Genomic DNA, 113,150 nt, shown 5'->3' on the forward strand with positions numbered 1-113,150 from the left:
GCGCCCGTGCGCGCGAGCACCGGAGCCCGCGGGAACCGCTCGCGCGCACGGTCGCGGATGACCAGCGAGCGCTGGGTCAGCAGCCGCTCGCTCGGCGTGCCTTCCAGTACGTATTCGGCATTGGGCTGGGCCACGCCATCGACCACGTGCGACAGCGCCACCGCCCGCCGCGCCTGCCCGGGGGCGGCCGGCAGGAAGCGGCCCACGCAGGCCACCTGGGCGCCCAGCGCCTCGGCCATGTGCTGCGCCAGATGATCGAAGAACGCCGCGCCCACGCCGGCCGAGACGGCGGTGGCCACCTTGACCAACGTGGCCTGCAGGCGCTGCTGCTCCGCGCGGGCACGCAGGTTCTCGATGCCGAACGCCAGGTCGGCGGCCATGGCCTCCAGCAACTGCGTCTCCTGCACCCCCAGGTGCAGCACCTCGGGCGCATACAGGTACAGCAGGCCGAAGGTGCGCTCGGCGTTGCGCAGCGGCAGGCACACCACGGCGTGAAAGCCCAACTGGGCCATGCGGTCCGCCAGGTGGCTGAAAGCCGGGCTGTGGTGCACGTCGTGCACGATCACCGTGCGGCCGGTGCGCACGCACACGCCTGCCGGGCCGTTGCCGCCCGGCTCCTGCGCCGACCAGCTCAGGTGCAGGTGTTCGGTGTAGTCATGGGCTTGGGCGACGCCCGCGTGCGCCACGGGCTCGATGCGCCTGTGCGCATCGTCGCGCGCCATGCCCACCCAGCCCATGCGGTAGCCGCCGATCTCCACGGCCACGCTGCACACGGCGTGCAACAGATCGGACTCGCTGGTGGCACGCACCAGTGTCTCGCTGCAAGCGCCGCGCATGCGCTTGGCCCGGTTGACGCGCGCCAGCTCGTCCTCGATACGGCAGCGCTCGGTCACGTCGCTGGCCAGCATCTGCCACGCCGGGCGCCCGCCGAAGTCCGTGTCGCCCACGACGACTTCCACGTCCAGGGCGGCGCCGTCCTTGCGTGCGTGGCGCCACAGCCGTGGTGCGGACGCGGGAGACCCGGGTGCATGGGCCTCGCGGCGCAGCATGTCGAGTGCGCAGGTGGCCGCGTCCTGGTTCTCCGCGGACCAGAGCGCGCGCAACTCCATGCCCAGCAGCTCCTGCTCCGCATGGCCGTAGTGGCGGACCATGGCGTGGTTCACCGCCAGCAGACGCAGGCTGTCGCGGTCGCAGACCCACATGGGCTGCGGATGTTCGGCAAAGAGCGTGCGGTACTGCTGCTCGGACGCACGCAGCTGCGCGTCCACGCGCCGCAATTGCAGCATGGCGCCCAGCGACTCGGCCAGGATGCGCAGGTGCAGCAGATGCTGCGCCTCCAGCGCTGCGCCCTGGGGCACCCTCACCTGGAGCAGGCCCGCGAGCAGCGCGCCGCTGCCCAGCGGCATGCTGACCCGCCGGTGGGGGGGCTGCGCACTTCCCACATCCTGCGCGGGGGCGTCCGTGGCTGCCTGTAGGCCCGCGCGTGCGGCTTGCTCCATGCCCTGCCAGGATGCGCAGGCGTCCAGCGGCACGCGGGTGCCGATCGCCGGCAGGGGCGGCGCGCCCACGCTGGCGCGCACGGCCAGCGCATCGTTTTCGCGCAACGCGATCATTGCCCCGACCGCGCCCGTGATCGCGCAGGCGGCTTGGGCGGCCTGCGCCAGGACGTGCTCCAGGGGCAGCTGCAGGTCCGTGATCAGTTGCTGGAGCTGCAGCAGGAGTGCATGCGCCGCCGCCTCGTCGTGCGCCTGCACCGCTGTGGCCCGGCCTCCTGCCTCGGCCGGGTGGGCTGACGGAGTTCCGGTGGAATCGCTGATAGGCATGGCGCGCTGCGTGTCATGCCCACGCGCGGCCGGGATGGCGCAGCGGGAAGGAGCGAGAGGCGGCCCGGGCCATGGCGCGCGTCAGGAGCCGCCCAGGCTGGCGCCGGCCAAGGGGCTCGGCGGTGGCGCGGCGGGGTGTCGGAAGAACATGGCGGACGCTTGTGGCCCGAAAGGCGGGCGGATGTGACTGATGGTACATGGGCGCCCTCCTTCTTTTCTGCCGCGACGGCGCCGGAGCGTGTCAGCCGCGCGTGCGGCGTTCGCGCACCGCCGCAGCCAGCTGCTGCAGTACCGGCACGGTCTGTGCGAAGCTGATGCAGGCGTCGGTGACCGACACGCCGGGTGTGAGCGGCTGGCCGTCCACGATGTCCTGGCGGCCCTCCTGCAGGTGGCTCTCGATCATCACGCCGGTGATGCGTGCATCGCCGGCGGCGATCTGCTGGGCCACGTCCTGCGCCACGTCGATCTGGCGGCGGTGCTGCTTGCTGCTGTTGGCATGCGACAGGTCGATCATCACCTGCGGGCGCTGGCCGGCCTTCTCCAGCATCTCGCAGGCGGCCTGCACGTCGGCCGCGCCGTAGTTCGGGGTCTTGCCGCCGCGCAGGATCACATGGCAGTCGTGGTTGCCGCGCGTCTCGAAGATCGCCGCCTGCCCCATCTTGGTCATACCCATGAAGGCATGCGGTGCCTGCGCGGCCTGGATGGCGTCGGCTGCCACCTTCACGCCGCCATCCGTGCCGTTCTTGAAGCCCACGGGGCAGGACAGGCCGCTGGCCAGTTGCCGGTGGCTCTGGCTTTCGGTGGTGCGCGCGCCGATGGCGCCCCAGCTCACCAGGTCGCTGATGAACTGCGGCGACAGCAGGTCCAGGAATTCCGTGCCCACGGGCAGGCCCAGCGCCAGCACGTCCAGCAGCAATGCGCGGGCGCGCTCCAGGCCTTCGTTGATGGCGAAGCTGCCGTCCAGGTGCGGGTCGTTGATGTAGCCCTTCCAGCCCACGGTGGTGCGGGGCTTCTCGAAGTACACGCGCATCACGATGAGCAGGTCCTGCGCCAGCGCATCCGCCTGCTCCTTCAACAGGCGCGCGTACTCCATGGCCTGGTCATGGTCGTGGATGGAGCACGGCCCCACCACGACGATGAGGCGGTCGTCCTGCCCGTGCAGCACGCGCGAGATGGCCACGCGGCTGCTTTCCACCAGCGTCTGCGCCGCATCGGGCGCGGGCTGCCATTCCTGCAGCAGCGCGGGCGTGATGAGCGGGCGCACGGCTTTGATGCGCAGGTCGTCGATGCGCGTGGTGTCGTGGGTGGTGAGCGGGGATGCGAGGCGTTCGGTCAGGGTCATGGTGCCCCGATTGTCGCGCTACCCGCGTGAGAGCCTGTCCGGGGAGTTCGGCGCCCTGCCCCGGCGGCAGGTGGCGGTGAAGGAAGGTAACACCGCCTGTGGCCGCCGCAAGCGGCGCCGTGGAAGTTCAGGGGCGCCGGAAGCTCGCGAACTGTTGCGACCAGTAGCGCGACTTCAGGTGGTCCAGGCGCACAGTGCCGCCGCTGGACGGCGCATGTACGAAGCGCCCCTCCCCCACGTAAATGCCGGCATGCGTGGGCCGGCCGCGGCCGAACACCACCAGGTCGCCCGTGCGCAGCTCGTCCGCGTCGATGGACTGGCCGAAGCCGCTCAACTGGGCCACCGTGCGCGGCGGGGCCACGCCCGCGCGGCTGGTGTACACGTAGCCGATGAGGCCGCTGCAGTCAAAGCCGCTGTCGGGCGTATTGCCGCCGTAGCGGTAGGGCGTGCCCACCAGTCCCAGGGCATGGATGGCGATGTCGCTCGACTGCTCGGGCGACAGGCGGGAATAGGCGGCGTTGCGCGAGGCAGACGTGGGCGGCGTGGTGCCGCAGCCCACCACCAGCAGGCTGGCCGCGAGCGTCAGGACGGGAAGGGCAAAGGCGCGCATGGGGGTCAAGCGTAGCAGCCGCGGCGCGATGGCGCAGCCAACACCCCGCGCCCGAACGCGCTTTCTCCTACTTTTGCAACGTTTTTTGGGGTCATTTTTTGCACTTTTCTCGGGGCGCCTCGCCGTGGGTGCATGCGCGAAGGGTGTGGGGCGCGATTGCAGCGACTGAGCCGCGCAGTACAAAAATTTGTACTAGTACAAACAATACAATGTGTGCATGCCATCGTTGTCTGTAGAAGGAAGCAATGCCAAAGACATTGCGGCAAGCCTTGAATATGCCATGCGCCGCGGCGCTCTGCCAAGTGGCGCCGCCCTGCCCTCGGTGCGCCATCTGGCCGCAGAACTGGGGGTGAATCCCAACACCGTCGCCGCCGCCTATGCGCGGTTGCGCAGCGCGGGCCGCGTGGTCACTGCGGGGCGCCGCGGCACCCGCGTATCGGGCGAGCCGCCCCGCCCTGCCCCTTCGTTCGCTCCGCCCGAGGGCCTGCGCGACCTGGCCAGCGGCCAGCCCGATCCTGCGCTGCTGCCGCGCCCCCGCGGCGCGGCCTGGGCCGCTGCGCTGGGGCAGCCGGCAGCGGTGCCGCATGCGCCGCAAGCGGTTGCTGGGGCGCTGCTGTCGCAGGCGCGCCCCTGGCTGGAGAGCCAGGGCCTGCCTGGCGATGCCGTGGGGGTCTTCTCGGGTGCGCTGGATGCGATCGAGCGCGCCCTGCGCCAGCATGCGCGCCCCGGCGACCGCGTGGCGGTGGAAGACCCGGGCTGGCCACCGCTGCTGGCGCTGCTGCACAGCCTGCGCCTGCAGCCCGTACCCCTGGCCGTGGACGCGCAGGGGCTGTGCGTGCCGGCAGCGGGCGTGTTGGCGCAGTGCTGCGCCGTGGTGGCCACGCCGCGCGCGCACAACCCCACGGGCGTGGCCCTGGATGCGGCCCGGTGGAAGGCGCTGCGCCGCCAATTGCGGGCCCATCCGCACACGCTGCTGATCCTGGATGACCACTGGGGCCTGCTGAGCCACGCGCCCCTGGCGATGGCCGGGGCCCTGCCGCCGCTGTGGCTGCATGTGCTGAGCGTGAGCAAGGCGTTGGGCGCAGACTGCCGCGTGGCCCTGGCCGCGGGCACGCCGGCGCTGGTGCAGGGCATGTGCGCACACCAGGCGCTGGGGCCGCGCTGGGTCAGCCACTGGTTGCAAGGGCTGGTGGCGCAGTTGTGGCGGCAGGCGGCGCAGGGGCGTGCGCGGGGCTCATGGCGCCATGCCGCAGCCCAGTACGCGGCCCGCCGCGCGGCGCTGACGGACGCGCTGCGCGGCCACGGGGTGGCGGCGCCCTGGCTGGAAGGCGAGGGCCTGCACGCCTGGGTTCCCGTGTCCGACGAAGCCGCGGCGGTGCAGGCCCTGGCGGCCGCGGGCTGGGCGGTGCAGGCGGGCGCGCCGCTGCGGCTGCACAGCGGGCAGGGTGTGCGCATCAGCCTGGGCGCCGTGGGCGTGCGCGATATGGGCCGGCTGGCGCGCGACCTGGCAGGGGCGCTGCGGCCTGCAGTGCGGGCGGTGTTTTAACGAACGCGAGCGCGCCGCGAATACGGCAGCGCTCCCGTGCTGCACGCCGCCCGCGATGGGGGAATGTTGTCAAAGTCCGCTTCTTGAAATGTCGCCTCTTGCGCGGAGGGAGGCGGTCCTTGGAACTGCCGCCACGTGGTCTGTGGTTGGCCTCTCTGCGGGCGACGAGCTAAGGGCTAAGGGCTACCTGTGGCGGGGCACGCCGCGGCTTGCGGCGCCCGCTCTCCGCTCCAGCAACGTGCGCAGGCAAGACAGACGCTCCTCGCGCAAAGTGCCCCCGCGCGGGCTGGGCGCGCCCGTCAATCCAGCGACAGCTCGCGGTGCTCGCCCAGCGGCTTGGGCTGCTCGCCGGTCAACGCGGCGGTGGCCAGTTGGTAGAGCTGGGAGAGCTTGCTGTCCTTCACGTCCCAGTATTCCGCATGCTCGATGCGGACGGCCAGCAGCACCAAGTTGGGATCGGTGGGACCGTCGGGGAACCAGGCCTTGGCCAGCGGCGTCCACAGTGCTTCCTTGCGCGCGGGGTCCTCGATGAAACCGGCCGTGCCCGACAGCGACACGTAGCAGTCTTCGCCCGGGTCGGCGTAGCTCAAATGCACCTGGCTGTCGGCCTGCAGGCGGCTGTGCAACTCGCTGCCGCGCGGGATGAAGAAGAACAGTTGACTCTGTGCATCGATGTCCTTGTTCAGCGTGGTCAGCGGGTGGGCATGCAGCCGGCCGTCGGCTGCGCGGTGGGCGAGCATGGCAAAGCGGATGTCCTTGATGCGGTTCCACAGCGTGGCGTGGGGGGAATCGTCGGGCATGGACATGGGAGAACCTCCGTGGGATGTAGGTAGGACGCAACGGCGCGGTGCGTCACGCACGCGCCGGGACGGGCATGCAACGCACTGTAGGGTGCGCTCGAGGTGCGCGGCGTCGGCCCCGGTCACGCCTGGATGTGCGCGCAATCCGACGCGCGGTATGAGTGGGAGAAGGATGAAAAATGCCCTGTAGCGCCCGCAACAAGGGCGGGGCAGCTACCCCATTTGCAACGCCGTTGGCGGCTGTTCGGCTGGCGCGGCCTGGCGGTGGTGCTGCAGCAGCTTGCCGATGGCAGGGCGTGCGCAGCGCTGCAACTGCATCAGCAGCGCGTGGTCCGGCCAGGCCAGGCCGAAGCGTTGGCACAGGTCACGCTGCATACAGGCCAGCAGCGCAGCGGCCATTTCCGCATCGGCCAGCGCGCGGTGGGCGCGTCCGGCGCGCGGCAGGCCGAGGTGGTCCGTGAGGCGGCCCAGGCTGTGGCTGGGCGCGTCGGGGTATACGCGGCGCGACAGCAGCACGGTGCAGGCGAACGGATGGGGCGCGCCGAGCCCGGCGTACTGCAATTCCGCCTGCCAGAACTTGCGGTCGAATGCGGCGTTGTGGGCCACCATGGGCGCGTCGCCCACAAAGCGCGCGGCCTCGCGCATCACTGCGGCGGCATCGGGGGCGGCTTCCACCATGGCATTCGTGATGCCGGTGAGCTGCGTGATGAAGGGCGGAATCCGCACGCCCGTGCGCATCAGGCTCTGGTAGCGGTCCACCACGCGGCCGCCTTCCATGAGCACGATGGCCACCTCGGTGGCGCGTGCACCCCGGGCAGGCATCATGCCGGTGGTTTCGAAATCGATGACGGCGATGGGGGCGGACGGCATGCGGGACGGCAGGAAACCGGCCCCGCGCACCCCGTGCGATAGGCACGGGCCACCGGCACCGGTGCGTAATCGTAGCCGCCACGCACGAAGCGCCGCCGCCCCCAAAAGTGCGGATGCCGGGCCACGCGGGCCCCGCAGGCCGGGCTCAGCCCGCGCCGCCCTGGTTCTTGCTGCCGCGGCGCGACTGCGCCTGGTTGCCGCTGCCCACCTGGTCCGTGCGGTCGCTGCGGCTGTCGGGCGTGCGACGCGCCTGGTTCAGGGCCGTGGGGGGCTGGTGCCCCTGCTGGTTGTGGTCGTTGGCCACCTTGTCGGTGGCGCCAGAGTTGTCGTTGGTGCGCTTCATGGCGGGCCTTTCAGAGATCGGTCCAGTCCACTCTAGGCAGCACGGCAGAGCGCGGGCGTCGGCGATGGGCCTGCCCGCCTGTGGGACGCGGCCCGACAGGCGATGCGGGAAGGGGTTAATGGTCCAATCGGGCTCCAGCGCTTATCCAGCAAGCGCCACCAGCTATACCAATAGGAGCAATCGGTCACCCTGCGGCCCGGCGCGCCAGCGTGAACGGCGGCAAGCCCTGCAGCAGCCGCTGGCCGTAGCCGGTGCGCACCAGGCGCTTGTCGTAGCAATACACGTGCGCGCGGTCTTCCTCGGTGCGGATGGCCCGGCCCACCCACTGCGCCAGGCGGATGGCGGTGGCCGGCACCACCAGTTCGCTGAACGGGTCGCGCCCGGCGCCGCGCAGCCATTCGGCGCGGGCCTCGCCCACGGGGTCGTCGGGCGGGGCGAAGGGCAGCTTGGTGATGAAGAGCGATTCGCACAGCCTGCCGGGCAGGTCCAGCCCCTCGCCGAAGGATTGCATGCCGAAGATGATGGAGGGCTGGCCTTCGGCCACGCGCTCGCGGTGGCGGGCCAGCAGCTGTGGGCGGGGCAGGGTGTTCTGCACCAGCACGGCGCTGCGCATGGCGGTGGGCAGCATGTCCACGGCCTGGCGCATCTGCTCGCGCGAGGTGAACAGCACCAGCGCGCCAGCCTCGACCAGGGCCAGGTCGGACAGCAGCGCGTCCACCATCTCGGCGGTGAAGGCCTGCGCATCGCGCGGCTCGGCGCGGGTCTCGGTGGCCACCAGCGTGCCCTGCAGCGCGTAGTCGAACGGGCTGGGCACGGCCAGCGTGGTCACGGCTTCGTCGTCGAACAGGCCCGATTCGCGCAGGAAGAAGTCGAACTGCCCGCAACTGGTGAGTGTGGCCGAGGTCAGCACCGCGCCGCGCACGGCGGACCACAGGTGGTTGCGCAACGTATTGCCCGGCAGCACGGGGCTGGCATGCGCGCGCACGACGATGAAGTCGCCCTCGACCTCCAGCGTGAACCACTTGGCGGCCGGCACCGCGCCCTCGGGCGCGTCCTGCAGCAGCAGCTGGGCGGCCGCGTGCACGGCCTCCAGCCGCGGCGCCAGCACGCCGATCTGCGCATACAGCTGCGACAGGCGCCGCGCCTCGTCGGGCTTGTCGCGCATTTCGCTGCGCAGGGCCTTGGAAATGGCGCGCAGGGCGTTCAGGAAGCCCTCGGCGTGGTGCGCGGCCTGGCTGAAGGGCTCCACCAACGCTTCGGGCAGCACACCGCCGGCCACGCGGGCGCGCGTGGGCAGGCTGGATGCGAACTGGCGGCGCCCCGGCACGGGCGCACGCAGTTGCTCGCCATACACGTCCATCACCAGGCGCGCGGCATCCTGCAGCGCGGCGCGCAGGCGCGCGGCGTGGTTGGGAATGTCGGCGATGTCCTCGACCTCCACCAGCTGGCCGATGCGCAGCGCGCGGCTGGCCAGGCGGTCGATCCAGGTCAGGCGCGAGAGGTCGGCCTCGCAGGCGAACTGGTCGAGCGCGGTGGCGGGCAGGTGGTGGGCCTCGTCGATCACCAGCAGGCAGTTGTCCAGCTCGGGCAGCAGACGCGCGCCCAGGGACGACAGCAGCAGGTCGTGGTTGGCCACGATGACCTGCGCGGCCACGAGCTGCTTGCGCCGCTCGTAGTAGGTGCACTGGTTGAACACCGGGCAGTGCTTGCCGGTGCAGGAACTGGCCTCGGCCGCCACGGGACTCCAGGCCTCGGGCTCGGGCGGCGTAGCGAGCGTGTCGCGGTCGCCGTCCCATTCGCTGGTCGCCAGCGCGTCGGCCATGCTGGCGTAGAACTTCATGCGCGCCTCGGACTCGTGGCGCGGGCGCTTGCCGCGCTGCTCGGCCTCCTCGTCGGCGAACAGGTCGTCGTCGGGCAGGTCGCCGTTACCGCCCGGGCCGGCCGCGCCGCCGCCGGCCAGGCGCTCCAGCTTGAGCTTGCACACGTAGCGCCCGCGCCCCTTGGCCAGCGCGAACTGGAAGGGTTGCTCCATGCGTGCGGCCAGGGCCGGCAGATCCTTGTGCACCAGCTGCTCCTGCAGCGCCACGGTGGCGGTGGAGATCAGCACCCGCGTGCCGCGCGCCAGCGCCATCGCGATCGCGGGCACGCTGTAGGCCAGCGACTTGCCCACGCCCGTGCCGGCCTGCACCACGGCAATCGCGCGCTGGGGCAGGGCATCGTCGTCCTCCAGCTTGCCCAGCTGCGCCTGGCTGAAGGTCTGGGCCACCTGCTCGGCCATGCGCCGCTGGCCCTCGCGCACGCGAAAGCCGGCCGTGGACTGGACCACCGCCTCGAACGATTGCAGGGCCTGGGCGGCCCACTCTGTGGAAGACATGGAAGGGAGATCAGGCGCGGGGCCGGCTTTGCGGGGCGTGCCACTGTAAATGCATCCAGGCATGTTAGCCGAAGCGGGTTGGGCACTGCTCAGGGCCGGCTATACACCCCTGGCCGTGCCCCCCAGGTGATGCGTGGTCGCCCGTGCGCTTAACGCTGATGCCGTCGTCCGCCCCCGGCCTACGCGGAACCGGGCGGGGTCTGCCTAGCATGGGGCGATCTGCCTTGCAGGCAAACGAGAGGTTCCCCATGCCATCCCATCGCGATACCCCGTCCCCTTCCAATGCCCCGGGCGCCGCGCCGCCGTCGCCGGGCGAGCACACCGATGTCCACGAACAGGGCGTGGACCTGCAGACCCCGCCCCAGCAGGAACGCGCCGCCGGCACCCCCGCCGCGCCCAAGCTGCCGCACGAGCGGGACCAGTCCGTCACCATGACCGGCGGCGAGCGCCATCCCGAGGTCGAGCAAGCCCACCGCGACGTGGAACGCGGCCTGCAAGACACCGACCGTGGGCCGCCCGCCGACCGCACCTATCGCAAGCTCAAGGACTCGGAATAGCTATTAAAAACGTAGCTGTCAGCGCTTGATGGTAAAGCGCTAACACCTGTTTTTATTGTTCATCTGTGAGGGCGCTGCACAGCTCCACGCGCAGCCGCCGCACCTGCGCACCCGTGTGCGTCTGCAACCGCGCCGTGGCCTCTGCGGCCAGCGCATCGGGCGTCGGCGCGGTGAGCAGCAGCAACTCGGGCGCTCCGCCCGGTGTGGCGGGTGCCGCCCACGTGCGGCGCCGCACCCTGACGCCCTCGCGCGCCAGCGCCCGTAGCACTGCCGTTTCGCACAGGGCCGCACCGGGCAGCAGGCGCAGCAGGTGCGGGGTCTTCACTGGGGCCATCGGCAGTACGGCGGGGGCGTCGCCCGCGCGGCGGTGGGTGCCCAGTGTGGGCACGCCAGGGCCCGTGGGTGTCGGGGAAGAAACGGCCGGCAGGCGCGCCAGGTCGATCAGGTCCGCCAGCACGGCGCTCGCCGTGGGCTCGCCGCCGGCGCCCGCGCCGCTGAAAAAGGCGCTGCCGGCTGCGTCGCCGCGCACCAGCAGCCCGTTGGTCGCGCCGTCCAGCAGCGCCAGCGAATGCCGCGCGGGCACCAGGGCCGGGTGCACGCGCAGCTGGATGGCCACGCGGCCCTCGCACTCCTGCTGCTCGGCCACGGCCAGCAGCTTGACGGCGTAGCCCAGATGCGCGGCGGCGGCCACGTCGCCCCGCTGCAGGTCGCGGATGCCCTCGACGTGCACGGCGTCCAGCCGCACCGGCATGCCGAACGCGTTGGCGGCCAGCAGCGCCAGCTTGTGCGCGGCGTCGGTGCCGTCCACGTCGAAGGCCGGATCGGCCTCGGCATAGCCCAGTGCCTGGGCTTCGGTGAGCGCGGCGGCAAAGCCGAGGCCCGCCGCCTGCATGCGCGTGAGGATGTAGTTGCTGGTGCCGTTGAGCACGCCTGCCAGCGCGGTGATGCGGTTGGCCGCCAGCCCTTCGCGCAGCGCCTTGATCACGGGCACGCTGCCGGCCACGGCCGCTTCATAGGCCAGCACCCGGCCGTGGCGCGCGGCAGTCTGCGCCAGCGCCTCGCCGTGCGTGGCCAGCAGGGCCTTGTTGGCGGTCACCACATGCTTGCCATGCACCAGCGCGGCCTGCACCCAGTCGCGTGCGGCGCCCGTGCCGCCGGCCAGCTCCAGCACCACGTCCACACCGGGGTCGGCGGCCAGTTGCAGCGGGTCGGTCAGCAGGCGCACGCCGGGCGCGCCGTCCAGCGCCGCAGCGGCACGCGCGGTGTTGCGCGCGGCGACCGCGACGATCTCGATGGCGCGCCCCGCGCGTGCGTTGATGAGGTCCCGGTTGCGCCGCAGCACCCGCCACACGCCGCTGCCCACGGTGCCGGCGCCGATCATGCCCACGCGCAGGGCAGGGGGCGGGGCCGGGGCGCGGCGCGCACTGGCGTGCACCTCGGGCGAGGGGCTGAGCTGGGGTTCTACGAACATGTCTTTCTCCAAACACGGGCTGCAAAAGCCCACAAAAAAACCCAGCGGCCGGGGCTGGGTTTCGTTCGGAGGGGGAAGAAGACACCAGGGGGCCGCCGGTGCGGCCACCCTGCGCGTGCGCTAGGTCGCCGCGGTGGTCATGGTGGTAATCATTCGTGCGTTCACGCCCGATGCGCAGGCCCGCGCCGCGCCGGTGGCGGGGGTGCGTGGGTCGGAGCAAAGCAGTGTGAACAGCATGCGTGCAGTGTAGCGCAGGTGACGGTGCAGCGTGCTCTGCTCTTGTTTTGATAGCTGCTAGCGCTTGATGGATAAGCGCTAGAGGCGGTTTTGGTTTGAATGCCTCGGGATGGGAATCAGCAACCGACGGCCTGGCCGTCGCGCCGGTGGTCGGAGCCCGCGGCGTAGGCGTAGCCGGTGCCGGGCGTGGCCTCCAGCCGGCGGATGATCTGCGCGCTGCCGAATTCCAGGCTGCCGGGCGCGGCCACCTGCGGGTCGTGCCCCAGCGCGCGCAGGCCTTCCACCACGGCGGCGGGCACGGTGTGTTCCAGCGTGAGCGCACCCGCGTCGTTGATGCGCCAGCGCGGCGCGTCGGAGCAGGCCTGGGGGTTCAGGCCCTCCACGGCCTCGCGCAGCACCATCTGCACATGGCCCTGGGCCTGCATGTTGCCGCCCATCACGCCAAAGGCCATGTGGGGCTGGCCGCCGCGCGTGACGAAGGCCGGGATGATGCTGTGCATGGGCCGCTTGCCGCCCGCCACCTGGTTGGGGTGGCCCGGCGTGGTGACGAAGCCCATGCCGCGGTTGTGCAGCGCGATGCCCGTGCCCGGCACCACCACGCCCGAGCCGAAGCCCTTGAAGTTGGACTGGATGAACGACACCATGCGCCCCTCGCTGTCGGCTGTGCACAGGTACACCGTACCGCCGCTGCCGGGCTGGCCGGCGGGGTACTGGCCGGCGCGCTGCGGGTCGATGAGTGCGGCGCGCTGGCGCAGGTAGGCCGGGTCCAGCAGCTGCGCGGGGGTGAGGCGCATGTGGGCCGGGTCGGCCACGTGGGCGTACAGGTCGGCAAAGGCCACGCGCATGGCCTCGATCTCCAGGTGCATGCGCGCGGCCGAGCCCGCTGCGGTGCTGCGGTAGGGCAGATGTTCCAGCAGGCCCAGCGCCATCAGCGCGGCGATGCCCTGGCCGTTGGGCGGAATCTCATGCACCGTGCGGTCGCCAAAGGGCACGCTGATGGGCTGCACCCATTCCACGGCGTGCGCGGCCAGGTCCTCCAGCGCCAGGCCGGCGCCGTGCTGGCGCGCGTAGTCGGCCATGGCCTGCGCCAGCCGGCCGCGGTAGAACGACGCGCCGCGCGTGCGGGCGATGTCCGCCAGCGTGTCCGCCTGGTCGGCAAAGCGCCAGATCTCGCCCGCCTGCGGCGCGCGCCCGCCGGGTGTGAAGGCCTCGAAGCCCGGCTGGCCCTTGAGGTCGATGGCCGCTTGCGCCCACTGGCGCGCGATCACCGGGCTGACGGGAAAGCCGTCGCGCGCGTGGCGGATGGCGTCGGTGAACAGGTCTTCGAAGGGCAGGGCGCCAAACCGCTCGGACAGTGCCACCCAGCCCGCCACGCCGCCGGGCGTGGTCACCGTGTCCCAGCCGATGCGCGGCATTTGCGGCAGGTGGGCAAAGCGTTCGGCCGACCAGGCGCGCGGCGCGCGGCCCGAGGCGTTCAGACCGTGCAGTGCGGCGCCGTCCCACACCAGCGCGAAGGCGTCGCCGCCAATCCCGTTCATCACCGGCTCCACCACCGTGAGCGTGATGGCCGCGGCCAGGGCCGCGTCGATCGCATTGCCGCCGCGCGCAAACGCCGCCGCGCCGGCCTGCGCGGCCAGCGGCTGGGAGGTAGAGACCACGTTGCGCGCCAGCACGGGCTGGCGGCCGGAGGGGTAGGGGAGTTGCCAAGTCATGGAGGCCGATCTGGAAGGGAAAGGAATGCCGGGTCGATTGTGCCGCCGTGAAGGCGCCGCCCTACTGCGTGGAATTGCGCACCATGCGGATCGCATCGAACGGGCAGCGCAGCGCACACAGCGCGCAGCCGGTACAGCCCGGCGCGTCATGCAGCACCGAGCGTTTGGGGCCGAAGCGCTCCGGTCCCTGCACCTGCAGCGACAGCACATGCGGCGGGCACACGCCCACGCACCAGCCGCAGCCGGTGCAGCGCTGCGGGTCGATCGCGGGCAGGGCCTTGCGCGGGGCGGTCATCGGCGCAGCATGCCACGGCGGGCGCTACAGTGCGGGGCTTATGGCTGAATCCGCTGTTTCCATCACCCGCCACCTGCGCATCCACGGCCTGGTGCAGGGCGTGTATTACCGCAAATCCATGACCGAAGCCGCGCGCCGCCTGGGCGTGCAGGGCTGGGTGCGCAACCGCCAGGACGGCACCGTGGAAGCGCTGGCCAGCGGCGCCGCGTCGGCCGTGCAGGCGTTGATCGACTGGGCCCACGAGGGTCCGCACGCCGCGCGGGTGGAGCGTGTGGAGGTGGCAGAGGCGCCCGCCTGCGACGCCCAAGGGTTTGAGCAGCGCGAGACGGTTTAAGCCAAATCGGCCTCTAGCGCTTATCCAGCAAGCGCTTGCAGCTATGGAAACAGGAGCTTGCCGGCGGCGGCCGTTCCGACTGGGCGTCAGGCGAGCTGCCGCAGCAATTCCAGCGCGCCGGCCGGTGCCCGCTCCTTGGCGCCGTTGATGAAGTACACGAATACGTCGCGCGGCCGCTCGCCGCCGGTCCAGGTGCGCACACCGGCGGCCCATTGCGCGATGGCCTCGAGCGTGTAGCCGGTGGGGATGTCGGCCTGGCTGCGCATCAGCCGCAGGTAGGCAAAGTCGGCCTCGGCGTCGGCTATCGCGGGGAATTTCTCGGAGTCCGTGCACACCGGCATGCAGCCGTAGCGGCGTGCCAGGGCGATGAAGGCCGGCGTGGCAAAGCTCTCGTGCCGCACGTCCAGCGCATGGCGCAGGCGGCGCCCATCCACTTCGCGCGGCAGCAGCGCCAGGAAGGCCTCGAAGTCCTCGGGCTCGAACCGCTTGCTGGGCATGAACTGCCAGACGATGGGGCCGAGCTTGCCCTGCAACTGCGTAATGCCGCTGTCCACGAAGCGCGCGATCGCATCACCCGCCGTGGCCAGCACCCGCCGGTGCGTCACCAGCCGGTGGGCCTTGAGCGAGAACATGAAGCCGTCGGGCGTTTCGTCGTGCCACTTGGCGAAGGTGGCGGGCTGGAAGGTGCTGTAGAACGTGCCGTTGACCTCGATGGCCGTGAGCTGGCGGCTGGCGTAATGCAGTTCCTTGGCCTGCGCCAGGCCCGGCGGGTAGAAGCTGCCGCGCCAGGGCGCGAAGGTCCAGCCGCCGATGCCGACGCGGATGTGCGGGCGGCCGGTGGCGCTGTCCACGGCAGCGCCGCTCACTGCACCAGCGTGGCGCTGAGCGTGATCTCCGGCACCGCGGCCAGCGCCTTGGACAAGGGGCAGTTGGCCTTGGCGTCGGCGGCCAGCTTCTGGAAGGTGGCCTCGTCCATACCCGGCACCTTGGCCTTCAGCGTGAGCGCGATGCGGTCGATGAGAAAACCCTCGCCCTGCTGGGTCAGACGCACGCTGGCCGTGGTGTCGACGCGCTCGGTGACGAAGCCGGCCTTGTCCGCCGCGAACGAGAAGGCCATCGTGAAGCAGGCGGCATGCGCCGCGCCCAGGATTTCCTCGGGATTGGTGCCCCTGCGGTCGTCGCCAAAGCGGCTGGCAAAGCCATAGGGGTACTTCTGCAGCGCTTCGGTCTCGGTGCTGATCTGGCCCTGGCCGGCCTTGCCGCCGCCTTCCCAGTGAACGCTGGCCTTCTTCTCGGACATGGGAACCTCCACAGTGTGCAAAGACGCCCATGACACCATGCCGCGCGCGCGGCGCAGGTGGGCGGCCGCTGGCTTGCGGCGTGGGTCGTGTCCTACAGCGTGGTGGTCAGCCGCGGCGCTGCCGCTCGCGCGCGCCGTAGGCGCAGTAGCCGGGCTTGGGGCTTTTCTTCTGCGGATGCAGGCGGCAGGTCTCGGGCCGCTGCTCGTACACCGTGCACAGGCGCGTGGTGGCGTCCAGGAACTGGCAGTCGCCATTGGCGCGCCGCGCCAGGGTGAAGAGGGTGTTCTTGTGGTTGAAGTGGTCGATCAGCCGCGCCTTCTGCAGCCGTTTGGCGATGTGGCGGGGCTCTTCATGCTCGGCCTCGAAGGCGTCCACCAGGCCCAGGCGCACCAGGTCGGACAGCTGCACCTCCAGCGGCATGGTGCAGCAGTTGGCCGCGCAGCTCTCGCACAGGCCCGCGCGGTAGCGGGTCCAGGTGTCGACGCGGTCCACGTCGACGATGGCGATGGGGGATCTCATGGTGCGGGCGTGCAGGGCTGCGGGGCCAGCGGCCGGGCCTGCGCCGCCAGCGCGTGCAGCTCGTCGCCCGTGAGGCGGTAGCGGATCCATTCGCTCTGCGGGCGCGCGCCCAGGCTGTCGTACAGCGCGATGGAGGGTGTGTTCCAGTCCAGCACGCTCCACTCGAAGCGCCCGCAGTCGTGGTCCACGGCGATGCGGGCCAGTTGCCGCAGCAGCGCCATGCCTGCGCCCTTGCCGCGGTGCTCTGGCGAGACGTACAGGTCTTCCAGGTACAGGCCGTGGCGGCCCTGCCAGGTGGAGTAGTTGAAGAAGTACACCGCGAAGCCCACGGCGGTGCCGCCGGCCTCGCAGATCAGGCCGTGCACCTTGGGGTTGGCGCAGAACAGCGTGCGGTGCACGTGCGCGGGCGTGGCCAGCGCCTCATGCTCCGCTTTTTCATAGATCGCCAGTTCCCGCACGAAGTGCAAGATCAGATCGGTGTCGGCAATGGTGGCGGGGCGGATGGTCAAGACGGTCATAACTGCCAACGGCTTTGGTGCAGCAGAAGTTCATTAAAAACGCAATGGTGTGGAGGGCTGCAGCCGATGCATTGCTGCCGGTTGCTTTTTGATAGCCTTGGCCTGCCATGCAGCGGTGGTGTTCTTCACGGTAGACAATAACAACTCAAACGCTGAAATTCCTCAAAAAATGATCGATTGGGTCCCTGTAGTCTTCATCACGTTCAAGGTGCTCGTCTTCGGCACGTGCATGTTCTTTGCCATCAAATGGCATTACGACCAGGGGAACAAAGGAACGGACAGGCGCGCGCTGCTGCGCACGAGCGGCAAGGTCGTTGCCGTTTTCATGCTGGCGCTGCTGGCGGTGTTGCTCTTCACCTTCGGCCTTTCCAGGATGCTCGGTATGGATTTGCGCCTTCCGTGACGGCAACGACTGGCACGGCAGCCGGGATTGCCTTGCGGGGTGATCGATAAAAACGTTTTGTCTCCAGCGATGAAAAAGCCATGGATGTTGGTCCATGGCTTTTTCTCACTGACGGCGCCCCAATCGTCGGGGGATGGGCCCTTTACAGCAACGATCAGACGTCGATGTTGCCCGCGCGCAGCGCATTGGTCTCGATGAAGTCGCGGCGGGGCTCGACCTCGTCGCCCATCAGCATGGTGAACACACGATCGGCCTCGATGGCGTCGTCGATCTGCACGCGCAAGAGGCGGCGCACCTCGGGGTCCATGGTGGTTTCCCACAGCTGCTCGGGGTTCATCTCGCCCAGGCCCTTGTAGCGCTGGCGGCTGGTGGTGCGCTCGGCTTCGCTGATCAGCCAGGCCATGGCCTGGCGGAAGTCGCCCACCTTTTCCTCCTTGGCCTTCTCGCCCTCGCCACGCGTGACCTTGGCGCCTTCCTGGATCAGCCCGCGGAAGCTCTCGGCGGCCTGGGCCAGGGCGGCGTAGTCGTCGCCGGCCACGAAGTCCTGCGTGATCAGGCTGCTCTTGATGTTGCCATGGTGGTGGCGGCTGATGCGCAGGATGGGCTTGTCGGTGCGCGGGTCGATCTCGCCCGCCACATCGGCGGGCACGCCGNTGGCCTGCAGCTGCACGGCGCTGGCCTCGGCGTCCTGCAGGGTGTCCAGGTTGAAGACCACGCCGTCGGCCACGGCGCGCAGCGCCTCGGCATCCATGAAGGCGGACAGGCGCGCGATCACCTGCTCGGCATACTGGTGCGTGCGCGCCAGCTGGGCCAGTTCGTCGCCGGCCAGCGTGCGGGGCTGGTCGCCGCCGGTGGTGATGCTGGCGTGGTTCAGCGCCACGCGCAGCAGGAAGGTGTCCAGCGCCGCGGCGTCTTTCAGGTACAGCTCTTCCTTGCCGTTCTTCACCTTGTACAGCGGCGGCTGGGCGATGTAGATGTGGCCGCGCTCCACCAGCTCGGGCATCTGGCGGTAGAAGAAGGTCAGCAGCAGCGTGCGGATGTGGGCGCCGTCCACGTCGGCGTCGGTCATGATGATGATGCGGTGGTAGCGCAGCTTGGCCACGTCGAAGTCGTCAGCGCCGCTCTTGCCCGATTCCACGGCGGCCTTGCCGATGCCGGTGCCCAGGGCGGTGATGAGGGTGACGATTTCGTTGCTGGACAGCAGCTTCTCGTAGCGCGCCTTCTCCACGTTCAGGATCTTGCCGCGCAGCGGCAGGATGGCCTGGAACTTGCGGTCGCGCCCCTGCTTGGCGGAGCCGCCGGCGGAGTCGCCCTCGACGATGTAGATCTCGCACAGCGCCGGGTCTTTCTCCTGGCAGTCGGCCAGCTTGCCGGGCAGGCCCATGCCGTCCAGCACGCCCTTGCGGCGTGTCATCTCGCGTGCCTTGCGCGCGGCCTCGCGCGCACGGGCGGCCTCGACGATCTTGCCGCAGAGGATCTTCGCGTCGTTCGGTTTTTCTTCCAGATAGTCGGTGAGCGCCTTGGCGACGATGTCCTCGACCGGCGCGCGCACTTCGGAGCTGACCAGCTTGTCCTTGGTCTGGCTGCTGAACTTGGGTTCGGGCACCTTCACGCTCAGGACGCAGCACAGGCCTTCGCGCATGTCGTCGCCGGAGACCTCGACCTTGGCCTTCTTGGCCAGCTCGTTCTGCTCGATGTACTTGCCGATCACGCGCGTCATCGCCGCGCGCAGGCCGGTCAGGTGCGTGCCGCCGTCACGCTGCGGGATGTTGTTGGTGAAGCAGAGGACTTGCTCGTTGTAGCCGTCGTTCCACTGCATGGCGACTTCCACGCCGATCTCGGTGCCGGGAATGCCGCCGTAGCTTTCGGCCGGGCGCACCCCCGTGGCATGGAAGGGGGTGGGGTGCAGCACCTTCTTGGTGCCGTTGATGAACTCGACGAAGCCCTTGACGCCGCCGGCGCCGGAGAAGTCGTCTTCCTTGCCGGTGCGCTCGTCGATGAGGCGGATGCGCACGCCGTTGTTCAGGAACGAGAGCTCGCGCAGGCGCTTGGCGAGGATCTCGTAGTGGAAGTCGTTGTTTTCCTTGAAGATCTCGGTGTCGGGCAGAAAGCGCACCTCGGTGCCGCGCTTTTCCGTGGGGCCGATGACCTTCATGGGCGAGACCTCGACCCCGTCCACGACCTCGATGAGACGGTTCTGCACCACGCCCTGGGCGAATTCAAGCTGGTGTGTCTGCCCGTCGCGGCGCACGGTCAGGCGCAGCTTCTTGGACAGCGCGTTCACGCAGGACACGCCCACGCCGTGCAGGCCGCCCGAGACCTTGTAGCTGTTCTGGTTGAACTTGCCACCGGCGTGCAGTTCGGTCAGCGCGATCTCGGCGGCCGAGCGCTTGGGCTCGTGCTTGTCGTCCATCTTCACGCCGGTGGGAATGCCGCGGCCGTTGTCCACCACGCTGATGGAGTTGTCGGTGTGGATGGTGACGACGATGTCGTCGCAGTGGCCGGCCAGGGCCTCGTCGATGGAGTTGTCCACCACCTCGAAGACCAGGTGGTGCAGGCCTGTGCCGTCCGACGTATCGCCGATGTACATGCCCGGACGCTTGCGCACGGCCTCCAGGCCCTCCAGGATCTGGATGGCGCCCTCGCCGTAGCCGTCGCTGCCGGCGACCGATGCGACGGGCTGCTCGGCCGGGGCGGAAATGGGCTGTTCGGGGGCGGGCTGCGATTGCTCTGCGGTCATGAAAGGGCTGCCTTCGGTCCAGGCGCACCGGCACGGCGTGCCGGCGGCCTTATAGGAATCAAATGTGCCGCTAGCGCCCATCCATCAAGCGCTAACAGCTATCAAAATAATAGTATGTCAGATGCGCATGGGCATCACGACGTACTTGAAATGCTCGTTGTCGGGGATGGTCATCAACGCGGAGCTGTTGCCGTCGGCCAGGTCGACCTTCACCATGTCCTGGCCCATGTTGGCCAGGGCGTCGATGAGGTAGCTGACGTTGAAGCCGATCTCGATGGCGTCGCCGCCGTAGTCGATGTCCAACTCGTCCACCGCCTCTTCCTGCTCGGCGTTGTTCGACGCCACACGCAGCAGGCCGGGTTCAATGTTCAGGCGCACGCCCTTGAACTTGTCGCTGGTCATGATGGCCGTGCGCTGCAGGCTGGCCAGCAGCGGGGCGCGGCCCAGGGTCACGCTGTTGTGGTGGTTCTTGGGAATCACGCGGTTGTAGTCGGGGAACTTGCCTTCCACCAGCTTGGTGACGAACTCCATGCCGCCGAAGCTGAACTTGGCCTGGTTGTTGGCGAACTGCATCTCGATGGCGCCCTCGGCGTCCGACAGCAGACGCTGCAGCTCCAGCACGGTCTTGCGCGGCAAGATGACCTCCTGCTTGGGCACTTCCACGTCCAGCTGCGCGCTGGCGAACGCCAGGCGGTGGCCGTCGGTGGCGACCAGCGAGAGCGTCGTGCCCTCGGCCACGAACAGGATGCCGTTCAGGTAGTAGCGGATGTCCTGCACCGCCATGGCGAACGACACCTGCCCCAGCAGGCTCTTCAGGACCTTCTGCGGCACGCTGAAGGCGGGGCCGAAGCTGGCGGCCTCCTGCACCAGCGGGAAGTCCTCGGCCGGCAGCGTCTGCAGCGTGAATCGGCTCTTGCCGCCCTTCAGGATCAGCTTGGACTGGTTGGACTCCAGGCTCACCGTCTGGTCGGAGGGCATGGTCTTCAGGATGTCGATGAGCTTGCGCGCACCCACCGTGGTGGTGAAGTCGCCCGTGTCGCCGCCCAGCTCGGCCGTGGTGCGAATCTGGATCTCCAGGTCGCTGGTGGTGAGCTGGATGGCATTGCCTGTCTTGCGCAGCAGCACGTTGGCGAGGATGGGCAGCGTGTGGCGGCGCTCGACAATGCCGGCAACCGATTGCAGAACGGCGAGAACCTTGTCTTGTGTGGCCTTCAGGACAATCATGTCGTCAACCTTTGGTGGTTTTTGGGGATAGGTGCGCAGACGGCGGCATGGGCAGTGCCCCCTCCCGGGCCGTCCAACGCGCCATTTTGCCCGCGAACGGGCGTGCTTTTGCGGGGGGCGGTCCTTTTCGCTCCATGGGGCGCGTCAACCCTTCAGCGTCTGCTCGAGCACGTGCAGCTGCTGGTTGAGTTCGGTGAGCTGCTGGCGTTCGGCGCCAATCTTGCGCACCGCGTGCAGCACCGTGGTGTGGTCGCGCCCGCCGAACAGCTCGCCGATCTCGGGCAGGCTCTTTTGCGTGAGCTCCTTGGCCAGGTACATGGCGATCTGCCGCGGGCGGGCGATGCTGGCCGGGCGCTTCTTGCTGTACATGTCCGCGACCTTGATCTTGTAATAGTCGGCCACGGTCTTCTGGATGTTTTCCACCGAGATCTGCCGGTTTTGGATCGACAGCAGGTCGCGCAGCGCCTCGCGCGCGAGTTGGATGGAAACTTCCTTCTGGTTGAAGCGGCTGTAGGCCAGGATCTTGCGCAGCGCGCCTTCGAGTTCACGCACGTTGGAGCGCACATTCTTGGCCACGAAGAAGGCCACCTCTTCGGGCATCTCCGACCCTTCAGCGCGCGCCTTGTTGATCAGGATGGCCACGCGCATTTCCAGCTCGGGCGGCTCGATCGCCACCGTCAGCCCAGAGTCGAAACGCGAGACCAGCCGCTCGTGGATGTTGGCCAGACCCTTGGGATAGGTGTCCGAAGTCATCACGATGTGGCTCTTCTTGGCCAGCAGCGCCTCGAAGGCGTTGAAGAATTCTTCCTGCGTGCGGTCCTTGTTGGCAAAGAATTGCACGTCGTCGATCAACAGCAGATCGAGCGAGTGGTAACGCTCCTTGAAGTCGTCGAAGGTACGGCGCTGGTATGACTTGACCACATCCGAGACGAACTGCTCCGCATGGATGTAGAGAACCTTGGCGTCGGGACGGTCCTGCAGCAGCTTGTTGCCCACGGCATGCACCAGGTGGGTCTTGCCCAAGCCCACGCCGCCATAGATGAACAGCGGGTTGTACAAGTGGCCGGGCGAGCCGGCCACGTGCATCGCCGCCGAGCGCGCCATGCGGTTGGCCGTGCCCTCCACCAACGTCTCGAAGGTCAACGCCGGGTTCAGGCGCGTGCGGAAGGCGCCGGCAGGCGCCTCGTCGGCCGTGGGGTGGGCGGACGGTGCATCGCCGGTGGCGGGGGTGTCTGGCGCCGTGGGACGGACGTAAGTCCTGACAACGGATTCCCGCTGAGCAAGCGCTAACTCCAGTGTAACCGGTTGGCCGTATAGCCCTTCCAGCAGGGCCGAGATGCGGCCGGCATACTGTGCGCGGATCCAGTCGAGCTTGAAGCGGTTGGCCACCAGCAGGGTGACCTTGGAAAAATCGGGGGCGACCTGGGCCACCAGGGGCTTGATCCAGGTGTTGAATTGCTGTTCCGGGAGGTCCTGCGCCAGCTGCTCGGCGCAGGCCTGCCACAGACCCTGGCCGGCGCTGGCGCCGTCGCTGTCGTGGCTGGAGGAGTGAAGTCCCTCGTTCATTTCAGGTGATTCTTGTTGTGGATAGGAGGAACGCTACAAGGCCCGCGATTCTAGCTTGTCAAGGAGTTATCCACAATCTGAGCGAGGCGGTAAGGGGGCATGTGCGGGCGTACATGCACTGGACTGCAAAGTAAGCCGAGACGCCCCAGGCATTGCCAGGATTCACCGAGCCTGCAATAATCCGCGGTTTCCCTGAATGGTGTTCAGGGTGATCAAGCCCGGGCGGCTGCTTTTCGCGCATTCCATGCAGGATGCAGCAGGCCCGGCGGGTGCTGCCGATCGAAGCCGCGCCCGTAACTGAACCTTCAAGGATCGAGAACATGAAACGTACTTACCAGCCCTCCAAGACGCGCCGTGCGCGCACCCATGGCTTCCTCGTGCGCATGAAGACGCGCGGCGGCCGTGCCGTCATCAACGCTCGCCGCGCCAAGGGCCGCAAGCGTCTGGCCGTCTGAGGCCGGGCCGCTCGGCTTTCGGCCGCTTACGGGTTTGCACCGCCAGTTCCCTGCCGGGGACGCTGCACCCATGCATCGGCTGAAAACGCGCCCCCAGTTCCAGGCAGCCATGGCGGGAGGCACCGTCTCCCGCACGGCGCACTTCGCACTGCACCGGCTGGGTTTGCCGCCGGTGGCAACCGATGGAGTTCCGCCAGCCACAGGGCCCGATTCCTCGCCGCAGGCGCAGGGATCGCAGGCCCTGTTTCTCGTTGGAGGGCAGGCGGGCGGCGTGTGGCTGGGCGCCATGGTGCCCAAGCGCTGGGCCCGCCGCGCAGTCACGCGCAACACCATCAAGCGCCAGATCTACGCCGTGGCCAGCGGGTTCGAGGCGCGCATGCCCAGCGGCGCGCACGTGGTGCGCCTGCGCATGGGCTTTGATCGCAAGCAGTTCGTGAGCGCCACCTCCGAGGCTTTGAAGCAAGCCGTGCGCGCCGAACTGGAACAGCTCTTTGCCGCGGCCGAACGCCGCAGTAGGGCGGCCGCGACAGGGGCGCGACCATGATGCGCGCGCTGCTCATGGGGCTGGTGCGCGGCTACCGGCTGCTGCTAAGTCCCTGGATCGGGTCGGCCTGTCGCTTCGAGCCCACCTGCTCGGTGTACTCTCTGCAGGCGCTGGAGCAACATGGTGCCGCGGCCGGCAGCTACCTGACCGTGCGCCGCCTGGCGCGCTGCCATCCCTGGTGCGAGGGCGGGCTGGACCCCGTGCCGCAGGAGCTGCCGCGCGGCATGCGCCTGTTTTCACGGCTCACGCCTTCCGACGACACTCCCTCTTCCTCACGTAAGAAGACTTCATGAACGACATCCGCCGCACCATCCTGTGGGTGATCTTTGGCTTTTCCATGGTTCTGCTGTGGGACAAGTGGCAGATCCACAACGGCAACAAGGCCACCTTCTTCCCCACGCCGCCGGCGCAGACGGCCAGCACGCCCGCGGTAGCGGCCTCCGGCGCTGGCGCTGCCGACGTGCCGGTGGCCGCCGCCAGCNTGCCGCCTGCCGCCATCCCGCGCGAGCGTGTGACGGTGAGCACCGACGTGCTGCGCCTGAGCTTTGACTCCGAAGGCGGTTCGCTGGTCCACGGAGAGCTGCTGCAGTATCCCGAGATGGAGGACAAGACCAAGCCCTTCCTGCTGCTGGACGAGAGCGCTTCGCGTGTTTATGTCGCGCAGACGGGCCTCATCGGCAACGGTGCCGGCGGCGCCTTCCCCACGCACAAGACCCCCATGGCGGTCGTGCCCGGTCCGCGCGAACTGCAGGACGGCCAGAACGAGCTGACCGTGCGTTTCGAGTCGGCCGACATGGGCGGCGTGAAGCTGGTCAAGACCTGGACGCTCAAGCGCGGCGCCTACGACGTGGCCGTGAAGCACGAGGTGGTCAACACGGGCACGGCCCCGGTATCGCCCCAGCTGTACCTGCAGCTGGTGCGCGATGGCAACAAGCCGGCGGGCGAGTCGTCGTTCTACTCCACGTTCACCGGTCCGGCCGTGTACACCGAGGCGAAGAAGTACCAAAAGGTGGAGTTCAAGGACATCGAGAATGGCAAGGCCGAGATCGACAAGTCTTCCAGCAACGGCTACGTGGCCATGGTGCAGCACTACTTTGCCACCGCGTGGCTGCTGGGCGACGGCGTGCAGCGCGACAACTTCGTGCGCAAGGTGGACACCAACCTGTACTCGGTGGGCATGATCACGCCGCTGGGCGAGATCGCCCCCGGCCAGTCGAAGGCCGTGGACGCGCGCCTGTTCGCCGGCCCGCAGATCGAGACGCTGCTGGAAAAGCTGGCCCCGGGCCTGGAGCTGGTCAAGGACTATGGCTGGCTGACCATCCTGGCCAAGCCGCTGTACTGGCTGCTGGACCAGTTGCACAAGGTGATCGCCAACTGGGGCTGGTCCATCGTGGCGCTGGTGTTCCTGTTGAAGATCGCGTTCTACTGGCTTAACGCCAAGGCCTACGCCAGCATGGCCAAGATGAAGGCCATCAACCCGCGCATCATGGAAATGCGCGAGCGCCTGAAGGACAAGCCCCAGCAGATGCAGCAGGAGATGATGCGCATCTACCGCGAGGAGAAGGTCAACCCCATGGGCGGCTGCCTGCCCATCATGATCCAGATACCGGTGTTCATTGCGCTGTACTGGGTGCTGCTGTCCAGCGTGGAGATGCGCAATGCGCCGTGGATCGGCTGGATCAAGGACCTGTCCTCGCCCGACCCGTTCTTCATCCTGCCGCTCCTGATGACGCTCTCGTCGCTGCTGCAGACCGCGCTGAACCCCGCGCCGCCGGACCCGATGCAGGCCAAGATGATGTGGCTGATGCCGCTGATGTTCAGCGTGATGTTCTTCTTCTTCCCGGCCGGCCTGGTGCTGTACTGGCTGACGAACAACATCCTGTCGATCGCGCAGCAGTGGATCATCAACACCCGCATGGGCGTGCCGCCGCAGTTCAACCTGCCCAAGTTCCGCTGATGGAGCGCGGCCTTCCCGGCCGCAATCCCCCGCTCCCTGCAACGGCCGCTCAGCGGCCGTTGTTGTTTTCGGTACGATGATTGCTACTACGTGATCCGGTAGTAACCATCAACACACAGGAGCCAGACGGATGATTCAACGTACCACCTTCAAACTGGGCTTGCTGGGGGCCGCCGTGCTCGTGGCCATGGGCACCGCCCACGCCGCCACCATGCGCTGGGCCGGCGCCAACGACATCCTCACCGTGGACCCCCACGCGCAGAACCACCAGACCACGCACGCCTTCCTGCAGCAGGTGTACGAGAGCCTGGTGCGCTATGACGACAAGTACCAGATCGAGCCCGCGCTGGCCACCAAGTGGACGCAGGTCTCCCCCACACAGGTGCGTTTTGAACTGCGCAAGGGCGTGAAATTCCATGATGGTGCGCCATTCACGGCCGATGACGTGGTGTTCTCGCTCACGCGTGCCGGCACGGCGCCGTCCAACATGATGTCCGCGGTGCAGAGCGTCAAGGAAGTCAAGAAGGTGGACGAGCACACGGTGGACGTGTTCCTCAAGGGCCCCAATCCCATCCTGCTGCGCGAGCTGACCGAGGCGCGCATCATGAACAAGGCCTGGGCCGAGAAGCACAACTCGGTGAAGTCGCAAGACTACGCGGGCAAGGAAGAGAACTACGCCTCACGCAACGCCAACGGCACGGGCCCCTTCGTCATGGTGGGCTGGCAGCCGGACGTGAAGGTCACGCTCAAGAAGAACCCCAACTGGTGGGACAAGCCCAAGGGCAACATCGACGAGGTGGTGTTCACCCCCATCAAGTCGGCCGCCACGCGCTCGGCCGCGCTGATCTCGGGGCAGGTGGACTTCGTGGTCGACCCGCCGCCGCAGGATCTGGCGCGCATGAAGGCCAACCCCGACATCAAGCTCATCGAAGGGGCCGAGAACCGCACCATCTACCTGGGCCTGGACCAGTTCCGCGACGAGCTGCCCGGCGCGGGCACGGCCGGCAAGAACCCGCTCAAGGACAAGCGCGTGCGCCAGGCGCTGTACCAGGCCATCGACTCTGCGGGCCTGCACAGCCGCACCATGCGCAACCTGTCGGTGCCTGCGGGCACCATGATCGCTCCCATGGTGCATGGCTGGACCAAGCAACTGGACGAGCGTGCCGCCAAGTACGACGTGGAGGCCGCCAAGAAGCTGCTGGCCGACGCCGGCTACCCGAACGGCTTCTCGCTCAAGCTCGACTGCCCGAATGACCGCTACGTGAATGACGAGGCCATCTGCCAGGCCGTCACCGCCATGTGGACGCGCATCGGCGTCAAGACCAACCTGCAAACCGCGCCCATGGCGCAGTTCGTCACCCGCGTGATGAACAACGACGTGAGCGCCTACCTGTTCGGCTGGGGCGTGGCCACGTTCGACGCGCTGTATTCGCTGGACTCGCTGATGTCTACCAAGGACGGCAAGACCTCGGCTGGCGTCTACAACGGCGGGCGCTTTTCCGACGCCAAGCTCGACGGCATGATCCAGCAGATCAAGGTCGAGATGGATGCCCCCAAGCGCGACGCGCTGATCAACGACGCGCTCAAGCTGGTCAAGGACGAGTACTACTACCTGCCGCTGCACCACCAGATCCGCCCCTGGGCGATGCGCAAGAACGTGGACACGCCGCATCGCGCGGACGATCGCCCCATGCCCGCGTGGACGACCATCAAGTGATCGCGGCAAGCCGAAGGCCTTAAAAACGATAGCTGCCAGCGCTTGGCTACAAAGGTTTTCAGATACAAAAACCCCTGAAACCGACGTTGGACAAGCGCAAGCAGCTATCAAATATGCGTGACCCACGCCCCAGGCCCGCCCCGCGCGGGCCTTCTTCATGGCGCCGGGCGGGGCGCGGCTATCATGCGCTGCCCCTCTCCACCGCACCTGTAAGCCCATGCTGCCGCGCCACTCCGACCCCATCGTTGCCATTGCCACCGCGCCGGGGCGCGGCGCGGTGGGCATCGTGCGGGTCTCGGGCAAGCAGATCGGCGCACTGGTGCAGGCGCTGTGCGGCCGCGCGCTCAAGCCGCGCGAGGCCACCTACCTGCCGTTTCGGGATGGCGCGGGCCAGGCCATCGACCAGGGGCTGGCGCTGTACTTTCCCGCGCCGCACAGCTACACCGGCGAGGACGTGCTGGAGCTGCAGGCCCATGGCGGCCCCGTGGTGCTGCAGCTGCTGCTGGCGCGCTGCCTGGAGGCGGCCACGGGCGGCGTGCTGGACCGCCTGCGGCTGGCCGAGCCCGGCGAGTTCACCGAGCGCGCCTTCCTCAACAACAAGATCGACCTGGCCCAGGCCGAGGCGATCGCCGACCTGATCGACGCCAGCACGGAGGCGGCCGCGCGCGGCGCCAGCCGTTCACTGTCGGGCGACTTCTCGCGCGAGATCCACACGCTGCGCGACGCGCTGGTGCACCTGCGCATGCTGGTGGAGGCGACGCTGGACTTTCCTGAAGAGGAAATCGACTTCCTGCGCAAGGCAGACGCGCGCGGGCAGCTATCGAATTTGCAGCAATCGCTGGCCCGCGTGATGCAGCGTGCCAGCCAGGGCGCGTTGCTGCGCGAGGGTATCAAGGTGGTGATCGCCGGGCAGCCCAACGCGGGCAAGAGCTCGCTGCTGAACGCGCTGGCAGGGGCGGAACTGGCCATCGTCACGCCGATCGCCGGCACCACGCGCGACAAGGTGCAGCAGACCATCCAGATCGAGGGCGTGCCGCTGCACGTGATCGACACGGCGGGCCTGCGCGAAAGCGACGACGAGGTCGAGCGCATCGGCATCGCCCGCGCCTGGGACGAGATCGCGGGCGCCGACGCGGTGCTGTTCCTGCACGACCTCACGCGCTGGGGCAGCGCGCAGTACCAGGACGACGACGCCGCCATTGCGCACACGCTCTCCAACCGGCTGCCCGCGGGCGTGCCGGTGGTCGACGTCTGGAACAAGGCCGACGCCGCCCCGCAGGCGGCGGCGCCTGCGCGCGAGGGTGAGAGCCAGGCGGTGCTGCTGTCCGCGCGCACCGGCCAGGGGCTGGATACGCTGCGTCGGCAATTGCTGCAAATCGCGGGTTGGCAGTCGGCTGCGGAGGGCGTGTACATCGCCCGCGCGCGCCACATCGAAGCCTTGCGCGCCGTGGACGCCCACCTCATGGAGGCGGCCGCGCAACTGGAAAGCGACGGGCCGGCGCTGGACCTGCTGGCCGAGGAGCTGCGCCTGGCGCAAAACGCCCTCAACACCATCACGGGCGAGTTCACGTCCGACGATCTGCTCGGTGTCATCTTCTCCAGCTTCTGCATCGGCAAATAGCCGCGCGGCGGGCGCGCAACGCCATGTGTAAGTAAGGGTAATGAGTGCTTGTGCAGATGACGGCGGCGCGTTACCGTTCGCGCCCGATGAATGCCATCACCGCTCCCTCCTCCAAAGTCGACCTTTCGGGTCTGATCCAGGCCATCACGCACGCGACGGCGGACGACAGCATGAACAACGTGCTCACAGCCGAGCAGTGGGATTGGCTGTCCGCCTACCTGTTGCCCATCAGCATCCCCTCGGGACAGGTGCTGTTCGCCAAGGGCACCAACGACCGCACCTTGTACCTGGTGGAAAGCGGCTCGCTCAGCGTGCACTTCGAGGACGAGAAGCAGCGGCTGCGCCTGGCCATCGTCGGCCCCGGCTCGATGGTGGGCGAGGGGGCGTTTTTTTCCCATCAGCCCCGCAGCGCCACGGTGCAGGCGGGCGCACCGAGCAAGCTCTGGAGCCTGCCCGCTCTGCGCTTTACGGAACTTTGCAATCGCCAACCGGCGGTAGCGCTGCACTTGGCGATGGCGGCCGGCGCCGTGCTGGCCAAGCGCCTGGGCAACCGCCGCCGCCGCATTGCGGCGACCTGAGCACGGCGCGCGAGCGCCACGCTTTGTGACCACAGCGCCCATCGCGGCGCGGCCGACCCTGCAACTGTCACGCCTCGGCCGAGGCGCGCGCAGTACACTTGCCGACGTTTTTTGAGCGCTTCTTCGCGAAGGCAAGCATGTCATTGTTCAGCTGGTTCACCCGCAAATCCAAGCCTCCGGTCGCGCGTGCGCGCCCTGCACCCGCCGCTGCTGCCCAGACCAACGGCGCGGCCCCGGCGCGCGCAGGCAAACCCCTGCTGGAGCCCCAACCCGCCGCGGCCCCCGAGCCCGCCACAGGCCGCAAGAACGAACGCATGGAGCGCCGCGAGCTGCTGTACACCGTGGTGCGTGACGCCATGGTGCGTGCCGGCGTGCTGTCGGCGGGGTACAAGTTCAAGGTGCTGTCGCTGGACCAGCGTGGGGCGCAGTTCCTGGTGATGATGGACTTGGCGCCGGAGTATGGGCGGGACATGGCGCGGCTGGGCGAAATCGAAACCCTGGTGACGCAGACCGCCCGTTCTCGCTTCGACATCCTGGTGACTGCCGTGTATTGGCGCACCAACGACCAGATCAGCACGGGCGTGCAGGTGCGCACCCCGGCCGCCCAGGCGCCCGCGCCGCAGGCTTCTGCCACCCCCGCATCGCCCATCATTTCCGGGACGCCCCGGCCCGCCGCTGCCGCGTCGCAAGGAGCGGCACTACCCTCGCGTCCAGCGCCGCTGGTGCCACCCGCGCCCGCGCGCGCGGCGCCGCGGTTCGAGCCCATCGAGGCCGACGAGGTGGCGGCGTTCAAGCAGGCGCTCACCAGCGCTGTGGCGCGTGCGCCCGCGGCCGCGCCGGCTCTGGGTGTTACCACGCGCAGCGGCCCGCTGCTGCCGCCAAGCCCCGCGCCCACGGGGTTCGAGGACACTGTCATGCCGGGGCAGGACGGCCGGTCGTCCGACCTCAGCTCCACGCAATACGGCGACCTGCGCTGAAGAACCGGCTGCGGGGACTGCAGCAGCCCAGCGGTCTAGGGCCTGTTCACACTATTTTTGCCAGTGCGAATGGCGTGAAAACCGCGCCAATCTAGGCGCGTGACGACGCCAAGGCCGGGGCCTTGGCTAGGAGGGCAACGACGAATGGCGCGGTTCTCACTCCGTTCCCTCCGGGTTGCGATCAAAAAGGGCCATTCGCGGCGTTGCCAAGCCTCGCTGGGGTAGCACCCCAGCTTCGTTTGGCGCCTTGCGCCTGGCCCTTTTTGATCGCAACGCATCTGGCAAAAATAGTGTGAACAGGCCCTAGTGGCCGCTGAAGTCCACCAGCGTGTACAGCGGCAGTCCGCTGGCACGCAGGCGTGCCGAGCCGCCGAGTTCCGGCAAATCCACGATGGCGGCGCCTTCCATGACGGTCGCGCCCAGTTTTTCCAGCAGTTTCTTGCCGGCCATCATCGTGCCGCCGGTGGCGATCAGGTCGTCGATCAGCAGCACCCGGTCGCCGGGCTGGACCGCGTCCGCGTGCAGTTCCACGGTCGCGCTGCCGTACTCGAGTTCGTAGGTTTCCTCGACGGTGGTGAAAGGCAGCTTGCCTTTCTTGCGGATGGGAACGAAGCCCACATTCAACTCATAGGCCACCACCGCGCCCAGGATGAAGCCGCGGGCGTCCAGTCCGGCCACCACATCGGGGCGCAGCGCGCGGTCCATGTAGCGGTGCACGAAGGCATCGATCAGCACGCGGAACACTTTGGGGTTTTGCAGCAGGGGCGTGATATCGCGGAACTGCACTCCCGGCGCGGGCCAGTCAGGGACGGTGCGGATGTGCTGGCGCAGGTAGTCGTTGACGCTAAGGGCTGTCATGGGTGGGGCAAAAGAGAGAACGATTCGGATGTGCAGACCCTGCCGGGCACCGCCAGGGCGCACAGTGTAATCAGCCGCGCAGCAGCTTCTCCTCTGCCAGGCCCAGGGCGGTGGGATGGCCGGACAGCACCAGCGTGTCGCCTTCGGCCAGGGGCGTGCGGTCGTCGGGCGGGGACATGGCGCCGCTGGCGCGACGCACGTTGACCAGACGCACGCCGATGCCATGCAGGGGCAGGTCGGCCAGCGGCTTCCCCACCACGGCGGCGCCCGCGGGCAGGGACAGGGAGTACAGCCGCTCCTGGTCGCGTTCGGACGGCGTGTCGTCGTCCGCCCCGTGGAAGTAGCCGCGCAGCAGGCCGTAACGTGCATCGCGCTGGTCTTGCACCAGGCGCAGCACGCGGCGCATGGGCACGCCCACCAACGCCAGTGCGTGGCTGGCCAGCATCAGCGAGCCCTCGATGGCCTCGGGCACCACCTCGGTGGCGCCGGCCTCCTGCAATTTCTCCAGTTGAGAGTCGTCCTGGGTGCGCACGACCACGGGGAGCTGTGGCGCGTGGGTGCGCGCATGGTGAATCACCTTGAGCGCGGCGGGAGTGTCCAGGTAGGTGACGACCAGGGCGGCCGCACGCGCCAGGCCCGCTGCCTTGAGCGCCTGCAGGCGCGTGGCGTCGCCGAACACGACCGAGTTGCCCGCGGCGGCGGCCTGCCGCACGCGGTCGGGGTCCAGGTCCAGCGCCATGTAGGCGATGCCTTCGCGCTCCAGCATGCGTGCCAGGTTCTGCCCCGAGCGGCCGTAGCCGCAGATCAGCACGTGCCCGCTGGTGTTGATGGCTTGGCGCGCGATGGTGGTCACCTGCAGCGACTGCTGCAGCCAGTCGCTGGCCACCAGCTTCATGACGATGCGGTTGCTGTACTGGATGAGAAATGGCGTAGCCAGCATGGACAGCACCATGGCCGCCAGCACCGGGTTCATCAGTGCGGGCTGCAGTAGGCCGTGGACCTGCATGAGCGACAGCAGCACGAAGCTGAACTCCCCTGCCTGCGCCACGTACAGCGCGGTGCGCAGCGACACGCCCGTTGTCGTTCCCAACCCGCGGGCCAGCGCGACGATGATGGCCGTCTTGATCAGCAGCGGCGCGGCCAGCAACACGAGCACCAGCGACCAACGCTCCACCAGCACGTGCCAGTCGAGCATCACGCCCACCGTGATGAAGAACAACCCCAGCAGCACGTCGTGGAAGGGGCGGATATCGGTGCCCACCTGGTGCCGGTATTCGGTCTCGGACACCAGCACGCCGGCGATGAAGGCGCCCAGGGCCAGCGAGAGGCCTGCCAGTTCGGTCAGCCAGGCCAGCCCCAGCGTGACCAGCAGCAGGTTGAGCATGAACAGTTCGTCGCTCTTGCGCCGCGCCACCTGCGTGAGCCACCAGCGCATCACGCGCTGGCCGCCAACCAGCAGTACCGCCACGAGTACTGTGGCCTTCAGCAGGGCGACCGCCAGCGCCGTCAGCAGTTGCTCGGGCTCGGACCCCAGCGCAGGCACCAGCACCAGCATGGGAACCACGGCCAAATCCTGGAACAGCAAAATACCCAACACCCTGCGCCCATGCTCGCTCTCCAGCTCGCCGCGCTCGGACATCAGCTTCACGACGATCGCTGTACTGCTCATTGCCAGCGTTCCGCCCAGCGCCAGTGCGGTCTGCCAGCCCATGTCCCACACGCCGCCGGTCAGCCGCGCCAGCAGCAGCAACCATGCGGAGAAGGCCGCCATGCACGCCAGCACCTGCAGCAGGCCCAGGCCGAACACGTGGCGGCGCATGGCACGCAGCTTGGGCAGGTTGAATTCCAGGCCGATGGTGAACATGAGGAACACCACTCCGAATTCGCCCAGGTGGCGCACGCCTTCGGAGTTCTGCGTCAAGGCCAGGGCATGCGGGCCGATGAGGATGCCCGCCGCCAGATAGCCCATCATCGGCGGCAACCGCAGGCTGCGGCATGCCACCACGCCCAGCACGGCGGCCAGCAGGTAAAGCAGGGTCAGGGCGAGAGAGGACATGTTTCATCGTAGCCGAGCCGCAGGTGGGCCGACCGATAGAATTCATCCATGCCTGTCGCTCCTGCCGCTTCCTCGTCTTTCAATGCCGAACAGGCCCTGCGCCTGGGACGCGAGACCGTCCGCACGGAGGCCGAGGCGCTGCATGCCATGGGCGAACGCCTGGGCGGCGGCTTCGTGCAGGTGGTGCAGCGCGTGTTGGCAACCACGGGCCGCGTGGTGGTCATGGGCATGGGCAAGAGCGGCCACGTGGGGCGCAAGATCGCCGCCACCTTGGCCTCCACCGGCACGCCCGCGTTCTTCGTGCACCCTGCCGAGGCCAGCCATGGCGACCTGGGCATGGTGACCAACGGCGACTTGGTGCTGGCGCTCTCCAACAGCGGCGAAAGCAGCGAGATCACCGTGCTGCTACCGGTGCTCAAGCGCCTGGGCGTCCCGCTGATCGCGATGACGGGCGGGCTGCAGTCCACCCTGGCGCGCCACGCGGACCTGGTGCTGGACTGCAGCGTGCAGCGCGAGGCCTGCCCGCTGAACCTGGCGCCTACCACCAGCACCACGGCGCAGCTGGCCATGGGCGACGCGCTGGCGGTGGCGCTGCTCGACGCGCGCGGCTTTCGCCCCGAGGATTTCGCGCGGTCGCACCCCGGCGGTGCGCTGGGCCGCAAGCTGCTGACCCATGTGCGCGACGTCATGCGCGCGGGCGCCGACGTGCCGCACGTACCGCCCGATGCCAATTTCAGCACCCTGATGCGCGAGATGAGCGCCAAGGGCGTGGGCGCCACCGCGGTGGTAGACGATGCGGGCCGGCCCGTGGGTATCTTCACGGACGGCGACCTGCGCCGGCGCATCGAGGCCGGCGTGGACCTGCGCGAGACGCGCGCCCAGGACGTCATGCATGCCAGCCCGCGCACCATTGCAGCCGATGCCCTGGCGGCCGATGCGGCGCAGGCCATGGAGCATCACTCGATCACCAGCGTGCTGGTCACGGACGACGACGGCGTGCTGGTGGGCGTGGTGCACATCGGCGACCTGATGCGAGCCAAGGTGATCTGATGTCCCCGTCCAACGCCACGCCGCTGCCCCCCCTGCAACCGGCCCTGCAGTTCGATCCGCAACTCCTGCTGCTGGCGCAGCCGGTGCGCGTCGCCTTCTTCGACGTGGATGGTGTGTTGACCGACGGCGGCCTGTATTTCTCTGAAGTGGGCGAGACCCTCAAGCGTTTTCATACGCTTGACGGACACGGCATCAAGCTGCTGCAGCAGGCGGGCATCACGCCCGCGGTGGTCACGGGGCGTGATTCACCGGCGCTGCGGCTGCGCCTGAAGGCGCTGGGGGTGATGCATGCGCGTTTCGGCACCGAGGACAAGCGCCCGGCGGCTGAGTCCATCCTGGCCGAGCTGGGCCTGTCGTGGCCGCAGGCCGCCGCCATCGGAGACGACTGGCCCGACCTGCCGGTGATGCGCCGTGTGGCCTTCGCCTGTGCGCCCGCGCAGGCCCACATCGAGGCCCGCGCCCTCGCCCACCATGTCACCGCCGCGCCGGGTGGCGCGGGTGCGGCGCGGGAGTTCTGCGACCTGCTGCTGGTCGCCAGTGGCCGTTACGCCGGTCTGTTGGCCGCGCATGCCGTATGACCTCACGCCTACACCTGGCGTGGGAACGCCTGTCGCTCTACCTGCCCGTGCTGCTCATGGGGCTGCTGGCGCTGGGCTCCTGGTGGCTGGTGCGCAACGCGCCGCGGCCGCAGCAGCCGGCGCAGGAGCGCCCCGTGAGCCACGAGCCCGACTACTACATGCGCGACTTTGCGGTCAAAAGCTTTGATGCCACGGGCCGACTGCAGAGCGAGATCCGCGGCACCCTGGCGCGCCATTACGCGGACAACGACACGCTGGAGATCGACCAGGCGCGCATGCGCTCGGTAAAAGAGGAGGGGCGCGTCGTTACCGCCCGTGCGAATCGTGCCCTGTCCAACGGGGACGGCAGCGAGGTTCAGCTCTACGGCAATGCCATCGTCACGCGCGAGGCGTCTGCCCCCGAAGGCCGCGCGCCAGTGCCGCGGCTGGAGTTCCAGGGGGAGTTCCTGCATGCATGGGTGAATGAAGAGCGCGTGCGCTCCGACCAGCCCGTAACACTCAAGCGCGGCGCCGACACGTTCACCGCCGACAGCATGGACTACGACAACCTGGAGCAGGTCATGCAACTGCGCGGCCGCGTGCGCGGCACGCTGATGCCCGCACCCGTGCGCCGTTGACCGAGATGTCACGTTCGGCTCCGCAAGACCGCCCGCTGGTGTTGATCACTGGAGCCTCCAGCGGCATCGGCCAGGCGCTGGCCGAGCGCTACCACCGGGCAGGGTGGCGGTTGGCCCTTGTGGCGCGGCGCGTGGATGTGATCGAATCTTGGGCTAGGGCAGTAGGGATAAGCGCGAACAGCTATGAAATATATAGCGCAGATGTAGCGCGGCCTGACAGCGTCATCGCGGCGTGCCACGCTTGTCTGGAGCGTCAAGGGGTGCCCGATGTGGTGGTGGCCAACGCGGGAATCAGCGTCGGGGTGGACACGGCGCAGCGCGGCGACCTCGATGTCATGGCGCAGACCTTTGCGACCAACAACCTGGGCATGGCGGCCACCTTTCATCCGTTCATCGATGCGATGGTCCGCCGCGGCAGCGGCCGGCTGGTGGGAATCGGCAGCGTGGCGGGTATCCGGGGCCTCCCCGGCCATGGAGCTTATTGCGCGAGCAAGGCGGCGGTGATCAGCTACTGCGAGAGCCTGCGGGGGGAGTTGCGCGGCACCGGCGTGCAGGTGGTGACGATCTGCCCGGGCTATGTGGATACGCCGCTGACGCGGGAGAACCGGTATGCCATGCCCTTCCTGTTGCCGCCGCAGGCTTTTGCGGACCGCGCGTTCCGTGCCATCGAGGCGGGGGCGACATACCGGGTGATTCCCTGGCAGATGGGCGTAGTGGCCAAACTGCTGCGCATATTGCCGGATGCGTGGTTCGACCGGCTGCTGGCGGGACGGCCACGCAAGCATCGCGCGGGGCAGGGCCGATCTTCCAATCCCTGAGGCCTGGAAGGACAAAAGGCTCCCGAGGGAGCCTTGTGATGGTGGAGCGCGCTTTTACCCGCGCCTGCCAAAATCAATATCCGTTGTTGCCGCCACCGCCGTAGCCGCCACGGCCACCGCCGCCGCCACGTGGACCGGAGCCGTAGGGACTGCGAAAGCCGCCTTCGCTGCGGCCACCACCGCCGCCGCCGTAGCCGCCACCACCGCCGTAGCCGCCACCACCGCCACTGCGGCCGCCGCCGTAGCCGCCACCCCCACCAAAGCCGCCGCCACCGCTGCGGGGGGGGCGCGCTTCCATGGGACGGGCTTCATTCACGACAATGCTGCGGCCGCCGAGGGACTGGCCGTTCATGCCATTGATGGCTTCCTGGGCCTCGGCATCGCTGCCCATTTCCACGAAGCCAAAGCCTTTGGAGCGGCCGGTGTCGCGCTCCATCATGACCTTGGCGCTGGTCACCGCACCGAACTGGCTGAAGGCTTGCTCCAGATCTTGGTCACGCACCGAGTACGGCAGATTGCCGACGTACAGTTTGTTGCCCATTAAGGGACTCCTCAAAAACAATGGAATGAGCGACGGAGTCCCGAACCCGCAGCCAGTTAATCACAATGACGCCCTATGCGCGAAAACTGACGGATCACCGCAACCTCTACGAGGCAATAGCCTCGTCAAAACATTATGCGCCAGAACCTTTGTAAAGATGCAAGGGGTTTTCAACGCACGTGTCGTCAATCTGACGCAAAAAAAAGGAGCCCTAAGGCTCCTTTTTTTGACTCAGCGGAATATCAATAGCTGGAGCGGCCGCCACCGTAGCCGCCGCCATAACCACCGCCACCGCCGCTGCGGCCACCGCCGTAGCCACCACCGCCACCAAAGCCGCCGCCGCTGCGGGGCGGGCGGGGTTCCATCGGACGGGCTTCGTTGACCACGAGGTCGCGGCCGCCGTAGTTCTGGCCATGCGCGCCGTGGATGGCGGCCTGGGCTTCAGCGTCGCTGCCCATTTCGACAAAGCCGAAACCTTTGGAGCGGCCGGTGTCGCGCTCCATCATGACCTTGGCGCTTTGCACGGCGCCGAATTGGCTGAAGGTCTGCTCCAGATCCTGGTCGCGGAAGGTATAGGGCAGGTTGCCCACGTAGAGTTTGTTGCCCATGATCGGACTCCTAGAAAAAACATGAAATGCGATGGAGCCCGACGCAATCAACAAACCTGTGACGACTTCAAAGACGCGAAACTGACCAGACACCGCAGCGTGCACTTCCGCATGGCAGAACTGCAGGGCCATTATCAAGCATTGCCATAACCCCAAGGATGTCGTAATTGCGCGCCTGCAACACTTTCCAGGGTAACTACTGTGTCTAGCTGGGCAAAAAGGTGCCTTCTTCCGCTGGATACAATCCTCCGCTGTCTTTGGGGAGTAGCCTGCCCCGCGCTAGTCCGCTGCGACTGCGACGCGAGAGGATGCATGCATCAACAGACTTGGGGCCCTTGGGCGCCATGGTGCATGGGACCCGCTGCCACAGCGGGTCGGGCGAGACCATTGACCGCGTACCGATCCATCAGGCCGGAGTCGGGGCGTGGTCAATGCTGTCCGATGTACTTCCGGCCGGAAATCTATTACGACCGCCCCATGGAAGCCTTCCTCGTCTCCACCGCCATCGTCACCCTTGCCGAGATGGGTGACAAGACCCAGCTGCTGTCGCTGGTGCTCGCCGCACGCTTTCGCAAGCCCTGGCCCATCGTGCTGGGCATTTTCGTGGCCACGCTGGCCAACCACGCGCTGGCAGGCGCGGTGGGGTCGTGGGTGACTACCGTGCTGGGGCCGCAGGTGCTGCGCTGGGTGCTGGGTCTTTCCTTCATTGCCATGGCGGTGTGGATGCTGATTCCCGACAAGCTGGACGACGACGGTGACGGTGCGGCGCCGCGCTTCGGCGTGTTCGGCACGACGCTGGTGGCGTTCTTCCTGGCCGAGATGGGCGACAAGACGCAGGTCGCCACCGTCATGCTGGCTGCGCAGTACAGCGCCTACTTCTGGGTCGTGGCGGGTACTACGCTGGGCATGATGCTGGCCAATGCGCCCGTGGTCTGGCTGGGGGATCGTCTGGTGAAGAAGGTGCCGATCCGCGTGGTGCATCTGGTGTCTGCGTTGATCTTCCTGGTCTTGGGCCTGCTGGCGCTGTTTGCGGGAGATGCGACGCCTTTGGCATAATGGCCCGCAGACGCGCCGATTTGCACCGCTTGCGGGCGCTTTACAAATCCAGCTAAAGACGTGACCGATCGACACGCCTGCCACCCCAGCACGCACCCGGACCCGGCCTCGTTGTTTAGCGAAGCCGGGTTTTTTCATGTCGTTCATCGCCACACCGCAAACCATGCACTTCGCCGAGCCCCTGCCGCTGCAGTCGGGGGCCTCGATCCGCGACTACACCTTGGCCTACGAGACCTACGGCACGCTCAACGCCGACCGCTCCAACGCCGTACTGGTATGCCATGCGCTCAATGCCTCGCACCACGTCGCAGGCAGCTACGCAGGCCAGCCCAGGAGCGAGGGCTGGTGGGACAACATGATTGGGCCGGGCAAGTCTGTCGACACCAACCAGTTCTTCGTCATCGGCGTCAACAACCTGGGCTCGTGCTTCGGGTCCACGGGGCCCATGCACCGCCACCCGGACACGGGCGAGGTCTACGGTGCGGACTTCCCCGTCGTCACAGTGGAGGACTGGGTCGATGCGCAGGCGCGCCTGCTGGACCGCCTGGGCATCGCGCAACTGGCAGCGGTAATGGGCGGCAGCCTGGGCGGCATGCAAGCGCTTTCCTGGACGCTGCAGTACCCCGAACGTATGCGCCACGCCGTGGTCGTGGCCAGCGCCCCCAACCTCACGGCCGAGAACATCGCCTTCAACGAAGTGGCGCGCCGGGCCATCGTCACTGACCCGGACTTTCACGGCGGGCACTTCTACCGCCACGGCGTGATCCCCAAGCGCGGGCTGCGCATCGCGCGCATGATCGGCCACATCACCTACCTGAGCGACGACGTGATGAACGAGAAGTTCGGGCGCCAGTTGCGCGAGGGCATGGACCTGAAATACAGCACGCAGGACATCGAGTTCCAGATCGAGAGCTACCTGCGCTACCAGGGCGACAAGTTCAGCGACTATTTCGACGCCAACACCTACCTGCTCATCACGCGTGCGCTCGACTACTTCGACCCCGCGCGCCAGCATGGCGGCAATCTGGCGCAGGCGCTGGCCGTGGCGCGTGCCAAGTTCCTGCTGGTGAGTTTCACCACCGACTGGCGCTTCTCGCCCCAGCGCAGCCGCGAGATCGTGCACGCGCTGCTGGAAAACCGCCGCGACGTGAGCTACGCCGAGATCGACGCCCCGCACGGGCATGATGCATTTTTGCTCGATGATCCGCGCTACATGGGCGTGGTGCGCTCTTATTTCGATGGTATTGCCAAGGGGCTGCAGGGAGGACAACCATGAGCGACCACGCCACCATGCAAGCCATTGCGCGCCTGGTGCCCGAAGGCGCGCGCGTGCTCGACCTGGGGTGCGGTGATGGCGCGATGCTGGACTACCTGCAGCGCGAACGCGGCTGCAGCGGCTATGGCATCGAGATCGCCGACGCCAACGTGCTCGCCTGCGTGCGCCGCGGCGTGAACGTGATCCAGCTCAACCTCGACGAGGGGCTGGCGATGTTCGGCGATAACAGCTTCGACGTGGTGCTGCAGATCGATACGCTGCAGCACCTGCGCAATGCCGAGGTGATGCTGCGCGAGACTGCGCGCGTGGGCAAGAGCGGCATCGTCGCCTTCCCCAATTTCGCACACTGGCCCAACCGCGTGTCGGTGCTGCGCGGGCGCATGCCCGTCACCCGGCGCCTGCCCTACCAGTGGTACGACACGCCCAACATCCGCGTGGGCACGTTCAAGGACTTCGAGGTGCTGGCGCACAAGAACAAGCTGCGCATCCTGGACGCCTTCGGCCTTCAGGACGGGCGCGAGGTGCGCTGGCTGCCCAATGCGCGTGCGGGCACGGCAGTGTTCCGTTTCGAGCACGACTGATCGCACCGTCCAGCCCGGCGCGCAGGGGACATTTCTCGCCGGCGGGGTTTTGCTATTATAATTGTAGCTTTTAGCGCTTGATGGATAAGCGCTAGAGGCCAAAATTCCTCTGTTCCCGATGCCGGGCCTCTGGGCGGGATGCGTGGTACGTGAGACCGCGTAAGGGATATTGTGAATGGATGTAACGGCAGGCCTGCCGTAGATTTCCAGACAGACCGGGACGACCCGGCGCACCCCTTTTTCTGGAGACATGCATGGCCGCCGTTTCGCTTGCCCACCATTCCGTTGCCCGCCGGGTCACGCTGACCGCCCTGGGGCTTGTGGCCCTGGTGCTGGTGGGCGTGGGGCTGGCCCTGGCGGTTCTGACCGAAAGCAGCACGCGGGCGCAGTTGGTGCAGAGCATTGGCGGCACCACCCAGGCCGTCGCCCATTCGCTGGATGCGGCGGACAACACCAACCGTGAGCTGGTCCAGGCCACCATGCGCGGCTTTCGCCGCTACTTCGAGGCCACCATGCAACTCGACGAGGGCGCGGGGGAGCTGCGCAGCTTCGGCGCGCTGGTCAACGAGGACTACAGCGCGGTGGACAAGTTCGCCAACGAGACCGGCGGCGTGGCCACCGTGTTTGCGCGCAAGGGGGACGACTTCGTGCGCATCACCACCTCAGTGAAAGATGCGCAAGGTCAGCGCCAGCAGGGCACGCCGCTGGACCGAGCCGATCCTGCCTACGCGGCAGTCGTCAAGGGCGAGCCCTACACCGGCATCACCGTGGTCGCAGGCAAGCCCTACATGGGCCACTACCTGCCGGTCAAGGACACGGCGGGCAAGGTGGTGGCGCTGCTGTTCATCGGCAATGACGTCAGCATCTTCCACGCCATGCTGCAAAAGCAGGTGGAGCAGACGCGCTTTTTCGAGCACGGCGGCGTGTACGTGATCAACCCCGGCGCCGGGCTGGAGCAGGCCAGCTTCGTGTACCACCCCACGGCGCGGGGCCAGCGGGTGCTGGAGGCCTTCCCCCAGTCACGGGCCTTCTTCGAGGCGTTGGTGGCTGCGCCAGAGGGCTTCGTGCGCGACGCGGCGGCGGTGTATTCGCCCGGCGCGCAGGACCCTTGGGCGCTGCTGCGCAAGACACAGGGCGGATGGTGGGTGGTTGCCGAGGTGCCGGACGCCGAGGCCATGGCCGGCCAGCGCCACGTCACCTGGGCCGTGTGGGGATTGATGGCATTGGCCGTCGGCTTGCTGGGCGTGGGTCTGTTCGTGATGCTGCGCCGCGGCGTCAGCCAGCCGCTGACCGGGCTCACGCAGGCCATCACGCTCGTCGCGCAAGGCGACCTGACGCAGAGCTTCGAGACCACGCGGCGCGACGAGATCGGCACGCTGGTGCGGGAAGTGGAAGGCATGCGCCTGCGCTACGTGCAGATGCTGCAAGAGGTGCGCACGGCTGTGGACAGCATCGACACCGCCAGCGCCGAGATCGCCAGCGGCAACCAGGACCTGTCGGCACGCACGGAGGCCACTGCCGGCAGCCTGGCGCAGACGGCGCAGAGCATGGACCAGCTCACGGCCACCGTGCGCCAGTCCGCCGATGCGGCCCACCAGGCCAACCAGCTCGCGGCCTCCGCCGCGCAGGTGGCGGCCCGCGGCGGGCAGGTGGTGGGCGAGGTGGTGACCACCATGGACGACATCAACCAGAGCTCGCGCAAGATCGCCGACATCATCGGCGTGATCGACGGCATTGCCTTCCAGACCAACATCCTGGCGCTGAACGCCGCCGTGGAGGCTGCACGCGCCGGCGAACAGGGCCGCGGCTTTGCCGTGGTGGCGGGCGAGGTGCGCAGCCTGGNGGCCGCAGCGCCGAGGCGGCGCGCGAGATCAAGCAGCTCATCCAGGCCTCGGTGGAGAAGGTGGAGACGGGCGCGCGCCTCGTGCAGGACGCCGGCAGCACCATGGGCGAGATCGTGGGCAGCGTGCAGCGCGTGGGCGACATCATTGGCGAGATCACGGCCGCAGCGTCTGAGCAGGCCGGCGGCATTGGCCAGGTCAACCAGGCCGTGGGCCAGCTGGACCAGATGACGCAGCAGAACGCCGCGCTGGTGGAGGAGTCCGCCGCCGCCGCGCACAGCCTGCGCGAGCAGGCGGCGCGCCTGGCCGCGGCCGTGCAGGTGTTCAGGCTGGGGCCGGCCCTGGGCGACGCGTCCCTGATTGCGGCACCTGCGCATGCACCCGCGCCAATGGCTGAGGTGGCCGACCTGCGCGTGGGGGCCCTCGCGCTTACCTGAGTGCGGGCCCCGCCGGGGGCGGGGCGGTTATCCTCGCGCGCTGCACGCATGGCCCGGGGCGCGCCCGCCCTTGCCGTTTCCATGCCATTCCTCGATGTGCCCACCATGCTGCTGATGACCGCGGCGGCTTCCCTCACCATGGCGGCATCCCTGGGCGCGGTGCGGCCGGGGCGCCGCGAGGGCATCAGCCTGTGGGCGCTGGGGCTGATGATGCACACCTCCACGTACGTGCTGTACGCCCTGCGCGGCCTGGTGTCCGACTGGGCCAGCATCGTCCTGGCCAACACGCTGCTGTCGGGCACGTTCGCCATGGTGCTGGCGGCCGTGCACCAGTTCCAGGGGCGGGCGTTGCCGTGGCGCCGCATGGCGGTGCCGGTTGCGGCGACAGCGCTGTTGTTTGCGTTCTTCATTGACGACTACCGCGCACGCATCGTCACCGCGGGCGTGGTGCCGCCGCTGCAGCTGGGCATGGTGCTGTGGTCCCTGTGGCGCGAGCGGCCGGCTGCGTCCCTGCGCGGCGCGACGCTGCTCAGCGTGGGCCTGGTGATGGAGGTACTGCTGCTGGGGGTGCGCGGAATGCTCGCCGCCACGCGCGACATACCGGCCGAGGGGCTGATGCAGGGCAACGCCATGCAGTCCATCACCTTCATGGCGGCCTTCGTGGTGGTGATCCTGAGTTCGCTGGGCTTCATCCTCATGGGCAAGGACCGCTCCGATGCCGACAACCGCTATTTCGCCGCGCACGATGCGCTCACGGGGCTGGTCAACCGCCGTTCGCTCATCATGGCGCTGGAGCGCGATGTGGCCCGCGCCGTGCGCCTGCGCGAGCCTTACGCGGTGATGCTGGTGGACATCGATCACTTCAAGTTCGTCAACGACAGCCATGGCCACCTGGCGGGCGACAGCGTGCTGCGCCATGTGGCGGACCTGCTGCGCACGCGCCTGCGGGCGCAGGACCTGGTGGGTCGCTACGGGGGTGAAGAATTCATGGTCCTGTTGCCGCACACCCCGCTCGGCGGGGCCCTGGAGCTTGCCGAGACGCTGCGCCGCGCCGTGGAGCGCTTGCCCTGTGTGGGCGGCGGCAAGGAGATACCGGTGACCGTGAGCATCGGCGTGTGCGGCGGGCCCCTGCAGCCCGCGGACGGCTGGGACAGGCTCGTTCAGGGGGCCGACGAGGCGCTGTATGCAGCCAAGCTCGCCGGGCGCAACCGGGTGGAGTCCACGGCGCTGGCGGCACCGTGCCCCGCGCCCGTACCGGCGGTGGACTAATAGGGCGCCGTGCAGATCGCCGTCGCCGGGCGGCGGGTGTTGGCGTATCCTGCGCCTTTTGCGCACCGACAGAGGTTCTGCCATGAACGACCGCCTGCCCGCCGCCGCCCTGGATGCCGCACTCGCGCTGGAACGCGTGGGGCGGGTGTGGGACGAAGACATCCTGCGGCAGCTCACCGACTACATCCGCATCCCCGCCAAGTCGCCGGGCTTTGCGCCCGACTGGCGCGAACAGGGCCACCTGGAGACCGTGCTGCGCAATGCCGCGCACTGGGTCGAGGCGCAAAAGGTGGCCGGCCTGCAACTGGAGATCGTGCGCCTGCCGGGGCGCACGCCGGTACTGTTCTTCGAGGTGGCGGCCACCCAGCCGCGATCCACGCAGACCGTGCTGATGTACGGCCACCTGGACAAGCAGCCCGAATTCGAGGGCTGGCGCAGCGACCTGGGCCCGTGGACACCCAAGTACGAGGACGGCAAGCTCTACGGCCGGGGCGGCGCCGACGACGGCTACGCGGTCTACGCCAGCGTGGCCGCGGTGCAGGAGCTCAAGCGCCAGAACGTGCCGCACCCGCGCATCGTGGGCCTGATCGAGACCTGCGAGGAGAGCGGCTCCGCCGACCTGCTGCCTTACATCGACGCGCTGAAGACCCGCCTGGGCGACGTGGCCCTGGTGATCTGCCTGGACTCGGGCGCGGGCAACTACGACCAGCTGTGGCTCACCACCAGCCTGCGCGGCATGGCCAGCGGCACGCTCAAGGTCCAGATCCTCACCGAGGGGGTGCACTCGGGCGACTCATCGGGTCTGGTGCCGTCGTCGTTTCGCATCATGCGCCAGGTGCTCGACCGGCTGGAGGACTCGGCCACGGGCCGCCTGTTGCCTGCGCACTTCCACTGCGAGGTGCCACCCGACCGCCTGGCGCAGGCGCGGGCCACCGCCGCCATCCTGGGCGAGGAGGTCTACAAGCGTTTCCCCTGGGCGCATGCCGATTGCGGTGGCAGCACGGTGTTTGCCCTGCCCACCACCACCGACCCGGTACAGGCGCTGCTCAAGCGCACCTGGGAGCCCACGCTCAGCGTGACGGGGGCCGAGGGCTTCCCCGCCCTCCAGGATGCGGGCAACGTGCTGCGCCCCTACACGGCCTTCAAGCTGTCGTTGCGCCTGCCGCCGCTGGTGGACGCCGCCGCCTGCCTGCAGGAGATGAAGGCCGTGCTGGAGGACAACGCACCCTACCAGGCCAAGGTCACCTTCGCCCCCGATGGCGCGGCCAGCGGCTGGAACGCCCCGGCCATCACGCCGTGGTTCGAGCAGGCGCTCAACGCCGCGAGCCAGGCGCACTTCGGCGCGCCTTGCGGCTACATCGGCCAGGGCGGCACGATTCCGCTCATGAACATGCTGAGCCGCGGTTTCCCGACGGCGCAGATGATGGTCTGCGGCGTGCTCGGCCCCAAGAGCAACGCCCACGGCCCCAACGAGTTCCTGCACGTGCCCTACGCCAAGAAGCTCACCGCGGCCGTGGCGCAGGTGATCGCCAGCATGCCGGCCTGAAAACGCGCACGGCCATGCAGGAACTGAGCGAACCCACGCTGCGCCCCTTCACCGCCAGCGACGGCGAGAACCTCGCCGTACAGGACTGGCCGCTGCCCGCGCAGGAGCGCCGCGGCGCCGTGCTGCTGGTGCACGGCCTGGGCGAGCACGCGGGGCGCTACGAGGCCCTGGCCCAGCGCCTGAACGGCTGGGGCTTCAGCGTGCGCGGCTACGACCACTACGGCCACGGCGACTCCGGCGGGCCGCGAGGCGGCCTCACCAGCGACCTGCGCCTGCTGGCCGACCTGGCGGACCTGGTGGACGCCACACGCACGCGGCTGCGGCCCGGCGAGCCGCTGGTGCTGCTGGGCCACAGCATGGGCGGGCTGGTGGCGGCGAGCTTCGTGGCGCGGGGCGTGCGCCCCGTGGATGCGCTGGTGCTCTCGTCGCCCGCGCTGGCCACTTTCATGAACCCGCTGCAAAAGCTGCTGCTGGCCACGCTGCCCCGGCTGGTGCCCAACCTGCGCGTGGGCAACGGCCTGAACCCTGAACACCTGTCGCACGACCCGGCCGTGGTGGCCGCCTACCGGGCCGACCGGCGTTGCCACGACCGCATCAGCGCGCGGTTGGCTCGCTTCATTGCCGATGCCGGCCCCGCCACGCTGGCGCGCGCCGCGCGCTGGACGGTTCCTACGCTGCTGCTGTGGGGCGAGGACGACCGCATCGTCAATCCCGCGGGCAGCCGTGCCTTCGCGGCAGCGGCGCCCCCGGCCGTGGTGCATGCCCAGGGTTTTGCAGGGCTGTACCACGAGATCTTCAACGAGCGCGACGCGGCGCCCGTGTTCGCGCAATTGGAATCGTGGCTGGAGCAGCGCTGCCCGGTGCGCCGGGCGCAGCCCGTGGCGGCTTGAGCCAAATCGGCCTGCGGCGCTTGTGTAGCAAGCGCTAGCAGCTACTTTTTTAGGAGCAAACCCGCCCTCAGTGCGCGAGCAGCACGCGGTTGCGCCCCAGGCGCTTGGCGCCGTAGAGGGCCGCGTCCGCGCGCTGCAGCAGCGCGGCGGTGCTCTCGCCGTGGGCCAGTTCCGCCAGCCCGACCGACACCGTCAGAGACAGCTGCATGCCGCCTGGCAGGGCCACGGGCGTGGCGGCCACGGTGGCGCGCACGCGCTCCAGCAGACGCGTGCCGTCCGCCGGGTGGGTATTGGCCATGAGCAGCAGGAACTCCTCGCCGCCCCAGCGCGCCAGGAGGTCGCTGGCCCGCACGCAGCCGTGCACCGTCTGCGCGAACGACTGCAGCGCTACGTCGCCGGCCGCATGGCCGTGCGTGTCGTTCACCGCCTTGAAATGGTCCAGGTCCAGCTGCGCCAGCAGCAGGGGCTGCCGGCTGCGCTGCGCGCGCGCATGCTCCAGCCGCATCATCTCCAGCATGTAGCGGCGGTTGGGCAGGCCTGTGAGCTCGTCGCGGACGGCCAGTTCGCGGATCTGCTCCACGGCGGCGGCCAGCTCGCGCTGTTGGCTGCGCAGGCGGGCCCGCGCGCTGTGCACGCGCGTGGTGAGAAAGGTGCTGCTGGCCAGCACCACCGCGATCATGACCAGGTAGGCCGCCGACAGCGCCGGGGGCTGGCTGTCGGGCGATAGCCAAGCCGGATGCCACCACTGCACCACGGCGCCCGCTGCACCAAAGGCCACCAGCCCGTAGAGCGCCACGCCCACCATCTGGCGGGGGGTGAGCCCGAAGACGCCGAACATCATGATGACCGCGAGAATGGGCGGCGCAATGCCGCGCGCGGGGCCGGCGATCACATAGGCCGCCGCGTTGCAGGCAATCGCATAGACGATCTGGAACAGCGTGAGCGACGGGTCGGCAAAGCGCCGGCTGGCGCCGCTGCGGATGAGCACGAACACCGTGGTGATGCCCGCGCCGCACGCCAGGGTCCACCAGTACACCGGCACGGGATAGGTCAGGCCGGCGGCGGCCACCAGGTGCATCGCCCCGATGCAGCCCAGCATCAGCAGCGCCGACACCCCCGCCATGGCCAGGCGGATGCGCTGATGGGGATCGGTCGTGATGAGTGCATCCAGCGTCCGCTGGGCAAGGCCGCGGCGGCCCGTGGCCTCCTGGTTCACGCAAGCTCCTTTTCTCAGAGGCGCGGGGCTGCGGACCGCGCACGCTGTGTGCACTGTAAGCGGCCCGCGCGCGGTCTGAGAATAGGTAGTTGCCGTGAGCTGGAGGTCTGGCCTGCCAGGGGGCGATGAGTTGTCCCGATGCCCTGTCGTGGGACTGCGTTGACGGGCGGTACCGGCCGCTGTGCAGTGCGGCGCCGGTTGCGCTACAGCCAGAATTCCTGCTCAGCTTTGTGGCCTTGGGTTTGCAACGCGGTGCACAGGGTGCGCAGCGTGGCTGGCAGGTCGGGGTCGGCCTGCAGGCGCTGCAGCCAGGCATGGTCGTGTGCGCTCAGCGGGAGGCGCGGGGCCGCGCCCCAGTCTTGCGGCTGCATGCGGTGGGCCTGCCAAGGCAGGCCCACCGCATGCCACAGCGCACCTGCGGCCAGCGCGATGGCCACGCCCGCGGGGTCAGGGTCGCAGCTCACATCGGCTGGTGCGGGGGCTTGCTGTAGCAGCCACTGCATCGCCTCCCGCCAGCTCTGCGGCGGCTGGCCGGGCAGCCAGACCACGCAAGTGCCGGGCGCGGCCGCCAGTGCCTGGCGCTCGAAGCTTGCACGGTTCTCGATCAGCCAGTAGCGGCGGGGCGCCCGCACCCGAGCCGGCGCGCCAAACAGACGCGTGGGCAGGCCGCACAGGCCGGCAGCCGCCACATCGATGCAGCCCCCGGGCGTATTCAGAGTGAGCGAGCCGCCCAGCCACAACAGCGGCGCGAAGCGGGCGATGCCCAGCGCTTCCAGCGGCACATGGGCTTGCAGCCATTTCCATTCAGTCGGGGTGATGGCCTTGGTGGTGCCGCGCGCGTGCTGGGCGAAATCCTGGCGCAACCCGAAGCGCTGGTCGGCCTGCCAACTGGCCAAGGCTTGCAGCAACTGCAGGCGCGCCTGGCGCAGCGTCTCGCCCTGGCGGCTGTCCAGACAGTGGCGCACAGCGCTTTCTAGCCAGGGCTCCTGCTCGCCCAGGGCCTGCAGTTGTGCTGCCAACTGCTGGCGAGCGCTCTCGCGGGTGGCTGCGCTGCGCAGGCCCACGGCCTCCTGCAGCACGGCCACATCGCTCCACACGATGCGTTCGACGCGCCACTGGGCGTGGATGAAGCGTTCCTTGGTGCGCAGCGCACCGGCATGCAGCAGCAGATCCAGGAGACCCTCGGCCAGCTCCAGCCGCTGCGCGCCCGCAATGTCCAACAGGGACTGCCATTGGCGTTCTGCCGCGTCGGCGCGCAGCCAGTCGCACAAAAGGGCCTGTTGGGCGGGGCGCAACGTTGGCAGGCTCGTCCACGGTGCGCCGTGCCGCGTACGGCGACTGTGCCCGTTGGGTTGCGTGCGCAGGGCGGTCATGCGCTGAGGGGTTTGAGCTCCGGCACGCCGCGCCGCTTGGCCACGGCGATGGGCGGCGCCCAGCGGCTGCCGGCGGGCTTCTTGCTGGTCACGAGGGTGATCTCGGCGGGCTCGAACACCTCCAGGTTGTGCGTGATCGGCGTGGTCAGCACGTACTGCGCGCGCGTGCTGCGCAGGAAGTGGCCCACGAGCTGGATGTTGCGCACGTCCAGGTGGGCGAAGGGCTCGTCGATGAAGACGAAGCCGCCCGAGCCGCTTTCCTCGTCTTTCAGCAGGCCCACCAGCAGGATCAGCGACTTGATGACCTGCTGCCCGCCCGAGGCCTCGCCGTCGTTCAGCCCGATGCTGCCCTTGCCGTCGAAGGCGAAATGCACCTTCAGGCCCGCCTGGGCGAGCACGGTGTCGTCGTTCTCCAGCAGGGGGAGGTCGGCCGCCACTTCCACACCGGCCAGCTGGCCCAGCTCCTGGATGTTCTTGCGGTAGCGGCGCACCGTGCTGCGCAGCACCTCGATGTAGCTCTCGCGCGCGTTCAGCACCGCCGTGGCGGCCTGGGCGTTCTTGACCTGGTGGTCCGACAGGCTGGCCGCCTGCTCGCGCACCGTCACGTCCATGCGGCGGTGGCGTTCTTCCACGGTGGCGTCCTGCTCCCAGGTGCCTTGCTCCAGTTCCTGCTCCACGGCATGCAGGCGCAGCTTGGCCTGGGTGTCGTTCACGTATTCGTCGACCAGCGCGCCCATGGCGGCGGGCGTGATCCAGCGCGCCGGGAACTGCGCACGCTGGGCCTGGCTGCGGGCCACGGCCCCTTGTTGCTGGCGGCGGCGCGCGCTCCACTCCTGCGCGGCGCGCTCGCTGTCGCCGCGCGCGCGCTGCAGCTGCGCCTCCAGGCGCTTGTGCTCCTCATTGAAGGCGCGGTGGCGGTCGTGGGCGCGGGTGGATTCCTGCTCCAGGCGCTGCCACAGCTGGGCCGCGGCCACGCGCGCCTGCTTGGCGGCGGGCAACTGCTCGCGCGCCTGGCCAAACTCGTCGCTGCGGCGCGCCAGCTCCTCGGCGGCGCTGTGGCCTTCCAGGGCGCGGCGGGTGTCGGTGATCTGGCGCTTGAGGGCCATGAGCTGGTCCAGCACGGGTGCCAGCTGCGCATCGATGCGGGCCAGGTCGCGCTCGGCCGCGCTGCGGCGTGCCTGCACGGCGCTGGCGCCGAACTGGTGCTCATGCGCCTCCACCCACATGGAGCGCGCGCCGCGCCCGTCGTGCATGTAGGCCTGGGGCGTGATCCAGGTGCCGCCCAGCTTCTTGCCCTCGCGCGGGTCGGCCACGCAGCGCAGGTTCTGCAGTTGCTGCACCAGCCAGCGCGGCACGGGCGCGGTGAAGCGCACATGCTCCAGCAGCGTGCCGCTCTCGCCCTTCAGCGCCACGCTGCCCGGCTCGACGATGTAGTGGCGGTAGCGCTCGCGCTCGCCCAGCTCCCAGGCCTCGGTCAGATCGTCCGCCTGGTCCAGCAGCACCACCCAGCGGTGGCCGCGCAGCACACCCTCGATGGCGGCGCGCCAGCGCTCGTCCTGCACTTCCACGGTTTCGGCGACGAAGCGGTGGCCGATGCCGGCGTTGGCCAGTTGTTTGCGAAAGCGCAGCACCTCGGGCGGCAGCGGCGGCAGGCTCTGGCCTTCGAGTGCGGCGAGCTGCGCGGCGGCCAGCTTGCGCCGCTGGGTGAGTTGGCTGCGCTCGTCCTGCAGGGCCGATTCCTGGTCCTGCAACTGGGCCAGGTGGGCCTGCAATTCGTCGGCATTGCTGCCCTTGTCCACCAGCGCCAGCAGCTCCTGCTCGCGCTGGGCCAGCTTTTCCAGCGGGGCCTCGTGGCGTGTGGCCTCGTCCAGCTGCGTGCGCGCCTGGTCGCGCTCTGCGCGCAGCTGCTCGGCTTGCTGTTGCGCGCGCGTGCCTTCCTCCAGCAGGTGCAGCAGGCGCTTGTTCTGCACCGCCTGCTCCGCCAGGGCCGCGCGGTGCTGGGCCTTCTGGCGGCGCAGCTCGCGCGACTGTTTGGTGAGCTGCTCGCGCTCGCCCCACCAGCCGAGCACGGGCAGCACCTCGGTGGCCAGGCGCTCGCGCTCGGCCAGGCGCATCTGCCAGGTCTTGTAGCTGGTCACGCGGTTGTGCAGTTCGGAGAGCTGCGCGCGGCTGTGGTCCAGCTCGCGCTCGGCCTGCGCCATCTCGCGCGCCAGCTGCTGCTGGTGCTCGCGCGCCTGGTCGTAGGCGTCCAGCACCTGCTGGTCGCCGAACACGTCGAACACCAGGCGCAGCAGCTCGCGCGGGCTGAATTCGCACAGCCGGTCGGTCTGGCCCTGCTCCAGCGAGAGCACGCGCGCAATCGCCGGCGACAGGCCGGCGGCGGCCAGCACGCGGCCCCAGGCCTCCACGCCCATGAAGCCCAGGTCCTTCTCGGGCATGTCCAGCAGCTGCTCGATGGAGACATCGCCCTCCACCAGGCAGTAGCGGCGCTGCCAGTCGCCCCCGTTCTTGTCGATACGGCAGGCCAGCGTGACCTGGTCGCTGTAGAGCAGGCGGCGCGCAAACGGGCGGCTGGAGCTTTGCCGGCCCTGCGGCCGGTTGTCCACCACGGCGCGCAGCCAGGCAGTCTGCGCGCCGGCGTGGCGCGCATAGGTGCGGTAGTCGCGCGGGGCCGAGCAGCGCAGGCCCAGCAGGGTGCGCATGGCGTCCAGCAGCGTGGTCTTGCCCGAGCCGTTGGGCCCCGCAATCGTGATGATGGAGCCGTCCAGCGGCAGCGACACGCGCTGGCAGTAGTCCCAGTGAACGAGTTCCAGGGTTTGCAGGTGGAACATGGCGGTCAGTTCTCCTGCACCGTGGATGCTTCGTTATTCATAGCTGCTGGCGCTTGCTGTTCGGGCGTTAGAGGCTGATTTGGCTCGGATTCCGGCGCAGCCGCGCGCTCGCGCAGCAGTACGTCGGCCAGCGCGCCGTCCAGGATGCGCGGGGCGAGCACGTCGTAGTCCAGCAGCACGTCCAGCAGCGGCCCCTCGGCGATCTCGTCCTGGCGGCGCAGGATGAAGCCGTGGCGCTCCAGCAGCTTGAGGTTGGCGTCCAGGCGCAGCTTCTTGCCCAGCTGCGGGCCATAGTCCTCCAGCAGCGCCTTGTACGACAGCACGGGGCTGGCCACGCTGGCCTGGGGCAGGGGCTTGGCACCGGGGAAAAAGTCGTTCTGCCCCGCGTCGGCCTCCTGCACGCGGCTGGTCTGGCGCTCGCGCTTGGGCAACACGATGAGCGCCCACAGCACGATGAGCAGCGCCTGCGCGTCGCGCGGCAGCTCCAGGTTGTTGTTGGCGTTCAGGCCGGACTCGCCCATCACCCCGTTCTGCGCGGCGCTCAAGAGGGCCACGCTCACGTGGTCGGCGTAGATGCTGTCCATCCAGCGCAGGCCGGATTGGGCCAGGCGTTGCTCCACCTGGGCAAAGAGTTCGGCATCGACCAGCGCGCGCTTCACACGCGGGTGGCTGCGGGGCAGCCAGCGGCGCGTGAGCAGCTCGGCGATCAGCAGGGCGGCGTCATCCATTCTTCACTTCCTCGGTGCCCTGGGGGCTGTCGGGTTCGGCCGGCACCAGCCGGCCACGGCTGAGCAGCTCCACCTGGTGGTGGTCCAGCGGCTCGGCCTGCGGCTGCCATTCGATGCGCCACGGCTGGCGCGCCAGCTCGCCCGTCAGGCCCGGCAGCACGGCGGCCTGCGGATCGCCCAGCAGGGGCATGAGCTGGGCCTTGTAGGCCAGCTGCGCGTAACGCGTGGCGCCGGGGCGCGGGCCCAGCAGGGCCTCGGCCGCGGTGCGGGCGGCATCGGCATGGCCGCCGTCGCGGGCCCATTCGGCGAGCAGCGCATTCAGGTCGCCCAGCTCGCGCGGCAGGGCCACGGCGGTCAGCGTGCCGGCGGGCGCGCTCTGCGCGTTGGGCAGGGCCTCGGCCAGCGCGGGCTGGGGGCGGTCGCGTTCGAACTCGGCCTCCACCACGTCCAGCAGCTCGTGCGGGGCCAGCGTGGCCAGTTGCGTGGGCAGGGCCACGGCGCCGTCCAGCAGGCGGTGCAGCTGCGGCGCGGCCTGCAGCCAGCGCTTCACGTCGGTGCTGGTGATGCCGGTGGTGCCCAGCGTCACGCGCTGGCGGTCCACCTGCTGCAGCGCACGGTTGAACTGGCTGGCCATGGCCAGCAGGCGCGACTGCGCCTGGCCCAGGCCGCGCGCCGCGCGCTCCAGCAGCAGGTGGCCGTGGCTGTTGCCGATGATGGCGGTGATGGCGTCGGAGGCGCGGTCGATGAGCTGGGCTGCGCGGTCGTAGCGCTTGCGCGCCTCGCGCAGGCGGAACTCGGAGCCGCTGGCGATGGCGTCGGCAAACTCGCCGTGCAGGCGCGCCAGTTGCGCCTGCAGCAGCTGCACCTGGCCGGCATCCACGCTGCCCAGCTGGTTGGCGCCCACCACTTGGCCCAGCAGGGCGGCCAGTTCGCCGCCGTCGGCGTTGTCGTCTTCGGGCGCGGGGCTGGTCAGCGGTGCCAGCAGGCCGGCCACGCGCTGGGCCAGCGCGGGCAGGTGGTAGCTGCGCTGGGTCTCGTCCCAGGCCAGCAGGCCCACGTCGCGCAGGCGCTTGAGCACCGTCTCCAGCGCTTCGGGGCGCAGCGCGTGAAAGAGTTCGTCGATGCGTTCGCGCGGTAGTTGCGCGTCGCCCTGCGCCGCCAGCTGCAGGAACACCCACACGCGCAGCTGCACCAGCGCCGCGGGGCCGTGGAACAGGCCGCTCAGCGCCTGCGTGAGCGGCTGCTGGCGCGACAGGTGCCACAGCAGCGGGGAGTCCTGCGCGGTATCGTCAAAACTGTAGGCGTCGCGAAAGAAATCCGCGATGGCGCCCATGCCTAGGCCCATGCCTGCGCCCACGCCGTTGTCCAGCGCGTCATCGCCGACCTGTGGCGCCAGGTCGTCCGGGGCCAGTGCGCGCATCAGGCCAGCCCCAGCAGCGCCAGTGCCGCCACCGAGGCAGTTTCCGCCCGCAGCACGCGCGCGCCCAGGCTGGCCGGCGCAAAGCCCTGGGCCAGCGCGGCGTCTTCCTCCTGCGCGGTCAGGCCGCCCTCGGGGCCGTGCAGCACCCAGACGGCGCCGCCCTGGGCCGCGGCTTCCCGCAGCGGGCAGCTGCCGCTGCGCAGCGACAGCAGCAGGCGCGCCGCGTCCGGCGCGAGTGCGTCGGCAGGGGGCTGGCGCAGCCAGTCGGCCAGGGACAGCGGCGCGTGCACGGAGGGCACGCGGTTGCGCCCGCATTGCTCGCAGGCCGCCACGGCAATCGCCTGCCAGTGCTGCTGGCGCTTGGCGGCGCGCTCGCCGGACAGCTTGAGCACGCTGCGTGCCGCGGCAATCGGCTGGATGCTCGCGGCACCCAGCTCGGTGGCCTTTTCCACCAGCCAGTCCATGCGCTCGTTGGCGGGCATGCCCACCACCAGGTGCACGGCGCGCGCGGCCTCGCGCTCCACGGCGCTGTGGCTGCCGACCTGCACCTGCACATCGCTGCGGCCCATGTGGGTGACGGTGGCGCTCCACTCGCCGCCCTCGCCGTTGAACAGCGTGACCGCGTCGCCCGGCTGCAGGCGCAGCACCTGCACATGGCGCGCGGCCGTCGGCGGCAGCGTGAGCTGCGCATCAGCGGCCAGGGGCAGGGGGCAGTGAAAACGGGGCATATCTTTCAAAAATAGTAGCTGCCAGCGCTTGGTGGACAAGCGCTGGAGGTTGATTTGGCTTGTAAACCTACACGCGCCCGAAGGCGTAGCCCATGGCGGCCTGGGTGCCTTCCAGTTCGTCCACCAGCCGCAGCAGCGGCGACAGCTCGCGGTAGCGGCCGGCCGTCTGGCGGATGTAGGCGATGAAGCGCGGTGCGTCGGCCAGGTACTTGGGCTTGCCGTCGCGCAGCGTCAGGCGCGCGAAGATGCCGGCCACCTTCAGGTGGCGCTGCAGCGCCATGAAGTCCACCGCGCGGTAGAAGTCGCCGAAGTCCGCACCCCAACCGCTGCCGCTCGCGGCGCCGAGAATGCCCGCACGGCGGGCCTTCTCCCAGTAACGCACGGTAATGTCGATGACGAAGTCTTCTTCCCAGCTGATGAAGGCGTCGCGCATCAGGCTGGCGATGTCATAGGTCACGGGGCCGTAGACCGCGTCCTGGAAGTCCAGCACGCCCAGGCGCTCGTCCGCACCCACCATCAGGTTGCGCATCATGAAGTCGCGGTGCACGTACACGCTGGGGGCCGCCAGGTTCTGCGCCACGATGGCGTCGAAGGCGCGGGCCAGCGTGGTTTGCTGAGCGTCGGTCAGCGTGGCCTGGCGGTGGCGGGCGATGTACCAGTCGGGAAAGAGCTGCAGCTCGCGGCGCAGCAGCGGCTCGTCGTAGGCCGGCAGCACGCCGGGGCGCGAGGCGCGCTGCCAGTCGATGAGCAGGTCCACGGCCTGCAGGTACCAGGCGTGCGCGGCGGCCGGGTTGGCAGGGTCCAGGCGTTCGATGACCGTCTGCGCGCCCAGGTCGGACAGCAGCATGAAGCCGTGCGCTTCGTCCCAGGCCAGGATCTGCGGCACGCGCAGGCCGGCGGCCTGCAGCAGCGCCTGCACCTGCACGAACGGGCGGCAGTCTTCCTTGTCGGGCGGCGCGTCCATGACGATGCGGCTGGTGCCATCAACGGCGTCCAGGCGCAGGTAGCGGCGAAAGCTCGCGTCCGCGGACGCCGGGCGCAGGGACTCGCGCCGCAACTGGAGCGAGGCGGCCAGCGGGGCCAGCCAGGCGTTGAAGGCTGCCTGGCGGGCCGGGTCGGTCCAGTGCACGGCGCCCGTATGCACGGCGCCCGTGGCCGGCTCGGATGTGCCCGCCGGAGTGGGGGAAGAGGGGTGGCTCATGGATAATCGGATTCTACAAACCCGGCCTTCCCCGGCGGGGTGGCCCGCGGTGCCCGTGCCTAGCGGCCCGCCGTCCGTCGCAATCCATGGATCGTCTCCCCTTGCCCCACGCCCTGCACGTCCCGACGCACCGCCCATTCGCCGCGCCCCTGCCTCCGCGCCGCATGCTGGCGCGGCTGGCGGCCCTGATGCTGTGCGGCGTGCCACTGGCCGTGCTGGCCCAGGCACAGCCGTCCCAAGATGCTGCGCCGGCCGAGCCACCGCCGGCGCTGCGCTCCAGCCCGCGCTTGCAGGAGGTGCTGCCCTACGGCATCCGCCAGCAACTGCCGGTGTTCGTGCGCGGAGACCGCGTGACGGGCCAACCGGACATCCAGGCCACGATCGAGGGCAACGCCGAGCTGCGCCGCGGCGACACGGTGGTGCATGCCGACCGCATGCAATACGACGTGGCCGATGACCGCGCGCGCGCCAGCGGCAACGTGCTCATCAACCGCGCGGGCAACCGGTATGAAGGCTCGCAGCTGGACCTGCGCGTGGAGGCCTTCACCGGCTTCTTCAGCGACGCGCGCTACCGCTTCCTGGAGACCGCGGCGCATGGCCAGGCCTCGCGCGTGGACTTCCTCGACCGCGACCGTTCCGTGGTGCACAACGCCACCTACACCACCTGCGAGCGCACCGACGAGGCCAGTTGGCAGCCCGACTGGATCCTGCGCGCCGAGCGCATCCACCTGGACCGCGTGGAGGACGTGGGCACGGCCGAGAATGGCGTGCTGGAGTTCAAGGGCGTGCCGGTGCTGCCGATTCCGCGCATCACCTTCCCGCTGTCGGACCGGCGCAAGTCCGGCCTGCTGCCGCCCACGCTCGGGCTGGACAGCGTCAGCGGCTTCGAGTACGCGCAGCCGTACTACTGGAACATCGCGCCCAACCGCGACGCCACCATCACGCCTACGGTCATGACGCGGCGCGGCGTGGCCCTGGGCACGGAGTTCCGCTACCTGGAGCCGCGCTACAGCGGCGAGCTGACGGCCGACTACATGCCCAATGACCGGCTGCGCGACCGCGACCGCTGGGCCTACGGCATCAAGCACCGCGCTACCTTTGATACGCCCGCAGGCGGCGTGGGACTGGGCATCGACATCAAGCGCGTGAGCGACGACAACTACTGGCGCGATTTTTCCCAGCGCAACAGTGGCCGCAGCGGCGTGAACGACCAGCTCACCCAGCGCCTGCTGCCGGGCGACGCGACGCTGAACTGGGCGCGCGGCGAGCATTCGCTGCTGCTGCGCACCCTCAAGTGGCAAACGCTGCAGGACGTGAACGCGCCCATCATCCCGCCCTACGACCGCATGCCGCAGCTGCGCTGGGAGTACCGGCCGCTGCAGCTGGCCGGCGGGCTGGATGCGAGTGTCGAGGCCGACTACACCAGCTTTCACGCCGACCGCGCCTACACCGGCCAGCCCAACGCCAAGCGCAGCTACACCATGGCGCAGGTCAGCCGGCCGTTCCTGGCGCCGGCGGGTTTCATCACACCGCGCGTGCAGCTGCACAGCACGCACTACGAGTTCGATGCGCCGCTGGCCAACGGCCAGCGCACCGCCAGCCGCACGCTGCCCACGTTCAGCCTGGACAGCGGCCTGGTGTTCGAGCGCGACGCCCGCTATTTCGGCCGCGACTTCCTGCAGACCCTGGAGCCGCGCGCCTTCTATACCTACACCCCGTACCGCGACCAGCGCCTGCTGCCGATCTACGACACCGCGGTGAACGACTTCAACTTCGCGTCGATCTACACCGAGAACGCCTTTGGCGGACAGGACCGGCTGGCCGACAACAACCTGCTCACGCTGGGCGTGACCACGCGCCTGCTCGACCCCGACACCGGCGCCGAGGCCGCGCGCTTCGGCGTGGCACAGCGCGTGCGCTTTTCCGACCAGGAAGTCACCATGCCCGGCGGCTCGCCGGTGAACGAGCGGCTGTCGGACGTGCTGCTGGGCGCGGGCATCAACTGGACGCCGCAGTGGGGCTTCGACTCCACGGTGCAATACAACCCCAAGACCGGCCGGTCCCTGCGCACCACGGTGGGGGCGCGCTATTCGCCCGGCAACTACCGCACGGTGAGCGCGGCCTACCGCATGCAGAAGGTCACCGGCCTGATCACCGAGCCCAGCGAGCAGATCGACGTGGGCTGGCAGTGGCCGCTCAACGACCTGTGGGGCGACCGCGGCGACAAGCCCTCCTCTGCCGGGGGGCGTTGGTATAGCGTGGGGCGGCTGAACTACAGCCTGCAGGACCGCAAACTGGTGGACACCGTGGTGGGCCTGGAGTACGAGAGCTGCTGCTGGATCGGCCGCGTGGTGCTGGAGCGCCTGCAGCGCAGCGTCACGTCCTCCAACACCCGGCTCATGTTCCAGATCGAATTCATCGGCTTCTCGCGCCTGTCGCTGGGCTCCAACCCGCTGTCCAGCCTCAAGCAGAATGTGCCGCGCTACCAGTTCCTGCGCGAAAGCGTGTCCACCCCCAGCCGCTTCACCCAGTACGATTGATCGCCTTGCGCGCCGCCCCGCTTGGGCGACGCGCCGCCTTGCACCATGAATTTGCACCACGCCATGAAACACCGTGCCTTGACCCTGGGCCTGGTCTGCCTGACCGCCGTCGCACCGCTGGTGCCCATGAGCGCCCATGCGCAGGGGCTGCGCCCATCGGCCTCCGGCCAGCCGCGGCTGCCCTCCGCAGCGACGCTGCTGCCGCCGGCCGGTGCGACGGCCTCCAATGCGCCGCGGCAGGCGGATTACATCGTCGCCGTGGTCAATTCCGAGCCCATCACCAACAACGAGGTGCGCCAGCGCACCGAGCGCGTGGTGCAGCAGATCGCCAGCCAGGGCGGCCAGGTTCCGCCGCAGGAGCTGCTGGCCAAGGAGGTGCTGGAGCGCCTGATCCTGGAGAAGATCCAGGTGCAGCAGGCCAAGGAGACCGGCATCAAGGTGGACGACTATGCCGTCAACCAGGCCGAGCAGTCGGTGGCGCGGCAGAACAGCATCAGCGTGGACGAAATGCACCGGCGCCTGGCCGCCGATGGCATCAGCAAGGAGCGCTTTCGCGAAGAACTGCGCAACCAGCTGCTGGCGCTGCGCCTGCGTGAGCGCGACGTGGAGTCGCGCGTGCGTGTGAGCGACCTGGAGGTGGACCAGTACCTGCATGACCAGCGGCAGGCCGCCGGCCCGGGCAAGCTGGAACTCAACCTGGGTCACATCCTGGTGAAAGTGCCCGAGAACGCCGGCCCGGACGAGGTGGCCCAGCGCTCGGCGCGCGCGCAGGAGGCGCTGGCCAAGGTGCAGGCGGGTGGCGACTTTGGCGCCGTGGCGCGCGAGTATTCCGATGCGCCCGAAGGCGCCAACGGCGGACTGCTGGGCCTGCGCCCGGCCGACCGCTATCCCGAGTTGTTCGTGAACGCCACGCAGCAAGCCAGCGTGGGCAGCGTGGTCGGCCCGGTGCGCTCGCCCGCGGGCTTTCACATCCTGAAGGTGGTGGACAAGACCCAGAGCGGCGTGCCCACCACGGCCGTGCAGAGCCACGCGCGCCACATTCTGCTGCGCACCAATGCCAACCTGTCGGAACGCCAGGCGGCCGAGCGGCTGGAGGATCTGCGCGATCGCATCGCGCGCGGCGGCGCCGACTTCGCGGCGCTGGCACGCGAGTATTCGCAGGACGGCAGCGCCAAGGACGGCGGCGACCTGGGTTGGGCATCGCCCGGGCGCTACGTGCCCGAATTCGAAGAGGCGCTCAATGCCCTGCGCCCTGGCGAGATCAGCCGTCCCGTGGTGTCGCGCTTTGGGGTGCACCTGATCCAGCTGCTGGAGCGCCGCGAGGCCAAGCTCACCCAGCGCGAGCAGCGTGACATGGTGCGCGACACCGTGCGCGAAAAGAAGCTCGACGAGGCCTTCGCCACCTGGATCCAGGAAGCCCGGGGTCGGGCCTACGTGGAATACCGCGACGCTCCGCAATGAAGCACATCCCGCGCAAGCGCTTCGGCCAGCACTTCCTGAGCGACCAGGGCATCATCGATGCGATCGTGCGCGCCATCGCGCCCGAGCCCGGGCAGCCCATGGTGGAGATCGGCCCGGGGCTGGCGGCGCTGACCCAGCCGCTGGTTGAACGCCTGGGCCGGCTCACAGTGGTCGAACTGGACCGCGACCTGGCCGCTCGGCTGCGCCAGCACGGGCAGCTCGATGTCATCGAGTCCGATGTGCTGAAAGTGGACTTTGCGCAGGTAGCGCAAGCGCTGAATGCTCCCAAGATAAGAGTGGTCGGCAACCTGCCCTACAACATCTCCACGCCCATCCTGTTCCATCTGCTGGCGCACGTGCGGGTCATTGCGGACCAGCATTTCATGCTGCAAAAGGAAGTCATCGACCGCATGGTGGCCGCGCCGGCGACCAGCGCCTATGGCCGGCTCTCGGTGATGCTGCAATGGCGCTACGCCATGGAGAACGTGCTGTTCGTGCCGCCCGAGAGCTTCGACCCGCCGCCGCGCGTGGACAGTGCGGTGGTGCGCATGGTGCCGCACGAAGCGCCCGAGGCGCTGTCGATGCCCGTGCTGGAGGAGTTGGTGCAGGTGGCCTTCAGCCAGCGGCGCAAGCTGTTGCGCCACACGCTGGGCCGCTGGCTCGAAGCGCGGCAGTTTGCCGGCACGTTCGACACCCAGCGCCGGGCCGAGGAGGTGCCGGTGAGCGAGTATGTCGCATTGGCGCAGGAATGCTCCTGAAATAGGAGCTGCTCGCGCTTATTGGTAGGGCGCTAGCGCCCGATTTGATTCAAAGCGCAAAACCGTGACCGGCCGGAGCAGGGCTGCGGCCGGTCATGCTTCATCACGCGGCCGTGAGCCAGTAGCCAGCGTTGAAGGGGCTGCTCATGCGCAGCGCCATGGGGGAGACGTCCACCAGCTTGTCGGTGGGCATCTTCTCGCCCACGGGATCGATCGCGATCTCTATGGCCTGGGAGGCAGCACTGCCGTGCTCCTCCTGCGCCCGTTCCGCCTGGCCGGCGGTTGCAGAACGGGCTACAGAAAAGAATAGAAGCAGCGGAACGGGATCTTGCGGTCGCCCCAGTAGTCGGCGGCATCGCGGAAGATGTCCAGCAGCTGCTCCCGGGCTTCCTTGTCGAACTTGGCCGTGATCGGGATCTGCTCCAGCACCACGATGAAGCCCGGCTGCGGGCCCGACTTGTGCAGCGGATCGGTCATGCAGTCGTACAGCGCGTCGAAGTTCTTGCCGAAGTGCGCCGGGAAGGTGAACTGCGTGGCGATCAGGTCCAGGATGTCCTGCTTGGACTGCGCATGTGCCAGGTTGGCATACAGGAAGTGGTGGCCCATGGCGCGCGCCGTGTCCTGCAGGTCGTGCACCCGGAAGGCACGGATCGACTGCACGATATTGGGGCGCACACCGCGCAGAAGCGTTTCCTGGTCTTTACGAAGTGGCGTTTCCATCTCCGTTGCTCTTTCTTTTAGAGGTCCACGAATAAGAAGTATCCGACAGCCTGGCGAAGGCGGCTAGCGGAAGAAAAACCGTTGGTGCAATGCATCAGGGGCCTTGCCAGGGGATTTGCCGCAAGGGGCATTCCTGGCGTTCATTCCCTGATTTCTCGAAAGCTCGCGTAATGGTCGCTGGTGAAATAGCAGGCGTCCGGTGTGCGGGGAGCGCCCCCGCACACGATGCGCCGCGCTCCCCGGTGGCGCACGCCGGGCGTGCGCACCGTGTATTCGCGGTAATAGCCGCGTTTCTTCAGGGGGAGCAGACGCTCGCGGTTGCCGAATACCGAACCATCCTTGTCGTACGGGAACGGCCCACCCTCATGGATCAGCGCATAGGTGGCCCGCCCCTGCGGGGGGAGCTCAGCCAGCGAGATGGGAGGATTGGCGGCAGTGTCAGGGAGCTGCCGCGCGGACACCACCACGGGCGCAAGCGTGACCGCAGCACCCAGAACGCACGCCCCCATTGCCTTGTACGCCCGGATGGCGACAGCCTGCAACATCCACTACACCTTTCAGAAACTACGGGTTAACCCGAAATTTCGACCCGCTAGTGTGACAAAAAGGCGCACATAAGGCAAGCGCCTGCCCAAAAAATGGGCAGGAACGAAGGGCAATTGTCAGCGCCCACTCGTAGAGCGGCGCTTGTCATGGCCGTTATCGGGCCGCGTTGGCATCCGCCACGGTGAGGGCGGTCATGTTGACGATGCGGCGCACCGTGGCGCTGGCGGTGAGAATGTGCACCGGCTCAGCCGCGCCCAGCAGCACCGGGCCAATGGCGATATTGCCGCCAGCGGCGGTCTTGAGCAGGTTGTAGGAGATGTTGGCCGCGTCGATGTTGGGCATGACCAGCAGGTTGGCGTCGCCCGCCAGCGTGCCATGGGGCATGAGGGCCGAGCGGGCCTTGCCGTCCAGCGCCACGTCGCCGTGCATTTCGCCGTCCACCTCCAGCCAGGGCGCCTGTACGCGCAGCAGGTCCAGCGTCTGGCGCATCTTCACCGCGCTGGGTTGGTTGCTGGACCCGAAGTTGGAGTGCGACAGCAACGCTGCCTTGGGCTTGATGCCGAAGCGCATCATCTCCTCGGCCGCCATGATGGTGATCTCGGCGAGCTGCTCGGCCGTGGGGTCGTAGTTCACATGGGTGTCCACCACGAACACCTGGCGATCGGGCAGCAGCAGGCCGTTCATGCAGGCGTAGGTGTTCACGCCGGCGCGCTTGCCGATCACCTGGTCGATGTACTGCAGATGGTGCGATGTGTGGCCCCAGGTGCCGCAGATCAGGCCGTCCACCTCGCCCTTGTGCAACAGCATCGAGCCGATCAGCGTCAGGCGCCGGCGCATCTCGATCTTGGCGATGGGCACCGTCACGCCCTTGCGCTCGGTCATGCGGTGGTAGGTCTGCCAGAAGTCGCGGTAGCGGTGGTCCTGCTCCACGTTGACCACGTCGTAGTCCTGGCCCTCTTTCAGGCGCAAGCCGAATTTCTCGATGCGCTGGGCGATGATGGCCGGGCGGCCGATGAGCGTGGGGCGCGCGATCTTCTCGTCCACCACGATCTGCGCGGCGCGCAGCACGCGCTCTTCCTCGCCCTCGGAGAAGGCCACGCGCTTCTTGGGAGCCACCTTGGCCGCCGTGAAGATCGGCTTCATCGTCGTGCCGGAGGCGTAGACGAAGGTCTGCAGATGGTCGCGGTAGGCGTCCATGTCGGCCACGGGGCGCTGGGCCACGCCGCTGTCGGCCGCGGCCTGCGCCACCGCCGGCGCGATCTTCATCATCAGGCGCGGGTCGAACGGCTTGGGAATCAGGTAGTCCGGGCCGAAGGCCAGCGGCTCGCCGACATAGGCGGCAGCCACCACTTCGCTCTGCTCGGCCTGGGCCAGCTCGGCGATGGCATGAACGGCGGCGATCTCCATCTCGGTGGTGATCGTCGTGGCGCCGCAGTCCAGCGCGCCGCGGAAGATGTACGGGAAGCACAGGACGTTGTTGACCTGGTTCGGATGGTCGGTGCGGCCGGTGGCGATGATGGCGTCGTCGCGGACCGCCTTCACGTCTTCGGGCGAGATCTCGGGGTTGGGGTTGGCCAGCGCGAAGATCAGCGGGCGCGCGTTCATCTTGCGGACCATGTCTTGCTTGAGCACGCCGCCGGCCGACAGGCCGAGGAACACGTCGGCACCTTCGATCACCTCCGCCAGCGTGCGGGCGGACGTCTTCTGGGCGTATTGCACCTTGTCCTCGTCCATGAGCTCGGTGCGTCCTTCGTAGACCACGCCGGCCAGGTCGGTCACCCAGATGTTTTCCCGTGGAATGCCCAGCTTGACCAGCAGGCCCAGGCAGGCCAACGCGGCCGCGCCGGCGCCCGAGGTCACGAGCTTGATCTTCTTGGGGTCCTTGCCGGCCACCTTCAGGCCGTTGAGGATGGCGGCGCCCACGACGATGGCCGTGCCGTGCTGATCGTCATGGAACACCGGAATGCTCATGCGCTCGCGCAGCTTGCGCTCGATGTAGAAGCAGTCCGGGGCCTTGATGTCTTCCAGGTTGATGCCGCCGAACGTGGGTTCCAGCGAGGCAATGATCTCGATGAGCTTGTCCGGGTCCTTCTCGTTGATCTCGATGTCGAACACATCGATGCCCGAGAACTTCTTGAACAGAACGCCCTTGCCTTCCATCACCGGCTTGCCGGCCAGCGGGCCGATATCGCCCAGGCCCAGCACGGCCGTGCCGTTGGTCACCACGCCGACCAGGTTGCCGCGGGCGGTGTAGCGAAAGGCAGCGGCGGGGTCCTTGACGATCTCTTCGCAGGGCGCGGCCACGCCGGGGGAATAGGCCAGTGCCAGGTCATGCTGATTGACCATCTGCTTGGTCGCAGCAATCGTGATCTTGCCGGGCTGGGGAAACTCGTGATATTCGAGTGCGGCACGACGCAGCAGGGCGCGCTTGTCGGACGTGGGGGGGGCCGCGGGGGTATCGGGCATTGAGGCGTCTCCAGCTCAAAAGTCAGGGGGCTGACGCCGCGCCCGAACCGCCGGGGCGGGTTGTCAGCTGATCGCGAGCCTGCCGCGATCGCCTGCCGGCCTTCAAGGGCTGCGAAGCAGGAAAGGAGCGCAAACAGGCTCTGAGGGACCGCGATTGTAGGGGAGGCTTGCGTGGAAACCCTGGTACGCAGACATGCGTATGTGGGTGAAACAGTTTTACCGCAGGTTGCGATCGGACCTTGTATGCCCGACGGCTCAGGCCATCAACGTGCTGTCCGCCGTTTGCTCGGTGGGAGGCCTGGCACTACTGGTCACGCGATTGCGGCCGGCCTGTTGGGCAGCGTACATCGCCTGGTCGGCGCAAGCGATGAGCGCCTGGGGCGTATCGCCTTGGTCCGGGAAGGCCGCCACGCCGCAGGACAGGGTGGCAGTCAATTCCGCGCTTGGAGCACGGATACGCAGCGCTTCGAAAGCCCGCCGCAGTTCCTGTGCGCGCTCGATCGCCACGGCCGGCGGGGTGTTGTCGAGCACCACCACGAACTCCTCGCCTCCCAGGCGGCAGGCTGCGTCCTCGGGGCGCACATGCTGCAGCAGCAACTGCGCCATTGCCTGCTGCACCAGGTCGCCGGTGCTATGGCCATGTGCATCGTTGATGCTCTTGAAATGGTCGATGTCGAGCAGCAACAGCGACAGCGGCTGTCCTTCGCTGCGGCAGCGTTCCAGCGTGGCCGCCAACACGGTGTCCAGTTGGCGGCGGTTGGACAGCCCGGTCAGTGGGTCGCGCAGGGCTTGTTCGCTCAACTGGACCTGCAGCGACTGGATTTCCTCGAACTGTTTGCGCAACTGCGCATGCACCCTGTGCTGGGCTATGGCGCGGTGATAGCCATCGCTGGCGAATGCGAACAGATACAGCCCCATGGCCGTTATGCAGAGCAGGGAGGTGCGCAGGTCCGTGTCGGGCTTCCACGTCAGCGGGGCCACTATCGTCGCCAGTGCAACGCCGGTTGCAATTCCCACAACGAGGCGAATACCCCCTCGGGCGCCGTGGAAGACCACGACGTTGATGCAGCCCGATGCGACCAGCATGAAGGTGATCCACAGCGGGAAGCCCAGGATGCCAGCCCACAGGCCAAACAGGACGACGTCGGTGTCCAGGTTCTGCATTTCTGCGCGCAGCGGGTCGACCGCGTGTCGTGCCCGCCAGTAGGCGGCCTGGGGAAAGACCAGGTAGTTCAAGGCCAGCAACACCCACGTCCATCCTGGCGCGTCGGTGACGAGCAGCTGCGAACCCAGCGCCAGAAAAAGCAACGGGTAGAAGATCGTGCGATCGCGCCGGTTCATGCGCACGGTCCAATGCACGCTGCTGCGGGAAGAGGGATCGGGGGGGCAGCTTCATGGGCAGACAAATTGTTGTGAACAACTGTAATAGCGATGCCGACGCCTGCCCAGCAGCCGCATTTCTCAACCCCCGCCGTGCCGTCAGCGGCTGCTCGGGAAGCTGAACACCGCCCCCTCGCGCACGCCCGCCGAGGGCCAGCGCTGGGTGATCGTCTTGCGCTTGGTGTAGAAGCGCACGGCATCCGGCCCATAGGCGTGCAGGTCGCCGAACAGGCTGCGCTTCCAGCCGCCGAACGAATGGTAGGCCACAGGCACGGGCAGGGGCACGTTCACGCCCACCATGCCGACCTGGATGTGGTCGGTGAAGTAGCGCGCGGCCTCGCCGTCGCGCGTGAAGATGCAGGTGCCGTTGCCGTATTCGTGGTCGTTGATGAGCTGCATGGCCTCTTGCAGCGTCTTCACGCGCACCACGCCGAGCACGGGACCGAAGATTTCTTCCTGGTAAATCTTCATGCCGGGCTTGACGTGGTCGAACAGGCATGCGCCCAGGAAGTAGCCTTCCTCATGGCCGGCCACCTGCACGCCCCGGCCATCGACCACCAGCGTGGCGCCCTCGGCCACGCCGCTGTCCACATAGGCCTTCACCTTCTCGAAGTGCTGCTTCGTCACCAGCGGGCCCATGTCGTTGCCGTTGTCGGTGCCCGGGCCCACCTTCATCTTGGCGATCTCGGCCTTCAGGCCCGCGATCACGGCATCGCCCACTGCGTCGCCCACGGCCACGAGCAGCGGGATGGCCATGCAGCGCTCGCCGCAGGAGCCATAGGCCGCGCCCATGAGCGCGCTGACGGCGTTGCCGACATCTGCGTCGGGCATGAGCACGGCGTGGTTCTTGGCGCCGCCCAGGGCCTGCACGCGCTTGCCGTGCTTGCAGCCTTCGGCGTAGATGTACTCGGCAATGGGGGTGGAGCCCACAAAGCTCACAGCCTTGACGCGCGGGTCCTGCAGCAGCGTGTCCACGGCCAGCTTGTCGCCGTTGACCACGTTGAGCACACCGGGCGGCAGGCCCGCTTCCAGCGCCAGTTGGGCGATGAACAGCGTGCTGCTGGGGTCACGCTCGGAAGGCTTGAGCACGAAGGTGTTGCCGCAGGCCACGGCCATGGGCCACATCCACAGCGGCACCATGGCCGGGAAGTTGAAGGGCGTTATGCCGGCCGTGACGCCCAGCGCCTGGAACTCGGACCACGAGTCGATGCCGGGGCCCACGTTGCGGCTGTGCTCGCCCTTGAGCAGTTCGGGCGCGTAGCTGGCGTATTCCACGTTCTCGATGCCGCGCTGCAGCTCGCCGTGGGCATCCGCCAGCACCTTGCCGTGCTCGGCGGTGATCATCGCGGCGATCTTGTCGGCGTTTTCTTCGAGCAGTACTTTCAGCTTGGCTAAAACGCGGGCGCGCTTCAGCGGCGGCGTGTTGCGCCAGGCGGGAAAGGCGGCCTCGGCCGAAGCAATGGCGGCTTCCACCGTGGCCTGGCTCGCCAGCGCCACGCTGGTGGTCGATTGGCCGGTGGCGGGATTGAACACGGGCTGCGTGCGCTCGGTGTCGGCAACAAGCTTGCCATCGATCAGGTGGCCGACGGTGGTGGTGACGTTCTTGTCGTGGTGCATGATGTTCTAAGCTAAAACGGGCTCTAGCGCTTATCCATCAAGCGCTAACAGCTATCAAAACAGGAGTTCAAGCGGTCTCGTGCAGGGCATCGCCCAGGGCGCTGACCAGGCGGTCGATCTCGGCCTGGGTGCTGATGAAGGGCGGCGCGAGCTGGATGGTGTCGCCACCGTAGCGCACATAGAAGCCCTTGTCCCAGCACTTCATGGCGATTTCGTAGGGGCGCTTGGCGGGCTCGCCGGGCAGGGCGCTGATGGTGATGCCGGCGGCCAGGCCATAGTTGCGGATGTCTGCCACGTGCTTGGCGCCTTTCAGGCCGTGCACGGCGTTCTCGAAGTAGGGAGCCAGCGCCTTCACGCGGCCGGGCATGTCTTCCTTCTGCAGGATGTCGAGCACCGCGTTGCCCGCCGCACAGGCCACGGGGTGGGCCGAGTAGGTGTAGCCGTGCGGGAATTCCAGCATGTACTCGGGGCCGCCCTGCGCCATGAAGGTGTCGTAGATCTCCTTGGTGGCGATCACGCCGCCCAGCGGCTGGGCGCCATTGGTGACCTGCTTGGCGAAGTTCAGGATGTCGGGCGTCACGCCAAAGGCCTCGGCCCCGGTCCAGGTGCCGCAGCGGCCAAAGCCGGTGATGACCTCGTCAAAAATCAGCAGGATGTTGTTCTGCGTGCAGATCTCGCGGATGCGCTCCAGGTAGCCCTTCGGGGGAATCACCACGCCGGCCGAGCCCGAGAAGGGCTCGACGATCACCGCAGCGATGTTGCTCGCGTCATGCAGCGCGATCACGTCGAGCAGCTTGTCAGCCAACGCGCGGCCGCCGTCTTCGGCCATGCCCTTCTGAAAGGTGCCGGCCGGCGGCTGGGTGTGGGGAATGTGGTCCGCCTCCACGCCCTGGCCGAACAGCTTGCGGTTGCCCACGATACCGCCGACCGAGATACCACCGTAGTTCACGCCGTGGTAGCCCTTCTCGCGGCCGATCAGGCGCGTCTTGGTGCCCTGGCCCTTGGCGCGCCAGTAGGCGCGCGCCATCTTCAGCGACGTGTCGGCCGACTCGGAGCCGGAGCCGGTGAAGAACACGTAGTCCAGCCCGGCGGGCGTCAGTTCCTTGAGCTTGTTGGCCAGCGCGAACGACGCGGGGTGGCCGAACTGGAAGGCCGGCGCGTAGTCCAGCGTGGCGGCGGCGCGGCCGATGGCCTGGGCCACCTCCGTGCGGCCGTGGCCCAGGCCCGAGCACCACAGGCCCGAGAGGCCGTCAAAAATCTTGCGCCCTTCGGCGTCGGTGTAGTAGGCGCCCTGGCCGCTCACGATCATGCGCGGCTGGGCCTTGAAGTTGCGGTTGCCGGTGAAGGGCATCCAGTGGGCTTCCAGCCAGGCGGCGTCGGTGCGTACGGCGGCTGCGGGGTTGGGGTCAATGACGGCGAAGCTCATGGCGATCTCCTGAAGGGAATGCGCGCATTGTTGGTCACGGTAATAATCCGTTGAAGCAACAAATATCCACATTCACTTAGCAATCCATGCAAGTAAAAAACGCCCGCCGTCCGCGCGCCGTGCTGGGGCAGCTGTCCGACATGGACCTGCGCCTGCTGCAGGTGTTCAAGGCCGTGGTCGAGTGCGGCGGCATGGCCGCGGCCGAGCTGGAGCTGAACATCGGCACCAGCACCGTGAGCCGCCATGTGAAGGACCTGGAGACGCGCCTGGGCCTGACGCTGTGCCGGCGCGGGCGCGCGGGCTTTGCGCTCACGCCCGAGGGGCAGCGGGTCTATGAGGAGACGCTGCGCCTGCTGGCCTCGGTGCGTGGCTTTCTGGGCAGCATCGACGACATCCACGACCGCATGGGCGGACAACTCGCCGTGGCGGTGTTCGACAAGACGGCGAGCAACCCGGCCGCGCGCATCGGCGACGCCATCGCCGCCTTCACGGCCCAAGCGCCCGACGTGCAGCTGCAGCTGCATGTGGGGTCGATCAACGCCATCGAGCGCGGCGTGATCGACGGCAGCTTCCAGGTGGGCATCATCCCCGCCCACCGCAGCTCGCAGAGCCTGGTCTATTCCGACCTGTTCGGCGAGACCATGCTGCTGTATTGCGGCGCGGGCCACCCGCTGTTCGGCGCACCCCACGACGATTTGGATTGGGACGCCGTGCGCCGCTACCCGTTCGCGGGGCTGGGCTACCACTCGCCCAACATGGAGCTGAGCCACGAGGCGCGCCTGACGCGCGCGGCCACGGGGTTTGACCAGGAGTCCATCGCCACGCTGGTGCTGTCGGGGCGCTTTCTGGGCTTTCTGCCCGACCACTATGCCGAGAGCTTCGAGCGCCAGGGCCGCATGCAGCCCGTGCGGCCCGCGCTGTTCCGCTACGACTGCCGCTTCGTCAGCCTGGTGCGCCGCTCACCCGCACCCAGCCGGGCCGCGCAACTGCTGCAGCGCTGCCTGCTGCAGGCGCATGGGGTCTGACGGCCCGCCCGGGTCGCTCAAGCGCCGGGCCGCGCTGCCGATAATGCAAGGCATATGACCACCCTTGCCGCCATCGCCCAATCCGGCCTGCAGGCCGCGCAGCTGCGCCTGGACAGCAGTGCCCACAACGTGGCCAACCTGAACACCCCGGGCTTTCGGCGCCAGACGGTGGACCAGCAGGCCGCACCGGCGCCGGGCGGCGTGCAGGCGCGCGTGGCAGCGCCTGCGGCCGCGCCCGGCGTGGCGCTGGAAGCGGAGGCCGTGGAGCAGATCAGTGCCACCTATGCCTTCCAGGCCAACCTGCTGGTGTTGCGCCGCGCCGACGAGATGGCGGGCGCGTTGCTGGACGTGCGGGCGTGACGCTGTCGGTTTAGGGCCTGTTCACACTATTTTTGCCAGTGCGAATGGCGTGAAAACCGCGCCAATCTAGGCGCGTGACGACGCCAAGGCCGGGGCCTTGGCTAGGAGGGCAACGACGAATGGCGCGGTTCTCACTCCGTTCCCTCCGGGTTGCGATCAAAAAGGGCCATTCGCGGCGTTGCCAAGCCTCGCTGGGGTAGCACCCCAGCTTCGTTTGGCGCCTTGCGCCTGGCCCTTTTTGATCGCAACGCATCTGGCAAAAATAGTGTGAACAGGCCCTAGATGAAAAGTGCCTCTGGCGCTTATCTGGCAAGCGCTAATAGCTACGTAAATAAGAGCAATCGCAACCCGCTAGCCCATCATGCGGCCCGGGCGAGGTGCGCGAGTTGCTGCGCCAGCCAGTCGGTAAACGACTCCGACCGCAGGTGGGCCGGGGTCTCAGGCGGCATGCGCATGGGCGGCCTCCGCAGGGGCGTGTGCCTGTGCCTCGCGGCGCTGGCGGGCGCGTTCCCAGGCTTTTTCATGGAAGAAGAAGGCCACGGCCTGCACCGTGGGCTCCAGCAGGCTGAGGGTGAGCGACGCAATCAGATTGCCCGTGACGGCATACGCCACCAGGGCGGCCACGCAGATGTGGATCACGTAATAGCTGCCGGTCTTGGCCAGCGTGGGCAGGTTGTGGCGGGCGGCAATGCGGATGCGGGACATGGTGTTCTCCTGTAGCGGTATGTGGAGAATGCTAGTCATTCGCATTTGGTATGGCCAATTGTTCCTGGCTAAGTTGCAGATAGAAACTGTCGAATCGCCGCGGATATGATGGCCGCTCTCTTTTTTCAACCTCTCAACCGACCCGAACGGGAGCACCGCATGGCCCTCATGGACTTCATCAAGAAGCAGTTCATCGACATCCTCCAGTGGACCGAGGACGGCGATGGCACGCTGGCCTGGCGCTTCCCGATGGAGGGGATGGAAATCCAGAACGGCGGCACGCTGGTGGTGCGCGAGTCGCAGATGGCGGTGTTCGTCAACGAAGGCCAGGTGGCCGACGTGTTCGGCCCCGGCACCTACAAGCTGACCACGCAGACGCTGCCGGTGCTGACCTACCTGAAGAACTGGGACAAGCTGTTCCAGTCGCCGTTCAAGAGCGACGTGTACTTCTTCAGCACGCGCCAGCAGGTGGACCAGAAGTGGGGCACGCCCCAGCCCATCACCATCCGCGACAAGGACTTCGGCGCGGTGCGCCTGCGCGCCTTCGGCAACTATGCGTACCGCATCGCGGACCCGAAGCTGTTCCACACCGAGATCTCGGGCACGCGCGAGTCCTACTCCTCGGCGGACCTGGAGGGCCAGCTGCGCGGCCTGGTGCTGCAGAACATCAGCAACGCCATCGCGGGCAGCGGCCTGCCGTTCCTCGACCTCGCGGCCAACCAGGTGATGTTTGCCGACGCGCTGGCGCACGAACTGCAGCCCGCGTTCGCCAAGATCGGCCTGAAGCTCGAATCGATGACGGTGCAGAACGTCTCGCTGCCCGAAGAGCTGCAGAAGATCCTCGACCAGAAGATCGGCATGGGCATGGTCGGCAACGACATGGGCAAGTTCATGCAGTACCAGACGGCGCAGGCCATCCCGAAGTTCGCCGAAGGCGCGGCGGGTGGTGGAAACGGTGGCGGCAGCGTGGCGGGCGACGCCATGGGCCTGGGCGCCGGCGTGGCGCTGGGCCAGGTGCTGGCGCAGAACCTGCAACAGGGCCTGCAGGGCGGCGCTGCGCCATCGGCCCCGCAGGCCGCGCCTGCCGCCGCGCCGGTGGGTGTGCGGCCCGAGGAAGTGATGGCCACGCTGGAGAAGCTGGGCGAGCTCAAGTCCAAGGGCATCCTCACGCAGGAGGAGTTCGACGCGAAGAAGGCGGAGCTGTTGAAGAAGCTCATCTGACGCGCGTACACTCTCTTTTTAGTAGCTGCCAGCGCTTGCTACACAAGCGCTGGAGGCCAAAAACACCTTAGATCCACGACGCATGGCCGACAGCGGCACCCAGCGGACCTACCGCGCGCCCTGCCCGGGCTGCGGCGCGCCAGTCGAATTCAAGAGCGCGCAATCCACCCATGCCATCTGCGCCTACTGCCACAGCACCGTGGTGCGCAGCGGCGAGGTGCTGCAGCGCCTGGGCCGCATGGCCGAGGTCTTCGACGACCACAGCCCGCTGCAGCTCATGGCCAGCGGACGCATCGGGCTGGACGGCCAGACGCTGCCTTTCACGCTGATCGGCCGCCTGCAATACCAGGGCGAGGAAGGCCGCTGGACCGAGTGGGTTGCCTTCCTGCAGGACGGCAGCACCGCCACGCTCAGCGAGGACAACGGCGCCTATGTCTTCACCCGCCCGGCCACGCTGGGGCGGGAATTGCCCGAAGCCGAGCGCTTTCGCGTCGGCATGACCACGGCCGTGGCCGGCCAGCCGTTCAGCGTGGCGGCCAATGTGCGCGCACAACTCGTCGCGGCCGAGGGCGAGGTGCCGAAGCTGCCGCCGCTGGGCACGCCGTTCCAGGTGGTGGAGCTGCGCTCGGCCGACGGCGAGGTGCTCTCCATCGACTACGGCACCCAGCCCCCCCAGGTGCAGCGCGGCCGGGCGGTGCGGCTGGAGGATCTGCAGCTCCAGGGCCTGAAGGACGAGTCCGCCAAGGAGGAAAAGGGCCGCCAGTTCAGTTGCCCCCATTGCGGCGCGCCGGTGCAGGTGCAGCTGTCCAGCACCAAAAGCTGCACCTGCCCGTCGTGCCACAGCCTGATCGACCTGAGCGCGGGTTTGGGTGGCGAGCTGCGCCACGCCGCACAGTACGAACCGGTGCAGCCGCTGATCCCGCTGGGCAGCGTGGGCCAGTTCGAGGGCGCGCCATGGCAGGTGGTGGGCTTTCAGCACCGCACGGGCGTGGAGCCCGGGGATGACGAGCACTTCGGCTGGGAGGAGTACCTGCTGTACCACCGCCAGCGGGGCTTCCTGTTCCTGGTGGACGCCAGCGATGGCTGGAGCCTGGTGCGCCCCGCCACGGGCGCGCCGCAGCACAAGCCGGGCGCGCCCGCCGCCACCTACCTGGGCACGCAGTACCGCCTGACCTCCACCTACCAGGCCGAGACCAACTATGTGGCGGGCGAGTTCTACTGGCCCGTGGAACGCGGCCAGAAGACCAGCAACAGCGACTTTGCCGCCGTGAACGGCAAGGGCCTGCTGTCGCGCGAGCAGTCGCGCAGCGAGGTCACCTGGTCGCACGGCCAGCGCATGGACTCCAGCGCAGTCGCCCAGGCCTTCAAGCTGGGCGACAAGGCGGCGCTGTTCCGCCGCCAGGACGCGGGGCCCGTCGCCGCGGGCTCTGGCATCGGCTGCGGCACGGTGATCGTGATCCTCATCGTGCTGATCATCCTGCTGGTGCTCATGAGCAACTGCTCGGGCTCTTCAGGCGGGTACTACCGCAGCTCGGGTGGCTCGTTCGGTGGCTACAGCACGGGCGGCGGCCACAAGTGACGACTTTTGTGACACCTTCTTCTCTCAACCCTTCCAAGGAGCAAACGCCATGATGGGAATCGAATGGCTCCGGCCCGCGGCCTTCCTCGGGTCCATCCTCTACGCGCTGATCGGCGTGGTCATCTTCTGGCTGTGCTTCTGGCTGATCGACAAGATCACGCCCACCGACCTGTGGGCCGAGATCGTGGAAAAGCAGAACCGCGCCCTGGCGATGGTGGTGGCCGCCATGTGCCTGGGCATCAGCATCATCGTGGCGGCGGCCATTCACTGAAGGCTCGGGCCGGGCAATGCCTGCACCACAATAGCGGGCTTGCCTTGCGCCCCCCGCTGCGGGCCTTTGACTGCCTGATATGCCCACCCTCGACTGGCTCAACCGCTCCACCGCCTTCACCACCGCCGCCCAGGTGCCCTACCGGCTGCTGGACACCGTTTCAACCCACGGGAACCAGCACCAAGCCCATGACAACCTGCTGATTCAGGGCGACAACCTCGAAGCGCTCAAGGCACTGCTGCCGTTTTACCGGGGCCAGGTGAAATGCATCTTCATCGACCCTCCCTACAACACCCAAAGCGCCTTTGAGCATTACGACGACAACCTGGAGCATTCGCAGTGGCTGTCGATGATGCTGCCGCGCCTGCAATTGCTGCGCGAGCTGCTGCGTGAGGATGGCTCGATCTGGGTGACCATTGACGACAACGAGGGGCATTACCTCAAGGTGTTGATGGATGAGGTGTTTGGGCGAAGGAATTTTGTGGCGAGTTGTGTTTGGCAAAAGCGCTATTCACGCGAGAACCGCGAAGCCATTGGCGATGTGCATGACTACCTGCATGTCTATGCGCGCAGTCCTGAGCGCTTCAAACGTGAGCGCAATCTGGTTCCCATGAATGAGGAGCAGGCCAAGGTCTATCGCAACCCCAACAACGACCCCAAAGGACGTTGGCGGCCGGTGCCGATGACGGCTCAAGCAGGTCATGCCACACCCGAACAGTTCTACGAGGTCATCACGCCCAGCGGCAAATCGTTTTACCCGCCAGAAGGACGTTGCTGGGGCATCGCCAGAGCAACCTACGAGCGTCTGCTTGGCGAGGGCAGGATCTACTTCGGCAAGAACGGGGATGCGCAGCCCAACATCATTCGCTACCTCTCCGAAGTTCCGGGACTGGCTCCTTGGACATGGTGGCCATCGGAAGAGGTTGGTCACACAGACGAAGCCAAGAAGGAAGCCAATACCCTTTTCGGAGGCGACACCAGTTTCGGCACCCCCAAACCCGAGCGGCTGCTCCAACGTATCCTCCATATCGCATCCAACCCCGGCGACCTGGTTCTCGACAGCTTCCTCGGCTCCGGCACCACGGCCGCCGTGGCGCACAAGATGGGCCGCCGCTGGATCGGCATCGAAATGGGCGAGCACGCCGCCACGCACTGCCTGCCGCGCCTGCAAAAAGTCCTGGCGGGCGAACAGGGCGGTATCAGCCAGGCGGTGGGCTGGCAGGGCGGCGGCGGCTTTCGCTTCGCCCGCCTGGGTGCTCCCGTTTTTGACGCACAAGGCTGCATCCACCCCGAGGTACGCTTCGCCACGCTGGCGGCTTTTGTCTGGCAACAGGAGACGGGCACCGCCTTCGACTCCGCCAACGGCCAGGCGGGCACGCCCTGGCTCGGTACGCACTCTGTTTTTGATAGCTTCTCGCGCTTGCCTGATGCACCCGAGGCCGCAATTCCACCTGAAACCGAGCCTCCCGAGCTGGTGCTGCGCAGCCGCACGGCCTACTACCTGCTCTTCAACGGCATCCTGGGCGACAAGCGCCCGGCCAGCGGCAATGTGCTCACGCGCGCCGTCCTCGATGCACTCTTGCAACTGCACGCCGCTACGCCCCATCCCGACGCCCCGCTGGTGGTCTATGGCGAGGCCAACCGCCTGGGCCCCGAGACGCTGGCGCGTGCGCGGGTGACGTTCAAGCACATTCCGTATGACGTGAAGGCGAGGTGAATGCCATGCAGGAATTCGACACAGCGGCAGAACTTCAGCGCTGGTTGCGTGCCCAGTTTCCCCGTGAGAACGAACGCCACGAGTGGAAAGAATGGCATTCACTCAAGTCGAACATCTCGGGGCGCAAGGGCGATGACTTGGTGTCCTACATCAGTGCCTTAGCCAATATGGACGGTGGCTGCGTGGTGATTGGAGCACAGGACAAAACGCTCACACCGACCGGCATTCGGGATTTTGCCGGTTACACCGCGGAGAACGTGGTGCACCGGGTGTTGGGCAAAACGCCTGGCTTGCCGTCAATGGGGCTGCATGTGCAGGAACTGCGCGCAGGGGATACGGGCGCAGTGGTGTGGCTGGTGCACGTGCCGCGCCATGCTCCGCGCGAACTGGTGCTAGCGCACGATAAAGCATGGCAGCGCGATGGCGACAGCCTGGTGGAACTTCGCGAAGAACGGCGGCGTGCCATCTTGGCTGAGAATCTAGCGGGCGAGGATTGGAGTGCGGCCGTGGTTCCCGATGCCACGCTGGACGACCTTGACGAAGCCGCTATTGCCAAGGCGCGCGAAAAATACTTTGAGAAACACCAACGCGAACCCTGGGCTGCGCAGGTGTCGCAGTGGAGCGCCGAGAAGCTCTTAGACAAGATTGGCTTGACGATCCACGGGCGGATTACGCGTGCTGGCTTGCTGCTGCTGGGGCGCCGCGAAAGCGCCATGGCACTGCTTTCGCCTCATCCCGTCGAGATCACCTGGAAGGTGGCTGCCGAAAGGGTGGCAGAGCATTTCCACCCGCCGTTTTTGCTCACCACTACCGAGGTAGCGTTGCGCGTGCGGAACCCTAATATCAAGCTGTTCCCGGCCAATGAACTTTTGGCGGTGACTTTGCCGCGCTACGACACGAACACTGTGTTGCTCGAAGGTTTGCACAACTGCCTGGCGCACCAAGATTACGCACAATGTGGGCGTGTCGTCGTGGAGGAGTCGGCCGGGCTGGTGCGCATGATCAACCTGGGCGGTTTCTTTGACGGACAGCCCGACGAGTACGCCAGCGGGGCGCGAACGCCGGAGCGCTACCGCAACGAGCGCCTGGCCAAAGCCATGGCCGAAGTGGGCATGATCGACAAGGTGGGCTTCGGCATCCACGACATGGTGCTAGCGCAGCGGCGGCGTTTCTTGCCGCTGCCGGACTATGAAGGGTCATCCCCTCTGCGCACCGTTTTCAACGTCTATGGTCAGGAGATCGACGAGAACTACAGCCACTGGTTGATGGAGCGCACCGACCTGCCCATCGAGCATGTGCTTTGGCTCGACCGGGTGCAGAAAAAACGCAAGCTCGATGCTGCGCAGGTGGCGGAGTTACGGCGGGCGGGCTTGATTGAGGGGCGAAGCCCCAAGCTGTACATATCGGCTCAGTTGGCTGTGGCGACGGGGCAGGAGGTGGCGTATCTGAACCAGCGCCGCCCTGACGCCGACGACTACAAGGCCGCTGTGTGCAAGTTGCTCGCCATGGGACCGCAGCCGCGTGCAAAAGTTGATGAACTGCTCTTGCCCAAGCTGCAACTGTGGATTCCGGAACTGGCCCAGCGCAAGGCGTACATCAAGGCCTTGCTCAAGGAAATGTCCAAAGAGGGGCGTATCCGGAATATTGGAGGGCCCACCAAGGCGGCCCTGTGGGCGCTGGTGTCGGATGACGCGACAAACAAACCCCAATAAACCCCAATAAACCCAAACAACTTGCCTCGATCGCTTAGAAAGCTTCTTTCAAATCAATGGCTTGCATTGGGGTTTTGACCCCAATCCTCCCCAATCCTTCCCAATCCATGCCCCCCATCTCCCTCAAGACCTACCAGCAAGCCGCGCTCGACACTCTGGCAGCCTTCGCTCGCGCAGCGCGGGTCAAGGGACCGGCGAGCGCGTTCAGAGAACAGACGGGGCGCCCTTGGCACGCGGGGGCGTTTGGCGACGATCTGCCCTGCGTGTGCCTGCGCATCCCCACGGGCGGTGGCAAGACGGTGCTGGCCGCGCATGCCGTGCCGCTCTTGGCGCGCGAGTGGGCGGCGGTGGATGCGCCGGTGACCGTCTGGCTGGTGCCCAGTGATGCCATCCGCCAGCAAACGCTCAAGGCCCTGCAGACGCCCGGCCACCCCTACCGCGCTGCGCTGGCCGATGCCTACGGTGAGGGGCTGCGCGTGTGCGTGCTAGAAGACGTGGCCCAGATTGCCCCGCCCGAGTGGGGGCGCAACGCCGTGGTGGTGGTGGCGTCGATCCAGAGCTTTCGCATCGAGGATGCGGGCCAGCGCAACGTGTACAGCTTTTCAGAAAGTTTCGAGCCGCATTTCAGGGGCGTGGACGAGCGGGCGCTGGGCCGCCTGCGCGAGCTGCCCGACGCGCTGGTGACGCCCGGGGATGTGGAGCGCGACGCCACCGGCGTGCTGGCAGGCTTTGCGGGCCAGCCGCGCTGGAGCCTGGCCAACTGGCTGGCGCTGCACCAGCCCCTCCTCATCGTGGACGAGGCGCACACCGCCAAGACGGACAAGAGCTTCACGGCGCTGCAGCGGCTCAACCCCTCGTTCATCCTGGAGCTGACGGCCACGCCCATTGCCGCCAAGACCAACGTGCTGTACCACGTCAGTGCGCAGGAGCTCGCGGCCGAGGACATGATCAAGCTGCCCATCGTACTGGCCGAGCACCCCGAGGGCTGGCCCGCCGCCGTATTCGGCGCGGTGCAAACCCAGCGCAAGCTGGAGGCCGAGGCACTGAAGGACGAGGCGGCGGGCGCGGGCTATGTGCGGCCCATCGTGCTCTTTCAGGCCCAGAACGCGGGCGAAGAAATGCCGCCCGAAAAGCTGCGCGATTATCTGGTCGATGAACTGAAGCTGCCGGCCCATCAGGTGGTCGTGGCCACCGGCAAGGAGCGTGGTCTGGATGACATCCCCCTGGCGGCGCGCGACTGCCCGGTGCGCTACGTCATCACCGTGCAGGCGCTGCGCGAGGGCTGGGACTGCCCGTTTGCCTATGTGCTGTGCAGCCTGCAGAAACTGAGCAGCGCCACGGCGGTGGAGCAACTGCTGGGCCGCGTGCTGCGCATGCCCTACGCCGCGCGCCGGGGGCGCGAGGCGCTCAACCGCGCCTACGCCCATGTGTGCGCGGCGGAGTTCTCACAAGCCGCGCATGCGCTGGCGGATCGGCTGATCGAGCACATGGGTTTTGAGGCGCTGGATGTGGCGAGCATGATCGCGCCACCGAGCAGCCTGCCGCTGTGGGGCAATGATTTAGAGCCAAATCACGCTCTAGCGCGCGTCCAGCAAGCGCCAATAGCTACAAATTTTGAATCCATTGCTGCCACCCCCGAACTGCTGGCCGTGCCCGGCGTGCAGCAGCGTGCGGTGGCGGGCGTCGCACAGGTGGTGGTCACCGGCCACATCAGCCAAGACACCGAAGCGCTGCTGCTGGCCCAGGTGCGCGGCGCCAAGAAGCAAGAGCAGGTGCGCGAGCAGGTGGCGCAGCACAACGCGCTGGTGGCGGCGCAGGCAGCGCCCGCATCGCGCAGCGTGCCCTTTGCGCCGCTGCCCACGCTGGGCTATCGGCTGGATGCGCAAGCCCCCCTGTGGCCGCTAGAGCGTGAGGCGGTGCTGGACGCCGTAGAGCTGGACCTGCTGGCGCCGCAGGCGGTGCAGTTGCCCAGCTTTCAGGTGGCGCAGGAATCGGACATTTTCGAGATCGGCATGGACGGCGCCCGCGTGGCGCTGCGCTCCGCGGGCAGCGCCCAAATGGCAATGGACTGGGAAAGCAGCAGCATTGATGCCGACACCTTGGTGGGCTGGCTGGACCAGTCCCTGTTCAAGGCACCTGAACTGGCCGGGCTCACGCAGAGCCAGCGCCGCGCCTACCTGGCTGCCGTGGTGAACCACCAACTGCACGGCTGCGGCGTGCCGCTGGTGGTGCTGGCGCAGGCGCGCTTCAGGCTGGCGCGCGCCATCGAGGCTCATGTGGGTGACTTGCGCGACGCAGCCACGCGGCGTGCCTTTCAGCAACAGGTGCTGGGTCTGGGGGATGGCGGTGCATGGCTGATCGAGCCCGATTGGGCGCACCCGCATGTGTTCGAGCCGGGCCGCTATCCCGCGCCCGTGGCCTCGCGCTACGGTGGGCGCTACCAGTTCAGCAAGCATTACTTCCCGGTGCTGGCCGACCTGAAAGACGGTGGCCAAGAGTTCCAGTGTGCGCAGCTCATCGACCGCCACCCGAAGGTGCGCCACTGGGTGCGCAACCTGGACACCGCGCCCTGCGGCTTTGGCCTGCCCACCTCGCGCGGGCGCTTTTATGCCGACTTCGTGGCCGAGCTGGTGGACGGGCGCGTGGCACTGCTGGAGTTCAAAGGCGCGCACCTGCTGAACGACCCTTACGAAATCGAGAAACGCCAGGTCGGAGAGCTGTGGGCGCGCACCAGCGGCGCCCGCGCGGTGTTTGGCTGGCTAACCATCGAAGGCTTGGCGCAGCAACTGGACACGGCGCTGGCATGAGCACTCCTGGCGGCGCCCCTGGCATCACAACCCCGGCCGTACCCCTGCCGGGCCCCCGCCCCATCGACATCGCGCTGCTCGCCAGCGTGTTCGTGATCGCCGCTTGCGGGCTGCTGTACGAGCTGGCGGCCGGGGCGCTGGCGTCGTATGTGCTGGGCGATTCGGTGCTGCAGTTCTCCACCGTCATCGGCACCTATTTGTTCGCCATGGGCGTAGGCTCGTGGCTGTCGCGTTACTTCGAGCGGCAGTTGCCCGCGCATTTCCTGCGCATCGAGTTGCTGGTGGCGCTTATCGGCGGGGCGCTGCCTGCCGTGCTGTTCCTGGCCAATGCCTACGTGCCTAGCGCCTTCCGCGTGCTGCTGTACGGCATGGTGCTGCTGGTGGGCACGCTGGTGGGCTTGGAGATCCCGCTGGTCATGCGCATCCTCAAGCGCAATGTGCAGCTCAAGGACCTGGTGAGCCAGGTGCTCACCTTCGACTATCTTGGCGCGCTGGCGGTGTCGCTGGCGTTTCCGCTGCTGCTGGTGCCGCAACTGGGGCTGGTGCGCACGGGGCTGCTGTTCGGCTTCATGAACGCGGCCGTGGCCGTGTGGGCGCTGTGGCTGTTCCGGCATGAGCTGCGGCGCTTTGGCGCGCACGCGCTGGCCTGTGCGCTGGTGCTGGCGGCCCTGCTGGCGGGGCTGCTGGGGGCCGAGCACATCACCCGCTTCGCCGAGGACAAGTTCTACCAGGACCGCATCGTGCTCAGCAGCGCCTCGCCCTACCAGCGCATCGTGGTCACGCACGGGCGCGCGGGGCATCGCCTGTACCTGAACGGCAACCTGCAGTTCGCCGAGCGCGACGAATACCGCTACCACGAGGCCCTGGTGCACCCCGTGATGGCCGCGCACGGTCATCCGAAGCGCGTGGCGGTGCTGGGCGGCGGCGACGGCATGGCCGTGCGCGAGGTGCTCAAGTACCCCTCGGTGGAGTCGGTCACGCTGGTCGAGCTGGACCCGGCGATGACGCAGCTCTTCGGCAGCCACCCCACGCTGCGGCAGCTGAACGGCGATGCGCTGGCGTCACGCAAGCTCACCATCGTCAACACCGATGCCTTCCAGTGGCTGCAACAGGGAGATGACACCTATGACGTGATCGTGGTGGACTTTCCCGACCCCACCAACTTCGCCATCGGCAAGCTCTACACCAACAGCTTCTACGCGCTGCTGGACCAGCGCCTGGCCGCCAGCGGCTATGCGGTGGTGCAGACGACCTCGCCGCTGGTGGCGCGCAGGAGCTTCTGGACGGTGGTCACGACCATCGAGTCCGTGGGCCTGCAGGCGCGGCCCTACCACGCGCATGTGCCGAGCTTTGGCGAGTGGGGCTTCGTCATCGCCAGCCGCCGCCCCTGGCGCGTGCCGGCCGAGCTGCCCGCGGGGCTGCGCTTCCTGGACGCGGCCGCGCTGCCCCTGCTGTTCGACTTCCCGCGGGACATGGCGCGCGTGCCCGCCGAGGTCAACCGCCTGTCCAACCAGGTGCTGGTGCACACCTACGAACAGGAGTGGGGCCAGGTCGCCCACTGATCCCTGGGCCGATGCTGCGGGACGACCCTGCCCCGCCCTTGCCCCTGTCGGCGGTGTCTGACGAACCCGGCCGGGGCCGATGCCGTACAGTGGGCGGCCCATGTCCCACCCCGCCCACACTCCTTTCTCTCACCGCCGGCGCCAGTTGCTGCAGGCCGGCGCCGCCCTGGCCGCGGGGCTCGGCCTGTCCGGCTGCGACAAGCCTGCGCCGGCCGACGTGCTGGGCGGTTACACCGGCATCGACATGGCGCGCGGCCATGCGCTGCGCGACCGGCTGGCCGAGGGCGCGCCCTACACGCCCGACATCGTGCGCCGCACCCAGGTGGTGATCGCCGGTGGCGGGGTGGCCGGGCTGGCGGCCGCGCGTGCGCTGCGCCTGGCGGGTGTGGATGATTTCCAGTGCCTGGAGATGGAGGACCAGCCCGGCGGCAACAGCCGCGCCGGCAGCGTGAACGGCATTGCCTGCCCGCTGGGCGCGCATTACCTGCCCGTGCCCGGCGAGCATGCGCGCGAGGTGCAGGACCTGCTGGAGGAGCTGGGCCTGCGCCAGCGCGTGGCTGGCCGCTGGCGGTATGACGAACGCCACCTGAGCCACAGCCCGCAGGAGCGCCTCTACTTCCAGGGCCACTGGCAGGAGGGCCTGCTGCCCGTCGCCGGGGTGGGGGAGTCCACGCTGGCGCAGTACCGGCGCTTTGCCGAGCAGGTGGCCGCGCTTTCGCGCGGCGTGCGCTTCACCATGCCGGTGCTCAAGAGTTGGGCGCCCAATAAGCCGTTGGCGCCCGCCCATCAAGCGCTGGATGCTATGACTTTCGATGCGTGGCTGGCGCAGCAGGGCCTGGATGACCCCCACCTGCGTTGGTACCTGGACTACTGCTGCCGTGACGACTATGGCGCCGGCACGGCGCGCGTCTCGGCCTGGGCAGGCATCCACTACTTCGCCAGCCGCCACGGCTTCCATGCCCCGGGCCTGGAGGCCGATGCCGGCGATGAGCGCGAAGGCGTGCTCACCTGGCCCGAGGGCAACGGCTGGCTCACCCAGCGCCTGGCCGCGCCGCTGGTGCAGGGCGGTCAGTTGCGCACCGGCGCCAGCGTGCTGCGCATCGCCGAGACGCGCCGCGGCGTGGAGGTGGATGTGTACCTGCATGCCACCGACAGCATCGAGCGCTGGCAGGCGCGCCGCTGCATCGTGGCGCTGCCGGTGTACGTCGCCGCGCGCGTGGTGCAGCCTGCGCCGGACTTCCTTGCCCAGGCCGCGCGCCGCCTGCAGTGGGCGCCGTGGCTGGTGGCCAATATCCATGTGAGCGCGCCGCTGGCCGACCGCGAGGGCGCCGCGCCCGCGTGGGACAACGTGCTCTATGCCGACCCCGTGCCCGGCGGGCTGGGTTACGTGCATGCCGGCCACCAGCGCCTGGACCCGCGCGCCGCCGCCAGCGGCCCCACGGTGCTCACCTACTACCAGGCGCTGGGCGACGTGCCGGGCGCCCGCCAGCAGCTGGCAGAGCAACCCTGGACGCACTGGCGCAGCGCCATTCTGGCGGCCCTGGCCGTACCCCACCCGGACCTGCCCGAGCGCGCCACGCGCATGGAGATCACACGCTACGGCCATGCCATGTCCATCCCCGTACCGGGCACGCAGGCTTTTTTGAGCCAAATCGGCCTCTCGCGCTTGTCTGGCAAGCGCTACCAGCTATTAAATGGAGAGCGTGTTCCCGTGCCGCCCACGCCGGGCACGCAGCGCCTGCTGTTCGCGCATGCGGACTGGTCGGGCTATTCGGTGTTCGAGGAAGCCTTCACGCGCGGCCATGCGGCGGGGCTGGCCGCCGTGTGAGAACACGGGCCGCCCATCCGAAATCGCTATCGCGGACATAAGAACTATTGGTTTCCACAAACGCCCAGAGTCTTCTTATCATTCGCCGCAAGTTTCCCCTCCCCACCCAACGCAGGAGTACGCAATGAGCAACGACAGCAAGAAATGCCCCGTCACCCACCTGACGACCGACTTCGGCGCCCCCGTGCCCACCAACCGCAACAGCCTCACGGCCGGCCCGCGCGGCCCGCTGCTGGCGCAGGACGTGTGGCTGAACGAGAAGCTGGCCGGTTTCGTGCGCGAAGTCATCCCCGAGCGCCGCATGCACGCCAAGGGCTCGGGCGCCTTCGGCGCCTTCACCGTGACGAACGACATCACCAAATACTCCCGCGCCAAGATTTTCGAGACGGTGGGCAAGAAGACCGAGATGTTCGCCCGCTTCACCGCCGTGGCCGGTGAGCGCGGCGCGGCCGACGCCGAGCGCGACATCCGTGGCTTCGCGCTGAAGTTCTACACCGAGGAAGGCAACTGGGACATGGTCGGCAACAACACGCCGGTGTTCTTCATCCGCGACGCGCGCCAGTTCCCCGACCTGAACAGGGCCGTCAAGCGCGACCCGCGCACCAACCTGCGCAGCGCCACCAACAACTGGGACTGGTGGACGCTGATCCCCGAGGCGCTGCACCAGGTCACCGTGGTCATGAGCGACCGCGGCATTCCGGCCAGCTACCGCCACATGCACGGCTTCAGCTCGCACACCTACAGCTTCTGGAACAAGGACGGCGAGCGCTTCTGGGTCAAGATGCACTTCCGCACCCAGCAGGGCATCAAGAACCTGACCGACGCCGAGGCCGAGGCCCTGGTCGGCAAGGACCGCGAAAGCCACCAGCGCGACCTGTACGAGGCCATCGAGCGCGGCGACTTCCCCAAGTGGAAGATGTACGTGCAGATCATGCCCGAGGCCGATGCCGAGAAGTACCACCTGCACCCGTTCGACCTGACCAAGGTCTGGTACAAGGGCGACTACCCGCTGATCGAGGTCGGCGAGTTCGAGCTGAACAAGAACCCCGAGAACTTCTTTGCCGACGTCGAGCAGGCCGCCTTCTCCCCCAGCAACCTGGTGCCCGGCATTGGCGCCAGCCCCGACAAGATGCTGCAGGCGCGCCTGTTCAACTACGCCGACGCGCAGCGCTACCGCCTGGGCGCCAACTACCACCAGATTCCGGTGAACCAGGCGCGCTGCCCGGTGCACAGCAACCACCGCGACGGCACCGGCCGTGTCGATGGCAACTACGGCGGCCTGCCGCACTACGAGCCCAACAGCTTCGGCCAGTGGCAGGGCCAGCCCGAATTTGCCGAGCCGCCGCTGAAGATCACCGGCGAAGCCAAGCACTGGAGCTTCCACGAGGACGACAGCAACTACTTCGAGCAGCCGGGCAAGCTGTTCCGCCTGATGAGCCCCGCGCAGCAGGAAGCCCTGTTCGGCAACACCGCCCGCGCCATGGGCGACGCGCCGGAGTTCATCAAGTTCCGCCACATCCGCAACTGCAACGCGGCCGACCCGGCCTACGGCGCAGGCGTGGCCAAGGCGCTGGGCCTCGATCTGGCGAAGGCGCTGGCCTCGAAGAAGGACGACCCGATGTTCGGCAACCCGCTGGTGGCGCTGCCCGCCTGACGCACGGCGGCGGCGATTTCTGCATGAAAATCGCCGCAAGCCCTTGTATATCCTGCGCATATAGCTACTGAAAGAGTAGCAGACAAAACGAAAGGCCCTGGTCAAAAACCAAGGCCTTTCCTCTTTCCTCTTTCCTCTTTCCTCTTTCCTATTTGCACTGCGCATGCCCCCTTCAGGTCATGCCGGAAGCTACGGGGCTATGCCAATTCCTGCCAAGGATTGACCAAGGCCACCCCTGTCTTGTCATAGCCGCCCGTATCGCGCGTCACGACCGTCAGGCCATGGTGCATGGCCGTGACGGCGATGATCAGGCCGGGCTGCGGGAACATGTCCTAAAGTCCCAGGAATGTCCTGCCAGCTTGACGGCGCCGAGAGGGCGCCGCTCCCCCGATCCATGCACACCAGCGACTCCCCCGGATTGTTTGAACACCAGCATGAGCAGCTGGAGGCCCAGCTGCACGCCCATTTGCTGGACGTGGTGGGCGCGGATTTCGGGCATGCGCTTCAGCGCCTGCAGCGCTGGCGCGCCGACTTGGCGCAGCACATCGAGATAGAGAACACCCGCCTGCTGCCCCACGTGCCCGCTGGCGCCCGCTGGGCCGCGCGGGTCTATCTGGTGGAGCACGACCGCATCGCGCTGCTGGCCGACGAATACCTGCTGAAAGTGCAGGCCATGGCCCAGCAGCCGCCACAGGACGAGCAGGCACGCCGCCACGCGGTGCTGGCGCTGCTGGACGCGGCGCATGCGCTGCGGCATGTCCTGGAGCATCACCATGAGCGCGAGCACCAGGCGCTGGCGCATGAATTGCCCGAAAGCCTGCAGGCTGCGGCGTGGAATGGCGTGGAGCCCGGCGGCGCATAAGCGGCCTCGTGGGTTCCAGCTCCTTGCCTCGTCCCGTCAGACCTCCGTCTGCGCCGCGGCCACCCAGCGCAGGCCCCTGCCGCGGCTGAAGTAGTAGTCGCCCTGGGGGCTGATGACGACGGCGCGGCAGGCGGCAGGGTCCGAAAAATACTGCCACCCGTGGGCGCGCTCCTGGGCGCTTGCATTGTTGGGGATGGTCTGCATGCCCTGGCCTGCGTTGTCGTTGCAGCGCGTGACCATGGCGCGCTCACGCGGGTGGCGGCGGTCCTGGTGGTCGCGGTCCCCGGCAAATGCGGGGGCGCCGAGGGCGGCCACCAGCATTCCGATCGCAGCGAGAGAGAAGGTGGTGCGCATGATGAACTCCTTTGTGCCCGGTGATTGCAGCCGAAAGTGACTGTGCCTGCAGTCTGCGCGGGAGGCGGTGAATCAGTGCTGAACGCTGGATTCACCTGCCGTTCATACCCCGCTCGCCGGTGCGCCCGAGCCGAACCGGCCCAGCCCCAGCGTGATCAGTCCGTTGCCGCGCCTCAGCATCCACAGCACCTCCAGCCCCATGCGCTGGGCCAGCGCCAGCCCTTCGCCAGGGCCGGCCACCAGCAGCGCGGTGGCCCAGGCGTCGGCGTGCATGCACTGGCGTGCCAACACGGTGACAGAGGCGACTTCGTTGCGCACGGGGGCGCCACGGCGCGTGTCCATGGTGTGCGCCAAGCGCGCGTCGCCTACCTGGAGATAGTGCCGGTAGTCGCCCGAGGTCGCCACAGCCAGGTCCTGCAGTTCGACCACGCTGTGCACGGCGCGGCGGCCGGTCTCGGGGCTTTCCACCGCGACGGCCCAGGGTTGGCCATCGGCCTGGCCGCCCACGGCGCGCAGCTCGCCGTCCAGCGCCACCAGGGCGTGCGGTACGCCGTTCTGCCGCAGCACGTCGGCCATGCGGTCCACGGCGTAGCCCTTGGCGATCCCGCACAGGTCCAGGTGCACGGGTGCGTGCTTGCGGGCGCGCAGCATGCCGCTGTCCAGCTCCAGCGCCTCGTACGTGGGGGTGCGCGCGACAGGTGCCGCGCTGGTGGCTGTGCGGATCGCCTTGGCGTCGGGAGCGTCGCGCACCGCTCCAAAGCCCCAGGCATCGACCAGCGCACCCGCGGCCGGGTCGAAGGCGCACGCACTCAGGCGGCAGACGTCCAGCGCGCAAACCAATACCTCCATGATTTCAGCGGGCAGCGTGACCCAGGCCCCCACGGGGGCGTGGTTCAAGCGGTTGAGATCGCTGCCCGGCAGCCAGGGCGACATCTGCGCATCCACCTGTTGCACGGCGGCTGCCAGCGCGGTTTGCAGCGCCTGCACATCGGTGTCCGGCGCCGCATCGCAGGTAACCGACCAGCGCGTGCCCATGGTGGGGCCATGCAGCGCCAGCCGCCGCGGGTCAGAACAGGTCTTCGGCATAGCGTCCCTGCTCTTTCAGTTGCGCCAGGCTCTGGCCCTGCGGGCCCAGCAGCGCATCCAGCACCTGTGCCACGCCCTGGGCCATGGCGCGGCTGCCGCACACACGCACGAGGGCGCCCTGCGCGATCAGTGCAAGCACCTGCGTGGCATCGCGTCGCAAGACTTCCTGCACGTAGCCACCGCCCGGTATACGGGAGAACGTGGTGTGCAGCCCGGCCAAGCGGCCGTCGGCCTGCCAGGACGGGAGCTCGGTGCCGAAGTAGAAGTCCCGTTCGGGATGGCGCGCGCCGTAGTACAGGTGCATGGGGCGGTGGCGCGTGTTGTCGCGTATGAAACCTGCCAGTGGCGCCACGCCCGTTCCCGCGCCGATCAGCAGTACTGGCGCGCGGCCCGCGGGCAGCACGAAGCCCGGGTTGGAGCGGATGAACGCCTGCACACTGTCGCCCGCCTGCAGCGCATGCAGGTGGCTGGAACACACGCCGCCGGGCATGCGGCGCACGCAGATTTCCACGAAGCCGTCGCGCGTGCCGCTGGCCAGCGAGTAGTAGCGCGGCACGGCCTGGCCGGGCGCGACGATGCCGATCAGGTCGCCCGCGGCGAAGCGGGGCAGGCCGCGGGCGGGCAGGGCAAAGCGCAGGATGGCCGCGGGTTCGCCCGCGCCGCCCGGAAAGTCTTGCCGCGCGGCGAGCGTCAGTGCCACCGTGCGCGGCAGGCGCGGCTGGTAGTCGATCTGCAGGGGCAGACCCAGTGCTTGCGACAAGGCCCGTCCCCAGCGTGCGAACTCCTGCGCGGACTGTTGGTGGATGCGCTCCAGCGGCAGCAGCGTGGGCCAGCCCTGCGCGCACAGCGCCTGCTCCAGCGCCTCGGCATACGCGCAGAAGGCGGGAAACTGCCGGTCGCCAAAGCCCAGTACCGTGACTTGCGCTCCCGTGACGGGCTGGCGCGTGATGGCGTCCAGCGCGCGCGCCGCATGGGCGGGCGCCTGGCCGTCGCCATAGGTGGCCGCCAGCACATAGACCTGGCGTGCGGTCGGTGGCACGCGCCAGTGCTCCAGTGCCGTGGTGTGCACGCGCTGGCCTGTGGAGACCAGTGCGGCATGCAGGGCCTGGGCAAAGCCCCAGGTGGTGCCGCCTTCGCTGGCCACGAAGACCAGGCTGTCGGCTTGCGCGAGCGGGCTGTTGTTGGCCATGCGGGGGCGGCTGCGACGGGCCTGCCACCACAACACCACGCCCGTGGTCCAGAACAGCGGGATGCTGGCTCCCATGACGCCCAGCACCAGCGCCCATACCCACGCGCCTTCGCCGGTGTGCAGCAGCAACGCCCAGTCGTGTACGCGCTGCGCCGCCGTGGCGTCCTGCCAGGCCAGGGTCTGGCCACTGTAGCGGTCTACCCAGCCCTGGCCCTGCGCGGTGGTCACGCGCCAGGTGTCTTGCGGATCGTCGGCCGCCGGCAGATTCAGCTTGCGCAGGTCCTGAACGCGCAGCTCCTGCAGCAGGGGCAATTGGTCGGCGCGCAGGGCGGCCTGGCTGCCCTGTATGGAGGCCACGTCGGGCTCTGCCACGGCATCCAGCGGCAGCAGGCCGAAGGTGGCGGCGCTCATGACCAGGGCGGCAGCGGCGGACACCGCCAGCACCAACAGGATGACCCGTCCCGCCAGCACGTGCAGGCGCTGCGCCAGCGTGCCGCGCACCGGGCCGGCCAGTTGCCGCCAGCCGCCCATGCGGCGCAGCAGCAGCACCAGCCCCGAGACCGAGAGCACCAGCATGGCGAGCGCCACCACGGCCGCGGTCATGCGCCCGGCGTCGCCCAGCAGCAGGGAGCGGTGCAGGTTCTTCACCCAGCGTGGCAGCAGCGAGGGCTCGTAGCCTCCCAGCACGCGGCCGTCCGCGGGGTCCACACGCAGGGCCTGGGCCTGGCCGTTGTCAAAGGCATGCACCACGATGCCGCCCGAGGGCAGGTGGCGGATTTCCTCCGCGCCGGGCACGTTGGCCTGCACGCGCTGCACCAGCGTCGCCACCGGCAGGTCCTGCGCCGCGGGGGCTGCCTGCCAAGCGTTGCGCAGCGGGTCGAGGGCCAACAGTGTGCCCGTAATGCCCAGCACCAGCGCGAGCGCGCCGGCCACCAGGCCCAACCAGCGGTGGATCTGCCGCCAAACCATGGATGCCCCCTCGCTTATTTCAGTTGGTAGGTGAACGACTGGATGTACTGCTTGCCCGCCTGCGGCTTGCCGGCCTGGGCGGTGGACAGGGGCACGCGGATCTCCGACGGGCTGTCGCGCATGTCCTCGGCGGCGGCGTCGATGCGGATCTCGTAGCCCGCGTCGAGCAGCGCGTCGGCCAGGTCGGCCGTCACCTTGAGCGTGCGGCCCGCGCCCACGCTGGCGCCGGTCACGCCTTGCAGGCGCTTGCCGTCCTTGGCGGACAGGCGGTTCCAGTCGGCCAAGTGCTTGTAGTACTTGGCCTTGCCGCCGGCCACCCACAGCGTGCCCGCGTAGGCGCCCTTGGCGTCGGTGAGGTAGACGGCGAGGTAGGCGCCGTCGCCTCCGTAGTTCTTGAGGGTGGTCGAGAGCGTGACCTCGCGGCTGTGTGCCAAGGCGGGCAGGGTCAGCGCGCAGGCGGCGGCCACGGTGGTCAGCAGGGGTTTGGTGCTGGACATGGAGGTTCTCCGGTAAGAGCGTGTGGATGATTCAAAGGGTCATTCGATCTGGCTGCGTGGCGTGGTGCCGGGCGTCAGTACGGGGTTTTGGGCCGGCGCCGTCAGGGGTGCCGCAGTGTCCTGGGCGGGAGCCGCATCGCGGGCCGGGGTGCGATCGCGCTCGCGCCGGCGTTCGCGCTCAGGTTCATGGCTGTCATCGCGCAGTTTCATCTTCACCACGCGCAGCGTCTGGGGGTCCAGCTTGGCCTTGAAGGCACGGCCCTGGGCGTCGCGGCCGCGCACTTCGTAGCAGCCGTCATCGATCTTGAGGCGCTGCACCTGCCAGCCCTGGGCGGCCGCGTGCCGCATCACGGCGTCGCGTGACTGCCAGTGCTGCACGGGGGCCTCGCAGTCATCGTCCGCCAGCGCAGGGGCTGCTGCCAGGGCCAGGCACAGGGCCAGCAACGGGGTCGGGTGTTTCATGGAAAGCTCCTTTCGGTGGATCAACGCATGGCAAAGGACTCGCGGTGCACGCGCCACGGGCGGGGGCCGCTGGCGTGCGCGTGCAGCGCATCGCCCAGACCCTGCGGACCGCAGAACCAGATGTCCAGCGGGCCGGGGGTGGCCTCCAGGTCCTGGGGCCTGAGGCGCTGGCCCTGGGCGTCGCCGTGCACCGTGAGCGTGACCGGTGGTTGGGCCTGCGCGCACAGCGTGCGCAGGCGCGGCAGCAGCGGATCGGTGGCGGCGTCGCGGGTGCAGTAGTGCATCTGCACCGGCTGCAGTTTGGAGGGCCCTGGCGTGGCGCCCGGCTGCCGGGCTTCCAGCAGCGCCAGGAAAGGCGTGATGCCGACGCCACCCGCCACCCACACCTGTTGGCGGCGGTGGCGGCCCCGGCCGTCGAAGCAGCCGTAGGGGCCTTCGATGTCCACGCGCTGCCCGGCCTGCAGGCGTCGGCCCAGGGTGCGGGTGTAGTCGCCCAGTGGCTTGATGACCAGACGCAGCAACTGCTCGCCCTGCGCATTGGTGCCCAGGCTGCCCGGTGCGCTGGCGATGGTGAAGGGGTGCGCGCCTTCCGACGCATCAAAGCGCACGAAGGCGAACTGCCCCGCGCGGTGGCCTGGCCAGCTTGCCGGCAGGGCGCAGATCACCTCAACGGGCGCCGCCGCGCCGCCATCGCCCAGCGTGCGCACCGCATGGATGTGGCCGGCGTGGCTGCGTGCGCGGCCGATCCAGCCGGCCAGCGACCACACGGCGGCCAGGCTGCCCAGCGCCAGCAACGTGCCCATCAGCAGGCCCAGCGGGAGCGTCCAGAAGGTCAGCGGCATCAGCGCCACGGTATGCAGCGTGAGCGCCAGAAACACCAGCGGCATGGCGCGGTGCAGGAAGCGCCACGGCTTGTAGGCCAGCAGCCGGGTCAGCAGCGTGATGGCCACCATGGCCAGCAGCAGGTAAAAAGCCATCTCGCCCAGGTCCTTGGCAAAGCCCCGGGCGTCGGTGAGCCAGGGCAGAACGGCGTCGCGTGCCGGCCGGCCGGCGCGGCCCCACAGGCCCTTGATCCAGTCGCTGGATTCATCGGCGCCCCAGTGCAGGATGGCCGTCAGCGCCGCACTGATGCCCGCCCACTTGTGCAGGCGGTAGACCTGGTCCATGCCGCCCAGCGGGCGCTCCAGCCAGGGCAGGCGCAGCGCCAGCACCATAGCCAGTGCCATCAGGCCGATGCTCCACAGACCCGAGAGATACAGCGCCTGTTGGCGCAGCTGCCACCAGCCAGTGGCTGCCCCCTGTGCATCCACAAGGGGAGAGACGCCCAGCTCGGGCGGCAGTACCGCGAGCCAGGCCAGGGTGATGGCCAGCAGCCAGCCTCCCAGGACGATCTTGATGCGCATGGCGTTTCCTTCTGGTGCGTTGAGCAGGTGGCCCGCCACGGGTGTGTGGCGAGCGGCTTGGCAACGATTCTGGAAAAGCCACGATGAACTCGTGCTGAAGGCCGCGTTCATGCGACATTCATCGCCGTGCACGTATAAAAAACGCCCATGAACGCATTGCGCCGCCCCTTCGTCCTGATGGCCCTTGCGGTGGCCGCCGCCACCGCGGGCCCTGCCGCGCAGGCCGCCGAGCGCGGCCATGGCGACCATGACCTGGCGCGCCAGGCCCTGGAGCGCGGCCAGGTGCTGCCGCTGCGTACCGTACTCGAGAAGGTCGAGCGCGAGTACCAGGGCCAGGTGCTCAAGGTGGAGTTCGAGCATGATGACGGTCGCTTCATCTACGAGATCCGCCTGCTGCAAAACGACGGCCGCGTGGCCAAGCTGGCGGTGGACGCGGTCAACGGGCAGGTGCTGAAGATCAAACGCAAGGAGCATTGATGCGCATCCTCGTCGTGGAAGACGAACCCACCCTGCGCGACCAGCTGGTGCAGGCCATCGCCGCCGCAGGCCACACGGTGGAGCACGCCAGCGACGGCGCCCAGGCGCACTACCTGGGCGAGGTGGAGAGCTTTGACGCCGTGGTGCTGGACCTGGGCCTGCCCGTGCTCGACGGCCTGTCGGTGCTGCGCCGCTGGCGCGCCGCGGGGCGCAACATGCCGGTGCTGATCCTTACCGCGCGCGCCGCCTGGCATGAGAAAGTGGCGGGCATGGACGCGGGCGCAGACGATTACCTCGCCAAGCCCTTTCACATGGAGGAGCTGCTCGCGCGCCTGCGTGCGCTGCTGCGCCGTCTGGGGGAGCACGCCAGCGCGCAGTGGCAGTGCGGCCCGATCTGGCTGGACACGCGCCAGGCGCGCGTGCTGGTGGACGGCCAGCCGCTCACGCTCACCAGCCACGAGTTCAAACTGCTGTCGCTGCTGATGCAGCGCAAGGGGCAGGTGCTGTCGCGCACCGAGTTGTCCGAGCACATCTACCCGCACGACAGTGATCGTGACTCCAACACCATCGAGGTCTTCGTGGGCCGCCTGCGCAAGAAGCTGCCGCCGGGCAGCATCGAGACCGTGCGCGGCCTGGGCTACCGCCTGGCCGAGGCCGGCGCCACGGCATGAAGTTGGGCGGCTCGCTGCGCCTGCGCCTGCTGGCGGGCACGCTGGCGTGGATGCTGCTCAGCATCGCGCTCGCGGGCTGGGCGCTGCGCACCTTGTTCCAAGACCACATCACCCAGCAGCTACAGGCGCAACTGGTGGTGCAGCTCGACCAGCTCAGCGCCTCGGTGGAATGGACCCCGCAGGGCGGCACGGCCGTGGCGCCGCTGGCCGGTGATGCGCGGCTGGCGCAGCCGCTGTCGGGCCTGTATTGGCAGGTGGACCAGGTGGGCGCGGCGCCGCAGGCCGCCGTGGCGCGCTCGCGCTCGCTGTGGGACCAGGTGCTGGCGCTGCCGCCCGTGCCGGGCGACTACCCCGCGCGCGGCTACCGCGTGCTGCAGCTGCACGATGCGCAGGGCCATGCGCTGCTGTCCGTGGCGCGCACTCTGCAATTGCCCGAGGACGACGCCCCGCCGCTGCGCCTGGTCGTGGCGGGCGACACCGCCCTGCTGGCCGAGCCGCTGCAGCGTTTCACCCACCTGCTGCTGATCGCACTGGGCCTGCTGGCGCTGGGCCTGGCCATCGCCGTGGCGGTGCAGTTGCAGCTGGCACTGCGCCCGCTGCAACTGCTGCGCGAGCAGCTGGCCACCGTGCGCGGCGGGCGCGCAGCGCGGCTGGAGGGGTGCTTCCCGCAGGAGCTGCAGCCGCTGGTCAATGAGTTCAACCATGTGCTGGCCGAGAACGCCGACATGGTGCAGCGCGCGCGCACCCAGGCGGGCAACCTGGCGCATGCGGTGCACACGCCGCTGTCCATCCTGGCGAATGCCGCGGCACAAGAGAGCACGCCGCTGGCGCAGCTGGTGACCGAGCAGGTGGCCAGCGCGCGCCGCCAGGTGGACTACCACCTCGCGCGCGCCCGTGCCGCCGCCGCCGTGCGCGCCACGGGGCTGCGCACGCCGGTGCTGGCGCCGCTGCAGGCCCTGCTGCGCACCATGCAGCGCCTGCATGCCGACCGGCAGTTGGCGTTCGAGCTGGCGCCACAGGCGCAGGATGGCGCCTTTCGCGGCGAGGAGCAGGATCTGTACGAACTGCTGGGCAACCTGATCGACAACGCCGGCAAGTGGGCGCGCACGCGCGTGGTAGTGGACGTGCGGCGCGAGGGCGATCTGCTGTGCTTCACCGTGGACGACGACGGCCCCGGCATTCCCGAAGCGCTGCGCGACCGCATGTTCGAGCGCGGCGTGCAGTTGGACGAGCAGCGCCCCGGCTCGGGCCTGGGGCTGGACATCGTGCGCGCGCTGGCGCAGACCTATGGCGGCAGCGTGCAAGCGCAAGCCTCGCCGCTGGGCGGGGCGCGGCTGCGCCTGTGCCTGCCGGCGGCGGACTGAAGCACCGCTTCCTAGGGCCTGTTCACACTATTTTTGCCAGATGCGTTGCAATCCAAAGCGCCAGGCGCTAGGCGCCAAACGAGGCTGGGGTGCGGCCCCAGCGAGGCTTGGCAACGACGCGGATGGCGCTTTGGGTTGCAACCCGAAGGGAAGGCCATGGAAACGGCGCCCCTCGTTGTTGCGTTTCTAGCCAAGGCCCCGGCCTTGGCGTCGTCACGCGCCTAGATGGGCGCCGTTTCCATGGTCTTCGCACTGGCAAAAATAGTGTGAACAGGCCCTACTGGCCATGCCAATGAAATCCGGCGCAATGCCCTGCTATAACTCCCCCCTTATCGAGCACAGAGGGGACGGAGCAAATGACCAACGAACAACAACAGCTTCAAACGCTGCTGCTCAACCTGCTGCCAGCAGACCACACCACCGTGGGCAATATCACGCTGCTGGAGCAGTTTCTGGCCGCCGCCCAGGCCGCCGGGCACCAGCCCCTCCCCACGGAAGCAGACTTCAAAACCGCACGCGAAGCGCTGGTGGCTGCCGGCCTGGCCGTCAAAGGCAAAGGGCGCGGCGGCGCCACCGCCCGGGCCACCGGCGCGCAACGGCCAGACTTTGCGCTCGATGCCCCTACCGCACCCGCCCCTGCAGCCGCCGACAAGCAGCCCAAAGCACCCAAAGCCAAACCCAGCCTCAAGCAGCCTGACAACGGCGACACCCAGGTGCTGGCCTACCGCCACCCCGACCGGCGCAAAAACAACCCCGAAGTGGGCCTGGTGAACGCTGAAAGCGACCCCGAGCAACCCAAAACCCGCTGGGCCTACGACCCGCACCTAGACCCTGCACTGCAATTTGACAGCGCCCGCGCCCAGGCCGACGCGCTGATTGCCGATGCCTTGGCCGGTAACGACCCCGCTGCCATGCGCCATGCGTTGCAAACCTTGCGGCGCATGGGTGCGCCCTACCTGCAATGGACAGGCAAAGCGGAGCGCACCAGCTTTGAAGTGGACACCGTGAGCCTGCATGTGCATGAGCGCATTGACGCCATGAGCATTTTGAGCAGCGTCGGTAAGCGCCAAAACGCTAGCAATTCAGTAGCTGCTAGCGCAGGTGGGACGGGCGCTAGAGGCCAAAAACACTCAAACTTTTTCCAGCCAGGGCTGTTTGAAGCGCCGTTTGAAAGCGTGCCCCTGCGCGCGGCGCTGGACTTCTACAAGCACGACCGGGGCTGGGCCAACCGGCTGGTCGCTGGAGATAGCCTGCTGGTGATGAACAGCCTGGTTAATAAGGAAGGCATGGCCGGGCAGGTGCAGATGATTTACATCGACCCGCCGTATGGGATTAAGTACGGCAGCAACTTCCAGCCCTTTGTGGGCAAGCGCGACGTGAAAGACCGGGCCGACGCGGATTTGACGCAAGAGCCGGAAATGATCAAGGCCTTCCGCGACACCTGGGAGCTGGGCATTCACTCGTATTTGACCTATTTGCGCGACCGGCTGTTATTGGCGCGCGAGTTATTGAGTGATTCGGGTAGCGTTTTTGTGCAGATTTCGGATGAAAACTTGCATCATGTGCGGGAATTGATGGATGAGGTTTTTGGTTCGGACAACTTCCTTGGCCTCATCGCATACAAGAAAACTACCAGCGCTGCAACTCTCGGTCTTGCCAGTGTTTATGACATGCTGGTTTGGTACGCAAGGAATAAAACCCAGACGAAATATCGTCAGCTCTATTTAGAGAAGATAGCCGGTGAAGATGGTGGAACCCAATATACGTGGGCTCAACTGCCTGATGGCAGCCGAAAAAACTATGGAGTCAAGGGAGTTCCTGCGGGCATGGAATGTCGAGTTTTTCGACAGGACAACACGGCCAGCCAACGACCAGCACAAGGCGACGACGTAACTGAATTTTCATTCCGAGGCGGAACATTTTCACCAGGTAAAGGAACATTCAAAACGGATAGCGGGGGCCTAACAAGACTCTCTGCCTCTGGGCGACTTATCGCGCTTGGCAATACGCTTAGTTATGTTCGCTTTATTGATGACTTCCCTGTTTTTCCAGTCAATAACCTCTGGGATGACACGGTTACGTCTGGTTTTTCCGATAAGAAAGCGTACGTCGTACAAACGCATCCATTAGCGGTGGAACGCTGCATGCTCATGACCACCGACCCCGGTGATCTGGTCCTCGACCCCACCTGCGGCTCCGGCACCACAGCCTATGTCGCCGAGAAATGGGGCCGCCGCTGGATCACCTGCGATACCTCGCGCGTGGCCATCACGTTGGCCAAGCAGCGGCTGATGACCGCCAGCTTTGACTACTTCGCCCTGCGCTACCCGCACGAAGGGCTGCGCGGCGGCTTCATCTACAAGACGGTGCCCCACGTCACGCTGAAAAGCATTGCCAACAATGCCGAGATCGATGCGATTTATGAGCGTATGCACCCAGCCATTGCGTCGGCGCTGGCGGCGCTGAATGCGGCGCTCAAGACGCATGCACCGGCCACGCCTTACCCGGTGACCGAGGGCGCACGCAAAGGCCAGAAGCTGGTGCTGGGCCTGCAGGGGCAGGATTTGCAGGAATGGGAGGTGCCGTTCGACCTGCCCGCCGACTGGGCGGCCGAGTTGCAGGCGCCGCTGGCCCAGTTCCACACCGCCCGGCAAAAAATGCAGGCCGAGATGGACCGCAGCATTGCCGCCAACGCTGAAAGCGAAACCCTGTACGACCAACCCGAGCGTGACAAGACCAAGCTGCGCGTGTGCGGCCCGTTCACGGTGGAAGCCGTGCCCTTCCCCACCGTGCTATCACTAGAGGAGCTGCCGGCGCAAGCGGGGCAAGCGCAAGCGGCCGATTTGGCCGATATGAGCCTGGCCCGCAGCGGCCACACCAGCCGTCAGCACGCCTGGCGCGATGAGTTGCTGAAAACCGGCATCCGCGGCAAGGGTGGGCAGATGCTGCGCTTTGCCGAACTGGAGGTGTTGCCCGGCACCACCAGCGTGCACGCCAGCGGCAGCCTGGACACCGGCGAGCGCGTGGTAGTGAGCTTTGGCCCCGAGCACGGCGCGCTGGAGCAGCGCCAGGTGGAGCGCGCGTTGAACGAGGCGGGCGAACTGTTCCCCCGCCCCAAGATGATCGTGTTCTGCGCCTTCGCCTTCGACCCCGAGGCGGCCAAGGACATCGACGCGCTCAAAGGCATCACCGCACTGAAGGCGCAGATGAACACCGACCTGCTGACCGAAGACCTGAAAAAAGCCCGCAGCAGCAACCAGAGCTTCTGGCTCATGGGCCAGCCCGATGTGCTGCTGACGCAACTGCCCGATGGCCTGTGGCAGGTGGAGGTGAACGGCTTTGACTATTTCGACACGGCCAAGGGCGAACTGGTGTCGGGCGGCAAGGGCAAGATTGCCGCGTGGCAGCTCGATACCGACTACGACGGGCGCAGCCTGTTCCCGCACCAGGTGTTCTTCCCGATGGCGGGCAAGGACGAGGGCTGGATGAAGCTGAAAAAGGACATCCGCGCCGAGCTGGATACAGAGTTGCTGCAAGCCTTCACCGGCACCGTGTCGCTGCCGTTTGCTGCCGGTGACAACCGCACGGTGGCCGTGAAAATTGTGGACGACCGGGGCATTGAGTCGCTGAAGGTGATGCGGCTGGATGCTTCGGCAACCCAGGCATAAGGAGAGCGCAGTGCTGATTTCAAGACTCCAACTGCAAAACTGGCGCAACTTCAAAAAAATCGAGGTGGATTTGCGCGACCGGGTGTTCGTGATTGGGCCGAACGCCTCGGGCAAGTCCAACCTGCTGGATGTGTTCCGGTTTTTGCGCGATGTGGCCAAACCCAAGGGTGGGGGGCTGCAGCGCGCCGTGGAAATGCGCGGCGGCATGACCAAGGTGCGCTGCCTGCTGGCGCGCAGCAACCCGGAGGTGCTGATCGAGGTCGATCTGGCAGAAAAAATAGATACCCCGGCCATCTGGCGCTACTGCCTGGCCTTTCGCAGCGAGGGCAAAGGCAAGCAGCGGGTGGTGGTAAGCAAGGAGCGGGTGGAAGACTTGCGCACGGGCGCCGTGCTGCTCGACCGGCCCCACAACCCGGAAGACCAGGCAGACCGTGAGCGTTTGACGGAAACCAGCCTGGAGCAGGTCAACGCGAACAAGGATTTTCGGGACATTGCGCAGTTTTTTGGCGCACTGACTTATCTGCATCTGGTGCCGCAATTGCTCAAACATGCGGAGCTGGGCGCCAGCGTCTTGCTGGAAGGTGACCCTTTTGGCCAGTCGTTTCTGGAGCGCATTGCCAAAACCCCGGACCGCACCCGCGATGCACGTCTGAAAAAAATCGAATCGGCCCTGCGGGCCTGTGTGCCCAATATGCGCGACCTGAAATTCAGCCGCGACAACGCCACGGGCACGCCCCACCTGGAAGCGCTCTACGAGCATTGGCGGCCCGATGCGGGCTGGCAGCGTGAAGACCAGTTCTCTGATGGCACGCTGCGCCTGCTGGGCATCATGTGGAGCCTGCTCGATGGCGACTCTTTGCTGCTGCTGGAGGAGCCGGAGTTGTCGCTGAACGAGTCGATTGTTCGGCAGATTCCGCCCTTGCTGTGGCAGATGCAGCGCCGGGCAAAGCACCGCCGCCAGGTGTTTGTGACCACCCACAGCGAGGCCCTGCTGGAGCACAGCAGCGTGGACCCGCGCGATGTGCTGCGGCTGGAGCCTTCGGCCGAAGGCACACGCGTTGTGCCTGCCACAGCCCAGGAGCTGGAGTTGGTTGCGGCGGGCTACAACGTGGCCGAGGCCATGGTTCGCAAGGCCCCGCCAAGCCAGATTGAACAGCTTTCCATTTTTTAGCCATGGCCCAACCGCTGGACATCGCCCTGGTGGTGGAAGACGTTTTGAGCCTGGTCCTGATGGAGAAGGTGCTTGCGCATACCGGGCGCGGCTATACGGTGCTGCGGCCTCTGGTGGCGCGCGGGGTGGGCAATATGCGCAAATCGGTGTCCAAGTACCTGAACGCCAGCCGCGCTTTGCCCCACGTCGTCCTGGTGGATCTGGATCAGACGCCGTGCGCCCCGCAGTTGCGCGAACAGTGGGGGGTTGCCACTTTGCCTCGGTCCATGCTGTTTCGGGTGGCAGTGCGTGAGGCAGAGGCTTGGGTGCTGGCCGATCAGGAGGGGTTTGCAAGCTTTGCGGGCATACCGGTCAGCAAAATTTCTCCTGCGCCCGAGTCCTTGGCCGACCCCAAGCAAGAACTGATCAATCTGGTACGGCGCAGCCGCAACAAACGGCTGGTAGCAGAACTGGTGCCAGCGCAAGGCAGTGCGGTTTCGATTGGGCCGCTGTACAACGAGCGCATGCGCCAATTTGTCCATGAGCGCTGGAATGTGGACGCCGCCATGGCGCACGCCCCCAGCCTGGCGCGCACTTTTGATCGCCTGCAAACCTTTTTGAAGTGAAGCGCCTTGACCTCACCCACCTCCCTCATCATCAACTCAGCCTTCACCGAGCCGCAGCAGCACTGGGCCGAGAACCCCGACCGCACACTGAGGCGCGAGCCAGTGCGCCGCCCGGCGGGCTACGAGATCATCGACACGCGCGAGAACACGCGGCGGCAGGTGGCCATCCCGCTGGTGGACACCATCCGCGACCGGGTGCGCCAGTGGCGCGCCGATGGCTGGCCGGGCACCACGGCGGTGACGCTGGCGCTGCTGCAGCACTGGTGGGATGCAGACAAGGTGTCGCGTCGCCAGTACCCGTTCTACTTTTGCCAGCTCGAAGCCATAGAAACGCTGATCTGGCACCTGGAGGCGCTGCCTGAATATCGGCAGGGCATCTTCATCGAGGGCGACGGCGGCGCGTTTGAACGGTTGTGCAACAAGATGGCCACGGGCAGCGGCAAGACTACGGTGATGGCCATGGTCATCACCTGGCAGGTGCTGAACGCGTTGACCTACCCCAAGTCGCCGCGCAAGTATTCCAGCGCCATTTTTCTGGTGGCGCCGGGCCTGACGGTGAAGTCGCGCCTACAGGTGTTGATGCCGGGGCACGAGCAGAACTACTACGACCAGTTTGAGCTGTGCCCTTCCGAGGCGCTGCGGCAAAAGCTCAACCGGGCCAGCATCCTGATCGAAAACTGGCACACCCTGATGCCACTGAAAGAGCAAGAGCGCTCGGTGGTGAAAAAGGGCAAAGAGAGCGACGAGGCTTACACCCGCCGCGTGCTGGGCCCGCTGGCCAACGCCAAGAACCTGGTGGTCATCAACGACGAGGCGCACCATGCCTACCGCAAGCCCGCCGACATCAAGGTGAGCAAGGCCGAGGCCGAGGCGCTGGGCATTGACCTGGACGAGGCCACCCGCTGGGTGGAGGGGCTGGACCGCATCCACAAAACCCGGCGCATTGCGCGCTGCTACGACCTGTCGGCCACGCCCTTTGCGCCCACGGGGCGCAGCAACACCGAGGCGGGGTTGTTCAGCTGGGTGGTGTCGGACTTTGGCTTGAACGATGCCATTGAGGCGGGCTTGGTAAAGACGCCGCGTGTGGTGGTGCGTGACGATGCTCTGCCCAATGCGCAAACGCTGCGCCCCAAGCTCTACCACCTGTACCGCGAGCCCGATGTGGCCGAAGACCTGAACCGCAAGGCCGAAGCCCACGAACCCCTGCCCGCGCTGGTGCAGCAGGCCTACACGCTGCTGGGGGCCGACTGGCGTGCCACGGCGGCCGACTGGGCGGCGCAGGGGCACCTCTCGCCCCCAGTGATGCTGACGGTATGCAACCGCACCGAAACCGCAGCACGGGTGGAGCACTATTTCACCAAGGGCCATGCGCAGTGGGCCGAGCTGCACGATGCTCAGCGCACGCTGCGGGTGGATTCCAAAGTGCTGGAAAAAGCCGAAGTGGGCGAAGCGGCCAGCGCCGACAAAGACTATGACGCGCGCCTGCGCAGCATCGTGCAGGCCGCGCGGATTGAGCCGCAGAGCAAAGAGCGTTGGCTGGCCAGCAGCACCAAAAAAGAAGAAGTGCTGCGCGAGCTGGTGGACACGGTGGGCAAACCTGGCCAGCTGGGGCAAGACCTGCAGAACGTGGTGTCGGTGGCCATGCTGTCGGAGGGCTGGGACGCCAAGACGGTGACGCACATCATGGGGCTACGCGCCTTCACCAGTCAGCTGCTGTGTGAGCAGGTGATTGGCCGGGGCCTGCGCCGCGTGGCCTACGACATCGACCCCACCACGGGCCTGTATGCGCCGGAATTTGTGAACGTGTTTGGCGTGCCGCTGTCGGTGGCTATGCCACCCGGTGGTGATGGGCCCCCGCCGCCACCGCCCAAGCCCAGCGTGCAAATCAAGGCCCTGCCCGAGCGGCAAGTGCATGAGATCAAATGGCCCAACATCCTGCGGGTGGACCAGGTGGTGCGTCCACAGCTGGTCGTGGAGTGGAGCAAGGTGCCGACGCTGACGATTGACCCGGCCAAAGTGGCACTGCACGCGGACATTGCCCCCGCGCTGGGCGGCGCAGCCGACTGGAGCCAGATCACCACCATCGACCTGGAGAAACTGCCCGAGGAGTTTCGGCTACAGCGACTGGTGTTCAAGGCGGCGCAGAAGGCATTTGAGCAGTTGCAAGACCAGTTCAAAGGGCAACGGGAATACTTGCTGTTTCAGTTGGTGCGGCTGGTGGAGACGTTTCTGGCGTCGGGCAAGATCGACATTCCGTCGCTGTTTCATCAAGACCCGCTGCGCCAGCGGATTTTGTTCTCCATGCACATGGATGCCATCGTGCAGCATCTGATGGCCTATGTGATCGAGCAAAACACCTTGCGGCTGGAGGCAGTGTTTGATGGCGAGCGTCCGGTGGGCAGCACGCGCGACATGCGCACCTGGTACACCACGCGCGTAGCCGAGCCCACGCAGCGCAGCCAGATCAGTCACATCGTGGTGGACAGTGGCTGGGAAAAATACGCTGCCAATGTGGCCGAAACGCACCCGGATGTGGCCGCCTGGGTAAAGAACGACCACCTGGGTTTTCACATCCTGTATTTGTGGAACGGCACCAAGCGCAAGTACATCCCTGACTTCTTGGTGCGATTCACATCAGGCAAGACCCTGGTGCTGGAGATCAAGGGCGAAGACTCACCCCAAGACCAAGCTAAACGACAGGCACTGGATCAATGGGTGCAGGCAGTGAATGCGCAAGGCGGCCTGGGCAGTTGGGCGTGGGATGTGGTGGCAGGTAGCGCAGCAGGGTTGCAAGATGTCCTTGCGAAGCACGCTGCGAAGTGATGAATTCGCATCTTCCCCCTGACCGAGCTTTACGCGTCAAAGGGGCCATGCGCAGGCCAGTAGCGGCTGGCAGAATCCCGTCTCTTTCTCCTCGCGGGGCAGGTTGCACTGCCCAAGGAAATCCACGTTTATGTTCACAGGCATCGTCCAAGCCACGGCCACCATCGCCGCCATCGACGACCGCGCCGGCCTGCGCACCTTCACCCTCGAATTCCCCGCTGGCTTCTGCCATCAGCTTGCCATCGGCGCCAGCGTGGCGACGGACGGCGTGTGCCTCACGGTGACCGAGATGCTCTCGCCCACGCGCGCCACGTTCGACGTGATGCTGCAAAGCCTGAACATCACCACGCTGGGCAGCTACGCCGTGGGCGACCGCGTGAACGTGGAGCGCGCCGCCAAGGAGGGCGCCGAGATCGGCGGCCACCCCCTGTCGGGCCACATCGACTTCACCGGGCAACTGGTGCAGCGGCGCGAACTGGACAACAACCTGGTGTGGCGCGTGGCTGTGCCCGAGGCGTTTCGGCGCTACGTGTTCGCCAAGGGCTACATCGCCCTCCACGGCGCCAGCCTCACCGTGGCCGAGGTGGACCGCGCCGAGGGCTGGTTCGAGGTCTGGCTGATCCCCGAGACGCGCCGCGCCACCGTGTTCGAGGACGTGCAGGTGGGCGATCGCCTGAACATCGAGATCGAGCGCAGCACCCAGGTGGTGGTGGACACCGTGCGCGAGGCCGTGCAGGAAAGCCTGGGCCGCCTGGCGCCGGTGCTGGAGGGGCTGCTGAAAGAGAAGGGCCTGTCGCTGGACGACTACCTTCCGCACCCGTCCAGGGCCCTGCCGCCGCAGCGATGACCGGCGCGCCGCGCGCCCTCACGCCGGCTGACCTGCCCGCGTTGCTGGCGGTGCAGCGCGCCTGCTACGGCGACGCCTACGTCGAAAGCGCCGAGGTGTTTGCCCGCCGCCTGGCCAGCCCCGTGAACTGCTCGCTGGTGCTGGAGCATGAGGGGCGCGTGGCCGCCTACCTGGCGGCCTACCACTCGCTGCTGGGCAAGGTCACGCCGCTGCACGGCGACTTCGATGCCGTGCCGGCGCCCGACACCCTGTACCTGCACGACATGGCGGTGCTGCCCGCCTGCGCCGGCCGGGGCCTGGCGCGTGCGTTGCTCACGCGGCTGCTGCCGCGGGCCCGCGCGGCGGGGCTGCGCCACACGGCGCTGGTGTCGGTGCAGGGCTCGCAAGCCTACTGGGCGCGCCAGGGCTATGCCGCGCACTTGGTGCAGGACGCCGCGCAGCGGCGCCACCTGGACAGCTACGGCGCCGGCGCGGTGTACATGGCGCAGGCACTGTAAAAAATGATAGCTGTTAGCGCTTGCCATCAAAGGATTTCAGCATGTTTTGTGCCTGAAATCCCCATTCAGCAAGCGCGACCAGCTATCTTTTTAATTGCCTCCGAAGCCTAGAACTGCAGGTCCGCGCGCAGCCATAGCGTGCGGCCGGGTTCGTTGATGCGCACGCCGCCCGGGTAGCCGAAGCCGGCGTTGCCCGCCAGGTTCAGGTGCTCGGCGTAGTTCTTGTCCAGCAGGTTGTCCACCCCTGCGGCAAGCTTCAGCTGCGCGTTGATGCGGTAGCCCGCGTGCAGCGACAGCACGCCGAAGCCGGCGCTTGCGCCCAGGTCGCGGCCCACCACGTTGCCCTGGCCGTTGGCATGGCGGTGCTGCGCGGCCACCAGGCGCCACAAGCCGCCGGCGCTCCACGGGCCCTGGGCGTATTCCAGGCCCAGGCGCGCCTCCAGCGGCGGCATCTGCGGCAGCGGGCGGCCTTCACTGGTGTTGCGGCCCCAGCTGTAGGCCAGCGTGCCCTGCGCCGTCCACGCCGTGCCCAGGCGCTGGCTGGCGCCCAGCTCCAGCCCGGCGGTGCGCGCGTCGACGTTGCGCACGGCCGATTTCATGCCGGTGTAGTCGAACAGGATGTAGTCGCGCACCACGCCCACATAGGCCGAGGTCCACAGCTGCCAGTCCGCGCCCTTCCACTGCGCGCCCATGTCCAGCTGCGTGGTCTTCTCGGGGCGCAGCGTGGCGAAGGCGTTGCCGGCGCTGGCCGCGCTGTTGCCGGGGGAGATCAGCTCCCAGTAGTCCGGAAAGCGCTGCACGTGCCCCAGGCCCGCGTAGACCAGCGCGCCCTGCGGCGCCAGCGTGCGTTCCCAGCGCACGAAGCCGCTGGGCATGGCCGAGCGCGTGCGGTGGTCCGCGCCGGCCGCCGGGGCCATGCCGCCCATGCCGCTCGGGGCAGGGTAGCGCCAAGCCTCGGCGCGGTCCAGGCGCAGGCCGCCCACCCAGCGCGTGTCGGCCTGGGCCTGCCATGACAGCTCGGCAAATGCGCCCAGGTTCTCGAACTTGGCGTCGCGCATCCAGGGCTTGCTGTCGTAGGGCACGCTGGGCGTGCCGCTGCGCTTGTCGTGCGGGCTGCGCTGTGCGTCCAGGCCGGTCTCCAGCTGCCAGTCGGGCTGCCACTGCAGCGTGACGACCACGTCGCGCAGCGTGTGCTCGGGGGCCGCGGCCGCGTTGTTCACGGCGTCGCTCGCGGCCAGGGCCGGGCCGGCCAGCAGCAGCGCGCAGGCCAGCGCGCAGGGGGTGAGGTGCGAGGACAGGGGTGCGCACCGCAAGGCAGGCGCGCGGAAGGAATATGCAGTCATGAGAAATCCACGCCCGGCGCTGCTCGGCCGCGGGGGCGGCAGATCAGCGCGCAGGCAAACAACGGAAGGCGCCAGCCCCATGGGCCGGCGGGTGGTTGCAGTCAGGCGTGGGTGGAAGGCGGGCCGCGCGGGGGCAGCGGCGCCTGGGCGCGCCAGGCCGCCACGGCCGGCGCGCGGCTGCGCTGTGCGGGGTGCACGTGCGGGGCGGGCGGGCGCAGGGCGGCCAGCGTCAGCGCCGGCGGTGTGGCCAGGGCAATGCACAGCAGGCAGCCGGGGTCGGCATGGTGGCTGTCGTGCGCAGCCGGGTCGGCGTGCGGCGCGGGGCCACCCGCGGGTGCGGCGAAGCAGACGTCCAGGTGCGCCAGGTCGACTGCCGGCAGCGCCTGGCGCACCTGCACGTTGGCCCACAGCGCCACCAGCCACGCACACACGAACACCGCGAGGACCGCGGAGCCCAGGCGTCGGTGGTGGCGAATGCGCTGCAGCATGGGGTGGGGATTATCCCGAGCGCTGCGCGTTCGGGGCGCGCCGGAACTTGACCCAGCGCAAGCCGTCAGAAAGTGTCCACATGCGCTGGTGATAATCGCGGCTATGCCAAACCGCTGGAAACCCAACGTCACCGTGGCCGCCATCGTCGAGCGCGAGGGCCGCTTTCTGTTCGTCGAGGAAGACACGGCCGACGGGCTGCGGCTGAACAACCCCGCGGGCCACCTGGACCCGGGAGAGTCGCCCATCCAGGCCTGCGTGCGCGAGGTGCTGGAGGAGACGGCCTACGACTTCGAGCCCACGGCGCTGGTGGGCGTGTACCTGAACCGCTTCACGCGCACGCGCACGGGGGACGACATCACCTACCTGCGCTTTGCGTTTGCGGGCAATGTGGGCGCGCACCACGCCTGGCGGTCGCTGGACGACGGCATCCTGCGCGCCGTGTGGCTCACCCCCGAGGAGCTGCGCAGCTGCAGCGCGCGCCACCGCAGCCCGCTGGTGCTGCAGTGCGTCGAGGATTACCTGGCCGGCCGGCGCGCGCCGCTGGACTTGATCCACACCGACGCCAGCGTGCTGCGGACGCCGGGCTGAGGATCAGGGCGCTGGGCTTGGCTCGCAGCGCCAGCCAAGCCAGCAGACGCCGTGGCGCGGGCTTGGCACGGTCACTGGCCGTCGCCCCTCCTTTTCGCAAAGCGAGAGCAGGGGGATGCGGCGCAGCTGCTCATGGGGAGGTCACTGCGCGGTGATCTTGCGCTCGCGCACGATGGCGCCCCACTGCTCGTATTCCTTCTTCATGAAGGCGGTGAACTCGGCGCGCGTGGTGGGGTGGGGCGACAGGCCGTGCTTGTTCAGGGCCTCCTTCACGCCGGCGTCGTTGAGCGCCTTCACGATCTCCTTGTTCCAGCGCTCCAGCAGCGGCGCGGGCGTCTTGCCCGAGGCCACGAAGGCATACCAGTTCAGTGCCTGAAAGCCCGGGAAGCCCGACTCCGCCACCGTGGGGATGTTCGGCAGGTAGGCCGGGCGCGTCAGGCCCGTGGTGGCCAGCGGGATCAGCTTGCCCGCCTCCACGTGCGGCATGGCGGTGGGCGGCGCGGCGAAGTAGCTGGTCACGCGCTCGCCCAGCAGGTCCTGCAGCGCGGGGGCGCCGCCCTTGTAGGGCACGTGGACCATGTCGATGCCGGCACGCTGGTTGAACAGCTCGCCCGCCAGGTGCGAGGCCGAGCCCGCGCCGGTGGAGGCGTAATCCACGCTGCCGGGCTTGGCCTTGGACAGTTGCACGAACTCGGCCAGGGTCTTCACGCCCGCGCCCTTGTGCACCACCAGCACGTTGGGGAAGTACACCCCGCCCGAGATCGGCGCCAGGTCCTTGAACGGGTCGTAGGGCAGCTTCATGAGGTGCGGCGCGATGGTCAGCGGACCCACCGAGCCGAACAGCAGCACCGTGCCATCCGATGCGCCCGCGGCCACCTGCTGGTGGGCGATGTTGCCGCCCGCGCCGCCCTTGTTCTCCACCACCACGGACTGGCCGATGTTCTCGGCCAGCTTCTTGGCGATCAGGCGGGCCGCCGCGTCGGCTGCGCCCCCGGGCGCAAAGCCCACGACCAGCGTGACCGGCTTGGCCGGCGGAAAGTCCTGCGCCAGTGCCGGGCCGGCCCAGGCGACGGAGGTGAGGGCCACGGCGGCGGCCTGGATCAGGGTGCGTTTTTTCATGGCGAGGCTCCTTTAGTCGTTGTAAGTCAAATGTTGCTCTAGCGCTTATCCATCAAGCGCTAACAGCTATGGTTTTAGAAGCAATCAATCGCTGCCCAGCCCGATAGGGTTGGGCTGGCGCTTTTCGGTGGTGTGGCGCAGCAGCGCGGCGGTGCGGAACACGCCGTGGGCGAACTTGCCGTAGGGCAGCGTGGCAAAGAGGGCCATCACCGCGCCCAGGTGCAGGCACAGCACCAGGGCCAGCGCGGGCGCGGCCGACGGGGTGATGCGCACCAGCCACAGCGCCAGGCCGCTTGCGGCCACCAGGAACAGCAGGGCGATGAAGCCCAGGTCCATGGGCTTTTGCGCGGCGTCGCCGTGTGCGGGGTGGCGCGTGCGGTTCAGGTACCACAGGCCGATCGTGCCCAGCACCAGCATCACGCCGCCCGCCACGCCCAGCAGTTTGGGAATGCTGGGTGCCTCGTAGGGCGCCGGCCAGCCGAAAACGTAGTGGTACACCGTGGCCAGCGAGGTCGCGGCAAAGCACAGCAGGAAGCCGTAGAACGTGAGGTGGTGCGCGCGGCGGCGCTTGAGGGTGTAGGCGTCGTCCTCGTTGTGGCAGCCGTCGCCATGGCCGCCGTCCAGGTACTTCAGGCGCAGCACGTCGTGCGCGGCCTCGGTGGCGGCGGGGGCGCTCACGTCGGCGCCGCTGGTGGCGGGCTTCACGTCCTTCCAGAAGCGGCGCACGCCCATGGACAAGGCCAACACCACGAACAGGAACACCGGCGCGAACAGGCCCACCAGCAGGTTGTGCGGGAACAGGCGGTAGAAGTTGCCGCCCAGGTCCGCGCCCCACAGCGCGCCGAGCCCGCCGCCCTGCAGCGCGGCGCCCAGCACCAGGAACAGCGTGAGCGCGACCACGAGGGCCAGCGACAGCGTGAGGCCGTTGCGGCGGTACAGCCGGCCCAGCGCGGGCGGCCAGGCGTAGTCGGCGTAGGTCTGGCCGCGCACCTGGGCCATGGCCTGCGGGATGTTCACGGCGAATTCGTGCGGCGGCGCGTACTGGCACGCGTGCAGGCAGGCGCCGCAGTTGTGGCACAGGTTGGCCAGGTAGTGCACGTCGGCCTGGGTGAAGTCCAGGCGGCGCGTCATGGCCGGGAACACGGCGCAAAAGCCCTCGCAGTAGCGGCAGGCGTTGCAGATCTGCATCTGCCGCGCCACCTCGGTCTCGGCGGCGCTCTGCGCCGGCGCGGGCACGATGGGAATCACGCGGGCGGGCCCGCCCTGGGCCAGGCCTATCGCTTCGTCGGTCAGGGATTTCAGGGTTTGCATGGTGTTCAGCCCTCGTCGTTCACCGCGCCGTGCGCGGCAGCCTGGCCCGCGGCGGCCAGCGCGGCGTTGCGCCCGGCGATGCGACCGAAGGCCGTACCGATCGACATGCCCACGCCCGCGGTGTAGCCCTTGCCCAGCACGTTGCCGGCCATCATTTCGCCCGCCACGAACAGGTTGCGGCTGGGTTGGTCGGCGAAGCGCACGGCGGCGGTGTCGTCGGTGTGCAGGCCCAGGTAGGTGAAGGTGACGCCGGGCTTGAGCGCGTAGCCGTAGAACGGCGCGGTGTCGATGGGCCGCGCCCAGTGGGTCTTGGCGGGCGCCACGCCCTCGGTATGGCAGTCGTCCAGCGTGGTGTGGTCGAACTGGCCCACGCGGCAGGCGGCGTTGTAGACGTTCAGCGTCTGCATGAAGGTCTCTATGGGCAGGCCGAGCTTTTCGGCCAGCGCGGGCAGGCTGTCCGCCTTCACCCCGGGGAATACCGGCGGCATGAAACGGCCGATGGCCTTGCTGTCGATGATGGAGTAGCCAATCTGCCCCGGCTGCTGCGCCACCAGGCGCCCCCAGATGGCATAGCGCTTGGGCCAGAAGTCCTCGCCCTCGTCGTAGAAGCGCTCGCCCTCGCGGTTGACCACCACGCCCAGCGACACGCAGTCGATGCGCGTGCAGATGCCGCCGTCGTACAGCGGCGCGCGTGCGTCGATGGCCACCATGTGCGCCTGCGTGGGGTCGCCGATGCGGTCGGCGCCGTGGTCGTCGAGCAGGTGCTTCAGCAGCACGCCGCGGTTGTAGGCCGTGCCACGGATCAGGAAGTTGTCGGCGGGCCACTCGCCGCGCGCGTTCTGGCCCCAGGCCTCGCGCAGCCACTCGCGGTTGGACTCGAAGCCGCCGGCGGCCAGCACGCAGCTCTTGGCGGTGATGCGCTGGCCCTTCACCCAGGCGGCCTGGAAGGTGCTGTTCTCGATCTCGATGCGCTCCACGGCCGATTCGTAGCGCACCTGCACGCCCAGCGCCTCGGCGCTGCGGTAGTAGGCATTCACCAGCGCCTTGCCGCCGCCCATGAAGAAGGCATTGGTGCGCGCCACGTGCAGCGTGCCGGCCAGCGCGGGCTGGAAGTGCACGCCGTGGCGGCGCATCCAGGGGCGGCAGGTGCTGGACGCGCGGATCACCAGGCGCGCCAGGTGCTCGTTGGTCTGGCCGCCGGTCACCTTCAGCAGGTCCTGCCAGTACTCTTCTTCAGGGTAGGCATCGACCAGCACGTCCTGCGGCGCGTCGTGCATGCAGCGCAGGTTGCGGGTGTGGGCGGAGTTGCCGCCGCGCCAGGCGCGCGGGGCCGATTCCAGCAGCAGCACGCGGCTGCCGGCCTCGCGGGCCATCAGCGCGGCGCACAGGGCGGCGTTGCCGCCGCCGATGACCAGGACATCGGTGTCCATCGGGGGAGATTGCATAGGTTTCGCTCGTGGAGGCGCACCCGGTAGGGGCGAGGGGCGCAGCAGTCGAGCGTGGACTTTAGGCAGCGGCCCGCCTGCCGTGCAGCCGCGGGCGGGTATGGGGGTATCACGAACGGTGATGGCTGCGCGCCCGGGCGCGACGCCCGAAAGCAGCCGCTACGGGGCGGGAACCCCTGCCGGTGCCTGCGCCAGCAGTGAGGTGCCGATCCAGCGGCCCTCGGTGACCAGACCGCGGGCACAGTCCAGCAGCACCACGCGCGCAGCCAGTGCGGCGGGGGACAGCTCTTCGTCCGGCAGGCTGCACAGCAGGTTCACGCGCCGCGCCGGCGCGCCCGTGAGGCGCGCGCACTGAAAGCGCGTGGCCGCGTCCGGGTAGCGGCCCAGCGCCGCCCAGGGCTGCAGCGTGGAGCCCAGGCCGGCGTCCACGGCGGCCATCAACATGGCCAGCGAGTCCACCTCCAGCACCACATGCGGGGCGATGCCCGCGCTGGCAAAGGCCGTGTCCAGCGTGCTGCGCAGGCCGTGCGGGCCGGTGGGCAGGATCAGCGGCTCCTCGCGCAGCTCAGTGATCGCCACCTCGGCGGCCAGGCGCGGGGCGGCGGCGCCGCGCATCAGGAACAGGTCTTCCTCCAGCAGCGGCTGGATTTGCCAGCGCTGGGTGCGTCCGGCCAGCTGCGCCTGGTGCAGGCGCGAGTCGAACAGCACGGCCAGGTCCAGCTCGCGCGCATGCAGCATGGCCGAGAGGTGGCCCGACATGCCCTCCACCATGTGCAGCCGCACGTCGGGGTAGCGCGCGCGCATGGCCTGCATCAGCGGCAGCCCCAGCAGCGCCGAGGTGGTGGGCGCCAGGCCGACGGTGACGGTGCCCGACAGCCGCGCCTGCTGGGCGGCGCGCACGGCCTGCTCGGCATGGCGCAGGGTGAGCTGCGCCTCGCGAAAGAACGCAGCCCCGGCCTCGGTGGGGGCCACGCCGCGCGGCGTGCGGTGCAGCAGGCGCGTGGCCAGCTCGCCCTCCAGCCGCGTGATCTGCTGGCTCAGTGCGGACTGCACCAGGTTCAGATCGAGCGCGGCGCGGCTCATGGAGCCCAGCTCCACCACCCGCACGAAATATCGCAATTGCCGCAGTTCCATCGTCTCCAACACCCGGTTGACCCCAGGCGCCGCCCGGCCGGGGTGGGCTGGGATAATCGCACACCTATGAAACATGCCCCCCACGCTCCTCACTTCGTGTGGTCGCTGCCCCCCAGAGGGGCCGCTTTTCCTCTTGGGGCGGCCCGGCGATGAAAAAACACCGGGTCGTGGTGGGCCTGTCGGGGGGCGTGGACTCCGCCGTCACGGCGCACCTTCTCAAGCAGCAGGGCCACGAGGTGGTCGGCATCTTCATGAAGAACTGGGAAGATGACGACGACAGCGAGTTCTGCTCCAGCCGCCAGGACTTCCTGGACGCGGCCAGCGTGGCCGACGTGATCGGCATCGAGATCGAGCACGTCAACTTTGCCGCCGAGTACAAGGACCGGGTGTTCGCCGAGTTCCTGCGCGAATACCAGGCCGGCCGCACGCCCAACCCGGACGTACTGTGCAATGCCGAGATCAAGTTCAAGGCCTTCCTGGACCACGCCATGCGCCTGGGCGCCGAGAAGATCGCTACCGGCCACTACGCGCGCGTGCGTCAGAACCCGGCCACGGGCCTGTTCGAGCTGCTCAAGGGGTTGGACCCGTCCAAGGACCAGAGCTACTTTCTGCACCGCCTGAACCAGGCGCAGCTGTCCAAGACGCTGTTCCCCGTGGGCGAGCTGCACAAGACCGAGGTGCGCCGCATCGCTGCCGACATCGGCCTGCCCAACGCCAAGAAGAAGGACTCCACCGGCATCTGCTTCATCGGCGAGCGACCGTTCCGCGAGTTCCTCAACCGCTACATCCAGCATGCACCCGGCCCCATCCTGGACGACCGCGGGCGCAAGCTGGGCCGCCACGTAGGCCTGTCGTTCTACACGCTGGGCCAGCGGCAGGGCTTGGGGATCGGCGGTGTCAAGGAAAAAGGCGCCGGGGCGAAAGCACCGTCTGGCCAGCCGGTGCGCGGCGGCGGCGACCATGCGCCCTGGTTCGTGGCCCGCAAGGAGCTGGAGACGAACACCCTGCGCGTGGTGCAGGGCCACGAGCACCCGTGGCTGCTGTCGCACCGCCTGGATGCGCAGGACGCGAGCTGGATTGCCGGCCATCCGCCCGCAGCAGGCGCCTGCGCCGCCAAGACGCGCTACCGCCAGCAGGACGCCGCCTGCACGGTGCTGGCCGCACAGGGCGACGCCTTCAGCCTGCACTTCCCTGAGGCGCAGTGGGCCGTGACGCCGGGCCAGTCGGCCGTGCTGTACGACGGTGAGGTGTGCCTGGGCGGTGGGGTGATTGCGGCCGTGAACGGCTGAAAGCCCGCCCAGGGGGGCGTAGGCGGCATCAGGGGATACCCGAATAGCCGGGATGCCGGACCTGCGTCCCTGCTATGGTGTGAAATTGCTTCAGCACCGGTCTCCGGTTTTTTCACGCTGCGTCGCGGGCGGTCTTTCTACAGTCTCGTCCGCGCCGCTCCAGCCGGTTGACCTCCGGT

The 113,150-nt window shown here is 68.2% G+C and carries 95 protein-coding genes and 5 pseudogenes; 51 read left to right on the forward strand and 49 right to left on the reverse strand.

Going from position 1 to position 113,150, the window contains the following annotated elements; translation table 11 throughout:
* The 3 genes from OX89_RS00790 to OX89_RS00800 all read right to left on the reverse strand — a co-directional run.
* Positions 1 to 1,823: GAF domain-containing protein (locus OX89_RS00790; RefSeq protein WP_157497243.1), on the reverse strand; the 1,823-nt coding region annotated here is incomplete at its 3' end.
* Positions 1,824 to 2,064: 241 nt separating this feature from the next.
* Entirely contained in the window at positions 2,065 to 3,165 is a 1,101-nt protein-coding gene (locus OX89_RS00795; protein WP_047349203.1) for a 3-deoxy-7-phosphoheptulonate synthase, read from the reverse strand.
* A 127-nt stretch (positions 3,166 to 3,292) separates the two neighbouring features.
* Entirely contained in the window at positions 3,293 to 3,775 is a 483-nt protein-coding gene (locus OX89_RS00800) for a C40 family peptidase (protein ID WP_012655137.1), read from the reverse strand.
* 217 nt (positions 3,776 to 3,992) lie between these two features.
* On the opposite strand from OX89_RS00800, the gene OX89_RS00805 reads away from it, so the two are divergent.
* Positions 3,993 to 5,321, forward strand: a complete 1,329-nt coding sequence (locus OX89_RS00805; protein ID WP_047349204.1) for an aminotransferase class I/II-fold pyridoxal phosphate-dependent enzyme — start codon at positions 3,993 to 3,995, stop codon at positions 5,319 to 5,321.
* A 299-nt stretch (positions 5,322 to 5,620) separates the two neighbouring features.
* Here the strand turns inward: OX89_RS00805 and OX89_RS00810 are convergent, their stop codons facing one another.
* The 4 genes from OX89_RS00810 to dinG form a co-directional block, all read right to left on the reverse strand.
* Positions 5,621 to 6,127 carry a pyridoxamine 5'-phosphate oxidase family protein gene (locus OX89_RS00810; protein WP_011807235.1) on the reverse strand — a complete coding sequence of 169 codons (507 nt, stop codon included), beginning with the start codon at positions 6,125 to 6,127 and terminating at the stop codon, positions 5,621 to 5,623.
* A 207-nt stretch (positions 6,128 to 6,334) separates the two neighbouring features.
* Positions 6,335 to 6,991 carry a PolC-type DNA polymerase III gene (locus OX89_RS00815; RefSeq protein WP_047349205.1) on the reverse strand — a complete coding sequence of 219 codons (657 nt, stop codon included), beginning with the start codon at positions 6,989 to 6,991 and terminating at the stop codon, positions 6,335 to 6,337.
* 145 nt (positions 6,992 to 7,136) lie between these two features.
* Positions 7,137 to 7,334, reverse strand: coding sequence for a hypothetical protein (locus OX89_RS00820; RefSeq protein WP_011807233.1), 198 nt, complete (start codon positions 7,332 to 7,334; stop codon positions 7,137 to 7,139).
* Between the two features lie 184 nt (positions 7,335 to 7,518).
* The gene (dinG, locus tag OX89_RS00825; protein ID WP_047349206.1) at positions 7,519 to 9,708 is read right to left on the reverse strand and encodes an ATP-dependent DNA helicase DinG; all 2,190 of its coding nucleotides are present in this window, start codon (positions 9,706 to 9,708) and stop codon (positions 7,519 to 7,521) included.
* A gap of 248 nt (positions 9,709 to 9,956) precedes the next feature.
* Here dinG and OX89_RS00830 point away from each other — a divergent pair, with 248 nt between their 5' ends.
* The gene (locus OX89_RS00830; protein WP_011807231.1) at positions 9,957 to 10,265 is read left to right on the forward strand and encodes a hypothetical protein; all 309 of its coding nucleotides are present in this window, start codon (positions 9,957 to 9,959) and stop codon (positions 10,263 to 10,265) included.
* 52 nt (positions 10,266 to 10,317) lie between these two features.
* Here the strand turns inward: OX89_RS00830 and OX89_RS00835 are convergent, their stop codons facing one another.
* The 3 genes from OX89_RS00835 to OX89_RS00845 all read right to left on the reverse strand — a co-directional run bounded on the left by OX89_RS00835 (position 10,318) and on the right by OX89_RS00845 (position 13,980).
* Positions 10,318 to 11,736 carry a homoserine dehydrogenase gene (locus OX89_RS00835; protein WP_047349207.1) on the reverse strand — a complete coding sequence of 473 codons (1,419 nt, stop codon included), beginning with the start codon at positions 11,734 to 11,736 and terminating at the stop codon, positions 10,318 to 10,320.
* A 353-nt stretch (positions 11,737 to 12,089) separates the two neighbouring features.
* A complete protein-coding gene (locus OX89_RS00840) occupies positions 12,090 to 13,685 on the reverse strand; it encodes a gamma-glutamyltransferase family protein (RefSeq protein ID WP_047349208.1) in 1,596 nt (531 codons plus the stop codon).
* A gap of 61 nt (positions 13,686 to 13,746) precedes the next feature.
* A complete protein-coding gene (locus OX89_RS00845; RefSeq protein WP_011807228.1) occupies positions 13,747 to 13,980 on the reverse strand; it encodes an ATP-binding protein in 234 nt (77 codons plus the stop codon).
* Between the two features lie 40 nt (positions 13,981 to 14,020).
* Here OX89_RS00845 and OX89_RS00850 point away from each other — a divergent pair, with 40 nt between their 5' ends.
* Positions 14,021 to 14,314, forward strand: a complete 294-nt coding sequence (locus OX89_RS00850) for an acylphosphatase (protein ID WP_047349209.1) — start codon at positions 14,021 to 14,023, stop codon at positions 14,312 to 14,314.
* Positions 14,315 to 14,400: 86 nt separating this feature from the next.
* Here the strand turns inward: OX89_RS00850 and OX89_RS00855 are convergent, their stop codons facing one another.
* The 4 genes from OX89_RS00855 to OX89_RS00870 form a co-directional block, all read right to left on the reverse strand.
* Entirely contained in the window at positions 14,401 to 15,180 is a 780-nt protein-coding gene (locus OX89_RS00855; protein ID WP_047349210.1) for a DUF72 domain-containing protein, read from the reverse strand.
* Complete coding sequence (locus OX89_RS00860) at positions 15,177 to 15,614, reverse strand: OsmC family protein (RefSeq protein ID WP_047349211.1); 438 nt, start codon at positions 15,612 to 15,614, stop codon at positions 15,177 to 15,179. The genes OX89_RS00855 and OX89_RS00860 overlap by 4 nt, the downstream gene beginning before the upstream one ends.
* Before the next feature lie 106 nt (positions 15,615 to 15,720).
* Positions 15,721 to 16,134, reverse strand: coding sequence for a YkgJ family cysteine cluster protein (locus OX89_RS00865; RefSeq protein ID WP_047349212.1), 414 nt, complete (start codon positions 16,132 to 16,134; stop codon positions 15,721 to 15,723).
* Positions 16,131 to 16,652 carry a GNAT family N-acetyltransferase gene (locus OX89_RS00870; RefSeq protein ID WP_047349213.1) on the reverse strand — a complete coding sequence of 174 codons (522 nt, stop codon included), beginning with the start codon at positions 16,650 to 16,652 and terminating at the stop codon, positions 16,131 to 16,133. Before OX89_RS00870 ends, OX89_RS00865 begins: the two co-directional genes overlap by 4 nt.
* Positions 16,653 to 16,821: 169 nt before the next feature.
* Between OX89_RS00870 and OX89_RS00875 the strand changes: the two genes are divergently transcribed.
* Positions 16,822 to 17,055, forward strand: a complete 234-nt coding sequence (locus tag OX89_RS00875) for a hypothetical protein (RefSeq protein ID WP_047349214.1) — start codon at positions 16,822 to 16,824, stop codon at positions 17,053 to 17,055.
* 154 nt (positions 17,056 to 17,209) lie between these two features.
* Here the strand turns inward: OX89_RS00875 and gyrB are convergent.
* From gyrB to dnaA, 4 genes and pseudogenes are all read right to left on the reverse strand, one after another.
* A pseudogene (gene gyrB, locus OX89_RS18890) lies at positions 17,210 to 17,708 on the reverse strand (DNA gyrase subunit B); the annotation flags it as partial.
* Between the two features lies 1 nt (position 17,709).
* Positions 17,710 to 19,795, reverse strand: a pseudogene (locus OX89_RS00880) (DNA gyrase subunit B); the annotation flags it as partial.
* A 117-nt stretch (positions 19,796 to 19,912) separates the two neighbouring features.
* Positions 19,913 to 21,019, reverse strand: coding sequence for a DNA polymerase III subunit beta (gene dnaN, locus OX89_RS00885; RefSeq protein WP_047349215.1), 1,107 nt, complete (start codon positions 21,017 to 21,019; stop codon positions 19,913 to 19,915).
* Positions 21,020 to 21,163: 144 nt separating this feature from the next.
* Positions 21,164 to 22,585 carry a chromosomal replication initiator protein DnaA gene (dnaA, locus tag OX89_RS00890; RefSeq protein ID WP_011807219.1) on the reverse strand — a complete coding sequence of 474 codons (1,422 nt, stop codon included), beginning with the start codon at positions 22,583 to 22,585 and terminating at the stop codon, positions 21,164 to 21,166.
* Positions 22,586 to 22,905: 320 nt separating this feature from the next.
* Between dnaA and rpmH the strand changes: the two genes are divergently transcribed.
* From rpmH to OX89_RS00930, 9 genes and pseudogenes are all read left to right on the forward strand, one after another.
* A complete protein-coding gene (gene rpmH, locus OX89_RS00895) occupies positions 22,906 to 23,040 on the forward strand; it encodes a 50S ribosomal protein L34 (RefSeq protein WP_005798102.1) in 135 nt (44 codons plus the stop codon).
* 70 nt (positions 23,041 to 23,110) lie between these two features.
* Positions 23,111 to 23,584 carry a ribonuclease P protein component gene (locus OX89_RS00900; RefSeq protein WP_015914746.1) on the forward strand — a complete coding sequence of 158 codons (474 nt, stop codon included), beginning with the start codon at positions 23,111 to 23,113 and terminating at the stop codon, positions 23,582 to 23,584.
* On the forward strand, positions 23,581 to 23,877 hold the full coding sequence (gene yidD, locus OX89_RS00905; protein ID WP_011807217.1) for a membrane protein insertion efficiency factor YidD: 297 nt from the start codon (positions 23,581 to 23,583) through the stop codon (positions 23,875 to 23,877). Before OX89_RS00900 ends, yidD begins: the two co-directional genes overlap by 4 nt.
* Positions 23,874 to 24,065 (forward strand): annotated as a pseudogene (locus OX89_RS18895) (membrane protein insertase YidC); the annotation flags it as partial. The gene yidD and the pseudogene OX89_RS18895, both read left to right, overlap by 4 nt.
* Before the next feature lies 1 nt (position 24,066).
* Positions 24,067 to 25,541, forward strand: a pseudogene (gene yidC / locus OX89_RS00910) (membrane protein insertase YidC); the annotation flags it as partial.
* 130 nt (positions 25,542 to 25,671) lie between these two features.
* Positions 25,672 to 27,258 (forward strand): ABC transporter substrate-binding protein, encoded by a 1,587-nt coding sequence (locus tag OX89_RS00915; protein WP_011807215.1) that lies wholly within the window; start codon positions 25,672 to 25,674, stop codon positions 27,256 to 27,258.
* A gap of 217 nt (positions 27,259 to 27,475) precedes the next feature.
* Entirely contained in the window at positions 27,476 to 28,879 is a 1,404-nt protein-coding gene (mnmE, locus tag OX89_RS00920) for a tRNA uridine-5-carboxymethylaminomethyl(34) synthesis GTPase MnmE (RefSeq protein ID WP_047349217.1), read from the forward strand.
* Positions 28,880 to 28,965: 86 nt separating this feature from the next.
* Positions 28,966 to 29,457, forward strand: a complete 492-nt coding sequence (locus OX89_RS00925) for a Crp/Fnr family transcriptional regulator (RefSeq protein WP_041839105.1) — start codon at positions 28,966 to 28,968, stop codon at positions 29,455 to 29,457.
* Between the two features lie 137 nt (positions 29,458 to 29,594).
* Complete coding sequence (locus OX89_RS00930) at positions 29,595 to 30,434, forward strand: hypothetical protein (protein WP_047349218.1); 840 nt, start codon at positions 29,595 to 29,597, stop codon at positions 30,432 to 30,434.
* 303 nt (positions 30,435 to 30,737) lie between these two features.
* Here the strand turns inward: OX89_RS00930 and OX89_RS00935 are convergent, their stop codons facing one another.
* Together OX89_RS00935 and OX89_RS00940 are read right to left on the reverse strand one after the other, a co-directional pair.
* A complete protein-coding gene (locus OX89_RS00935) occupies positions 30,738 to 31,292 on the reverse strand; it encodes an adenine phosphoribosyltransferase (protein ID WP_015914697.1) in 555 nt (184 codons plus the stop codon).
* A 70-nt stretch (positions 31,293 to 31,362) separates the two neighbouring features.
* The gene (locus OX89_RS00940) at positions 31,363 to 33,348 is read right to left on the reverse strand and encodes a monovalent cation:proton antiporter family protein (protein ID WP_047349219.1); all 1,986 of its coding nucleotides are present in this window, start codon (positions 33,346 to 33,348) and stop codon (positions 31,363 to 31,365) included.
* Between the two features lie 48 nt (positions 33,349 to 33,396).
* Here OX89_RS00940 and OX89_RS00945 point away from each other — a divergent pair, with 48 nt between their 5' ends.
* From OX89_RS00945 to OX89_RS00960, 4 genes are read left to right on the forward strand one after another with little or no spacing between them, the layout of a single operon-like run.
* Positions 33,397 to 34,398, forward strand: coding sequence for an SIS domain-containing protein (locus OX89_RS00945; protein ID WP_047349220.1), 1,002 nt, complete (start codon positions 33,397 to 33,399; stop codon positions 34,396 to 34,398).
* Positions 34,398 to 34,976, forward strand: coding sequence for an HAD family hydrolase (locus OX89_RS00950; RefSeq protein WP_047349221.1), 579 nt, complete (start codon positions 34,398 to 34,400; stop codon positions 34,974 to 34,976). The genes OX89_RS00945 and OX89_RS00950 overlap by 1 nt, the downstream gene beginning before the upstream one ends.
* Positions 34,973 to 35,593, forward strand: a complete 621-nt coding sequence (gene lptC / locus OX89_RS00955) for an LPS export ABC transporter periplasmic protein LptC (protein ID WP_047349222.1) — start codon at positions 34,973 to 34,975, stop codon at positions 35,591 to 35,593. Before OX89_RS00950 ends, lptC begins: the two co-directional genes overlap by 4 nt.
* 5 nt (positions 35,594 to 35,598) lie before the next feature.
* A complete protein-coding gene (locus tag OX89_RS00960) occupies positions 35,599 to 36,411 on the forward strand; it encodes an SDR family oxidoreductase (protein WP_047349223.1) in 813 nt (270 codons plus the stop codon).
* Between the two features lie 73 nt (positions 36,412 to 36,484).
* Here the strand turns inward: OX89_RS00960 and OX89_RS00965 are convergent, their stop codons facing one another.
* Positions 36,485 to 36,952 carry an RNA-binding protein gene (locus tag OX89_RS00965; protein ID WP_047349224.1) on the reverse strand — a complete coding sequence of 156 codons (468 nt, stop codon included), beginning with the start codon at positions 36,950 to 36,952 and terminating at the stop codon, positions 36,485 to 36,487.
* Between the two features lie 242 nt (positions 36,953 to 37,194).
* Positions 37,195 to 37,560 carry an RNA-binding protein gene (locus tag OX89_RS00970; RefSeq protein WP_011807204.1) on the reverse strand — a complete coding sequence of 122 codons (366 nt, stop codon included), beginning with the start codon at positions 37,558 to 37,560 and terminating at the stop codon, positions 37,195 to 37,197.
* A gap of 477 nt (positions 37,561 to 38,037) precedes the next feature.
* Between OX89_RS00970 and OX89_RS00975 the strand changes: the two genes are divergently transcribed.
* The 8 genes and pseudogenes from OX89_RS00975 to OX89_RS01005 all read left to right on the forward strand — a co-directional run bounded on the left by OX89_RS00975 (position 38,038) and on the right by OX89_RS01005 (position 46,456).
* A complete protein-coding gene (locus OX89_RS00975) occupies positions 38,038 to 38,616 on the forward strand; it encodes a TMEM165/GDT1 family protein (protein WP_015914689.1) in 579 nt (192 codons plus the stop codon).
* Between the two features lie 136 nt (positions 38,617 to 38,752).
* The gene (locus OX89_RS00980) at positions 38,753 to 39,892 is read left to right on the forward strand and encodes a homoserine O-acetyltransferase (protein ID WP_011807202.1); all 1,140 of its coding nucleotides are present in this window, start codon (positions 38,753 to 38,755) and stop codon (positions 39,890 to 39,892) included.
* A complete protein-coding gene (metW, locus tag OX89_RS00985) occupies positions 39,889 to 40,473 on the forward strand; it encodes a methionine biosynthesis protein MetW (RefSeq protein WP_011807201.1) in 585 nt (194 codons plus the stop codon). Before OX89_RS00980 ends, metW begins: the two co-directional genes overlap by 4 nt.
* Positions 40,474 to 40,727: 254 nt before the next feature.
* On the forward strand, positions 40,728 to 42,315 hold a 1,588-nt coding region (locus OX89_RS19305), incomplete at its 3' end, for a Cache 3/Cache 2 fusion domain-containing protein (RefSeq protein ID WP_304413779.1).
* 1 nt (position 42,316) lies between these two features.
* Positions 42,317 to 42,751, forward strand: a pseudogene (locus OX89_RS18910) (methyl-accepting chemotaxis protein); the annotation flags it as partial.
* Between the two features lie 81 nt (positions 42,752 to 42,832).
* Positions 42,833 to 44,020, forward strand: coding sequence for a diguanylate cyclase (locus tag OX89_RS00995; RefSeq protein WP_047349264.1), 1,188 nt, complete (start codon positions 42,833 to 42,835; stop codon positions 44,018 to 44,020).
* Positions 44,021 to 44,102: 82 nt separating this feature from the next.
* On the forward strand, positions 44,103 to 45,566 hold the full coding sequence (locus OX89_RS01000) for a M20 family metallopeptidase (protein WP_047349225.1): 1,464 nt from the start codon (positions 44,103 to 44,105) through the stop codon (positions 45,564 to 45,566).
* A 14-nt stretch (positions 45,567 to 45,580) separates the two neighbouring features.
* Positions 45,581 to 46,456 carry an alpha/beta hydrolase gene (locus OX89_RS01005; protein ID WP_015914684.1) on the forward strand — a complete coding sequence of 292 codons (876 nt, stop codon included), beginning with the start codon at positions 45,581 to 45,583 and terminating at the stop codon, positions 46,454 to 46,456.
* Positions 46,457 to 46,523: 67 nt separating this feature from the next.
* On the opposite strand, the gene OX89_RS01010 is transcribed toward OX89_RS01005, so the two are convergent.
* From OX89_RS01010 to OX89_RS01040, 7 genes are all read right to left on the reverse strand, one after another.
* Complete coding sequence (locus OX89_RS01010; protein ID WP_234305465.1) at positions 46,524 to 47,672, reverse strand: sensor domain-containing diguanylate cyclase; 1,149 nt, start codon at positions 47,670 to 47,672, stop codon at positions 46,524 to 46,526.
* Between the two features lie 203 nt (positions 47,673 to 47,875).
* On the reverse strand, positions 47,876 to 49,045 hold the full coding sequence (locus tag OX89_RS01015; protein ID WP_047349226.1) for a hypothetical protein: 1,170 nt from the start codon (positions 49,043 to 49,045) through the stop codon (positions 47,876 to 47,878).
* Positions 49,042 to 51,876: an ATP-binding protein gene (locus tag OX89_RS01020; RefSeq protein WP_047349227.1), complete on the reverse strand. Its 2,835-nt coding sequence runs from the start codon at positions 51,874 to 51,876 to the stop codon at positions 49,042 to 49,044. The genes OX89_RS01015 and OX89_RS01020 overlap by 4 nt, the downstream gene beginning before the upstream one ends.
* 5 nt (positions 51,877 to 51,881) lie before the next feature.
* The gene (locus tag OX89_RS01025) at positions 51,882 to 52,604 is read right to left on the reverse strand and encodes a hypothetical protein (RefSeq protein ID WP_011807193.1); all 723 of its coding nucleotides are present in this window, start codon (positions 52,602 to 52,604) and stop codon (positions 51,882 to 51,884) included.
* Positions 52,597 to 54,024: a hypothetical protein gene (locus tag OX89_RS01030; RefSeq protein WP_047349228.1), complete on the reverse strand. Its 1,428-nt coding sequence runs from the start codon at positions 54,022 to 54,024 to the stop codon at positions 52,597 to 52,599. The genes OX89_RS01025 and OX89_RS01030 overlap by 8 nt, the downstream gene beginning before the upstream one ends.
* Positions 54,024 to 54,752: a 16S rRNA (uracil(1498)-N(3))-methyltransferase gene (locus OX89_RS01035; RefSeq protein ID WP_047349229.1), complete on the reverse strand. Its 729-nt coding sequence runs from the start codon at positions 54,750 to 54,752 to the stop codon at positions 54,024 to 54,026. Before OX89_RS01035 ends, OX89_RS01030 begins: the two co-directional genes overlap by 1 nt.
* Before the next feature lie 67 nt (positions 54,753 to 54,819).
* Positions 54,820 to 55,953: an aminoglycoside phosphotransferase family protein gene (locus OX89_RS01040; protein ID WP_047349230.1), complete on the reverse strand. Its 1,134-nt coding sequence runs from the start codon at positions 55,951 to 55,953 to the stop codon at positions 54,820 to 54,822.
* An 86-nt stretch (positions 55,954 to 56,039) separates the two neighbouring features.
* Between OX89_RS01040 and OX89_RS01045 the strand changes: the two genes are divergently transcribed.
* The 3 genes from OX89_RS01045 to rsmA all read left to right on the forward strand — a co-directional run bounded on the left by OX89_RS01045 (position 56,040) and on the right by rsmA (position 60,712).
* A complete protein-coding gene (locus tag OX89_RS01045) occupies positions 56,040 to 58,493 on the forward strand; it encodes an LPS-assembly protein LptD (RefSeq protein ID WP_047349231.1) in 2,454 nt (817 codons plus the stop codon).
* Between the two features lie 63 nt (positions 58,494 to 58,556).
* Entirely contained in the window at positions 58,557 to 59,954 is a 1,398-nt protein-coding gene (locus tag OX89_RS01050; RefSeq protein WP_369799230.1) for a peptidylprolyl isomerase, read from the forward strand.
* Positions 59,951 to 60,712, forward strand: a complete 762-nt coding sequence (gene rsmA, locus OX89_RS01055) for a 16S rRNA (adenine(1518)-N(6)/adenine(1519)-N(6))-dimethyltransferase RsmA (RefSeq protein WP_047349233.1) — start codon at positions 59,951 to 59,953, stop codon at positions 60,710 to 60,712. The genes OX89_RS01050 and rsmA overlap by 4 nt, the downstream gene beginning before the upstream one ends.
* Before the next feature lie 294 nt (positions 60,713 to 61,006).
* On the opposite strand, the gene OX89_RS01060 is transcribed toward rsmA, so the two are convergent.
* The 6 genes from OX89_RS01060 to OX89_RS01085 all read right to left on the reverse strand — a co-directional run bounded on the left by OX89_RS01060 (position 61,007) and on the right by OX89_RS01085 (position 68,867).
* The gene (locus OX89_RS01060) at positions 61,007 to 61,432 is read right to left on the reverse strand and encodes a barstar family protein (RefSeq protein ID WP_011807186.1); all 426 of its coding nucleotides are present in this window, start codon (positions 61,430 to 61,432) and stop codon (positions 61,007 to 61,009) included.
* A gap of 140 nt (positions 61,433 to 61,572) precedes the next feature.
* The gene (locus OX89_RS01065; RefSeq protein ID WP_011807185.1) at positions 61,573 to 61,977 is read right to left on the reverse strand and encodes a ribonuclease domain-containing protein; all 405 of its coding nucleotides are present in this window, start codon (positions 61,975 to 61,977) and stop codon (positions 61,573 to 61,575) included.
* Between the two features lie 154 nt (positions 61,978 to 62,131).
* Positions 62,132 to 64,444: an NADP-dependent malic enzyme gene (locus OX89_RS01070; protein ID WP_047349234.1), complete on the reverse strand. Its 2,313-nt coding sequence runs from the start codon at positions 64,442 to 64,444 to the stop codon at positions 62,132 to 62,134.
* Between the two features lie 255 nt (positions 64,445 to 64,699).
* Positions 64,700 to 65,785 (reverse strand): sensor domain-containing diguanylate cyclase, encoded by a 1,086-nt coding sequence (locus OX89_RS01075; protein WP_047349235.1) that lies wholly within the window; start codon positions 65,783 to 65,785, stop codon positions 64,700 to 64,702.
* Between the two features lie 138 nt (positions 65,786 to 65,923).
* Positions 65,924 to 67,441, reverse strand: a complete 1,518-nt coding sequence (locus tag OX89_RS01080; RefSeq protein WP_047349236.1) for a CoA-acylating methylmalonate-semialdehyde dehydrogenase — start codon at positions 67,439 to 67,441, stop codon at positions 65,924 to 65,926.
* A 67-nt stretch (positions 67,442 to 67,508) separates the two neighbouring features.
* Entirely contained in the window at positions 67,509 to 68,867 is a 1,359-nt protein-coding gene (locus OX89_RS01085) for an aspartate aminotransferase family protein (RefSeq protein WP_047349237.1), read from the reverse strand.
* Between the two features lie 86 nt (positions 68,868 to 68,953).
* On the opposite strand from OX89_RS01085, the gene OX89_RS01090 reads away from it, so the two are divergent.
* Both OX89_RS01090 and OX89_RS01095 read left to right on the forward strand, forming a co-directional pair.
* On the forward strand, positions 68,954 to 69,892 hold the full coding sequence (locus tag OX89_RS01090; protein WP_047349238.1) for a LysR family transcriptional regulator: 939 nt from the start codon (positions 68,954 to 68,956) through the stop codon (positions 69,890 to 69,892).
* 54 nt (positions 69,893 to 69,946) lie between these two features.
* Positions 69,947 to 70,252: a flagellar basal body protein gene (locus tag OX89_RS01095; RefSeq protein WP_011807180.1), complete on the forward strand. Its 306-nt coding sequence runs from the start codon at positions 69,947 to 69,949 to the stop codon at positions 70,250 to 70,252.
* Positions 70,253 to 70,690: 438 nt separating this feature from the next.
* Here the strand turns inward: OX89_RS01095 and OX89_RS01100 are convergent, their stop codons facing one another.
* Complete coding sequence (locus OX89_RS01100) at positions 70,691 to 70,957, reverse strand: DUF2061 domain-containing protein (protein ID WP_011807179.1); 267 nt, start codon at positions 70,955 to 70,957, stop codon at positions 70,691 to 70,693.
* Positions 70,958 to 71,116: 159 nt separating this feature from the next.
* On the opposite strand from OX89_RS01100, the gene OX89_RS01105 reads away from it, so the two are divergent.
* The 9 genes from OX89_RS01105 (at position 71,117) to OX89_RS01145 (ending at position 85,308) form a co-directional block, all read left to right on the forward strand.
* Positions 71,117 to 72,178, forward strand: coding sequence for an SPFH domain-containing protein (locus tag OX89_RS01105; RefSeq protein WP_047349239.1), 1,062 nt, complete (start codon positions 71,117 to 71,119; stop codon positions 72,176 to 72,178).
* Positions 72,179 to 72,260: 82 nt separating this feature from the next.
* Entirely contained in the window at positions 72,261 to 73,757 is a 1,497-nt protein-coding gene (locus OX89_RS01110; RefSeq protein ID WP_047349240.1) for a DUF4178 domain-containing protein, read from the forward strand.
* A gap of 49 nt (positions 73,758 to 73,806) precedes the next feature.
* Positions 73,807 to 74,028, forward strand: coding sequence for a DUF350 domain-containing protein (locus OX89_RS01115; RefSeq protein WP_015914656.1), 222 nt, complete (start codon positions 73,807 to 73,809; stop codon positions 74,026 to 74,028).
* A gap of 79 nt (positions 74,029 to 74,107) precedes the next feature.
* Positions 74,108 to 75,745 carry a site-specific DNA-methyltransferase gene (locus OX89_RS01120; RefSeq protein ID WP_047349241.1) on the forward strand — a complete coding sequence of 546 codons (1,638 nt, stop codon included), beginning with the start codon at positions 74,108 to 74,110 and terminating at the stop codon, positions 75,743 to 75,745.
* A gap of 5 nt (positions 75,746 to 75,750) precedes the next feature.
* The gene (locus OX89_RS01125) at positions 75,751 to 77,457 is read left to right on the forward strand and encodes an RNA-binding domain-containing protein (RefSeq protein WP_047349266.1); all 1,707 of its coding nucleotides are present in this window, start codon (positions 75,751 to 75,753) and stop codon (positions 77,455 to 77,457) included.
* A 107-nt stretch (positions 77,458 to 77,564) separates the two neighbouring features.
* On the forward strand, positions 77,565 to 80,264 hold the full coding sequence (locus tag OX89_RS01130; RefSeq protein ID WP_047349242.1) for a DEAD/DEAH box helicase: 2,700 nt from the start codon (positions 77,565 to 77,567) through the stop codon (positions 80,262 to 80,264).
* Complete coding sequence (locus OX89_RS01135) at positions 80,261 to 81,826, forward strand: polyamine aminopropyltransferase (protein ID WP_047349243.1); 1,566 nt, start codon at positions 80,261 to 80,263, stop codon at positions 81,824 to 81,826. Before OX89_RS01130 ends, OX89_RS01135 begins: the two co-directional genes overlap by 4 nt.
* A gap of 100 nt (positions 81,827 to 81,926) precedes the next feature.
* Entirely contained in the window at positions 81,927 to 83,654 is a 1,728-nt protein-coding gene (locus OX89_RS01140; RefSeq protein ID WP_234305466.1) for an FAD-dependent oxidoreductase, read from the forward strand.
* A gap of 124 nt (positions 83,655 to 83,778) precedes the next feature.
* Entirely contained in the window at positions 83,779 to 85,308 is a 1,530-nt protein-coding gene (locus OX89_RS01145; protein WP_047349244.1) for a catalase, read from the forward strand.
* Between the two features lie 197 nt (positions 85,309 to 85,505).
* Here the strand turns inward: OX89_RS01145 and OX89_RS19255 are convergent, their stop codons facing one another.
* Positions 85,506 to 85,637: a hypothetical protein gene (locus tag OX89_RS19255; RefSeq protein ID WP_255352779.1), complete on the reverse strand. Its 132-nt coding sequence runs from the start codon at positions 85,635 to 85,637 to the stop codon at positions 85,506 to 85,508.
* 65 nt (positions 85,638 to 85,702) lie between these two features.
* Here OX89_RS19255 and OX89_RS01150 point away from each other — a divergent pair, with 65 nt between their 5' ends.
* Positions 85,703 to 86,170, forward strand: coding sequence for a hypothetical protein (locus tag OX89_RS01150; protein ID WP_047349245.1), 468 nt, complete (start codon positions 85,703 to 85,705; stop codon positions 86,168 to 86,170).
* A 36-nt stretch (positions 86,171 to 86,206) separates the two neighbouring features.
* Here OX89_RS01150 and OX89_RS01155 read toward each other — a convergent pair whose 3' ends face one another.
* From OX89_RS01155 to OX89_RS01180, 6 genes are all read right to left on the reverse strand, one after another.
* A complete protein-coding gene (locus tag OX89_RS01155) occupies positions 86,207 to 86,524 on the reverse strand; it encodes a hypothetical protein (protein ID WP_011807170.1) in 318 nt (105 codons plus the stop codon).
* 102 nt (positions 86,525 to 86,626) lie between these two features.
* Positions 86,627 to 87,610, reverse strand: coding sequence for an FAD:protein FMN transferase (locus OX89_RS01160; protein ID WP_047349246.1), 984 nt, complete (start codon positions 87,608 to 87,610; stop codon positions 86,627 to 86,629).
* Positions 87,591 to 89,768, reverse strand: coding sequence for a PepSY domain-containing protein (locus OX89_RS01165; protein WP_047349247.1), 2,178 nt, complete (start codon positions 89,766 to 89,768; stop codon positions 87,591 to 87,593). Before OX89_RS01165 ends, OX89_RS01160 begins: the two co-directional genes overlap by 20 nt.
* Before the next feature lie 14 nt (positions 89,769 to 89,782).
* Complete coding sequence (locus tag OX89_RS01170; RefSeq protein WP_047349248.1) at positions 89,783 to 90,265, reverse strand: DUF2271 domain-containing protein; 483 nt, start codon at positions 90,263 to 90,265, stop codon at positions 89,783 to 89,785.
* Between the two features lie 39 nt (positions 90,266 to 90,304).
* Positions 90,305 to 90,727, reverse strand: a complete 423-nt coding sequence (locus tag OX89_RS01175; RefSeq protein WP_047349249.1) for a PepSY domain-containing protein — start codon at positions 90,725 to 90,727, stop codon at positions 90,305 to 90,307.
* A 20-nt stretch (positions 90,728 to 90,747) separates the two neighbouring features.
* Positions 90,748 to 92,130, reverse strand: coding sequence for a ferric reductase-like transmembrane domain-containing protein (locus OX89_RS01180; RefSeq protein ID WP_047349268.1), 1,383 nt, complete (start codon positions 92,128 to 92,130; stop codon positions 90,748 to 90,750).
* A gap of 147 nt (positions 92,131 to 92,277) precedes the next feature.
* Between OX89_RS01180 and OX89_RS01185 the strand changes: the two genes are divergently transcribed.
* The 9 genes from OX89_RS01185 (at position 92,278) to OX89_RS01225 (ending at position 104,253) form a co-directional block, all read left to right on the forward strand.
* Positions 92,278 to 92,607, forward strand: coding sequence for a PepSY domain-containing protein (locus OX89_RS01185; protein WP_199856185.1), 330 nt, complete (start codon positions 92,278 to 92,280; stop codon positions 92,605 to 92,607).
* Positions 92,607 to 93,278: a response regulator transcription factor gene (locus OX89_RS01190; protein ID WP_047349250.1), complete on the forward strand. Its 672-nt coding sequence runs from the start codon at positions 92,607 to 92,609 to the stop codon at positions 93,276 to 93,278. Before OX89_RS01185 ends, OX89_RS01190 begins: the two co-directional genes overlap by 1 nt.
* Positions 93,275 to 94,642: a sensor histidine kinase gene (locus OX89_RS01195; RefSeq protein WP_047349251.1), complete on the forward strand. Its 1,368-nt coding sequence runs from the start codon at positions 93,275 to 93,277 to the stop codon at positions 94,640 to 94,642. The genes OX89_RS01190 and OX89_RS01195 overlap by 4 nt, the downstream gene beginning before the upstream one ends.
* A 356-nt stretch (positions 94,643 to 94,998) precedes the next feature.
* Positions 94,999 to 98,310, forward strand: coding sequence for a site-specific DNA-methyltransferase (locus OX89_RS01200; protein WP_047349252.1), 3,312 nt, complete (start codon positions 94,999 to 95,001; stop codon positions 98,308 to 98,310).
* A gap of 10 nt (positions 98,311 to 98,320) precedes the next feature.
* A complete protein-coding gene (locus OX89_RS01205) occupies positions 98,321 to 99,481 on the forward strand; it encodes an AAA family ATPase (RefSeq protein WP_041836131.1) in 1,161 nt (386 codons plus the stop codon).
* A 2-nt stretch (positions 99,482 to 99,483) separates the two neighbouring features.
* Positions 99,484 to 100,086, forward strand: a complete 603-nt coding sequence (locus OX89_RS01210; protein WP_047349253.1) for a DUF4276 family protein — start codon at positions 99,484 to 99,486, stop codon at positions 100,084 to 100,086.
* 6 nt (positions 100,087 to 100,092) lie between these two features.
* Positions 100,093 to 102,909, forward strand: coding sequence for a BPTD_3080 family restriction endonuclease (locus OX89_RS01215; protein ID WP_011807158.1), 2,817 nt, complete (start codon positions 100,093 to 100,095; stop codon positions 102,907 to 102,909).
* A gap of 130 nt (positions 102,910 to 103,039) precedes the next feature.
* A complete protein-coding gene (locus tag OX89_RS01220) occupies positions 103,040 to 103,756 on the forward strand; it encodes a riboflavin synthase (protein ID WP_047349254.1) in 717 nt (238 codons plus the stop codon).
* Positions 103,753 to 104,253, forward strand: coding sequence for a GNAT family N-acetyltransferase (locus OX89_RS01225; RefSeq protein ID WP_047349255.1), 501 nt, complete (start codon positions 103,753 to 103,755; stop codon positions 104,251 to 104,253). Before OX89_RS01220 ends, OX89_RS01225 begins: the two co-directional genes overlap by 4 nt.
* 107 nt (positions 104,254 to 104,360) lie before the next feature.
* Here OX89_RS01225 and OX89_RS01230 read toward each other — a convergent pair whose 3' ends face one another.
* Together OX89_RS01230 and OX89_RS01235 are read right to left on the reverse strand one after the other, a co-directional pair.
* A complete protein-coding gene (locus OX89_RS01230; protein ID WP_234305467.1) occupies positions 104,361 to 105,596 on the reverse strand; it encodes a TonB-dependent receptor domain-containing protein in 1,236 nt (411 codons plus the stop codon).
* Between the two features lie 101 nt (positions 105,597 to 105,697).
* Positions 105,698 to 106,084 (reverse strand): hypothetical protein, encoded by a 387-nt coding sequence (locus OX89_RS01235; RefSeq protein WP_041836129.1) that lies wholly within the window; start codon positions 106,082 to 106,084, stop codon positions 105,698 to 105,700.
* 103 nt (positions 106,085 to 106,187) lie between these two features.
* Between OX89_RS01235 and OX89_RS01240 the strand changes: the two genes are divergently transcribed.
* Complete coding sequence (locus OX89_RS01240; protein ID WP_047349257.1) at positions 106,188 to 106,673, forward strand: NUDIX hydrolase; 486 nt, start codon at positions 106,188 to 106,190, stop codon at positions 106,671 to 106,673.
* Between the two features lie 141 nt (positions 106,674 to 106,814).
* Here OX89_RS01240 and OX89_RS01245 read toward each other — a convergent pair whose 3' ends face one another.
* From OX89_RS01245 to OX89_RS01260, 4 genes are all read right to left on the reverse strand, one after another.
* Entirely contained in the window at positions 106,815 to 107,792 is a 978-nt protein-coding gene (locus OX89_RS01245) for a tripartite tricarboxylate transporter substrate binding protein (RefSeq protein WP_047349258.1), read from the reverse strand.
* Between the two features lie 84 nt (positions 107,793 to 107,876).
* Positions 107,877 to 109,103, reverse strand: a complete 1,227-nt coding sequence (tcuB, locus tag OX89_RS01250) for a tricarballylate utilization 4Fe-4S protein TcuB (protein ID WP_047349259.1) — start codon at positions 109,101 to 109,103, stop codon at positions 107,877 to 107,879.
* A gap of 5 nt (positions 109,104 to 109,108) precedes the next feature.
* On the reverse strand, positions 109,109 to 110,533 hold the full coding sequence (gene tcuA, locus OX89_RS01255; RefSeq protein ID WP_369799231.1) for an FAD-dependent tricarballylate dehydrogenase TcuA: 1,425 nt from the start codon (positions 110,531 to 110,533) through the stop codon (positions 109,109 to 109,111).
* A 174-nt stretch (positions 110,534 to 110,707) separates the two neighbouring features.
* Positions 110,708 to 111,682: a LysR substrate-binding domain-containing protein gene (locus OX89_RS01260; protein WP_047349261.1), complete on the reverse strand. Its 975-nt coding sequence runs from the start codon at positions 111,680 to 111,682 to the stop codon at positions 110,708 to 110,710.
* A 149-nt stretch (positions 111,683 to 111,831) separates the two neighbouring features.
* Between OX89_RS01260 and mnmA the strand changes: the two genes are divergently transcribed.
* Positions 111,832 to 112,971 (forward strand): tRNA 2-thiouridine(34) synthase MnmA, encoded by a 1,140-nt coding sequence (gene mnmA, locus OX89_RS01265; RefSeq protein WP_047349262.1) that lies wholly within the window; start codon positions 111,832 to 111,834, stop codon positions 112,969 to 112,971.
* Positions 112,972 to 113,150: the final 179 nt, after the last annotated feature.

The organism is Diaphorobacter sp. J5-51 (genome assembly GCF_001023515.1).
GTDB classification, from domain to species: Bacteria; Pseudomonadota; Gammaproteobacteria; order Burkholderiales; family Burkholderiaceae_C; genus Diaphorobacter; species Diaphorobacter nitroreducens.

Excerpts from the sequence above, each read along its gene's own strand:
- OX89_RS01025 (WP_011807193.1), bottom strand. The coding sequence starts at position 52,604 with ATGGATGACGCCGCCCTGCTGATCGCCGAGCTGCTCACGCGCCGCTGG.
- OX89_RS01230 (WP_234305467.1), bottom strand. The coding sequence starts at position 105,596 with ATGACTGCATATTCCTTCCGCGCGCCTGCCTTGCGGTGCGCACCCCTG.
- OX89_RS01260 (WP_047349261.1), bottom strand. The coding sequence starts at position 111,682 with ATGGAACTGCGGCAATTGCGATATTTCGTGCGGGTGGTGGAGCTGGGC.
- OX89_RS01005 (WP_015914684.1), top strand. The coding sequence starts at position 45,581 with ATGCAGGAACTGAGCGAACCCACGCTGCGCCCCTTCACCGCCAGCGAC.
- OX89_RS01185 (WP_199856185.1), top strand. The coding sequence starts at position 92,278 with ATGAACGCATTGCGCCGCCCCTTCGTCCTGATGGCCCTTGCGGTGGCC.
- OX89_RS01020 (WP_047349227.1), bottom strand. The coding sequence starts at position 51,876 with ATGTTCCACCTGCAAACCCTGGAACTCGTTCACTGGGACTACTGCCAG.
- yidD (WP_011807217.1), top strand. The coding sequence starts at position 23,581 with ATGATGCGCGCGCTGCTCATGGGGCTGGTGCGCGGCTACCGGCTGCTG.
- OX89_RS00805 (WP_047349204.1), top strand. The coding sequence starts at position 3,993 with ATGCCATCGTTGTCTGTAGAAGGAAGCAATGCCAAAGACATTGCGGCA.
- OX89_RS01115 (WP_015914656.1), top strand. The coding sequence starts at position 73,807 with ATGATGGGAATCGAATGGCTCCGGCCCGCGGCCTTCCTCGGGTCCATC.
- OX89_RS01190 (WP_047349250.1), top strand. The coding sequence starts at position 92,607 with ATGCGCATCCTCGTCGTGGAAGACGAACCCACCCTGCGCGACCAGCTG.
- dnaA (WP_011807219.1), bottom strand. The coding sequence starts at position 22,585 with ATGAACGAGGGACTTCACTCCTCCAGCCACGACAGCGACGGCGCCAGC.
- OX89_RS01175 (WP_047349249.1), bottom strand. The coding sequence starts at position 90,727 with ATGAAACACCCGACCCCGTTGCTGGCCCTGTGCCTGGCCCTGGCAGCA.
- OX89_RS01210 (WP_047349253.1), top strand. The coding sequence starts at position 99,484 with ATGGCCCAACCGCTGGACATCGCCCTGGTGGTGGAAGACGTTTTGAGC.
- OX89_RS00860 (WP_047349211.1), bottom strand. The coding sequence starts at position 15,614 with ATGTCCGAGAAGAAGGCCAGCGTTCACTGGGAAGGCGGCGGCAAGGCC.
- lptC (WP_047349222.1), top strand. The coding sequence starts at position 34,973 with ATGACCTCACGCCTACACCTGGCGTGGGAACGCCTGTCGCTCTACCTG.
- OX89_RS01180 (WP_047349268.1), bottom strand. The coding sequence starts at position 92,130 with ATGCGCATCAAGATCGTCCTGGGAGGCTGGCTGCTGGCCATCACCCTG.
- metW (WP_011807201.1), top strand. The coding sequence starts at position 39,889 with ATGAGCGACCACGCCACCATGCAAGCCATTGCGCGCCTGGTGCCCGAA.
- OX89_RS01135 (WP_047349243.1), top strand. The coding sequence starts at position 80,261 with ATGAGCACTCCTGGCGGCGCCCCTGGCATCACAACCCCGGCCGTACCC.
- OX89_RS01000 (WP_047349225.1), top strand. The coding sequence starts at position 44,103 with ATGAACGACCGCCTGCCCGCCGCCGCCCTGGATGCCGCACTCGCGCTG.
- OX89_RS00960 (WP_047349223.1), top strand. The coding sequence starts at position 35,599 with ATGTCACGTTCGGCTCCGCAAGACCGCCCGCTGGTGTTGATCACTGGA.
- mnmE (WP_047349217.1), top strand. The coding sequence starts at position 27,476 with ATGCTGCCGCGCCACTCCGACCCCATCGTTGCCATTGCCACCGCGCCG.
- OX89_RS01120 (WP_047349241.1), top strand. The coding sequence starts at position 74,108 with ATGCCCACCCTCGACTGGCTCAACCGCTCCACCGCCTTCACCACCGCC.
- OX89_RS01110 (WP_047349240.1), top strand. The coding sequence starts at position 72,261 with ATGGCCGACAGCGGCACCCAGCGGACCTACCGCGCGCCCTGCCCGGGC.
- OX89_RS00935 (WP_015914697.1), bottom strand. The coding sequence starts at position 31,292 with ATGACAGCCCTTAGCGTCAACGACTACCTGCGCCAGCACATCCGCACC.
- OX89_RS01065 (WP_011807185.1), bottom strand. The coding sequence starts at position 61,977 with ATGTTGCAGGCTGTCGCCATCCGGGCGTACAAGGCAATGGGGGCGTGC.
- OX89_RS01130 (WP_047349242.1), top strand. The coding sequence starts at position 77,565 with ATGCCCCCCATCTCCCTCAAGACCTACCAGCAAGCCGCGCTCGACACT.
- OX89_RS01075 (WP_047349235.1), bottom strand. The coding sequence starts at position 65,785 with ATGAACCGGCGCGATCGCACGATCTTCTACCCGTTGCTTTTTCTGGCG.
- OX89_RS01105 (WP_047349239.1), top strand. The coding sequence starts at position 71,117 with ATGGCCCTCATGGACTTCATCAAGAAGCAGTTCATCGACATCCTCCAG.
- OX89_RS01050 (WP_369799230.1), top strand. The coding sequence starts at position 58,557 with ATGAAACACCGTGCCTTGACCCTGGGCCTGGTCTGCCTGACCGCCGTC.
- OX89_RS01240 (WP_047349257.1), top strand. The coding sequence starts at position 106,188 with ATGCCAAACCGCTGGAAACCCAACGTCACCGTGGCCGCCATCGTCGAG.
- OX89_RS01150 (WP_047349245.1), top strand. The coding sequence starts at position 85,703 with ATGCACACCAGCGACTCCCCCGGATTGTTTGAACACCAGCATGAGCAG.
- OX89_RS00870 (WP_047349213.1), bottom strand. The coding sequence starts at position 16,652 with ATGACCGTCTTGACCATCCGCCCCGCCACCATTGCCGACACCGATCTG.
- OX89_RS00970 (WP_011807204.1), bottom strand. The coding sequence starts at position 37,560 with ATGGGCAACAAACTCTACGTGGGCAACCTGCCCTATACCTTCCGCGAC.
- tcuA (WP_369799231.1), bottom strand. The coding sequence starts at position 110,533 with ATGGACACCGATGTCCTGGTCATCGGCGGCGGCAACGCCGCCCTGTGC.
- OX89_RS01060 (WP_011807186.1), bottom strand. The coding sequence starts at position 61,432 with ATGGAAACGCCACTTCGTAAAGACCAGGAAACGCTTCTGCGCGGTGTG.
- OX89_RS00840 (WP_047349208.1), bottom strand. The coding sequence starts at position 13,685 with ATGACTTGGCAACTCCCCTACCCCTCCGGCCGCCAGCCCGTGCTGGCG.
- OX89_RS01090 (WP_047349238.1), top strand. The coding sequence starts at position 68,954 with ATGCAAGTAAAAAACGCCCGCCGTCCGCGCGCCGTGCTGGGGCAGCTG.
- dinG (WP_047349206.1), bottom strand. The coding sequence starts at position 9,708 with ATGTCTTCCACAGAGTGGGCCGCCCAGGCCCTGCAATCGTTCGAGGCG.
- OX89_RS00835 (WP_047349207.1), bottom strand. The coding sequence starts at position 11,736 with ATGTTCGTAGAACCCCAGCTCAGCCCCTCGCCCGAGGTGCACGCCAGT.
- OX89_RS00925 (WP_041839105.1), top strand. The coding sequence starts at position 28,966 with ATGAATGCCATCACCGCTCCCTCCTCCAAAGTCGACCTTTCGGGTCTG.
- OX89_RS01045 (WP_047349231.1), top strand. The coding sequence starts at position 56,040 with ATGGATCGTCTCCCCTTGCCCCACGCCCTGCACGTCCCGACGCACCGC.
- OX89_RS00975 (WP_015914689.1), top strand. The coding sequence starts at position 38,038 with ATGGAAGCCTTCCTCGTCTCCACCGCCATCGTCACCCTTGCCGAGATG.
- OX89_RS19255 (WP_255352779.1), bottom strand. The coding sequence starts at position 85,637 with ATGTTCCCGCAGCCCGGCCTGATCATCGCCGTCACGGCCATGCACCAT.
- mnmA (WP_047349262.1), top strand. The coding sequence starts at position 111,832 with ATGAAAAAACACCGGGTCGTGGTGGGCCTGTCGGGGGGCGTGGACTCC.
- OX89_RS01235 (WP_041836129.1), bottom strand. The coding sequence starts at position 106,084 with ATGCTGCAGCGCATTCGCCACCACCGACGCCTGGGCTCCGCGGTCCTC.
- OX89_RS01035 (WP_047349229.1), bottom strand. The coding sequence starts at position 54,752 with ATGCCCCGTTTTCACTGCCCCCTGCCCCTGGCCGCTGATGCGCAGCTC.
- OX89_RS01165 (WP_047349247.1), bottom strand. The coding sequence starts at position 89,768 with ATGGTTTGGCGGCAGATCCACCGCTGGTTGGGCCTGGTGGCCGGCGCG.
- OX89_RS00945 (WP_047349220.1), top strand. The coding sequence starts at position 33,397 with ATGCCTGTCGCTCCTGCCGCTTCCTCGTCTTTCAATGCCGAACAGGCC.
- OX89_RS00800 (WP_012655137.1), bottom strand. The coding sequence starts at position 3,775 with ATGCGCGCCTTTGCCCTTCCCGTCCTGACGCTCGCGGCCAGCCTGCTG.
- OX89_RS00995 (WP_047349264.1), top strand. The coding sequence starts at position 42,833 with ATGCCATTCCTCGATGTGCCCACCATGCTGCTGATGACCGCGGCGGCT.
- OX89_RS01160 (WP_047349246.1), bottom strand. The coding sequence starts at position 87,610 with ATGCCGAAGACCTGTTCTGACCCGCGGCGGCTGGCGCTGCATGGCCCC.
- OX89_RS01220 (WP_047349254.1), top strand. The coding sequence starts at position 103,040 with ATGTTCACAGGCATCGTCCAAGCCACGGCCACCATCGCCGCCATCGAC.
- OX89_RS01155 (WP_011807170.1), bottom strand. The coding sequence starts at position 86,524 with ATGCGCACCACCTTCTCTCTCGCTGCGATCGGAATGCTGGTGGCCGCC.
- OX89_RS01225 (WP_047349255.1), top strand. The coding sequence starts at position 103,753 with ATGACCGGCGCGCCGCGCGCCCTCACGCCGGCTGACCTGCCCGCGTTG.
- OX89_RS00965 (WP_047349224.1), bottom strand. The coding sequence starts at position 36,952 with ATGGGCAACAAACTGTACGTCGGCAATCTGCCGTACTCGGTGCGTGAC.
- OX89_RS00815 (WP_047349205.1), bottom strand. The coding sequence starts at position 6,991 with ATGCCGTCCGCCCCCATCGCCGTCATCGATTTCGAAACCACCGGCATG.
- OX89_RS01140 (WP_234305466.1), top strand. The coding sequence starts at position 81,927 with ATGTCCCACCCCGCCCACACTCCTTTCTCTCACCGCCGGCGCCAGTTG.
- OX89_RS00850 (WP_047349209.1), top strand. The coding sequence starts at position 14,021 with ATGGCTGAATCCGCTGTTTCCATCACCCGCCACCTGCGCATCCACGGC.
- OX89_RS00930 (WP_047349218.1), top strand. The coding sequence starts at position 29,595 with ATGTCATTGTTCAGCTGGTTCACCCGCAAATCCAAGCCTCCGGTCGCG.
- OX89_RS00950 (WP_047349221.1), top strand. The coding sequence starts at position 34,398 with ATGTCCCCGTCCAACGCCACGCCGCTGCCCCCCCTGCAACCGGCCCTG.
- OX89_RS01015 (WP_047349226.1), bottom strand. The coding sequence starts at position 49,045 with ATGACCGCCCTGCGCACGCAACCCAACGGGCACAGTCGCCGTACGCGG.
- OX89_RS01070 (WP_047349234.1), bottom strand. The coding sequence starts at position 64,444 with ATGCCCGATACCCCCGCGGCCCCCCCCACGTCCGACAAGCGCGCCCTG.
- OX89_RS00915 (WP_011807215.1), top strand. The coding sequence starts at position 25,672 with ATGATTCAACGTACCACCTTCAAACTGGGCTTGCTGGGGGCCGCCGTG.
- tcuB (WP_047349259.1), bottom strand. The coding sequence starts at position 109,103 with ATGCAAACCCTGAAATCCCTGACCGACGAAGCGATAGGCCTGGCCCAG.
- rsmA (WP_047349233.1), top strand. The coding sequence starts at position 59,951 with ATGAAGCACATCCCGCGCAAGCGCTTCGGCCAGCACTTCCTGAGCGAC.
- OX89_RS01080 (WP_047349236.1), bottom strand. The coding sequence starts at position 67,441 with ATGCACCACGACAAGAACGTCACCACCACCGTCGGCCACCTGATCGAT.
- OX89_RS00845 (WP_011807228.1), bottom strand. The coding sequence starts at position 13,980 with ATGACCGCCCCGCGCAAGGCCCTGCCCGCGATCGACCCGCAGCGCTGC.
- dnaN (WP_047349215.1), bottom strand. The coding sequence starts at position 21,019 with ATGATTGTCCTGAAGGCCACACAAGACAAGGTTCTCGCCGTTCTGCAA.
- OX89_RS01040 (WP_047349230.1), bottom strand. The coding sequence starts at position 55,953 with ATGAGCCACCCCTCTTCCCCCACTCCGGCGGGCACATCCGAGCCGGCC.
- OX89_RS01245 (WP_047349258.1), bottom strand. The coding sequence starts at position 107,792 with ATGAAAAAACGCACCCTGATCCAGGCCGCCGCCGTGGCCCTCACCTCC.
- OX89_RS00875 (WP_047349214.1), top strand. The coding sequence starts at position 16,822 with ATGATCGATTGGGTCCCTGTAGTCTTCATCACGTTCAAGGTGCTCGTC.
- OX89_RS00830 (WP_011807231.1), top strand. The coding sequence starts at position 9,957 with ATGCCATCCCATCGCGATACCCCGTCCCCTTCCAATGCCCCGGGCGCC.
- OX89_RS00865 (WP_047349212.1), bottom strand. The coding sequence starts at position 16,134 with ATGAGATCCCCCATCGCCATCGTCGACGTGGACCGCGTCGACACCTGG.
- OX89_RS01200 (WP_047349252.1), top strand. The coding sequence starts at position 94,999 with ATGACCAACGAACAACAACAGCTTCAAACGCTGCTGCTCAACCTGCTG.
- OX89_RS00980 (WP_011807202.1), top strand. The coding sequence starts at position 38,753 with ATGTCGTTCATCGCCACACCGCAAACCATGCACTTCGCCGAGCCCCTG.
- OX89_RS00940 (WP_047349219.1), bottom strand. The coding sequence starts at position 33,348 with ATGTCCTCTCTCGCCCTGACCCTGCTTTACCTGCTGGCCGCCGTGCTG.
- OX89_RS01085 (WP_047349237.1), bottom strand. The coding sequence starts at position 68,867 with ATGAGCTTCGCCGTCATTGACCCCAACCCCGCAGCCGCCGTACGCACC.
- OX89_RS01095 (WP_011807180.1), top strand. The coding sequence starts at position 69,947 with ATGACCACCCTTGCCGCCATCGCCCAATCCGGCCTGCAGGCCGCGCAG.
- OX89_RS00900 (WP_015914746.1), top strand. The coding sequence starts at position 23,111 with ATGCATCGGCTGAAAACGCGCCCCCAGTTCCAGGCAGCCATGGCGGGA.
- OX89_RS01125 (WP_047349266.1), top strand. The coding sequence starts at position 75,751 with ATGCAGGAATTCGACACAGCGGCAGAACTTCAGCGCTGGTTGCGTGCC.
- OX89_RS00795 (WP_047349203.1), bottom strand. The coding sequence starts at position 3,165 with ATGACCCTGACCGAACGCCTCGCATCCCCGCTCACCACCCACGACACC.
- OX89_RS00810 (WP_011807235.1), bottom strand. The coding sequence starts at position 6,127 with ATGTCCATGCCCGACGATTCCCCCCACGCCACGCTGTGGAACCGCATC.
- OX89_RS01030 (WP_047349228.1), bottom strand. The coding sequence starts at position 54,024 with ATGCGCGCACTGGCCCCGGACGACCTGGCGCCACAGGTCGGCGATGAC.
- OX89_RS00820 (WP_011807233.1), bottom strand. The coding sequence starts at position 7,334 with ATGAAGCGCACCAACGACAACTCTGGCGCCACCGACAAGGTGGCCAAC.
- OX89_RS01195 (WP_047349251.1), top strand. The coding sequence starts at position 93,275 with ATGAAGTTGGGCGGCTCGCTGCGCCTGCGCCTGCTGGCGGGCACGCTG.
- rpmH (WP_005798102.1), top strand. The coding sequence starts at position 22,906 with ATGAAACGTACTTACCAGCCCTCCAAGACGCGCCGTGCGCGCACCCAT.
- OX89_RS01100 (WP_011807179.1), bottom strand. The coding sequence starts at position 70,957 with ATGTCCCGCATCCGCATTGCCGCCCGCCACAACCTGCCCACGCTGGCC.
- OX89_RS01170 (WP_047349248.1), bottom strand. The coding sequence starts at position 90,265 with ATGTCCAGCACCAAACCCCTGCTGACCACCGTGGCCGCCGCCTGCGCG.
- OX89_RS01145 (WP_047349244.1), top strand. The coding sequence starts at position 83,779 with ATGAGCAACGACAGCAAGAAATGCCCCGTCACCCACCTGACGACCGAC.